The organism is Citrobacter sp. R56 (genome assembly GCF_016811995.1).
GTDB classification, from domain to species: domain Bacteria; phylum Pseudomonadota; class Gammaproteobacteria; order Enterobacterales; family Enterobacteriaceae; genus Citrobacter_D; species Citrobacter_D enshiensis.
On record NZ_CP069159.1, the window covers coordinates 399,249 to 514,591 of the forward strand.

Consider the following 115,343-nt stretch of genomic DNA (forward strand, 5'->3'; position numbering starts at 1 on the left):
TAAGAAGAACCCCGGTCCGCAAGGTCCGGGGTTTTTTGCGTTTATTAGCCTGATAAGCACAGTGGCATAAGGCGAAACAGGTGCACAAATTTAGCCGGATAGTGGCGTAAACGCCTTATCCGGCCTGAGGGTCTTGCCAAGTATTTAATCATGCAAAATTAATGCAGTACCTGCGACAAAAACGCGCGGGTGCGCTCTGATTTTGGTTGAGAGAAAAACTCCTCCGGGGGCGCCTGTTCAACAATTTCACCACGATCCATAAAGATCACCCGGTCAGCTACCGTTCTGGCAAACCCCATTTCATGTGTCACACACAACATCGTCATTCCGGACTGCGCCAGGCCAATCATGGTATCCAGTACCTCTTTCACCATTTCAGGATCCAGAGCCGAGGTGGGTTCGTCAAAAAGCATAATTTTCGGTTTCATGCACAGTGAGCGCGCAATCGCCACGCGTTGTTGTTGGCCACCCGATATTTGTCCTGGGAATTTCTGCGCATGTTCAGCGATCCGTACTCGCTCCAGATAATGCATCGCCAGCGCTTCAGCCTCTTTCTTTGGCATTTTATGAACCCAAATCGGCGCAAGTGTGCAATTTTGCAAAACCGTCAGGTGAGGAAACAAATTGAAGTGCTGGAACACCATCCCAACTTCCTGCCTGACACGCTCGATATTGCGGATGTCGTCATTGAGTTCAATTCCATCGACGATGATACGTCCTTGCTGATGCTCCTCCAGATGGTTAATACAGCGGATGGTGGTTGACTTACCGGAGCCGGATGGTCCGCAAAGGACAATTCGCTCGCCTTGTCTTACGTTCAAATTGATATTTTTCAGGACATGAAATTGCCCGAACCATTTGTTGACGTTTTCCAGCGTAATCATCGCGTCGGCAGGTTGGATTAATAATTGGCTCATAGATTCCTCAGTGCGGTGTACGCCCGGTGTTAAAACGCTTCTCCAGATGCTGGCTATAGCGAGACATGCTGAAACAGAAAACCCAGTAAATGAGGGCAGCAAAAACATACCCTTCGGTCGACATGCCCAGCCAGGCGGGATCGACGGTGGCCTGCTGTACGCTGCTAAACAGATCAAACAGGCCGATGATGATCACCAGGCTGGTATCTTTAAACAGGGCAATGATGGTGTTCACAAGCCCTGGGATCACCATCTTCAACGCTTGCGGAAGAATGACGAGCCCCTGGGTTTTCCAGTAACCCAGTGCCAGAGACTCTGCGGCTTCATACTGGCCTTTTGGTAACGCCTGTAGTCCACCGCGCACCACTTCTGCGACATAGGCGGACTGGAACAGAATTACGCCTACCAGTGCCCGGATAAGTTTGTCGATGCTGGTACCTTCCGCCATGAAGAGCGGTAGCATGACTGAGGACATAAACAGTACGGTAATCAAAGGTACGCCGCGCCAGAATTCAATAAAAATGACGGACAGTACGCGAACGACCGGCATATGAGAACGGCGGCTGAGCGCCAGCAAAATTCCTAATGGGAGTGCCCCCGCGATGCCCACCGAGGCAATAATCAGGGTCAGCGTTAACCCACCCCACTGCCGCGTTTCTACCCGATCGAGCCCCAAAACGCCGCCATACAGGAGCCACCAAACAACGATAGGGTAGATAACTGCCCAAACCGCAATATAGCGCCCGCGATGCGGTATCGACCTCCAGAACATGGGAGCAATGGAGAGCAGGCCTGTGAGTAATGCAATATTGATACGCCAACGCTGTTCGTGTGGATAGAGCCCATACATAAACTGGCCGAAGCGCTCATGGATAAACACCCAACAAGCGCCTGCTTTTGTGCAATCACTCCGGGTGGAACCTACCCAGTTAGCCTGCAAGAATGCCCAATTCAGTAGAGGGGGAATGAGCTCCCACATGAGCCATAGGCAGAAAATCGTCAGCAGACTATTGGACCAACTGGAAAATAAATTCTTACGGGCCCACAACACTACACGGTCTGCGCCGTGACTGGCGGGGCGCGGGGGATGAGACAGCAGAGCTTTTGTCATCATGATTCCTTAGCGCTCGATCAGTGCGATGCGGCGGTTATAAATGTTCATCAGCAGTGAAATAGACAGACTGATAATGAGGTACACAGACATGGTAATGGCGATCGTCTCAATGGCTTGTCCCGTCTGGTTGAGTACCGTCCCGGCAAACAGCGACACCATATCCGGGTAGCCAATGGCGGCGGCAAGCGAAGAGTTTTTGACAATGTTCAGATACTGGCTGGTGAGTGGTGGAATGATTACGCGCAGCGCCTGAGGAATAATGACCTGGCGTAGCGTCACCGTATTTGGCAGACCCAGTGAACGTGCGGCCTCATGTTGACCATAAGGAACCGCCTGAATACCGGCCCGAATGATTTCTGCAATAAATGCGGAGGTATACACAGATAACGCCAGAGTCAGTGCCGCCAGTTCGGGAATGAGAGCCATTCCCCCCCGGAAGTTAAACCCGCGCAATTCCGGTACGTTCCAGTGAAGCGCAGCGCCAAAAATCCAGTGCGCCATCACGGGGAACAGGACTAACAATGCCATTGCCGTCGGCCAGGTTCTGCGTAGCCGACCTGTTTTTATCTGGTGCATTTTGTTGAAGCGAAATAGCCCAACGGACAATGCTGCGGCAAACAGGAACGCAAGGCAAAACGCGAACAGACCTTCTCCAATCAATGGGGCTGGGATATAGAGCCCCCGGTTGCTCAGAAAGACCAGATCCAGTGCGCTGACGGCCTGACGCGGTCCCGGAAGATTGCGCAGTACGGCAAAATACCAAAAGAAGATCTGCAACAGGGGCGGGATATTGCGGAAGGTTTCGATGTAGAGGGTGGAGAGTTTGCGTAATAACCAGTTATCCGACAGGCGAGCAAGTCCCAGAAAGAAACCGAGAAATGACGCGAATACAATGCATAATGCAGAAACTAAGAGCGTATTGAGCAATCCGACGATAAAAACGCGGCCATAGGTATCACCCTGTTCGTAATCGATCAGATGCTGGACGATACCGAATCCGGCACTGCGATCGAGAAAGGCAAACCCTGAGGTAATGCCCCGGTTGCTCAAGTTATTAATGGTGTTATGTATTAAATAGATAGCAACGCTGACAACCACGATGACGGCGAGTATTTGAAATAACCAGGCGCGTACCGCAGGGTTAGAAAAGGATAACGTTCCTTTTACGGGGGAGCGGCGATGGAACATAAGAAAACCTCGGAAACCATGACTCTTGGCTGAGCGCCGCCTGGTCGCGGCGCCCGTTACATCACATCGGATTAGCGTACGGGAGGGGCATACTGAATACCGCCGTTGTTCCAGAGATTATTCTGACCGCGTTTGATCTTCAGTGGGCTTTCCGATCCCACGTTGCGTTCAAAGATCTCCGCATAGTTCCCCACTTGCTTAATGACGTTGTAAGCCCATTTGTTATCGAGCTTAAGATCCTTGCCGTAATCCCCTTCTTTACCCAGCAGATGCGCCATATCAGGTGTCGCCGGGTTAGCGGCTTTTTCATCGACGTTCTTCGAGTTCACGCCCATTTCCTCAGCGTTCAACATGGCAAAGAGCGTCCAGCGGACGACAGAGAACCACTCATCGTCGCCACGGCGCACGACAGGCCCCAGCGGTTCTTTGGAAATGACTTCCGGCAACACTACCCACTCAGCCGGATTGCTGAGTTTGATCCTCAGGGCATACAGTTGAGACTGATCGGAAGCTAATGTATCGCAACGGCCTGATTCCAGCGCTTTGGCTGACTCGTCAGAACGGTCGAAAGTCACCGGTGTGTATTTCATGTTATTGGCCTTGAAGTAATCGGCCACGTTAAGTTCGGTATCGGTTCCCGCCTGGATACAAACGGTGGCTCCGTCCAGCTCTTTGGCGCTCTTCAGGCCAGCTTTATTATGCGTAAGAAAACCGATGCCATCGTAGTAAGTCACACCGGTGAAAGACATGCCCATGCCGGCATCGCGGGAAGAGGTCCAGGTGGTATTGCGGGATAACATATCAACTTCGCCAGACTGTAATGCAGTAAAACGTTCTTTTGCTGTGAGCGGGGTGTATTTTACTTTTGTATCATCGCCAAATACTGCGGCGGCGACACCACGGCAAACATCAACATCAATGCCCGAAAATTTACCGCTCGCGTCAGCGTAAGAAAAACCAGGCAGGCCGTCACTGATACCACATTGTACGAAACCTTTTTTCTTCACTGCATCCAGCGTGGCTCCGGCATGTGCCTGATTTGCAACCGCAAGCAGCACGCCGGCTGCAGCAAAGCTGGCTATCATCATCTTTTTCATAATGCATCCTGTGTGGCGAAATTATTGTTATTGAGAGACGTTCTGGAAACGCCTTTTACCTGTCTGTGGCTCTGGCCATACTCTTTTAAGCAAAGGTGGTGCCAGGTTTTGCGTTCGAATCTCTAACGCAATATGTCTGAGTGTAGACAGGAAAAAATAAATGCAGCGCCCTGAAATGGTGCGAAATTGAAACGTAAGCCACATTTTGGAGCAAAATATTTAAATTTCAGGTGATGTGTTGAATAATGATTTCGGGGGTGAAAATTGACAGGGTAAGGATGTAGAAAAAATGAGGATAGTTGCGAAAAGTTTTGGTTGTTAAATTTATCGCTGCACTCTGTAAGTAAAACGAATAATTAAAAATCAGGGATTAAAACGAGGCCAACATTTTGTCTTATATGAAGATTCTTTCTTTGACGTTAAAAGCGCGGCAATGCCGCGCTTTTAACATTTATTTGGACAGGGCGATGATCCCCATCGTCATGCCGGCTACGGCGGCAGTCCCTACGGCGATAGCCCCTGCAGTTTCCCAGTTATCCTGAGTGGTCCCCTTCATACAGGTATTGGTATGAACCAGACGGCCCTGATCATCATACACGGGTACGCAAGGGGAATCATGTGCACAGCCCGCCAGCAATGCGGTGAGCAATGCAACTGAAATTAATCTTTTCATGGTGTTACCTCAAAAATAAACGTTTCGCGAAATACAGCAAAGACAAATGCCAGGCCATCTGCGAACTCGTGGTTATTTTACCACCACTTAAAAAGCGGCTGGCATGGGGAATAATCTCAATTCGTGTGAATTGTAAAAATAATGGAGAAACAAACCGGTTGGGAGAGCGTTATCGGGATGAAATAGAGAAAAATAAATGACTATCTATTTAATAAATAAGGAGGTGGTTATTTTGTAGAAAGACGCCCGGAGGCGTCTTTATTTTACAAATTAATCGGGATGTCGATTGAAGCGGCGTTTAACCACGACGAAGAACACGGGCACGAAGAAGATAGCCAGCAATGTCGCTGTCAGCATCCCCCCCATCACGCCTGTGCCTACCGCATTTTGTGCACCGCTGCCTGCACCATGGCTGATAACCAGTGGCATAACCCCCAGAATAAAGGCGAGGGATGTCATCAGGATAGGACGCAGACGCATACGCGACGCTTCGAGCGTTGCTTCAATCAATCCGCGTCCCTCTTTTTCCATCAGATCCTTGGCAAACTCGACAATCAAAATGGCGTTTTTGGCTGAAAGCCCGATCGTCGTTAGCAGACCAACCTGGAAGTACACATCATTGTTCATTCCGCGAAGCGATGCCGCCAGAAGCGCGCCGACCACACCGAGTGGGACCACCAACATGACCGAGAATGGAATGGACCAGCTTTCATACAGTGCGGCAAGACAGAGGAAGACCACGATTAACGAGATCGCATACAGTGCGGGTGCCTGGTTGCCAGAGAGACGTTCCTGGAATGACATGCCCGTCCAGTCGTGGCCAATCCCGCCAGGGAGTTTGGCTGCCAGACTTTCCATCAGCACCATAGCCTCGCCCGTACTTCTGCCAGGCGCTGCTTCACCCAGCAGTTCCATTGACGGCATACCATTGTAGCGTTCCAGTCGCGGCGAGCCATACACCCAGTGGGCTGAACTGAAGGTTGAGAACGGCACCATTTCGCCATTTGCGCTGCGCACATAGAAATTATTGATGTCGCTGGGCAGCATGCGAAACGGCGCATCCGCCTGTACGTAGACTTTTTTCACCCGGCCATGATCGATAAAGTCATTCACGTAGGTGCCACCGAGAGCGGTAGAGATCGTCTGGTTGATATCGGACAGACTTACACCCAGCGCTTGCGCTTTTTCCTGATCGATTTCCAGCTTAAATTGTGGGGTATCCTCCAGGCCGTTAGGGCGCACACGTACCAGTAAATCAGGATGTTCTCTCACCATTCCCAACAGCTGATTTCGCGCATTGGTGAGTTCCGTATGGCCGAGGTTAGCCTGGTCGATCAACTCAAAGTCAAAACCCGTTGCCGTACCTAATTCGAGAATGGCCGGGAGGTTAAACGGAAATACAAGCCCGTCTTTGATCTGGCTGAAGGATTGAGTTGCACGCGCCACAATCGCGCCTACGCCATTTTCCTCTCCTGAACGCTCTTCCCAGGGTTTGAGACTGATAAAGACAATACCGGAGTTTTGCCCCTGGCCGCTGAAACTGAACCCATTGACGGTGAAGACGGACTCAACGTTGGCTTTTTCCTCATTCAGATAATAATTCTGAATTTGATCGAGAACTTTTTGTGTTCGATCCTGCGTCGCGCCTGCCGGCAGTTGCACCATCGTCATGAAAACGCCCTGATCTTCCTCCGGGAGGAAGGAGGTTGGCAGCCGAAGGAACAGGATGGCCATCCCACCGACAATAAGGACATACACCAACAGATAACGTCCGGTCTTGCGTAGAATACCGCTCACGCTGCCGCTGTAGTGATCAACGCTCTTATCAAATAGCGCGTTAAACCAGCCGAAGATGCCGCCTTTCTTTTCATGATGTTCGCCAGATGCCGGTTTGAGCAGCGTGGCGCAAAGAGCAGGGGTCAGAATGAGCGCGACAAGCACGGAAAGCGCCATTGCAGACACGATCGTCAACGAGAACTGGCGATAAATTGCGCCTGTCGATCCACCGAAGAAAGCCATCGGGACAAACACCGCAGAGAGCACCATCGCAATGCCGACCAGCGCCCCCTGTATCTGTTCCATGGATTTCTGCGTTGCCTCTTTCGGCGGCAGCTTATCTTCCACCATCACGCGTTCGACGTTTTCTACCACCACGATGGCGTCATCAACCAGCAAGCCGATGGCGAGAACCATCCCGAACATCGTCAGGGTATTGATCGAAAATCCGAAGGCTGCCAGCACGGCGAATGTACCCAACAGAACGACCGGCACAGCGATGGTTGGAATTAACGTGGCGCGCAGGTTTTGTAAAAACAGATACATGACCAGGAAGACAAGGATAATGGCTTCAAACAGTGTCTTCACCACTTCGTGAATCGAGATTTTTACAAAGGGGGTGGTGTCATACGGGTAAACGACCTTTAAACCTTGCGGGAAAAAAGGCTGTAATTCGGCGAGTTTTGATTTGATCGCCGCAGCCGTATTCAGCGCATTGGCGCCGGTTGCCAGCTTAATACCCAGGCCTGTCGCCGCCTGACCATTAATTTTGGTCACCATATTGTAGTTTTCGCCGCCGAGTTCAATACGGGCCACATCTTTGAGGTGGACCATCGAACCATCCTGGTTCACTTTCAGCGTGATGTGACCAAACTCCTCCGGTGTTTTCAGCCGCGTCTGAGCAATGATCGAGGCGTTCAACTGTTGATCCGCAATGGAGGGGGTTCCTCCTAACTGGCCAGCAGCAATCTGGTTATTCTGTGTTTTTAGCTGATTGATGACGTCCAGCGGCGTGAGTTGATACTTATTCAGCGCGTTGCTGTCGAGCCAAATACGCATGGCATACTGCGCACCAAACAGTTGCACGTCGCCCACGCCTGATGTACGGCTGATGGCATCCTTGACGTTAGACGCGACATAGTCGGAAATGTCATCCTGCGTCAGACTCTTGTTGTCGGAAACGAATCCCGCCACAAGAAGAAAGCTGCTGCTGGATTTTTCGACGCTGATGCCCTGCTGTTGTACTTCCTGAGGCAGGAGAGGCATCGCCAATTGCAGTTTATTCTGCACCTGAACTTGCGCAATATCAGGGTCGGTGCCGGACTGGAATGTCAGCGTGATCGTCACGCTTCCGGCAGAGTCGCTGGTGGAAGACATATACATCAGGTTATCGATGCCATTCATATTTTGTTCGATAACCTGAGTCACCGTGTCCTGCACGGTTTGCGCATCCGCGCCTGGGTAAGTTGCGGTAACCGCAACGGCAGGCGGCGCAATAGTGGGGTACTGCGCAACAGGTAGCTGTATTATCGCCAGAGCACCAGCCATCATCAGAATGATGGCCAGAACCCAGGCAAAGATAGGGCGATTAATAAAAAAATTAGCCATGTCCTGTTACCTTATTGCGCCGGATCGGCTGTCGGGGCGTCGGTGGTTGCTTTGACATGGATACCCTGGCGAACTTTCTGTAATCCGCTAACAATGACTTTGTCACCGGGTTGCAAGCCTTCACTGATGAGCCATTTATCGCCAATCGCCTGCGTGGCGATAACCGTGCGGGTTTCTGCCTGACTGTGTTTGTTGACAATCATCACGGTGGCATCGCCGCGAGGTGTGCGAGTGACACCTTGCTGCGGAACGAGGATGGCATTGGGCTGGATCCCTTCATCAATACGCGCGCGAACAAACATGCCGGGAAGCAGGGTGTACTGAGGGTTAGGAAAAACGGCTCTGAGCGTTATTGAGCCAGTGCTTTCGTCAACCGTCACATCAGAGAATTGCAGGGTGCCTTTCAGCGGATATGCCTGGCCATTCTCCATGACAAGCTCAACATCGCTGCGGGTATTGTCCTTGTGCAGGCTTCCTTGTTCGACTGACTGTCTGAGGCGCATAAAGTCGTTGCTGGATTGCGTCACATCCACATAAATAGGATCAAGCTGCTGCACGGTCGCCAGCGCGGTTGACTGACCATTGGTCACCAGAGCGCCTTCGGTTACGTTGGATTTACCAATCCGTCCGCTAATTGGCGATGTCACTTTGGTGTAAGCAAGGTTGATGTGTGCGCTCTCAACAGCTGCTTTTGCCGCAACCACCGCTGCATCGGCCTGACGAGCATCAGCAACGGCCTGATCGTACTCTTGTTGGCTGATGTATTTTGTTCCTACTAACGGAACATAACGTTTCACGGTTAAATGCGCGATAGTGGCCGCAGCTTCACTTTTTGCCAGTTCACCTTTGGCGCTGTTGTAATCGGCCTGATACGTCGCGGGATCGATCTGGTAAAGCGACTGACCAGCTTCAACATCGCTGCCTTCAGTAAAATTCCTTTTGAGAACAATTCCACTTACCTGAGGGCGTACTTCTGCAATTCGAAATGAGGCCGTGCGTCCAGGCAGCTCAGTAGTGATAGCGAGAGGTGCGGATTCGACCACATGAACGGAGACTTGTGGTTCTGCGGGATTCACCTGTGTTTCCCCTTGATCGTTACAACCGGCAAGTAACGCAGCAGAGATGATGATGAATGAGGGCAGGAGTGAAAACCTGGCATATTTCGTCATTACTGTTCCTTAAAAAAACCAAAAGCTCGTTATTTACCGGGTAACGGTAAGGCGTTAACGTGTACAAATAAAATAACAGTTGGCTATCCTACAAATTATTAGCTTGCGATGTAAGCAATACTTATTTCATTGCGATGCCAACGGCACGGAAACACAAAAAAAGATTAACATTTTGCATTCTTTAAATGATTGGGGAGGTAAAGCTTTGATGTTTATTAACACATCTTGAAATTTATATTTATGTTATGAATGTTTAACGTTTTTATATGTTCCTCATTTATTGTTTTTTTTGAATATTTAGTGCTTAATTAAAAGTAAGTGATACATTCCTTCACTATTAAAGATATTATGAGATTGTCTTAATCATCTCTTTATCGCCACTTACTCTGTCCCAGACACGCTGAATCATGGTTAAAAAAACGAAAGCTGATGCCCTCAAGACCCGGCAACACTTGATTGAAACGGCAATAACGCAGTTTGCCTTGCGCGGTGTAGGCAATACCACCTTAAACGATATCGCGGATGCGGCGAACGTCACCCGTGGGGCTATCTATTGGCATTTTGAAAATAAAAATCAGCTTTTTAATGAGTTGTGGTTGCAACAACCCGCACTGCGCGATCTTATTCAGGACAGATTGACATCTTACCCAGGGGATAATCCGTTAAAGAACCTGCGTGAGAAATTAGTTGCTGGTTTACAATATATTGCAGAAAACCCAAGGCAGCAGGCGTTATTGCAAATTTTATATCATAAATGTGAATTCCTTAACGGCATGACATCAGAACAGGAAATTCGAGATAAAATTGGCTTCAGCCATCAGACAATGCGTGAGCTACTTCAACAATGCATGGCGAAAAGTTTGATTTCAATCAGCCTTGATTTAGATGTCATATTAATTATTCTGCACGGCAGTTTTAGCGGAATAGTAAAAAACTGGTTAATGAGTCCGGCAAGTTATGATCTCTACAACCAGGCGCCCGTATTAGTCGATAATGTTCTGAGAATGCTAAGCCCGGAGGGTTGCGTGATGCAATTGATGCAGAGCGACAACCGCGTTGAGGAGGCATAATCGCCTTTTGCTGATGCTCTTCATTGAACATGAGTGAGTCGGATGCCCTGGCCTTACTGGAGGTCGGTACAATTGACCAGTTTGAGGGGGTTGACGGAGTTCATATTACGGCACTTGTCATATTCTGTGGTCATCAGTTCGATCCATTGCATGAGTAGCGCATCAAACAGGAAAACAGAAACAGCAAAAACAACCAGCCACCAATATTTGCGAATCATTGCCAAACTCCGTGTATTCATGCCCAAACGTGCAGGGAATATACAGGAATTTTGATAGTGGAAAAGCAGACTTACAATGCTTTTAATTCGTTGAATCCACACCCGTCGTTTCTGTATTACGGCTCTTTTTTGACAAGTTTTTCGTCTTCCGCTTTTTCACTTTTTCAAGGTCTTTTTCCGAATAATGCGAACTGATACTCAGTCTTCGCAGGCCCATTTTGACGTATTCATTATTGACTTCGATACCGATAAATTTTCGCCCCGCGTCTACCGCGACGGCTCCGGTGGTGAAACTCCCTGCAAACGGATCCAATACGGTATCACCCGGATTTGAGGAGGCCAGCACGATCCGCTTTAACAGTGCCGTGGGTTTTTGCGTTGGATGGTTTTCGTATTCATCCATCAAGAAACGCACCCGTGGGAAGTCCCAGACATTTCCGGGCACCTTTTGCTGATTGTAGGGTTGCGGCGGGTTTTTCCTGTAATCGATCAGCGCTCTTTTGGCGCCGGTTTTGGCTTCAACCAAAATATCTTCCCGATTGAAGGTATAACTTTTGGGGTCTTTGACCATCATCAGGATCGGTTCATACATCGAACCAAAGAAATTTTTAGCCTGCACACCTGAGCTGTCGTATGACCATACGATACGGCTTTTAATATCAAACAGCTTTCTGCATTTAAGATCGATATGCGGCATGTTTTCGGTGCTGTTCATGATATACATCGTGCCCTGTTTCTTCAGTACCCGGTGGCACTCATCGATACATTCGAACAGCCAGGTAAGAAAAACCTCTTCGTTCCATGATTCGACCATGCCATCGAAGTCTTTTCCGATGTTGTAAGGGGGATCGGCAAAGATCAGGTCGACGCTGCCGGAGGGCAGTTTTTTCAGTTCAGTCAGCGCATCACCATGGATTATTTTTTTAGATTCATCGCCATAGTAGTTGGGGGCAAATCCAGCATTCATGGTTAAACTCCTGTGTGATGCGAATAAAAAAGGCGCTTCCCCATGCCGAGTAGCGCCTTTTTAAACAAGCAATTAGCTAATCGAAATTAGTTCATGCCGTACTTTTTCAATTTTTTACGCAGCGTACCACGGTTGATGCCCATCATCAGGGCAGCGCGGGTCTGGTTACCACGGGTGTATTGCATCACCATGTCCAACAGGGGCTGTTCTACTTCAGCCAGTACCAGCTCATAGAGGTCATTCACATCCTGACCATTCAGTTGAGCAAAATAGTTCTTCAGTGCCTGTTTAACCGAGTCACGCAGGGGTTTTTGGGTTACCTGATCCTGAGAGTTAACGGTAGAAACGGTCAGTACGTCAGAATTTACGCGTTGTTCGAACATAGTTCTGTCAGCTCTTTATTTCTGTTTACGCAAAATTTTCGAAGTATGCCTCCAACGCCACCAGCTGTTCGCTGGCATCCTCAATGGCGTTGAATGTGCGCCGAAACTGGTCATTTGGAGCGTGCTCCTGGAGATACCAGGAGACGTGTTTACGTGCAATTCGGTACCCTTTTGCCTGACCATAAAAGTCATGCAGTTCCCGAACGTGCGCGCAAAGTAAGCGCTTAACCTCTGCCAGAGGCAGGGGGGGTAGCAACTCCCCAGTGTCCAGATAATGCTGGATTTCCCGAAAGATCCAGGGTCTTCCCTGAGCTGCACGGCCTATCATAAGGGCGTCCGCCCCCGTATAGTCGAGTACAGCTCTGGCTTTATGCGGGTCAGTTATGTCGCCATTCGCGATAATCGGAATGGAAACTTTCTGCTTAACTGTCCGAATGCTGTCGTACTCAGCATCTCCATTGAACAAACAGGCGCGGGTGCGTCCATGAATGGTCAGAGCCTGAATGCCACAGTCTTCAGCCAGTTGGGCAATCTCTACGCAGTTACGGTGTTCCGGAGCCCAACCGGTGCGAATCTTGAGAGTGACAGGAACGTCCACAGCACTGACGACCTCGTTGAGTATCGACTTCACGAGATCCGGGTACTGTAGTAGGGCTGAACCTGCAAGCTTGCGATTCACTTTTTTAGCCGGACACCCCATATTGATATCAATAATTTGGGCGCCGCTTTCCACGTTAATACGTGCGGCATCAGCCATTTCAACAGGGTCGCTACCGGCAATTTGCACCGTGCGAATTCCTGGCTCATCAACGTGCACCATCCGTAAACGAGATTTGTCGCTTTCCCACACTTGCGGGTTAGAAGACATCATCTCAGATACTGTTAAACCTGCTCCCATCTCATAACACAGCGTCCGAAAAGGTCTGTCAGTAATGCCAGCCATGGGCGCTGCGATCAGGCGATTTCTAAGCTGGTATTGTCCGATGCGCATGAGTTAAGAAATGACCATACTGTGACTGCAAGGCGGCGTATATTACGCATTTTTTGCCCGAGATGAAAGGCCAAACTTTGACCAATCCTCTGAGGTGGATCAAAGAATCGCAGTTAAAGCGGACGGTAATTATTAATAGATTATATAAATCATTGAGTTATAAATTTACGCGGGAAATTTATACGTCTGCAATTTTGCGTAACTTCTCATTTTTTCTTCATTGAGAAGTGCGCAAACAAGATAATCTGCTGAATTAATCAGCAAATTATCGTCTGACTCTGTGATCGCGGCCTCATTACAGGACAATCCCGCCCACCTCTCGGGACAAGAGGCGTGGTCGAATAACCACGCCGAATGTATTACTTTTTACGACCGGTAATACGACACCATTCTTCTTTCTCTACCACGGGGTCGAGGGTAAAGAGATCGGCGTACGCTTCACAAACACTGTCTGCCTGACTGGCGAGGATGCCAGAAAGTCCCAGTAAACCGCCCTCAGTGGGCAGTACGCTGATTAACGGCGCCAGTTCGCGTAAAGGGCCTGCCAGGATGTTTGCCACGACCACATCGGCTTTCATGGCTTCTGGCTGGTCTTTTGGCAAATAGAGTTCCAGGCGCTCGGATACGCCATTACGTTGGGCATTGTCACGGCTGGCCTGAATGGCCTGTGGGTCAATATCCACACCGATCGCTTTTGCTGCGCCCAGTTTCAGGGCCGCAATAGCCAGAATGCCGGAGCCACAGCCAAAGTCGATAACCGTCTTACCGTTCAGATCAAGTCCATCCAGCCATTGCAGGCACAATGAGGTGGTAGGGTGCGTACCGGTACCAAACGCCAGACCCGGGTCCAGCATGACGTTAACGGCGTTTTCATCCGGAACATCGCGCCAGCTTGGGCAAATCCACAGACGTTCACCAAAGCGCATCGGGTGGAAGTTATCCATCCATTCGCGCTCCCAGTCTTTGTCTTCAAGCTGTTCGATTTTATGCACGAAGCCCGCACCCAGCAGAGGATGGTTCTCAAGGATGGCCACCACCTCTTTCATGTCGGTTTCGGCGTCGAAAAGGCCAGTCACATCCGTATCGCCCCAAAGACGGGTTTCGCCCGGCAACGGTTCAAACACCGGCGTATCGTGCGTATCCTGGAAGGTGATAGAAACGGCGCCCGCTTCCATCAGCGCATCGCTTAACTCTTCAGCATTCGCACCGGTGGTATTCAGTTTCAGTTGGATCCAAGGCATAGCAAAACTCTTTATTTATCAGTAATCAATACGGAGGCTTGTGGGGCGGGTGAACCAAAACGGTTCCCGACCAGGAAAGCCAACAAACTTAGCAGCAACGAGGGCACAATAGGGTGGAAGCCCATGTACTGAACATTAAAGGTGGCCAGTACGGCATACAGCACACCACCGACGATCATGGCGCTCAATGCGCCTGCCGCATTCGCTCGTTCCCAATACAGGCCAAGTACCAGAGGCCACAAGAACACCGCTTCCAGCCCGCCGAATGCCAGCAGATTCAGCCAGATGATCATCTCGGGCGGTTTCCACGCGGCAAGGAGCAGCAACGCGCCGAGCAAAAGGGTGATCACCGCCGACATCCGCTTGAGCCGTGTTTCATTGGTCATCTGTTCCGGGCGAATGTTCAGATAGAGATCTTTAATGATCGTAGCGGAACTTTGCAGCAACTGGGCGTTGATCGTCGACATGATCGCCGCCATGGGGGCCGCCAGAAAGATCCCTGCGGCAAAGGGCGGCAACACTTTGACCATCAGCGTCGGGATAACCAGATCGGGCACCGTCAGGTCGGGGATGACCGCACGGCCCAACGCACCGGCCAGGTGCATACCGAACATCAGGATCGCCACCACAATTGTGCCGATAATGATTCCCCGGTGCACTGCTTTACTGTCTTTATAGGAGATGCAGCGCACCGCCGTATGCGGCAGGCCGATAACGCCGAAACAGACCAGCACCCAAAACGAGGTCATAAAGGCTGGCGACAGAATATCGTCCGCACCCTGTGGTGACACCAGCTTCGGATCGATCGTTTGCAAAGTTTCTACGGCGTGGCTTAAACCGCCTGCAGCATGCACCACGCCCACCAGCAGGACGATTGTGCCAATCAGCATCACCATGCCTTGCATGGTGTCGTTGAGCACGCTGGCGCGAAAACCACCAAATGCAGTGTACAGCGCGATACTGATACCAAAAATCAGCAAGCCGGTATCGTAAGGGATCCCCGCCGCTGTCTCCAGCAGACGCGCGCCACCAATAAATTGCACGGTCATTGCGCCCACAAAGGCCACCAGTAAGCTGATACTTGCCAGCCACACCAGAAGACGGCTTTGGTAACGGGCAAACAGCATATCGTTAAGCGTCACGGCGTTGTAACGTCGTGCCAGGATGGCAAATTTTTTACCGAGAATGCCCAGCGAGAGCCAGACTGCAGGTAACTGGATCATCGCCAGCAGCACCCAACCCAGCCCGTATTTATAGGCGGCGCCGGGGCCGCCTATAAATGAACTGGCGCTGATGTAGGTGGCGGTCAGCGTCATCGCCAGGACAATCCCCCCCATCGAGCGACTACCGAGAAAATACTCGTTCAGGAAGCTGCCGGTGGCTCTTTTTCTCATGGCGTAGACCGAGAGGCCAAAGACCACCAGAAGATAAGCAACAAGCGGCAAAATGACTTCAAGCTGCATCGTCATCCTCCAGAGGAATATCGCGATAGATAAATTTCACCATTGCCCAGCAGAGTAAAATAAAGACCAGCGGCGTTAGCAGACAGGCCATTTCAAACCAGTGCGGCAGTCCGGTAATGCCCAGCGCCGAATCAGGTAAGTAAGCAGCCACTAACCAAGCAGCCAGATATAAAAGGGTCAGCCACAGCGCCCAGCGCGCTTCTTTATGGGCCTGAACAAAACGGTTGTCCATTTTTTGTCCCTTGTGGATGAAGAAAGCGGGGATTGTACATGATGGGGCATAACTCCCCCCAGAAATAAAAAAGGCCGGATAATCCGGCCTTTTTCAGTTAGCGCATGCTTACTTGTCTTGCAGACCGAGTTTCTTCTCCAGATAGTGGATGTTGGTTCCACCATTCTGGAAGTGCTCGTCGCTCATGATACGCATCTGCAGTTCAACGTTGGTTTTGATACCGTCGATGATCAGCTCCTGCAGGGCGTTCTTCATGCGGGCAATCGCCACGTCACGGTTTTCGCCGTAGCAGATAAGTTTACCGATCATTGAGTCATAGTACGGCGGTACGGTGTAACCGGCGTAGATATGAGATTCCCAACGTACACCAAAGCCACCCGGCGCGTGGAAACGCGTGATTTTACCCGGGCTTGGCAGGAAGGTGTTCGGGTCTTCGGCGTTGATACGGCATTCTACCGCATGGCCTTTAACCACAACTTCGTCCTGTTTGATTGACAAAGGCTGACCGGCAGCAATACGCAGCTGCTCTTTGATCAGGTCAACACCGGTGATCATTTCGGTAACCGGGTGTTCAACCTGAATACGGGTGTTCATTTCAATGAAGTAGAACTCGCCGTTTTCGAACAGGAACTCGAAAGTACCCGCACCGCGATAGCCGATATCGACACACGCTTTAGAGCAGCGCTCACCGATGTAGCGACGCAGTTCCGGCGTAATGCCCGGTGCTGGAGCCTCTTCGACCACTTTCTGGTGACGACGCTGCATGGAGCAGTCACGTTCTGCCAGATAGATAGCGTTACCTTGACCATCAGCCAGCACCTGAATTTCGATGTGGCGTGGGTTTTCCAGGTATTTTTCCATGTAAACCATGTCGTTGCTGAAAGCGGCTTTCGCTTCAGCTTTGGTCATGGAGATGGACTGCGCCAGTTCAGCATCGCTACGCACAACGCGCATACCGCGACCGCCGCCACCGCCAGACGCCTTGATGATAACCGGGTAGCCAATGCGTTTAGCATGTGCACGGTTAGCATCCATATCGTCAGTCAGAGGGCCGTCAGAGCCTGGTACGGTTGGGACACCGGCTTTTTTCATTGCGGTGATTGCAGACACTTTGTCGCCCATCAGGCGGATAGTGTCGGCTTTCGGGCCGATGAAGATAAAGCCAGAGCGTTCAACCTGCTCAGCAAAGTTGGCGTTCTCAGAGAGGAAGCCGTAACCCGGATGAATTGCCACCGCGCCGGTGATTTCAGCGGCGCTGATGATAGCCGGGATGTTCAGATAGCTTTTTACGGACGGAGCCGGGCCAATACAGACCGTCTCATCCGCCAACAATACGTGTTTTAAATCGCGATCCGCGCTTGAGTGCACAGCGACAGTCTTGATGCCCAGTTCTTTACAGGCACGAAGAATACGCAGTGCGATCTCGCCGCGGTTGGCGATAACAATTTTATCCAGCATGTTCGCCTCGTTATTCGATGACGACCAGCGGCTCGTCAAATTCTACCGGCTGACCACTTTCGACCAGAATCGCTTTCACCACGCCGGATTTATCGGCTTCGATCTGGTTCATCATTTTCATGGCTTCAACGATGCACAGGGTATCGCCCGCGTTAACTTTCTGACCGATTTCGATGAACGCTTTTGCATCCGGGCTCGGCGTGCGGTAGAAGGTACCAACCATCGGGGAACGTACGATGTGACCACTGATTTCCGCTGCGGCAGGCGCTTCCATCGCTGGAGTTGTCGCTGTGGCGACAGCGTTAGACAGAGCTGGCTGCTGCATCATCGGTGCAGCGTAAGCTTGTTGCATCACTGGGAAACTTTGCATTGGCGCTGCACGGCTGATGCGTACAGACTCTTCGCCTTCAGAAATTTCCAGTTCGGAGATGCCTGATTCTTCAACCAGCTCGATCAGTTTTTTAATCTTACGAATATCCATGAGTGGGTTCCGTACTCTTTGTTTAGTGTGATTGTGACAGGCAGTTTTACTGCCGTCTGTAAAGCGTGTGTCCCGACGCTGGCATCAAGTGAATCTCCAGTCAGATCGGGACGCCGGTATATTTGGCCTCACGTTGTGATATGAGACTTGTCGGACATTGTGCTGCGATCTTCTGCAATTCTCCGGCAAAAAACAAAATATACCTTCAATGCGCGAATGTCACCTTTTCAGCGGCTTAAAAACCCTGTCAGGGAAACCAAAGTCGCACATTATAACGATTTCGTAGCAATTGGCAGCTAAATACTGGTCTTATCAGGGAAGATAATCAACCGCTAACCTGTAAACGCCATCAGAGAGTCTGTGTTTTGCAACAAGCCGCACATATCCGGCAACTACCGCCACCACTGGCGGAACTTCTTGTAACGCCATGCCAAAAGCGCGAACGCAAGCAGCGCATAAATGACCGGTTGCGGGGAGATAATTTTTACCGACCACAGGTAATGAATGGGCGCAAGAATCGCCACAAGATAGACGAAGTTGTGCAAAAGTTGCCAGCGTTTACCCAGTTTTCGTTGTGCAGCCTGCGTGGACGTTAATGTGAGGGCCAACAATATAGTCCAACTGATAATCCCCAGCACCAAATAGGGGCGCGTAATCAACTCGCGACCGAACAGCGCAAGATTATTAATACCTAACTCCAGCGTCGCATAGCTGGTCAAATGCAGCGTCGCCCAGGCGAAACACCATAGCCCTAATAAGCGACGGATGCGTATCAATAATGGCTGTTTAGCGTAGCGCGCCAGAGGGGTGACGAGCAAGGTCGCCAGCAGGAATTTCAGTGCAGTCCTACCGGTAAAATGTTGAATATCTTTGACGGGGTCAGCGCTTAATCCCCCGTTGTTCACTGCCCAAACGAGCCACAAAAACGGTAATAAACCGGCGAGATGTAAAAGCACTTTCAGCCAGATTATCTGTTTTACTGACAATCGCACTTAGAAATTCTCCCGCAAATTCAAACCGCGATAGAGAGCGGCAACGTCATCGGCATAACCGTTGAACAGAAGTGTAGGTTGGCGTTGCACATCAAGAATACCGCCTGAACCGATAAAACGTTCTGTCGCTTGCGACCAGCGAGGGTGATCGACCTGTGGATTCACATTCGCATAAAAACCGTACTCGTTAGGGGCGGCCAGATTCCAGGTGGTAGGAGGGCGCTCACGGGTCAACTTGATACTTACAATCGACTTAATCCCTTTAAAACCATACTTCCACGGTACGGTTAAACGGATAGGAGCACCGTTTTGCGGAGGGAGCGCTTTGCCATATACCCCGACGGTGAGCAGCGTGAGCGGGTGCATCGCTTCATCCAGGCGCAGCCCCTCAACGTAGGGATATTTCAGCCCTCCGCCAATAAAACGATCTTTTTGCCCCGGCATTTGGTCGGGCGCGTAGAGGGTTTCGAATGCGACATATTTGGCGTTGCTGGTGGGTTCAACCAGCGCCAGCAATTTATGCAGAGGAAAACCAATCCAGGGGACGACCATGGACCACGCTTCAACGCAACGCATGCGGTAAATGCGCTCTTCAAGCGGAAAACGCGTGGTTAGCGCATCATGATCCAGCGTTAAGGGTTTCGCCACCTCACCGCTGATCTTCAGGATCCAGGGATCGGTTTTCAAACTGCCCGCATTGGCCGCCGGGTCTGCTTTATCCAGGCCAAATTCGTAGAAGTTGTTATAGCCGGAGACTTTATCGGCTGGCGTTAACGGCAGATCGTTTTGCCAGGCCGAAGGCTTACTGAACTTCAGCGGCTTACCGGCGGGTGCTGGCGGGCGATCGTTGCCTTTAAACCAATCCAGGAGATCGGCATGGGCAGTGGCGGGTAGTGACAGGGCCGCAGCGCTGATCCCTAACGCTTTGAGGACCTGGCGGCGTTGCATAAAAAAAGCCGATTCGGCAGTGACATCGGCTTCTGTAAATGGACGTATTTTTTTCATAACAGACCCCGGTATACGCGCCATGGCTCACGGGTGGCGCGTAGTTACTATGGCAGGAAGTCTGTCAATGTGCTGCGAAATTTAGTTAATAAAGTGTAAATTTCTGATGCGTGCGCCCTTATTTTACCTTCACCAGCGTGCGGCCCTGGATCTGGTTATTAATGATAGCATTCGCAAACTTCGGTGCGTCAGCCAGGGTAATTTCCGTTGCTGCCTGTGTATAGAAGGATTCCGGCAGATCGTTGGCCAGACGTTTCCATGCTTGCGCACGGCGAGCTGCGGGGGTCATGACCGAATCCACGCCCTGCAAACGCACATTGCGCAGGATAAACGGCATCACCGTGGTGGGCAGAGTAAACCCTCCCGCCAGTCCGCAGGCGGCGACACAGCCGCCGTAGTTCATTTGCGCCAGCACCTTTGCCAACACCTTGTCGCCGACAGTATCAATTGCGCCAGCCCAGAGCTGTTTCTCTAGCGGGCGAGATTCGGCAAATTCATCGCGGCCGAGAATGCGGTTTGCGCCAAGGCTGCGCAGATAGTCATGGGTACTTTCACGGCCCGACACCGCCGCGACCTGATAACCCAGCTTATGCAGTAGCGCAACGGCGGTACTGCCCACTCCACCGCTGGCGCCAGTGACCACAATCTCACCGTCTTCAGGACGAATGCCCGCATCTTCCAGCGCCATTACGCACAGCATTGCCGTAAATCCGGCGGTGCCGATGACCATCGCTTTACGGCCATCCAGCCCTTGTGGAAGGGCAACCAGCCAGTCGCCTTTCACCCGTGCGCGTTCTGCCAGACCGCCCCAGTGGTTTTCACCGACTCCCCAGCCGGTCAGTAGCACCTCTTGCCCAGCATGGAAACGGGGATCGTCGCTTGCGCAAACCGTACCTGCGAAATCAATTCCAGGAATCATCGGAAAATGACGGATAATTTTACCTGTGCCCGTGATAGCGAGAGCGTCTTTGTAGTTCAGGCTCGACCAGTGTATGTCTACCGTCACATCACCTTCCGGCAGCTGACTTTCCTCGATGGTCTGAACGGAAGCGAGGGTTTTACCGTCCTGCTGTTCTAAGATCAAAGCCTGCATAACCTGTCCTCAATTTGCATGTGCCCGTCGTTTTTCAAGCGGCAACCCGAAATCCAGTGGGCATCGTGGATTGGAAAATTATCTACGAAGACTATACTCGCTAATTAAAACGTGATGTCGATTCAGCGCAATAAATTGCCAGATATACCTGATTTGGTAGTATGCCCGCACACTTTGCGCAACAGAGCGGATTTCGTATTTAGTTTTGCGTTTTCGCGTCGCTTTATCACTCTTATGCAGTTTTATAACTATCGGAGTTAACACAAGGATGCGATTAACGACGAAATTTTCAGCTTTTGTTACGTTGCTCACTGGGCTAACGATCTTCGTGACGCTCATTGGCTGCTCGCTGAGTTTCTACAACGCCATTCAGAACAAGTACGCCAGCCGCGTTCAGGCGGTTGCCACGGCGATCGATACCCGTCTCGTCTCCAGCGATTTCGTCACATTGACGCCCCAGGTTAACGAACTGATGATGTCGGCCGATATTGTACGCGCCGATCTTCTGCAGGGAACCCGGCAGGTTTACAGCTATTCACGTCACAGCAGTTATCGTCCGGCAGGCACCAACAATCTTTATCGCGAGCTGACGGTGCCTTTGATGAAGCAACCAGGAATGTCATTGCATCTGGTGTACCAGGATCCGATGGGCAATTATTTCCATTCGTTGATGACCACCGCACCGCTGACGCTGGCGATTGGATTCATTATTCTGATGCTGTTTCTGGCGGTGCGTTGGCTGCAGCGTCAGCTTTTCGGCCAGGAACTGCTGGAGGTGCGCTCGACGCGCATTTTAAACGGCGAGCGTGGGCCAAACGTGCGTGGTTCAGTGTATGAGTGGCCAGCGCGAACCAGTAGCGCGCTCGACATGCTGCTCTCTGAAATTCAGAATGCCCGCGAACAACGCAGTCGGCTGGACACGCTGATCCGCTCCTACGCAGCGCAGGATATAAAAACAGGGTTGGGCAACCGCCTGTTTTTTGATAACCAACTGGCGACGTTGCTGGAAGACCAGGAGAAGGTTGGCGCGCATGGCGTGGTGATGATGATCCGTCTGCCTGACTTTAATCTTCTGCGCGACAGTGGGGGGCGTAACCTTGCTGAAGAGCAACTGTTCATGCTTATTAATCTGCTCTCGACATTCATCATGCGCTACCCGGGGTCGCTACTGGCGCGCTATCACCGCAGCGACTTCGCCGTTTTATTACCGCACCGCACACTGAAAGAATCTGAAAGCATTGCCGGGCAACTGCTAAAAGCGGTCGATGCGTTGCCGGTGAATAAAATGCTCGATCGGGACGATATGATGCATATCGGTATTTGCGCCTGGCGCAGCGGGCAGTCAACGGAACAAGTGATGGAACATGCTGAAGCCGCCACCCGCAATGCGGTATTGCAGGGAGGGAACAGCTGGGCGGTTTATGACGATTCCCTGCCGGAAAAAGGCCGTGGCAACGTGCGCTGGCGGACACTCATTGAGCAGATGCTGACTCGCGGCGGGCCGCGAATTTATCAAAAACCGGCGGTGACGCGCGAAGGCCGTGTACACCATCGGGAGCTGATGTGCCGCATTTTTGATGGCGAAGAAGAGGTGATTGCCGCGGAATACATGCCGATGGTGCTGCAGTTTGGCTTGTCGGAAGAGTACGACCGCCTACAGATCGGCCGCCTGATCCCATTATTAGGGTACTGGCCGCAAGAATCCCTGGCCATGCAGGTGACCGTGGAGTCGTTAATTCGTCCCCGTTTTCAGCGCTGGTTGCGTGATACCTTGATGCAATGTGAAAAATCGTATCGCAAACGCATAATTATTGAACTTGCAGAGGCTGATGTGTGTCAACACATCAGCCGGTTACAGCCGGTTATTCGTCTGGTGAACGCGCTTGGCGTTAGGGTGGCGGTTACGCAGGCTGGTTTGACGCTGGTAAGCACCAGTTGGATTAAAGAGCTCAATGTCGAATTACTCAAGCTGCATCCCAGCCTGGTAAGAAACATTGAGAAGCGAACAGAGAACCAACTGTTGGTTCAAAGTCTGGTGGAGGCTTGCACGGGCACCCATACGCAGGTTTACGCCACGGGCGTTCGATCGCGTAGCGAGTGGCGCACACTGACCGAGCGCGGAGTGGCGGGTGGACAGGGCGATTTTTTTGCCTCATCACAGCCACTTGACACAAACGTGAAAAAATATTCGCAAAGATACTCGGTTTAACCTGCCGTTTAATTTGTTTTCACGTAGAATAACGCGCGCTGTGCCTCATGGGGGTGTGCTTGTCTGCTCGCCAGATTGTTGCAGCAAATATGCAGGTGAATGACCTTTGACAGGTTGCAAATGCGGGCGAGGATGGCTGCTGATGTACTCAGCCCTGAGGGACTCAGGCAGAGATTTGTAACAAAGGAAACGAACTGCACTAATTTTCACCGTAGCAGATGATTTTTGCGCCTTGTCGCTGCTGCGTGTGGTTGGTAAAGTAAGCGGATTTTGTTTTCCGCCCCAGCTTTCAGGATTATCCCTTAGTATGTTGAAAAAATTTCGTGGCATGTTTTCCAATGACCTGTCCATTGACCTGGGTACCGCGAATACCCTGATTTATGTAAAAGGACAAGGCATCGTATTGAATGAGCCTTCCGTTGTGGCCATTCGTCAGGATCGTGCCGGCTCACCAAAAAGCGTGGCTGCAGTAGGTCATGATGCGAAGCAGATGCTGGGGCGTACGCCGGGCAATATCGCTGCGATTCGCCCAATGAAAGACGGCGTTATCGCTGACTTCTTCGTGACTGAAAAAATGCTCCAGCACTTTATCAAGCAAGTGCACAGCAACAGCTTTATGCGTCCAAGCCCTCGCGTACTGGTGTGTGTTCCGGTTGGCGCGACGCAGGTTGAACGTCGTGCGATTCGTGAATCCGCTCAGGGTGCAGGCGCTCGTGAAGTGTTCCTGATTGAAGAACCGATGGCGGCGGCCATTGGTGCTGGTCTGCCGGTTTCCGAAGCAACCGGTTCTATGGTTGTTGATATCGGTGGCGGTACCACTGAAGTTGCGGTTATCTCCCTGAACGGTGTGGTTTACTCTTCTTCCGTACGTATTGGTGGTGACCGTTTCGACGAAGCGATCATCAACTACGTGCGTCGCAATTACGGCTCTCTGATCGGTGAAGCCACCGCAGAGCGTATTAAACATGAGATCGGCTCTGCCTATCCGGGCGACGAAGTGCGCGAAATCGAAGTTCGCGGTCGTAACCTGGCTGAAGGCGTTCCGCGTGGCTTTACCCTGAACTCAAACGAGATTCTGGAAGCGCTGCAGGAACCGCTGACCGGTATCGTGAGCGCGGTGATGGTTGCACTGGAACAGTGCCCGCCAGAGCTGGCGTCCGATATCTCCGAGCGTGGTATGGTTCTGACCGGCGGTGGCGCATTGCTGCGTAACCTTGACCGTCTGTTAATGGAAGAGACCGGTATCCCAGTCGTTGTTGCTGAAGATCCGCTGACCTGTGTGGCGCGCGGCGGCGGCAAGGCGCTGGAAATGATCGACATGCACGGCGGCGACCTGTTTAGCGAAGAGTAGTCGAGTGCAGGCAGGGCAGTCCGTGGACTGCCCTTCCGCTCTGACACGAGAATACGCATAGCCTATGAAGCCCATTTTTAGCCGTGGTCCGTCGCTACAGATTCGCCTCATTCTGGCGGTGCTGGTTGCGCTCGGCGTGATTATTGCCGACAGCCGCCTGGGTACGTTCAGTCAAATTCGAACGTACATGGATACCGCCGTCAGTCCTTTCTACTTTATTTCAAATGGTCCCCGGGAATTGCTCGACGGCGTGTCGCAAACGCTGGCGTCGCGTGACCAACTCGAACTTGAAAACCGGGCCTTGCGCCAGGAATTGCTGCTGAAAAACAGCGAAATACTGATGCTGGGGCAATATAAACAGGAGAACGCGCGTTTGCGCGAGCTGCTGGGATCGCCGTTGCGTCAGGATGAGCAAAAGATGGTGACTCAGGTCATCTCAACGGTGAACGACCCTTACAGCGATCAGGTGGTGATCGACAAAGGCAGCGTTAACGGCGTTTATGAAGGCCAGCCGGTCATCAGTGACAAGGGCGTGGTCGGTCAGGTTGTTGCAGTTGCAAAACTGACCAGCCGTGTGCTGCTGATTTGCGACGCGACGCACGCGTTGCCGATTCAGGTTCTGCGTAACGATATTCGCGTTATCGCTGCGGGCAATGGTTGCACGGATGATTTGCAGCTTGAGCATTTACCGGCCAATACCGATATTCGCGTTGGTGATGTGCTGGTGACATCCGGTCTGGGCGGTCGGTTCCCGGAAGGGTATCCGGTTGCCGTGGTCTCTTCCGTTAAGCTGGATACTCAGCGTGCTTACACCGTAATTCAGGCCCGTCCGACGGCAGGTTTACAGCGCCTGCGTTACCTGTTGTTGCTGTGGGGCGCTGACCGTAACGGTGCGAACCCGATGACGCCGGAAGAAGTGCACCGTGTAGCAAATGAACGCCTGATGCAGATGATGCCGCAAGTTCTTCCTGCGCCAGACGCGATGGGGCCGCCTGCGCCCGTTCCAGCTCCTGCGACAGGGATAACCCCACCGCCAGCGGATGCGACAACGCCACCGCCCCGCGCGCCGGGAGGGCAATAGTGGCAAGTTATCGTAGCCAGGGACGCTGGGTTATCTGGCTCTCGTTTCTGATCGCACTTTTGCTGCAAGTCATGCCCTGGCCGGACGACATTATCGTCTTCCGGCCAAACTGGGTGCTGCTCATCTTGTTGTACTGGACGCTTGCGCTACCGCACCGCGTAAATGTCGGTACGGGGTTTGTGATGGGTGCCATACTGGATTTGATAAGCGGCTCAACGCTTGGCGTGCGGGCGTTGTCCATGAGCATCATTGCCTATTTGGTCGCACTAAAATTTCAGCTATTCAGAAACCTGGCGCTCTGGCAACAGGCGCTGGTGGTAATGCTACTTTCTCTGGTCGTCGATATTATTGTGTTCTGGTCCGAGTTTTTAGTGATCAACGTCTCTTTCAGACCTGAAGTATTCTGGAGTAGTGTAGTCAATGGTGTGCTCTGGCCATGGTTATTCTTGCTGATGCGTAAAGTGCGTCAGCAGTTCGCGGTGCAATAAAGGTTTTTATGACGTCTCTGTATTTAGCTTCCGGTTCTCCGCGTCGTCAGGAGCTGTTAACACAGCTTGGCGTCTCTTTTGAACGTATCCTTACCGGTGTTGAAGAAAAACGCGGCGAAGGAGAAAGCGCTCAACAGTATGTCTCTCGTCTGGCACGAGAAAAGGCGCAAGCGGGTGTGGCGCAAACGCCGCGTGATTTACCGGTGCTGGGCGCAGATACCATCGTTATCCTGGGTGGTGAAGTGCTGGAAAAACCGCGTGATGCTGCGCACGCGGCGCAGATGTTGCGCAAAATGTCCGGACAAACGCACCAGGTGATGACCGCCGTTGCGCTGGCTGACAGCCAGTACGTGCTGGACTGTCTGGTGGTGACAGAGGTGACTTTCAGAGCACTGACCGACGAGGACATCGCAGGCTATGTCGCCAGCGGTGAACCGATGGATAAAGCAGGTGCATACGGTATTCAGGGGCTGGGTGGCTGTTTTGTCAGGAAGATAAATGGCAGCTATCACGCCGTGGTCGGCTTACCGCTGGTTGAAACGTATGAGTTGCTGAGTAATTTTAACTCACTGCGTGAGAAAAGGGATACACATGACGGCTGAATTGTTGGTAAACGTAACGCCATCGGAAACACGAGTAGCGTACATTGATGGCGGTATTCTTCAGGAAATTCATATTGAACGTGAAGCGCGACGCGGAATCGTAGGCAATATCTACAAAGGTCGTGTGAGTCGTGTACTTCCGGGTATGCAGGCGGCTTTTGTAGATATTGGACTGGATAAAGCCGCATTTCTTCACGCTTCAGACATTATGCCGCACACCGAGTGCGTGGCCGGTGAGGAACAAAAAAACTTCACCGTGCGTGACATCTCTGAGTTAGTGCGTCAGGGACAGGATCTGATGGTGCAGGTGGTGAAAGATCCGCTCGGCACAAAAGGCGCCCGCCTGACCACGGACATTACGCTGCCTTCCCGCTATCTCGTCTTTATGCCTGGCGCATCACACGTTGGTGTTTCTCAACGTATTGAAAGCGAAGCCGAACGTGAACGCCTGAAAAATGTGGTCGCTGATTATTGCGACGAGCAGGGCGGATTTATCATTCGTACGGCGGCGGAAGGGGTATGCGAAGAGGATCTGGCATCAGATGCCGCCTATCTCAAACGCGTCTGGACCAAAGTCATGGAGCGCAAAAAGCGCCCGCAAACCCGCTATCAGATGTATGGCGAACTGGCGCTGGCACAACGTGTTTTACGCGATTTTGCCGACGCGCAACTCGACCGGATCCGCGTGGATTCCCGCCTGACTTACGAGGCGCTGCTGGAGTTCACCGCAGAATATATTCCAGAAATGACCAGTAAGCTGGAGCACTACAGCGGACGTCAGCCCATTTTTGATCTCTTTGATGTCGAAAATGAGATCCAGCGGGCACTGGAGCGTAAAGTTGAGCTGAAATCTGGCGGCTATCTGATTATCGATCAGACTGAAGCCATGACCACTGTTGATATTAATACTGGCGCGTTTGTGGGGCATCGAAACCTCGATGACACCATCTTCAATACCAACATTGAAGCGACCCAGGCCATTGCCCGACAGCTGAGATTGCGCAATCTGGGCGGGATTATCATTATCGATTTTATCGACATGAATAATGAAGATCACCGACGCCGCGTGCTGCATTCACTGGAACAGGCGCTCAGCAAAGATCGCGTGAAGACCAGCATCAACGGCTTTTCGCAGCTGGGGCTGGTGGAGATGACACGCAAGCGTACGCGCGAAAGTGTGGAACATGTGCTATGCAATGAGTGTCCGACTTGCCACGGGCGCGGTACGGTGAAAACGGTCGAAACCGTCTGCTATGAGATCATGCGTGAAATTGTCCGCGTTCATCATGCTTACGACTCAGATCGTTTCCTGGTCTATGCTTCTCCTTCCGTTGCGGAGACGTTGAAAGGCGAGGAGTCGCATGCGTTGGCAGAAGTGGAAATCTTCGTCGGCAAGCAGGTCAAAGTGCAAATTGAACCGCTCTATAACCAGGAGCAGTTTGACGTAGTAATGATGTAAAACGACTGTGCCCGATGGCGCTGCGCTTATCGGGCCTACAAACCAGGCGTAGGCCGGATAAGGCGTTCACGCCGCCATCCGGAGAAGTGGGTTTGTGAGTCATATTTTTAGGTAGACAAGGAGAGACGCGTGAGGCGATTGCCGGGGATTTTATTGCTCACTGGAGCCGCGCTCGTTGTCGTCGCAGCGCTGCTGGTCAGTGGACTGCGCCTTGCGTTACCCCATCTGGACAGCTGGCGACCAACGATTCTTTCCCGGATTGAGTCGGCGACGGGGATCCCTGTCTCTGCCAGCCAACTGAACGCCAGCTGGCAAAATTTCGGCCCCACACTCGAGGCGAAGGATATTCACGCCAGCCTGAAAGATGGCGGTGAACTCTCCGTAAAGCGCGTCACGCTGGCGCTGGATGTCTGGCAAAGTCTGCTGAACATGCGCTGGCAGTTTCGCGACCTGACCTTCTGGCAGTTGAATATCCGCACCAATACGCCGATCCAGCGCAACGAGAGCAGTGACGGGTTTGAAACCAACCGCATTAGCGATCTCTTCCTGCGTCAGTTTGATCACTTCGATCTGCGCGACAGCCAAATCAGTTTTCTTACCCTTTCAGGCCAGCGCGCTGAACTCGCGATCCCGCAACTTACCTGGCTAAACGGCAAAGACAGACACCGCGCTGAAGGGCAGGTTAGCCTCTCCAGCCTCACCGGACAGCATGGCGTAATGCAGGTTCGTATGGATCTGCGAGACGATGAAGGGCTACTGAACAATGGCCGGGTCTGGCTACAGGCTGATGACATCGACGTGAAGCCGTGGCTGGGTAAATGGATGCAGGACAATGTGGCGTTACAGACGGCACGTTTTAGCCTGGAAGGTTGGATGACGCTTAGCAAAGGCGAAGTCTCCGGCGGCGATATCTGGCTTAAACAGGGGGGGGCGAGCTGGAAGGGCGACAATAATGCACACTCCCTTTCCGTCGACAATCTGACCGCGCATATCAGTCGCGCACAACCGGGTTGGCAATTTTATATTCCGAATACCAGCATAACGCTGGATAACAAGCCCTGGCCGCGTGGGGCGCTGACCTTAGCCTGGGTTCCGGAACAGGAAGTGGGCGGGCAGAACAATAAACGTAGTGATGAATTACGTATTCGCGCCAGTAACCTTGAACTGTCCGATATGGACGGATTGCGCCCTGTCGTCACAAAACTCTCCCCTGCGCTGGGTGACATCTGGCAAGCCACACAGCCGAGCGGAAAGATTGACATCCTGGCGCTGGATATTCCCCTGCAGGCGACTGAAAAAACCCGCTTTCAGGCCTCATGGAATGATCTGGCCTGGAAACAATGGAAACTGTTACCCGGTGCGGAGAATTTCTCCGGCACGCTGTCGGGGAGCGTTGAAAATGGTGCGCTGACGGCCTCGATGCAACAGGCCAAAATGCCGTATGAAACCGTCTTCCGCGCGCCATTGGAAATTGAACGCGGCGTAGCGACGTTGAACTGGCTGAAGAACGATAAGGGTTTTCAGTTAGACGGGCGAAATATTGACGTTAAGGCAAAAGCTGTCCATGCGCGCGGCGGTTTCCGTTATCTGCAGCTTGCGGGCGATGAACCCTGGCTAGGCATTCTGGCGGGCATCAGCACGGACGACGGTTCTCAGGCCTGGCGCTACTTCCCGGAAAACCTGATGGGCACCGCGCTGGTCGATTATCTCAGTGGCGCGATTCAGGGGGGCCAGGCGGATAATGCCACGCTGGTCTATGGCGGTAATCCACGTCTGTTCCCGTATAAACATAATGAAGGTCAGTTCCAGGTTCTGGTGCCGCTGCGTAATGCGAAATTTGCGTTTCAGCCGGACTGGCCCGCGCTGACAGATCTCAATATTGAGCTCAACTTCCTGAACGATGGCCTGTGGATGAAGACCGATGGCGTCAATCTGGGCGGCGTCAGGGCCAGCAATTTGACGGCGAATATCCCTGACTACAGCAAAGAAAAACTGCTGATTGATGCGGATATCAAGGGGCCAGGTAAAGCGGTCGGTCCCTATTTCGACGAAACACCACTGAAGGATTCTCTTGGCGCGACGCTGGAACAACTCCAGATTGACGGTGATGTGAATGCTCGCTTACATCTCGACATCCCGCTGGATGGTGAGCAGGTGACGGCGAAGGGCGATGTTTCATTGAACAACAACAGCTTGTTCATTCAACCGCTCGACAGCACGCTGAAAAATCTGACCGGCAAATTTAGTTTTGTGAATGGCAATCTCAAGAGCGAGCCGCTGACGGCGAGCTGGTTTAATCAGCCGCTGAATGTGGATTTCTCTACCAACGAAGGCGCGAAAGCTTATCAGGTCGCGGTCAATCTCAAGGGCAACTGGCAGCCAACCCGCATGGGCGTGCTGCCAGAGCAAGTCAATGGTGCGTTAAACGGCAGCATGGCGTGGAACGGCAAAGTGGGGATCGATCTCCCGTATCACGCAGGTGCGACGTACAACATCGACATGACGGGCGATCTACGAAATGTAAGTAGTCACTTACCCGCGCCGTTAAATAAACAACCCGGTGAACCGTTGCCTGTGAATATTAAAGCAACGGGTAACTTGCAGAGTTTCGACCTGACAGGCAGCGCAGGCAATAAAAACCATTTTAATACCCGCTGGCTGCTGAATCACAAATTGACGCTGGACCGTGCTATCTGGACAACCGATAGCCACACAACGCCGCAATTGCCGGAGAAAGAAGGTGTTGAACTCAACCTGCCGGCCATGGATGGTGCAGAATGGTTAGCGTTGTTCCAGAAAGGTGCGGCAGATAATGTCGGCGCCAATGCAAATTTCCCTCAGCGTATTACGCTGCGTACGCCTTCTCTGTCTCTTGGCGGGCAGCAGTGGAATAACCTGAGTATTGTCTCAGAACCCTCGTCGAATGGCGCTCAGGTTGCTGCACAGGGGCGAGAGATCAACGCCACGCTGGCGATGCGTAATAACGCGCCATGGCTGGCAAATATTAAGTACCTCTATTACAACCCAAATGTAGCGAAGAGTAGCGAAAGCGCGCCATCACCCTCACCGTTCTCGTCGAATGACAGAGTGAGTTTCCGTGGCTGGCCGGACGTACAGCTGCGTTGTGAAGAGTGCTGGATGTGGGGACAAAAATACGGGCGTATCGACGGGGATGTGGGCATCAAAGGCGACACGCTGACGCTGTCTAATGGGTTGCTGGATACCGGTTTTGCCCGACTGACGGTAGACGGCGAGTGGGTAAATGTCCCTGGCCGTGAACGCACATCGTTCAAAGGTAAATTGCGCGGTAACAAGATTGACGCTGCTGTGGGATTCTTTGGTTTCTCAACGCCGATCCGTAATGCGTCGTTTAATGTGGATTACGATCTGCACTGGCGGAACCCGCCGTGGCAGCCTGAAGAATCCTCGCTTAACGGTATTTTAAAAGTGCATCTTGGCAAAGGTGAGATTACGGAGCTGAGCACCGGTCATGCCGGTCAATTACTGCGTTTGCTGAGCTTTGATGCCCTGTTACGTAAGCTGCGTTTTGATTTCAGTGATACCTTTAACGAAGGTTTTTATTTCGATTCCATTCGCAGCACGGCGTGGATTAAAGACGGCGTCCTGAATACAGACGACACGCTGGTGGATGGTCTGGAGGCCGATATCGCCATGAAGGGGTCGGTAAATCTGGTGCGTCGGGAGCTCAATCTGGAGGCGGTTGTGGCGCCGGAGATCTCCGCGACAGTGGGCGTGGCGGCTGCGTTTGCGGTTAACCCGATCGTCGGCGCGGCAGTGTTTGCCGCCAGTAAAGTGCTGGGGCCGTTGTGGAGCAAAGTGTCGATTCTGCGCTACCGCATCACGGGTCCGGTAGACAAACCGCAGATTAACGAAGTCCTGCGCCAGGCGCGTAAAGAAAGCCCGCAATGATTTGACGGGGGCGAGTAATTGCCCCAATCTCAGTAAATAGAACTTCTACCGCAGTAACTAACGAGTAGCAAAACGATGAGTCTGAACCTGGTAAGTGAACAATTGCTAGCAGCGAATGGCCTGAAACATCAGGATCTGTTCGCTATTCTGGGCCAACTGGCCGAACGCCGTCTTGATTACGGCGATCTCTATTTTCAGTCGAGCTATCACGAATCCTGGGTTTTAGAAGACCGCATCATTAAAGATGGTTCTTACAACATCGATCAGGGCGTCGGTGTACGTGCGGTCAGCGGTGAAAAAACCGGATTTGCTTACGCGGATCAGATAAGCCTGCTGGCGCTTGAACAAAGTGCTCACGCGGCGCGTACCATTGTGCGTGACAGTGGCGACGGTAAAGTGAAAACGCTGGGGGCCGTGGAGCATCAGGCGCTGTATACCTCTGCTGATCCGCTGCAAAGCATGAGCCGTGAAGAGAAGCTGGACATTCTGCGCCGCGTGGACAAAGTGGCGCGTGAAGCCGACAAACGTGTGCAGGAAGTGACTGCCAGCCTGACCGGCGTTTATGAGCTTATTCTGGTGGCTGCGACCGACGGTACGCTGGCGGCAGATGTTCGCCCGCTGGTGCGCCTGTCTGTCAGCGTACAGGTTGAAGAGGACGGTAAACGCGAGCGCGGCGCCAGCGGCGGCGGCGGTCGTTTTGGCTATGAGTTTTTCTTAGGCTCGCTGGACGGCGAAGTGCGCGCGGATGCCTGGGCAAAAGAAGCGGTACGTATGGCGCTGGTAAATCTCTCTGCGGTTGCTGCGCCTGCGGGAACGCTGCCGGTGGTATTGGGCGCAGGCTGGCCGGGCGTGTTGCTGCACGAAGCGGTAGGGCACGGACTGGAAGGCGATTTCAACCGTCGTGGTACGTCAGTCTTCAGCGGCCATATGGGTGAGCTGGTGGCTTCTGAACTCTGTACCGTGGTTGACGACGGCACGATGGTTGACCGCCGTGGCTCTGTCGCCATCGATGACGAAGGGACGCCAGGCCAGTACAACGTATTGATCGAAAACGGCATCCTGAAAGGGTACATGCAGGATAAACTGAATGCGCGTTTGATGGGCGTTGCGCCTACAGGGAACGGGCGTCGTGAGTCGTATGCGCACCTGCCGATGCCGCGTATGACCAACACCTACATGTTGCCAGGAAAATCCACGCCGCAGGAAATTATCGAATCGGTTGAATACGGGATCTACGCGCCTAACTTTGGCGGCGGCCAGGTGGATATCACTTCCGGCAAGTTTGTGTTCTCGACCTCAGAAGCCTATCTGATCGAAAACGGAAAAGTGACCAAGCCGGTCAAAGGCGCCACGCTGATTGGCTCAGGTATTGAAGCCATGCAGCAAATTTCGATGGTCGGCAATGACCTGAAACTGGATAACGGCGTTGGCGTCTGCGGTAAGGAAGGACAAAGCCTGCCGGTTGGCGTGGGTCAGCCGACGCTGAAGGTGGATAACCTGACGGTGGGTGGTACTGCCTGATTATCAGAGGCCGGATATACCCGGTCTGTGAATTTGATTCTTGCTCCAGGCCCGATACGCGCAGCGCTATCGGGCCTTATTATTACTTTTTCTTTCCTCTGCCGTACATCCCCTGAAACAGCTTCGCCACGTCGACAAAGTAGTCCGTCAGATAGTTGATAACCACCTGCACTTTTAAGGGCAATTTGTCTTTTTCGGTGTACAACGCGTAGACCGGACGGGGATCCGACTGATAACGGGGCAGTAAGATCTCAAGCTCTCCCCGATTGATCTCGTTGATCACCCACATCAGCGGGACGTAGGCGATCCCGGCACCTACCGTCAGCCAGCGGCTGAGCGTCATAGGATCGTTGGTCACGAATCTTCCCTGAGGGATTAGCCGGGTGGAGATCCCTTCCGGGGCGATCAGCTCAAATTCGTTATCCGGTCGCACGCTGTATTCCAGCCAGGAGTGGTTGCTGAGATCGGCAGGTTTTTCCGGTACGCCAAATTGTGCGAGATAGCTTTTTGCGGCGCAGACCACCATCGGCATGGCTCCCAGACGGCGAGAAAACAGGCTCGAGTCCTGCAACGCACCGACCCGAATCACGACGTCCAGACCGTCGGCAATCAGGTCAGGGGCTGGAATACCTGTCACCAGGTTCACCGTGAGTCCGGGGTATTCCTTCAGCATCCTGGCGGTCAGTCCGGCAAGGACATTTTGCGCCATGGTTGAAGAACAGCCGATGCGCAACGTACCGATAGGAGTATTGTTAAACGCGTAGAGCTGCTCATGTACATCCTGGACTTCATGCAACATTCGGCGGCAGCCCTGGTAGTAAATTTTACCGGCTTCGGTAAGGCCAATGCTGCGAGTACTGCGGTTCAGCAGCTTCACCTGCAGTTCATCTTCCAGTTTTGCCACGGTCTGGCTAATGGAGGAGACGCTCATTTGTAGCTGTCTGGCAGCGGCGGTAAAGGAGCCAAATTCGACCACTTTGGCAAACACCGACATCCGTTTTAATCGTTCCATTATTCACTCTGGCTTAAAAGTGATTTAGATCACATATTATAGATAACAGCATAACAGTTACGCTAATATATTATTATTCAAATAACAGCAGTGTCGCTCTCGCCTGGCTTTCCTTGCCCTTCTCTGCGGTGACATTGGCTAATAACGCTATCGCCTGCACTCTCTCTACAATCAAGGTCAACATGAGTCTGTTTCCCGTTATCGTGGTGTTTGGGCTGTCCTTCCCACCGATATTTTTCGAACTTCTTTTATCACTGGCGATTTTCTGGCTGGTGCGCCGGGTGCTGGTACCGACAGGTATCTATGATTTCGTATGGCATCCGGCTCTGTTTAATACCGCGCTCTATTGCTGCCTTTTTTATCTGATATCGCGCATGTTTGTTTGAGGCTGAAGTGAAAACACTAACAAGAAAAATCTCCCGTACGGCCATTACGCTGGTACTGGTCATCCTGGCATTTATCGCCATTTTTCGTGCCTGGGTCTATTACACCGAGTCGCCGTGGACGCGTGATGCGCGCTTCAGCGCGGATGTGGTGGCCATTGCGCCAGATGTGGCAGGACTTATCACCAATGTTAATGTTCGCGATAACCAACTGGTGAAAAAGGATCAGGTGCTGTTCACCATCGATCAGCCGCGCTATATAAAGGCGCTTGAAGAGGCCGAAGCCGATGTGGCGTATTACCAGGTGTTGTCGCAGGAAAAACGCCAGGAAGCGGGTCGACGTAATCGTCTTGGTGTTCAGGCGATGTCTCGTGAAGAAATCGATCAGGCCAACAACGTTCTGCAAACCGTATTACATCAGCTCGCGAGAGCGCAGGCTACCCGTGACCTGGCAAAATTAGATCTCGAACGGACCGTGATTCGCGCGCCGGCAGACGGTTGGGTAACCAACCTGAACGTCTATACCGGTGAGTTTATTACCCGTGGTTCCACGGCGGTCGCTCTGGTAAAACAGCACTCTTTCTATGTACTGGCGTACATGGAGGAAACCAAGCTGGAGGGTGTTCATCCGGGCTATCGTGCGGAAATTACGCCGCTGGGCAGTAATCGGGTGTTAAAAGGGAGTGTGGATAGCGTGGCGGCGGGGGTCACGAATGCCAGCAGTACCCGCGATGCGAAGGGCATGGCGACGATTGATTCCAACCTCGAATGGGTGCGACTGGCGCAGCGTGTTCCGGTGCGGATCCGTCTTGATGACCAGCAGAACAATCTGTGGCCAGCAGGTACAACGGCGACGGTCGTGATTACCGGTCAGCAGGATCGTGATGAAAGTCAGGACTCCTTCTTTCGCAAATTAGCGCATCGTCTGCGCGAGTTTGGTTAATCATGATGGGGATGTTCACCATCGCCAGCCAACACGTTCGCTTTGCGATAAAGCTGGCGTGCGCGATTGTGCTGGCTCTGTTTGTTGGCTTTCACTTTCAGCTTGAAACGCCGCGCTGGGCGGTACTGACCGCGGCGCTTGTTGCGGCGGGTCCGGCATTTGCTGCCGGAGGCGAACCGTATTCTGGTGCCATCCGCTATCGCGGTATGTTGCGCATCATCGGGACCTTTATTGGTTGTATCGCCGCGCTGGCGATCATCATCACCATGATTCGCGCACCGCTGCTGATGATTCTGGTGTGCTGTATCTGGGCGGGATTTTGCACCTGGATCTCTTCTCTGGTGCGCCTTGAAAACTCCTACGCGTGGGGGCTTTCGGGGTATACCGCACTTATTATCGTCATCACCATTCAAACGGAACCGCTATTGACGCCACAGTTCGCCCTTGAGCGCTGTAGCGAGATTGTGATTGGCATCGTCTGCGCCATCATCGCGGATCTGATTTTCTCTCCACGATCGGTGAAGCAAGAGGTTGATCTTGAACTGGATAACCTGCTCATTGCGCAGTATCAACTGATGCAGCTGTGTATTAAACACGGTGACAGTGAGGAAGTGGACCGGGCCTGGAGCGCACTTGTGCGCCGTACTGCGGCACTGGATGGCATGCGCAGCAATCTGAACATGGAATCCTCGCGCTGGGGGCGTGCTAACCGACGTCTGAAGGCGCTCAATACGCTCTCCCTGACGCTGATTACGCAATCCTGCGAAACCTACATGATTCAAAATACGCGTCCGGAGCTGATCACCGATACGTTTCGTGAGTTGTTTGAAACCCCTGTTGAAACTGCGCAGGATGTTCACCGGCAGCTCAAGCGCATGCGCCGCGTGATCGCCTGGACGGGGGAGCGGGAAACGCCTGTCACCCTGTACACCTGGGCTGGGGCAGCAACGCGGTATCTGTTATTGAAACGCGGCGTGGTGGGTAATACAAAAATCAGTGCGACTGAAGAAGAGATTTTACAGGGTGAGCCCGTGGTGAAGGTGGAGTCTGCCGAGCGTCACCATGCGATGGTCAACTTCTGGCGCACCACCTTGTCATGTGTGCTGGGGACGTTGTTCTGGCTGTGGACGGGATGGACGTCTGGTAGCGGTGCGATGGTGATGATTGCCGTCGTGACCTCACTGGCGATGCGGTTGCCGAATCCGCGAATGGTCGCGATCGACTTTATCTACGGAACGCTGGCAGCGCTGCCGTTGGGGTTACTCTATTTTCTGGTGATTATCCCTAACACCCAACAAAGTATGTTGCTGCTCTGTCTGAGTCTGGCGGTACTGGGATTCTTTCTGGGAATCGAAGTCCAGAAACGCCGCCTGGGTTCGATGGGGGCACTGGCGAGCACCATTAACATCATTGTGCTCGACAACCCCATGACCTTCCATTTTAGTCAGTTTCTGGACAGCGCATTGGGGCAGATTGTCGGCTGTATGCTGGCGTTTATCGTGATCTTACTGGTGCGGGATAACTCCCGTGACAGGACCGGTCGCGTGTTGCTCAATCAGTTTGTTTCGGCGGCTGTCTCAGCCATGACCACCAATGTGGTACGGCGTAAGCAAAACCATCTTCCGGCGCTCTATCAGCAGCTGTTTTTGCTGATGAACAAATTCCCTGGGGATTTGCCCAAATTCCGTCTGGCGCTGACGATGATCATTGCGCATCAACGTCTTCGTGATGCGCCGGTTCCGGTGAATGACGATCTCTCTATTTTCCACCGTCAGCTTCGCCGCACCGCGGATCGCGTGATTTCCGCCAGTAGCGACGACAAGCGTCGGCGATACTTCGGACAACTCCTTGAGGAACTCGACATCTATCAGGAAAAACTGCGCATCTGGGAAGCGCCACCGCAGGTCACGGAACCGGTAAAACGCCTCTCAGGCATGTTGCATAAATATCAGCATGCCCTCACGGATAACTAAACACGGAAAAGCCGACGCCAAAAGCGTCGGTTTTTTTATGGCTATACTTAACCGATGTGCAGGAATCGTCGTGGTAGGTAGTTTGGTGGGTTGCGAAAGCGCTTACCGGAGGTGGTGGCGGGCAATGAATATCTATACCTTTGATTTTGATGAGATAGAAAACCAGAGTGATTTTTACCGTGAGTTTGCGCGGATGTTTGGTATTGCCAGAGAACAGATCAGCGATCTGGATTCTTTGTGGGAGATAGTGATCGGCGAAGTATTGCCGTTGCCGCTGGAAATAGAGTTTGTTCATCTACCTGAAAAGCAGCGCCGACGTTATGGGGCGCTGATTTTGCTGTTCGATGAAGCAGAAGAAGAGCTGGAAGGACAGTTACGTTTTAACGTTCGGCTCTAAGCCGTAGATATAAAAAAGCCCCCGACAGGCGGGGGCAAGTCGTCGGACTAGACGACGAGGGTTTATTTGTAGAGTTCTGCCGTGGCGTGCCACTGTGACCCTTCTTTCAGTTCAATCACGCGATAGCTGCTGGCGCCTGCTTTTTCTGCTTTAGCGGCGAGCTCCTGACGCATATCCATCGGAGAACTACCAATCTGAGAAACAGAGACACTGCCCATGGATTGCAGATTTTGTGCTTCTTGCGCATTGACCTGGTGTACGGCAGCGTTTGCGCCGAAAGAGAGAACTGAAGCCAGGCCGAGTGAAGCGATAAGATATTTAGTGTTCATAGTTTACATTCCTCAATACGGTTAACTCAGCGGTTTGAAGGGCGTTCTTATGCGATATTCCCGCGAGTTATTGTTTGCATTAGCGATGACAGGCGAGCCTTATTTGTACAGTTCAGCAGTGGCGTGCCAGTGGCTACCGCTACGTGCTTCGGTGATCTGATACGCTGAGGCGCCTTGTTGTTCCGCTTTTTTGTTCAGCATTTCATGCATGTCCATCGGTGAAGAGCCGATCGCACTGACGGAAACAGAACCGATAGCTTCGCGGTTTTGCGCCTGCTGGGCATTGATGGAATCTGCGGCAAATGCACCGAATGAGAGAACAGAGAGAATACTTAACGTTGCAACTGTAGTTTTGATTTTCATGATATTTACCTCGTCGAATTCTTTTATTGGGGTCCTTTGTTTCGTGACCCTCATCACAAAATCAAGTATACACTAGTCACGCAATTAATTAATACCCTGCTAATTGTTCAGTGGGTAATTAAGTATTAAAAAATTTAGTTTTTATAATCACATGGAATTAAAAATGCTTCTGATGGCGAGGTTTTCGATTTAAATCTAATAAATTCATAAAGATATAAAATTTAACAAAATGTGCGATATTTGGCTTTATCATTGACCGCGTGAATGTGTTTAAGCGATTAAACGCACTATTCGTTAAATCAAAAGCAGTGGAAATGCGTGCAAAGCGGGGAGAAAGACAGGATTTTCCCCGCCGTGTGTGGCGGCGGGGAGAGGGGGTTACAGCTCTTGTTCGAACAGTTCGAGAATCGCTTCGTACAGATCTTTCACTGAGAAGCCATTAGCTGGGGTTGTGAAAATGGTGTCATCGCCCGCAATTGTCCCGAGGATACCTTCCGCTTTGCCCAGTGAATCCAGCAGGCGTGCGATCAGTTGCGCTGCGCCTGGGCTGGTATGGATCACCACAACGGCATCATTGAAATCGATATCTAATACCAGGTTCTTTAACGGGCTGGATGTCGTGGGGACACCCAACTCTGCCGGGAGGCAGTACACCATCTCCATTTTTGCGTTGCGGGTCCGCACGGCGCCGAACTTTGTCAGCATGCGTGAGACTTTGGACTGGTTGATGTTATCAAAGCCCTGATCCTGCAACGCGAGGACTATTTCACCCTGTGAGCTGAATTTTTCTTCTTTAAGCAGCGCTTTAAACGCCTTTACTAATTCTTCTTGTTTTGCCGAGCTTCGCATAAGTCACCCGTAATATGGCGGTAGAAACAACATTATTGTGCATACAGATGAATTTTTATGCAAACAGTCTGCCTTGTTCGAGGCTGAAATAATGTTATGAAAGAGCGGAATTTTATCAAATTTCGTTATCAAGAAACATGCCTGTGTCACGGCTCGCAAATAAGGTTAAAAGTAAATTAAATGTTATCAAATTGATGTTGTTTTGAGGGGGGAGTAGGGTATATTGTCCGCACTTGTGGAAAAGTTGCTCTACAGCTGCAGTGGCTTTGGATTACGTAAATTAAATGCATAAAAGCCAAATTCGCGTGACTCCGCATTCTTGACACGTGAGTATTGTAATCATTAATTTTGTGAATTAAGGTCGCCGCCGCGGAGCATTAAACACTTAGCTTATCAATATAATAAGGAGTTTAGGATGAAAGTTGCAGTCCTCGGCGCAGCTGGCGGTATCGGTCAGGCGCTAGCATTACTGTTAAAGAATCAACTGCCTTCAGGTTCAGAACTCTCCCTGTACGACATCGCTCCAGTGACTCCAGGTGTGGCCACTGACTTGAGCCATATCCCAACTGCTGTGAAGATCAAAGGTTTCTGTGGCGAAGACGCAACCCCGGCACTGGAAGGTGCGGATGTGGTTCTGATCTCTGCGGGTGTGGCGCGTAAACCGGGTATGGATCGTTCCGACCTGTTTAACGTTAACGCCGGTATCGTGAAAAACCTGGTCCAGCAGATTGCGAAAACCTGTCCGAAAGCGTGCGTGGGTATTATCACCAACCCGGTGAACACCACTGTCGCTATCGCTGCAGAAGTCCTGAAGAAAGCAGGTGTTTACGACAAGAACAAACTGTTTGGCGTGACCACGCTGGACATCATCCGCTCCAACACCTTTGTTGCGGAACTGAAAGGCAAGCTGCCGACTGAAGTTGAAGTTCCGGTGATTGGCGGACACTCTGGTGTGACGATTCTGCCACTGCTGTCGCAAATCCCTGGCGTTAGCTTCACCGAAGAAGAGGCCGCTGCCCTGACCAAACGTATCCAGAACGCGGGTACTGAAGTGGTTGAAGCAAAAGCCGGTGGCGGATCTGCAACCCTGTCTATGGGTCAGGCTGCCGCACGTTTTGGTCTGTCTCTGGTTCGCGCGCTGCAGGGCGAAAAAGGCGTTGTGGAATGTGCTTACGTTGAAGGCGACGGCCAGTATGCGCGTTTCTTCTCACAACCGCTGCTGCTGGGCAAAAATGGTGTGGAAGAGCGTCAGTCTATCGGCAAACTGAGTGCCTTTGAGCAGAATGCGATGGAAGGCATGCTGGATACGCTGAAGAAAGATATCACCCTGGGCGAAGAGTTCGTTAATAAGTAAGCGAACCGCCATCAGTGAAAAAAAACCGGAGCATTGCGACTCCGGTTTTTTTTGTCTCTGGCTTCGGGAAATACTCAGTTGGTTGCCGGATATTCCTGAATGGTAACCTGCAGCGTCAACTGCTTGTCATCCCGCATGACGACCACAGAGATCACCGAGCCTGGGCGAATTTCAGCGACCTGGTCCATCGTTTCCAGCGCGGAAACGGCAGGCTTATTGTTCACCGAAATGATCAAATCATTGACCTGAATGCCAGCCTGAGCCGCCGGGCCATCCGGTGATACCTCATTGACGACGATTCCCTGAATTTGGTCTATCCCACCGCCCTGGGCATGCATTGGCGCGATTTCGCGGCCGCCAATACCGATGTAGCCACGGATCACACGACCATCACGGATAAGTTTATCCATAATTTTGGTCGCCAGCTGGAACGGAATGGCGAAACCAATGCCTTCCGGCGTTTCGCCGTCATTACTTTTATCAAAGGATAAGGTGTTAATGCCCATCAACTCACCCAGCGAGTTGATCAGCGCGCCACCGGAATTACCGTGGTTGATCGAGGCGTCCGTTTGTAGAAAATTCTGGCGCCCGGAAGGGTTCAGACCAATACGACCGGTCGCGCTGATGATCCCCTGGGTGATGGTTTGTCCGAGATTATACGGGTTGCCGATTGCCAGAACGACATCGCCAATATGCGGCGTACGACGCGAGTTTATCGGAATCGTCGGGAGTCCACCGGCGGCATTAATTTTTAACACGGCCAGATCGGTCAGCGTATCGGACCCCACCAGCAGCGCCTCAAACACGCGTCCATCTTGTAGGGCGACGATTATCTGATCGGCGTCGTTAATGACATGCTTGTTGGTGATGATATAACCGCGCTGATCCATGATCACACCGGAGCCCAGCGTGCGGATCTCAAGCTGATTATGCGCCGTACTGTTCATACTGCGGTTATAGACGTTAACGACGGCAGGTGCTGCACGGCGGACCGCCGAGTTGTAACTGACAGGCGTCTCATCGGTGCTGTCGAATTGCGGAGCCGTAAGGGTATTTATTTTGCGCAGCGACGGCATAGCGGCCAACAAAATGGCGCCGACAATTAAACCAATCGCGACTGAACGTAAGAGCTTCACAAACATGATGGAGGCGTCATTAAAAAAGGGAACGTCAGCAGCATACCATGAGTTTACCGGACATCACACGTGAGGCTGATGTCCGGTTCACGACGGACTTAACGTAAGAGCAAATAAATGCTCTCATTACCGCGAACGATTTGCAGGGCAATGATGGACGGTTTCGCCTCCAGCACCTTGCGCATCTCGGCGATAGAGTTCACGCGATCGCGGTTTACACTGACGATGACGTCATCTTTATGTAAACCCGCCTGAGCCGCAGGGCTGCTTTTTTCAACATTATCAATCTTGATGCCTTTGCTGCCGTCCTTCAATTGACCGTCGCTTAACGTAGCACCTTGCAGCGCCGGGGCGATCATCTCAGCACTGGCGGATGATGATGTGTTGGAGTCCAGGGTAACGTCGACTTCCAGTGGTTTACCGTCACGCAACAGACCCAGTTTCACGGTGGTGCCAGGCTCTGTTGTTGCAATACGCGAACGTAACTCTGCAAAACTGTTGAGTGGCTTGCCGTTAAGACTGGTGATGACATCGCCGGACTTCACGCCCGCTTTTGCGGAACCCGAGTTTGGCAGCACTTCACTGACAAATGCGCCGCGCTGTACGTCAAGTTTGAACGCTTTGGCGATATCGGCAGTCATTTCCGTGCCTTTGATACCCAGCAGACCCCGCTTGATTTCACCGAACTGGATCAACTGCTGCGCCAGCGTGCGCGCCATGTTGCTCGGGATAGCAAACCCAATTCCGATACTGCCACCGCCAGGGGCGAGGATGGCGGTGTTAATACCGATCAGCTCGCCGTTCAGGTTGAGCAGGGCTCCACCGGAGTTACCGCGGTTAATGGACGCGTCAGTCTGAATGAAGTTTTCCAGCCCTTCCAGATTCAGCCCGCTACGCCCCAGCGCAGACACTATACCGGACGTCGCCGTTTGCCCCAGCCCAAACGGATTACCTACGGCGACGGCAAAGTCCCCTACGCGTAACTTGTCGGAGTCGGCGATGGCAATTTGCGTCAGATTACTGGCTTTCTGAATTTGCAGCAGAGCAATATCACTTTGATCGTCACTGCCGATCAGCTTGGCGTCGAATTCACGCCCGTCATTTAACTGGATGCTGATCTTCTGCGCCTGACTGATAACGTGATTATTGGTCAGGACATACCCTTTCGCGGCATCAATGATGACCCCAGACCCTAAACCTTCGAAAGGTTGTGACGGTTGGTCAGGTAACTCATCGCCAAAAAATTTTTTGAACTCTTCCGGGACTTTTTGCCCCTGGGCAGCCGTTCCTTCGACTCTGACGCTAACCACGGCAGGCAGTACCTTTTCCAGCATGGGGGCGAGGCTTGGCAGAGCTGCCTGGCCAGGAATTTGTGCTGGTATTGACGCGAGGGCCTGAAACGGCGCTGAGAGCGTTAAACCGATACTTAACGCTAATGCACTCAACAACTGGGTTTGTTTTTTCATGGATCCTGCTCTCGTACCTTGAGTGAAAGGAAAGACGATTCAAAACAGTTTGATGTTATTGAATTTTCGACATGGCAACAATGAGACTGCTGACTAAATAATAGCTGGGACAGGAGAGAAGAGAGGGCGCAATGACTGCGCCCAATAAAATTATTTACGTTGTGTGGTTAACCGCGTTTGGCACCCGCACGTAGCAGGCCGGACGCCCCTTCGGAATAGTCACGTGGCATCTGAACCGGTGCCTGATCGTTACCGGCTTCAGACTCCGCCAGGCGATTACGGAACGGGTTAGTTTCCGCAGTCAGTTCCGGCAGCAGGCTGCTGGAACTTTTTGCCATGTGTTGATACAGCTGGCGATAATCATGCGCCATGGTATCCAGCAGCTCAGCGCTGCGGGCAAAGTGGCTGACCAGCTCTTCACGATACTCTTCCAGCTCAGCTTTGTTCTTTTCCAGTTCGTACTGCAATGCCTGCTGTTGACGTAATTTACGATTACCAAAACGCACGGCTACGGCACCAATAATGATACCGACGACTAACCCAATTAGCGCATATTCCCAGGTCATGAACATCTCCCGTTGTCTTTTGTTTCCGTAGGGTGTTGGCTTTAGGCTCCATGCCTGCGCCTGATTATGCCACTATAACCGCTAATCCCGTAGAAGTGGAATCCCGACTTTATATCGCGTAGTGTAGAACGGCCTTTTTTTCGTCAACCGTGAACGACGGCACATCGATTCTCAAGGAATAACAATAACATCATGCAAAGCTTTTCCCCGACATCGCGTTACCTCCATGCCCTCAACGAGGGAAGCCACCAGCCCGACGACGTACAAAAAGAAGCGGTTAACCGGCTGGAAACCATTTACCAGGAACTAACGAGCAGCGTGTCCCCTGAGCCACAGGCCAGCGGACTGATGGCCCGTTTTGGCAAATTGTTGAGAAAACGTGAGCCAGCAGCACGTTTACCGGTGCGCGGTCTGTATATGTGGGGCGGGGTGGGACGCGGGAAAACCTGGCTGATGGATCTGTTTTATCACAGTCTGCCGGGCGAACGTAAACAGCGACTGCATTTCCACCGTTTTATGCTGCGCGTACATGAAGAACTGACCGCCCTACAGGGGAAAAGCGACCCGCTGGAGATCGTTGCCGACCGTTTTAAAGCAGAGACGGATGTGCTCTGTTTCGATGAGTTTTTTGTTTCGGATATCACCGATGCGATGTTGCTTGGTGGATTAATGAAGGCGCTGTTTGCTCGCGGTATCACGCTGGTGGCGACATCCAACATTCCGCCGGACGACTTATACCGTAACGGTCTGCAACGTGCGCGTTTTCTTCCGGCCATCGACGCGATAAAACAGCACTGCGACATCATGAATGTGGACGCCGGGGTCGATTATCGCCTGCGCACGCTGACTCAGGCGCATTTATGGCTCGCCCCGCTCAACGATGACACGCAACGGCAGATGGATTCGCTCTGGCTGGCGCTTGCGGGGACAAAGCGTCAGCATGCGCCGACGCTGGAAGTTAACCATCGCCCGCTCGCAACGCTGGGAGTCGAAAACCAAACGCTGGCAGTCTCGTTCTCCACGCTGTGCGTGGATGCCCGTAGCCAGCATGACTACATTGCGTTGTCGCGTCTTTTCCATACGGTGTTGTTATTTGATGTTCCCGTGATGACGCCGTTGATGGAGAGTGAAGCGCGTCGCTTTATTGCTCTGGTGGATGAGTTTTATGAGCGCCACGTCAAACTGGTGGTTAGCGCCGCCGTACCTTTATATGAAATCTATCGGGGCGAGCGCCTGAAGTTCGAATTTCAGCGCTGTCTGTCGCGTTTACAGGAGATGCAGAGCGAGGAGTACCTCAAGCGGGAACACCTGGCCGGTTAAACCTGTCGCAAATCACATAAAGGGGTCGACCTTTGACCCCGACTTCTCTATAATCTTGCGACCCCACGTTACAAGAGAGTTTTTTTCCCGAAACTTTCTCTGCGCCGGCATAGGCTATTCGAAGGGGTAGGTTTGCTGGACAATGTCGTGTGAACCTCAACTGACTAAACGTTTGGGTGTTCACCAACGTGTAACTTATTTATTTGGGTAAGCTTTTAATGAAAACTTTTACAGCTAAACCAGAAACCGTAAAACGCGACTGGTATGTTGTTGACGCGACCGGTAAAACTCTGGGCCGTCTGGCTACTGAACTGGCTCGTCGCCTGCGCGGTAAGCACAAAGCGGAATACACTCCGCACGTAGATACCGGTGATTACATCATTGTTCTGAACGCTGACAAAGTTGCTGTAACCGGCAACAAGCGTACTGACAAAGTGTACTATCACCACACTGGCCACATCGGCGGTATCAAACAAGCGACCTTTGAAGAGATGATTGCCCGCCGTCCTGAGCGTGTGATTGAAATCGCGGTTAAAGGCATGCTGCCAAAAGGCCCGCTGGGTCGTGCTATGTACCGTAAACTGAAAGTTTACGCGGGCAACGAGCACAACCATGCGGCACAGCAACCGCAAGTTCTTGACATCTAATCGGGATTATAGGCAATGGCTGAAAATCAATACTACGGCACTGGTCGCCGCAAAAGTTCCGCAGCTCGCGTTTTCATCAAACCGGGCAGTGGTAAAATCGTAATCAACCAACGTTCTCTGGAACAGTACTTCGGTCGTGAAACTGCCCGCATGGTAGTTCGTCAGCCGCTGGAACTGGTCGACATGGTTGAGAAACTGGATCTGTACATCACCGTTAAAGGTGGTGGTATCTCTGGTCAGGCTGGTGCGATCCGTCACGGTATCACCCGCGCTCTGATGGAGTACGACGAGTCCCTGCGTTCTGAACTGCGTAAAGCTGGCTTCGTTACTCGTGACGCTCGTCAGGTTGAACGTAAGAAAGTCGGTCTGCGTAAAGCACGTCGTCGTCCGCAGTTCTCCAAACGTTAATTGGTTTCTGCTTCGGCAGAGCACAGTTGGCGAAAAACCCGCTTCGGCGGGTTTTTTTATCGATATATCGCCGTCAAACGCACCGCTATCCTCCGATTAGCGCCCTCTTTTTCCCCATTTCCAGAATCGACTCACCACAAAGGTCACAAAATCTGGTAAACTATCATCCAATTTTCTGCCCAAATATCGAGGATTGTTCATTTTTTGTTTGATTTTTGAACAGTGAATGACTTTTCCGACGATGGGAAACATAACTTCTGACTGGTCACCTGGTGGCTGGTAGCAGTAAAAATTCTGAATATACCTGGAGGTTTTCATGGCTGTCGCTGCCAACAAACGTTCGGTAATGACGCTGTTTTCTGGTCCTACTGACATCTATAGCCATCAGGTCCGCATTGTGCTGGCTGAGAAAGGTGTTAGTTTCGAGATCGAGCACGTGGAAAAGGACAATCCACCTCAGGATCTGATTGACCTCAACCCGAATCAGAGCGTACCGACACTGGTGGATCGTGAGCTGACCCTATGGGAATCTCGCATCATTATGGAATATCTTGATGAGCGTTTCCCTCATCCACCGCTGATGCCGGTTTACCCGGTTGCTCGCGGTGAAAGCCGCCTGTACATGCACCGTATAGAAAAAGACTGGTATACGCTGATGAACGTCATCGTAAACGGGTCTGCTTCTGAAGCTGACGTTGCACGCAAACAACTGCGTGAAGAGCTGCAGGCGATTGCACCTGTATTTGGTCAGAAACCGTATTTCCTGAGCGATGAATTCAGCCTGGTCGATTGCTACCTGGCGCCGTTGCTGTGGCGTTTGCCGCAGTTGGGCATTGAGTTCAGCGGTGCGGGTGCGAAAGAGCTGAAAGGGTACATGACTCGCGTATTTGAGCGTGACTCTTTCCTGGCGTCGCTGACCGAACCTGAGCGTGAAATGCGCCTCGGCCGGGGTTAATCTGTATGGATTTGTCACAGCTATCCCCACGCCGTCCATACCTGCTGCGTGCATTTTATGAATGGCTGCTGGATAACCAGCTAACGCCGCACCTGGTGGTGGATGTGACGCTTCCTGGCGTGCATGTCCCCATGGAATATGCGCGTGACGGGCAAATAGTCCTGAACATTGCGCCTCGTGCGGTGGGGAACCTGGAGCTGGCGAATGACGAAGTGCGTTTCAATGCGCGCTTTGGCGGCGTACCTCGCCAGGTTTCAGTTCCACTGGCTGCCGTACTGGCGATTTATGCACGTGAGAATGGTGCGGGTACGATGTTCGAACCTGAAGCCGCTTACGATGAAAACGTCACCAGTATCAATGATGATGACGAAACCGCGGGTGTAGAGGGCGAGGCGGTCATGTCTGTTATCGATGGTGATAAGCCGGATCATGATGATGACAACCGTCCCGATGACGATCCGCCGCCACCGCCACGTGGTGGTCGACCGGCGCTCCGCGTCGTAAAATAAATCGTCTATAAAATCAAACAGGCCCCCAGGGGCCTGTTTTGTATTCTACTGTCCGCTAATAAAAAAATATGATAGTGGCAATCATATTCACCACGAATCCTACCGCCATTGGGATCGCCGTACGTTTAACGACCTCAAAGGGAGAGACGCCCGCAATGCCTGACGTCACAACAATGACGGCGGTGATCGGCGAAACCGCGCGAGCCAGCGTTGTCGCAAAATGCATCGGCATGATCATAACGACGGCGGGAATGTGAAGTCCTGCGGCGATATCCGGGATCAGACTCGCAAAAGACATAAATGGCGCGTTGCCGGAACCCATCACAATTGCGCAGGCCGCAATGACGATCGCCATGATGATCATGACGCCAATACCACCCAGACCGGAATGCTCAGCGCCTTTGATTACTGCATCTACGGTACCGATGGTGGTTAAGCCTTTGGCAAAAATTTCACCCGCGACCACCAGCGTGACAACATTCGCAAACTGGGTGCCCATACCATCAAAGAACGCCTGAACGTCGTCCATCGTTTCCCGAAGATTGTGCGTACGAATGAATTCCACAAATATCGTGATGGTCATGCTCATCAGCATTACTACGACCAAATTGAGTTCTGACTGCATATAGCCAGTATGTGCCAGCAAGAGTGAGCCAAGCATCAGGATGAGCGGCATAACGGGTAAAAGCGCGTAATACAGCGGAGGGACATCCTCAAGAGCGCGTTGTTCCACGGGGTGCCCGCTCTCTGTCGTCGCCTTTTGGTCAAATCGGCGTTGAACAAAAAAGTGGGCGATAGCGACAGCAACAATGACGCAGGTAGCCACAGGAAGCTGGTACTGAAAGAAATAGGTCGCGATTTTCATTCCGGCGACCTGTGCTGCGAAAATAGAGTTAGTTTCGAGGATCCCCCACTCAATCGACATTGATGTTGCAATTACCGCCACCGCAGAAAGACGGCTCACTCCCAGGCTGACCAACGTCGGATAGAGCGTGACCATCAATAGCATTCCCAGCCCCGACGCGCTGGTAATGAATTGTGCCATGATCTGTCCGATCACATAGGTTGCGGCGAGAACAATATAGGGTGATTTGATAAGCTTCAGTGGCCGGCTCAGCAGACTCACCATTGCCCGACTGGCTCCCATCCGGTCCATATAACGGGCATATCCCCCCACAGCCATGATGGACAACCCTAACCCGGCGGCCCTGGTTGAGAGCATGCGCAGGATCTCATTATAAATATCAACCAACAGATAACCGCTGCTTTTGGCCGGATCCAGTAGCGATCCCAGACCCAACCAGACGCCACATAGCATCAGGAAGATCCCCGCAGCAGCCAATACTATCTGGGGTTTATAGTTTTTGAGGATCAGATAGCCCATCGTAATTAAAACGATCACAGAAATTATTATGCCGAACATTTTCTCACTCCATGCCAGAAAGAAGATGAATCAGGTGATGATGGTGTGCTGGAGCGGATGTTATATTTTTCTTTACGGTTTTTATGGCATGGATATCTTATTTTTAAATTGAAGATTTAATTATTTTGTTTAAAAACATATTGTTATGATTATTTTTCAAGAGCATATTCTTAAATTTCACTAACTTGGTCAGAGGACTCGTATCGTTAAAAAAGAGAGAATAAATAAAGAGAAAATAGCGCACTGAATAATTCATGTATAATGAGAGAATGCGGGAATCATTTGTTTTCTGAATGAAAAAGTCGGAGCATTTCACCCCGCTTTCGATCCTGTGTTAGGATAACTTTTGTTGTTGTTGGTCATAATTCATCAGACTGGACGCTATGAACGCATTTGATTCGCAAGCAGAAGATTCTCCATCAACCATCGGTAACAGTTTGCGCCGCCGCCCGCTGGCACGTAAAAAACTCTCTGAAATGGTTGAAGAAGAGCTGGAGCAGATGATCCGCCGCCGTGAATTTGGCGAAGGGGAGCCGTTGCCATCCGAGCGCGAACTGATGGCATTCTTTAACGTCGGACGCCCGTCGGTACGTGAAGCGCTGGCCGCGCTCAAGCGCAAAGGTCTGGTACAAATCAACAACGGTGAACGCGCGCGCGTCTCACGCCCCTCAGCGGACACCATCATCAGCGAACTTTCCGGCATGGCGAAAGATTTTCTCTCGCACCCTGGTGGCATCGCGCATTTTGAACAACTGCGCCTTTTCTTTGAATCGAGCCTGGTGCGTTACGCCGCCGAGCACGCCACAGACGAACAGATTGCCATGTTGAGCAAAGCCCTGGAGATCAACAGTCAGTCGCTGGATGACAATAGCCAGTTCATTCGCTCCGATGTCGATTTTCACCGTGTGCTGGCAGAGATCCCGGGCAACCCGATCTTTATGGCAATCCACGTCGCGCTCCTCGACTGGCTGATCGCCGCGCGCCCGAAAGTTGCTGATGAAGCGCTGTATGAACATAACAGCGTGAGTTATCAACAGCATATTGCTATTGTCGATGCGATCCGCGCCCGCGATCCTGACGAAGCAGACCGCGCACTGCAATGCCACCTCAACAGCGTGTCTGCCACCTGGCACGCCTTCGGTAAAGCCAAAAAATCCCGCAAGTAATCCCCGTATTGCGATCGGTTTAGTGAAGTCGATCGCACAATAAGCTTTCTGTATTACGCTGTCGTAAAAGTGTTCTGGTATAACAGGTATAAAGGTACATAGTTAATCAGTTTAAACACCACTACGAGGTATTTATGGCAAGCAATTTACGTGGCGTGATGCCCGCACTCCTGACCCCTTTCGACGCGCAGCAGAAAGTTGATAAGGACAGCCTGCGCCGCCTGGTGCGATTCAACATTGAGCAGGGAATTGATGGGGTGTATGTCGGAGGTTCCACTGGGGAAGCCTTTGTGCAAAGCCTTGCCGAGCGCGAAGAAGTGCTTGAAATCGTGGCCGAAGAGGGCAAAGGCAAAATTACCCTGATTGCTCATGTGGGTTGCGTCAGCACGGCGGAAAGCCAGCAACTGGCAGCAGCGGCCAGCCGTTACGGTTTTGATGCCGTCTCTGCGGTTACGCCGTTCTACTATCCGTTCAGCTTTGAAGAACATTGCGATCACTACCGCGCGATTATCGATTCTGCTGATGGATTGCCGATGGTGGTCTACAACATTCCGGCACTGAGCGGTGTCAAACTGACACTGGATCAAATCAATACGCTGGTCACGCTGCCAGGCGTTGGTGCGCTGAAACAGACCTCGGGCGATCTCTATCAGATGGAGCAGATTCGTCGTGCGCATCCGGATCTGGTGCTCTACAACGGTTACGACGAAATCTTCGCATCCGGTCTGCTGGCGGGCGCGGATGGCGGGATCGGCAGTACCTACAACATTATGGGCTGGCGCTACATGGGGATCGTGCAGGCCCTGAAAGAAGGGAATATCGCTAAAGCACAGCAGTTGCAGCGCGAATGTAACAAGGTGATCGACCTGCTGATCAAAGTGGGCGTGTTCCGTGGCCTGAAAACCGTACTGCACTACATGGACGTTGTTTCTGTACCGCTGTGCCGCAAACCGTTTGCGCCTGTGGATGAAAAATATCTGCCAGAACTGCAAGCATTGGCAAACCAACTGCTGGCGGAAAGGGCGTAACAGCGGATAGCCGGGGGCGCTTTGCCTGCCCGGCCTACATAGAACGAACGTAGGCCGGATAAGGCAATGCCGTTATCCGGCACAACAATGAAAATCGTCGGGAGAGTAAAATGAGTACTAATACCCAGAGCATCCCGTGGTATCGCCATCTCAACCGGGCACAGTGGCGGGCATTTTCCGCCGCCTGGTTAGGGTATGTGCTTGATGGATTTGATTTTGTATTAATTGCGCTTGTATTGACAGATGTACAAAGTGAGTTTGGGTTGACGACGGTTCAGGCGGCAAGTCTGATCTCGGCAGCCTTTATTTCCCGTTGGTTCGGCGGGCTGATGCTTGGCGCCATGGGGGACCGTTATGGTCGCCGTCTGGCAATGGTCAGTAGCATTATCCTTTTTTCCGTCGGTACGCTGGCCTGCGGCTTTGCACCTGGTTACACCACCATGTTTATCGCGCGTCTGGTCATTGGTATGGGCATGGCAGGCGAATATGGTTCAAGCGCAACCTACGTTATTGAAAGCTGGCCTAAGCAGTTGCGTAACAAAGCCAGCGGATTTTTGATCTCCGGCTTCTCTATTGGCGCGGTTATCGCAGCCCAGGTCTACAGTCTGGTGGTACCTATCTGGGGCTGGCGCGTTCTCTTTTTCATTGGCATCGTACCGATCGTCTTTGCGCTCTGGCTACGAAAAAATATTCCGGAAGCGGAAGACTGGAAAGAAAAACACGAAGGGCAAGCGCCAGTACGTACCATGGTCGATATTCTCTACCGGGGTGAGCATCGGGTCATTAATATCCTGATGACCATCGTGGCGGCGACCGCTCTGTGGTTCTGCTTCGCAGGTAATCTGCACAATGCCGCCATTGTGGCGGGATTAGGTCTGCTGTGTGCCGTCATCTTCATCAGCTTTATGGTGCAGAGTAGCGGTAAACGCTGGCCAACCGGCGTCACGCTTATGCTGGTGGTGCTGTTTGCGTTCCTTTACTCCTGGCCTATCCAGGCATTGCTCCCAACCTATCTCAAAACCGAGCTGTCCTATGATCCGCACACGGTAGCGAACATTCTGTTCTTTAGCGGCTTCGGCGCGGCGGTAGGCTGCTGCGTGGGCGGTTTCCTCGGCGACTGGCTGGGCACCCGCAAAGCCTACGTTTGTAGCCTGCTGGCCTCACAGTTGCTCATTATTCCGGTTTTTGCCATTGGCGGTGGAAACGTATGGGTATTGGGTCTGCTGCTGTTCTTCCAGCAGATGTTGGGCCAGGGGATCTCAGGGATCCTGCCGAAATTGATCGGCGGATATTTTGATACCGACCAGCGTGCGGCAGGTCTGGGCTTTACCTATAACGTGGGTGCTCTTGGTGGCGCGCTGGCGCCGATCCTTGGTGCATTGATTGCGCAACGCCTGGATCTGGGTACCGCGCTGGGATCGCTCTCCTTTAGCCTGACGTTTGTGGTGATCCTGCTGATTGGCCTCGATATGCCGACCCGTGTTCAACGCTGGCTGCGTCCAGAAGCGCTACGTACGCATGACGCTATCGACGGCAAACCGTTCAGCGGTGTCGTACCGTTGGGCGGTGACAAAAGCGCCTTAGTCAACACGAAAAATTGATCCGCTTGCCCGGTCGCGTACCGGGCAATCTTTGTAGGGGAAGAAGCATGTTGTTACCTGAACTACAGGGTAAAAGAAGTCCCGCCATCACTCGACCGGGATCCCGGTGTCAGTGGCATCAGGAGGCGCAATGACGACATTGGCGATAGATATCGGTGGCACCAAACTGGCTGCCGCGCTGGTGGGCGACGATCTGCAGATCCGTGAACGCTGCGAACGTCCCACTCCTGCCAGCAAAACACCGGATGCGCTGCGCGAAGCCTTAAAAATGTTGATTGAGCCGCTGCAAAGTCAGGCGAAACGGGTGGCGATTGCCTCGACCGGTATTATTCATCAGGGCGTCTTGCAGTCGATTAATCCGCAAAATCTGGGCGGGCTGATGCACTTCCCGTTGGTGCACACCTTAGAGGAACTGACCGGATTATCGGCGCTGGCGGTGAATGATGCTCAGGCGGCGGCCTGGGCGGAATATCATGCCATTGCGAAAGAGGTCAGCGACATGGTGTTTATCACCGTTTCAACCGGTGTCGGGGGAGGCATCGTCAGCGGCGGTCAATTATTGACCGGAGCGGGAGGACTTGCCGGACATCTGGGGCATACGCTGGCGGATCCGCAGGGGCCGGTGTGTGGCTGCGGACGCGTGGGGTGTGTGGAAGCGATCGCCTCCGGACGCGGCATTGCGGCGGCGGCTCAGGGTGAACTTGCTGGATGTGATGCAAAAACGATTTTTGCCCGGGCGGCTGAAGGGCATGAACAGGCAATACGGTTGGTCCAGCATTCCGCTCAGGTGCTGGCGCGGTTAATTGCCGATGTGAAAGCCACCACCGATTGCCAGCGGGTAGTCATTGGCGGCAGTGTAGGTCTGGCGCCAGAGTATCTGACGCATGTTCGTCACTTTCTGGCGCAGGAGCAGCCGGTGTACCACGTGGCGTTGAGTGCGGCGCATTACCGGCATGACGCCGGGTTATTAGGGGCTACGTTGATAGCTCAGGGAGAAAAATCATGGTAACAGGTGATATTCAATCGCTGGCGTCAGCCGGATTACATCCGGTACTGGAAGAGGCGCTAACGCTGGCGTTAGCGGCCCGACCACAGGAAACAGCGCCAGGGCGTTATGAACTGCGCGGTGACGATATTTTTATGAATGTGATGCAGTTTGCCACACAGCCTCCGCAGGAGAAGAAGGCAGAGCTGCATGAAAAGTACATCGATATTCAACTGCTGTTGGCGGGCGAGGAACGCATTCTGTTCGGCGTCATCGGTTCTGCGCGTCAGTGTGAGGAGATGCACGTTGAGGAGGATTATCAGCTGTGTACTCACATCGACAATGAACAGGCGTTAGTGTTGACGCCGGGCATGTTCGCGGTATTTATGCCGGGAGAACCGCATAAGCCGGGCTGCGTTGTTGATGTTCCAGGGGACATTAAGAAGGTGGTTGTGAAGGTGCGCGCGAGTTTATTCAACGCATAAAAAAGCCGGATGGCGGCTTTCGCCTTATCCGGCCAACAACGTACGCAAAACCGTAGGCCGGATAAGGCGGTTACGCCGCCCTCCGGCACTGAGACTTACACTTCCAGCCAGTTCATGATCCCATCTGCCGCTTTACGGCCTTCGGCAATCGCCGTGACCACCAGATCCGAACCGCGAACGATATCGCCACCGGCGAAGATTTTCGGGTTGCTGGTCTGGAAGGCGTTGTCGCTGCCTTCCGGTGCGATAATCCGCCCCTGAGAATCCAGTTCAACGCTGTGTTGCGCCAGCCATTCCATGCTGTGCGGACGGAAACCAAACGCCATCACCACCGCATCAGCCGGAACAACGTGCTCGGAACCAGCAACGATCTCCGCGCGACGGCGCCCTTTCGCATCCGGGGCCCCCATCTCAGTGCGCGCCATCTTCACGCCGCACACTTTACCGTTCGCGTTTATCTCCACACCCAGCGGCTGCACGTTGAACTGAAACTCGACACCTTCTTCACGCGCGTTTTTCACTTCGCGTCTGGAGCCTGGCATGTTCTCTTCGTCACGACGATAGGCGCAGGTGACGTGTGTCGCGCCCTGACGAATCGAGGTACGAACACAGTCCATCGCAGTATCGCCACCGCCCAGTACCACCACGCGTTTGCCTTCCATGCTGACAAACGGTTCATCCGTAGTTTCGCCAAAGCCCATCATCTGTTTGGTATTGGCGATCAGGAACGGCAGGGCGTCGAACACGCCATCGGCATCTTCGTTTTCCAGACCGCCGCGCATTGACTGATAGGTTCCGACGCCGAGGAAGACGGCATCGTACTCTTTCAGCAGGGCGTCGAGCTGTACGTCACGACCCACTTCAACGTTGAGTTTGAACTCAATGCCCATCCCGGTGAAGATTTCACGGCGGCGGGTCATCACCTCTTTTTCCAGCTTGAAGGCCGGAATACCAAAGGTCAGCAGGCCGCCGATCTCCGGATGCCTGTCAAACACCACCGCCTTCACACCGTTGCGGGTCAGCACATCGGCACAGGCCAGCCCAGCCGGACCCGCGCCGATAATAGCCACGCGCTTGTCGGTCTGGCGAACGCCGGTCATATCCGGACGCCAGCCCATTTCGAAGGCTTTATCATTGATATAGCGTTCGATGTTGCCGATAGTCACCGCGCCAAACTCATCGTTCAGCGTACAGGAACCTTCGCACAGTCGGTCCTGCGGGCAGACGCGACCGCACACTTCCGGCAGGGTATTGGTCTGGTGAGACAACTCTGCCGCTTCAAAGATACGCCCTTCGTTCGCCAGCTTCAGCCAGTTCGGGATGTAGTTATGAACCGGACATTTCCACTCGCAGTACGGGTTGCCGCAGGAGAGACAGCGATCCGCCTGCGCTTTCGCCTGACCTTCGGAAAACGGCTCGTAGATTTCTACAAACTCGATTTTGCGGATCTTCAGCGGTTTTTTCGGCGGATCAACGCGCTGCAGGTCGATAAATTGATATACGTTCTGACTCATCTTAACCCCTTACTGCGCCTGCACACGCAGCTCAGCTGCGCTACGACTACGGTGACCCAACAGTGCTTTCACATCGCTGGACTTCGGTTTAACCAGCGCGAATTTCGCGGAGAAAGCAGGCCAGTTTGCCAGAATCTCTTCACCACGTTGAGAACCAGTATGCTGCACATGCTCGGTGATCAACCCGCGCAGGTGTTCTTCGTGGATAGCCAGCGAGTCTACGCTCAGCACTTCCACCAGTTCCGGGTTCACACGTTTGCGGAAATCGCCGCTCTCGTCCAGCACGTAGGCGAATCCGCCCGTCATGCCGGCACCGAAGTTCACCCCGGTTTTACCGAGAATACACACAATACCGCCGGTCATGTATTCACAGCCATTGTCGCCAATGCCTTCCACGACTGTGATTGCGCCGGAATTACGTACGCCGAAACGTTCACCCGCGCGGCCTGCGGCAAACAAACGTCCCCCGGTAGCGCCATACAGACAGGTGTTGCCGATAATGCTCGCCTCATGGCTGCGGAAGGCCGAACCGACCGGTGGACGCACCGCCAGCAAGCCGCCTGCCATGCCTTTGCCGACATAGTCGTTGGCATCACCGGTCAGGTACAACTCCACGCCGCCTGCGTTCCAGACGCCGAAGCTCTGGCCAGCCGTACCGCTGAAGTGCGCTTTGATGGGGTCCGCCGCCAGTCCCTGATCGCCATGCGTCTGCGCAATATAGCCAGAGAGCGATGCGCCGACGGAACGGTCAGTGTTGCGAATATCAAACCAGAATGTTTTGCTCAGGCACTCGTCGACGAACGGTTTTGCCTGTTGTAACAGCTGTGCGTTCAGCACACCGTTGTCGAACGGAGGGTTGTTTTCGGTGCAGAACACGGCTTTGCCAGGATGCGGCTCGGCCGTCTCCAGCAGGCGAGACAGTTCCAGCTTCTGCTGTTTGGCGGTAAACCCTTCCAGCTCTTTTAGCAGGTCGGTACGGCCAATCAGATCCACCAGACGCGTCACGCCAAGCATCGCCATCAGCTCGCGGGTTTCGCGGGCGATGAATTCAAAGTAGTTGGTCACTTTGAACGGCAGGCCGTGGTAGTGGTTCTTACGCAGTTTTTCGTCCTGGGTTGCCACGCCCGTTGCGCAGTTGTTCAGGTGGCAAATACGCAGGTATTTACACCCCAGCGCCACCATCGGGCCGGTTCCGAAGCCGAAGCTTTCCGCGCCCAGAATTGCCGCTTTGATGATATCAACGCCGGTTTTCAGACCGCCGTCGACCTGCAAACGGATCTTGTGACGCAAACCGTTAGCCACCAGTGCCTGCTGGGTTTCCACCAGGCCCAGTTCCCACGGACAGCCCGCGTATTTCACTGACGAGAGCGGGCTCGCGCCGGTGCCACCGTCGTAACCGGCGATGGTGATCAAATCGGCATAGGCTTTCGCCACGCCGGTGGCGATGGTGCCGACGCCCGGTTCGGAAACCAGCTTCACGGAGATCATCGCTTTCGGGTTGACCTGCTTGAGGTCGAAAATCAGCTGCGCCAAGTCCTCGATTGAGTAGATATCGTGGTGCGGAGGCGGGGAGATCAGCGTCACCCCCGGCACCGAGTAGCGCAGTTTGGCGATGTACGGGGTCACTTTATCCCCCGGCAACTGACCGCCTTCGCCCGGCTTCGCGCCCTGAGCGACTTTAATTTGAATCACATCGGCGTTCACCAGATACGCCGGGGTCACACCGAAACGACCGGAAGCCACCTGCTTGATGCGCGACACTTTGTTGGTGCCGTAGCGCGCCGGATCTTCACCGCCTTCGCCAGAGTTAGAGTTACCGCCGATGCTGTTCATCGCTTCCGCCAGCGCTTCGTGCGCTTCCGGGCTCAGTGCGCCGATTGACATCGCTGCCGTATCGAAGCGTTTGAACAGTTCAGTGGCGGGCTCGACTTCATCAATGCTCACGGCCTTTTCGCCGGGCGTGATTGCCAGCAGATCGCGCAGCGTTGTCGCCGGGCGTTCGTTGACCAGTTTCGCGTACTCCTGATAGTCGCTGTACTCGCCGCTTTGAACAGCCTGTTGCAGGGTGCGCACGACATCCGGGTTATAGGCGTGATATTCGCCGCCGTGAACATATTTCAGCAGGCCGCCCTGACCCAACGGTTTACGCGCCAGCCAGGCATGTTTGGAAAGATTCAGCAGGTCCTGCTGGAAGTCGGTAAAACCTGCGCCACTGATACGGCTGACCACACCCTGGAAGCACAGGCTGACCACATCATCGTGCAGACCGACGGCTTCAAACAGTTTTGAACAGCGGTAAGAGGCGATGGTCGAGATGCCCATTTTGGACATGATCTTGTAAAGACCTTTGTTGATGCCATTACGGTAGTTCAGCATCACGGTACGATAGTCTTTCGCAATCGCGTGGGTGTCGCTCAGACGGCCCAGTGTTTCATACGCGAGGTAGGGATAGATTGCCGTCGCGCCGAAGCCCAATAGCACGGCAAAGTGGTGCGGGTCGCGCGTGCTGGCGGTTTCGACAATGATGTTAGCGTCGCAGCGCAGGTTCTGTGCGACCAGACGCGTCTGCACCGCACCGACCGCCATTGGTGCCGGAACCGGCAAACGGTTTTTGCCGATGTTACGGTCGGAGAGCACCAGCAATACGGTGCCGTTGCGAACCATTTGCTCCGCTTTGTCGCACAGCGCTTTCACCGTCTCTTCGAGTGAGGTTTGCGTCACGTCGAAGGTGATGTCCAGCGTATCCGCGCGATAATGCTCCTCTTTCATGGTGGTGAGCTGTTTGAAATCGGAGTACAGCAAAATCGGCGATTTGAAGCTCAAACGGTGCGCCTGGCCTTCCGCTTCACAAAAGACGTTCATTTCGCGACCGATGCTGGTGGCCAGCGACATCACGTGTGCTTCACGCAGCGGATCGATCGGCGGGTTGGTGACCTGCGCGAACTGCTGGCGGAAGTAGTCGTAAATGATACGTGGCTGGCTGGAGAGCACGGCAAACGGGGTGTCGTCGCCCATTGAACCCACCGCTTCCTGGCCGTTTTCACCCAACACGCGGATCACGGAATCCAGCTCTTCGGCGCTGTAGTTAAACTGTTTCTGGTAGCTGGCGAGGGTGTCGTCATCCAGCTCACGTTGACCCACTTGGTCATCGGCCAGTTCTTCAAACGGCACCAGACGGCGGACGTTTTTCTCCATCCACTCTTTATACGGGTGGCGGCTTTTCAGATCGTCGTCAGTTTCCGCAGAGTGCAGGATGTGCCCGCTGCGGGTATCGATCACCATCAGTTCGCCCGGACCGACGCGGCCTTTCTCGACCACTTCGTCAGGCTGGTAATCCCAGATCCCCACTTCAGAAGCACAGGTGATCAACTTATCTTTGGTGATGACGTAGCGCGCCGGGCGCAGACCGTTACGGTCAAGGTTACAGGCCGCAAAGCGACCATCAGACATTACGATGCCTGCCGGGCCGTCCCACGGCTCCATGTGCATGGAGTTAAAGTCAAAGAAGGCGCGCAGATCCGGATCCATATCCGGGTTGTTCTGCCAGGCTGGCGGTACCAGCAAGCGCATGGCGCGGATGATGTCCATCCCGCCGGCCAGCAACAGCTCCAGCATGTTATCCAGTGAGCTGGAATCGGAGCCGGTTTCGTTGACGAACGGGGCGGCGGACTGCAAATCCGGGATCAGCGGCGTCTGGAATTTATAGGTACGGGCGCGCGCCCACTGGCGGTTGCCGGTGATGGTATTGATCTCACCGTTGTGTGCCAGGTAACGGAACGGCTGCGCCAGCGGCCAGCGTGGCACGGTGTTAGTGGAGAAGCGCTGGTGGAACAGGCAGATAGCTGATTCCAGACGCAGGTCCGCGAGGTCCAGGTAAAAGCGCGGCAGATCCGCCGGCATACACAGACCTTTATAAATGTTCACCAGGTTCGACAGACTGCAAACGTAGAAGTCTTTGTCTTCCTGCAGACGTTTTTCGATACGGCGGCGGGCGATAAACAGGCGGCGTTCCATATCACGTGGACGCCAACCCGCAGGCGCGTTAACGAAAATTTGCTCAATACGTGGCAGAGAGGAGAGGGCGATTTCACCGAGAACGCCTTCATTGGTCGGCACTTCGCGCCAGCCAACGATCGACAGGGTTTCCTGCTGGAGTTCTTCTTCGACAATTCGACGGGATGCGGCCGCCAGCTCAGGATCTTTATTCAGAAAGATCATCCCGACGGCGTAGTTTTTGGCTAAACGCCAGCCGCGCTCTTCGGCAACAATGCGAAAAAAGCGGTCGGGTTTTTGCAGTAACAAACCGCAGCCATCGCCGGTTTTTCCATCCGCGAGAATGGCGCCACGGTGCTGCATTCGGGCCAGCGCGTGTATAGCAGTACGCACTACCTTGTGGCTAGGTTCGCCTTCTATGTGGGCGATCAGGCCGAAACCACAGTTATCCCTCTCAAGAGATTTATCGTACAACATATCAGTGAACCTCCCCAGGCTCTGAGGGACGCCTCTCTGGACCGCTGCGCACGGGCACACCAAGAGCATGGCGACGGGGTTTGCGTGTCATACGCTTACCTCGCATTCGCCCTCTTTCATCCGTTTCGCGTAGGTCAAACAAGTTTGAGGACTTGCTGTCAGAGGGAATCTCAATTACTGCATAAATATGATGAGCACACGACTCATCCAGAAAGCTTCCAGCGGATTTCCAACTTATCGGGAATCCACACACAGGTCAAATGGCAATCTTATTTATGCAAAAATGTGCTATTGGTCGATTAATGTGTTGAGTGCATTGAAAATAATAGACTTTTCACATTGATTTAACGCTCGGTAAACGGAGCGGAGAGTGTGATCTGTCTCACTGTCTGGAAGGGCTGTTGACCCCTATCTCAGCTTGATTAACCGTGAGAGTCAGCATTTTATGCTGGTTTATGGATGGCAGGCGTTTCATGATACTGTTTTTACCCTGAAGCCGTCAGAAGATGAAAAAAAGGGCTGAAGATAAGGAAAAGTAATTAAGACTATTTTGAATGAAATTTCGTTTATTTTGATTGATTATGCAATTGATAAAAGGCCGCCGTGACGATTGATCCAGGTCATCGCCGACAAGGGCTAAAAATGGCAGGCTTTGGCCTCTTTTCAAGGCGCGGTCTATCAGATTATGCAGTTACAGAAATTAGTCAATATGTTTGGTGGGGATCTTTCACGTCGTTATGGGCAAAAGGTTCATAAACTGACGCTGCACGGCGGGTTTAGCTGCCCAAACCGTGATGGCACCATCGGACGTGGCGGATGCACCTTCTGTAATGTCGCCTCTTTTGCCGATGAAGCGCAGCAGCATCACTCCATTGCTGAGCAACTCGCGCACCAGGCGAATCTGGTGAATCGCGCCAAACGTTATCTGGCCTATTTCCAGGCTTATACCAGCACCTTTGCTGAAGTACAGGTGCTGCGCTCGATGTATCAACAGGCGGTAAGTCAGGCCAGCATTGTGGGATTGTGCGTTGGAACGCGCCCGGACTGCGTCCCCGATGCTGTGTTGGATCTGCTGTGCGAATACAAAGACCAGGGCTATGAAGTCTGGCTGGAACTGGGGTTGCAAACCGCGAACGACAAAACACTACACCGCATCAATCGCGGTCATGATTTCGCCTGTTATCAACGCACCACTCAGCTTGCCCGTGAGCGCGGGTTAAAAGTCTGCTCGCACCTGATTGTCGGCCTGCCGGGAGAAGGGCAGAGCGAATGTTTGCAAACGCTGGAGCGTGTCGTGGAAACCGGCGTCGATGGCATTAAGTTGCACCCGCTACATATTGTTAAAGGCAGCATCATGGCGAAGGCGTGGGAAGCAGGGCGCTTAAGCGGTATTGCGCTGGAGGATTACACCGTTACCGCGGGCGAGATGATCCGCCATACACCGCCGGAGGTGATTTTCCACCGCATCTCTGCCAGCGCTCGTCGGCCAACGTTGCTTGCCCCGCTGTGGTGCGAAAACCGCTGGACCGGAATGGTGGAGCTGGATAAGTACCTGAATGAACACGGCGTACAGGGCTCGGCGCTGGGACGTAGCTGGGTGATGCCTGACAATGTGCGTTAAGATGTTGGAGGACGCAGCGCGTATGCGGGTGCGCAGGAAAACACAGACCGAATAAGGCGCTGGTGCCATCCGGCGTAAAAATGGCGCCATTCACGTATTTTTCACACATTCTTCAACGCCTTGCTCAGAATTGAGTATTATTGTGCCAGGTTGTCGTGAAGGAACCCTCTATGAAGCAAATCCGTATGCTGGCGCAGTACTATGTTGACCTGATGATGAAATTGGGTCTGGTGCGCTTTTCGCTGTTGTTAGCGCTGGCTTTGGTCGTGCTGGCTATTGTGGTGCAGATGGCTGTCACCATGGTACTGCATGGTCAGGTTGAAAGTATTGACGTTATCCGCTCGATCTTTTTCGGTCTGCTGATCACCCCCTGGGCAGTCTATTTCCTCTCTGTCGTGGTGGAACAACTGGAAGAGTCCAGGCAGCGTTTGTCGCGTCTGGTGCAAAAGCTGGAAGAGATGCGCGAACGCGATCTCAAGCTCAATGTGCAGTTGAAAGACAATATTTCCCAGCTTAATCAGGAGATTGCTGACCGCGAAAAAGCAGAAGCGGAACGGCACTCGACGTTTGAGCAGCTCAAGGTGGAAATTAAAGAGCGTGAACAGACGCAAATCCAGCTTGAACAGCAATCCTCCTTCTTACGTTCCTTCCTCGACGCTTCGCCGGATCTGGTTTTTTATCGTAATGAAGATAAAGAGTTTTCTGGCTGCAACCGTGCTATGGAACTGCTGACCGGGAAGAGCGAAAAGCAACTGGTCAATTTAAGACCTATCGATGTTTACTCGCCAGAGGCAGCGGAGAAGGTGATTGAAACGGACGAGAAAGTCTTTCGCCACAATGTTTCGCTGACCTATGAGCAATGGCTGGATTATCCCGACGGGCGCAAAGCCTGCTTTGAAATTCGCAAAGTCCCTTATTACGACCGCGTGGGTAAGCGCCACGGTCTTATGGGCTTTGGCCGCGATATTACCGAACGTAAGCGCTATCAGGATGCGCTGGAGCGCGCCAGCCGCGACAAAACGACGTTTATTTCGACCATCAGCCATGAGCTACGCACTCCGCTGAACGGTATTGTCGGCTTAAGCCGCATTCTGCTCGACACTGACCTGACGAGCGAGCAGGAAAAATACCTGAAAACTATCCATGTTTCAGCGGTGACGCTGGGCAATATTTTCAACGATATTATTGATATGGATAAGATGGAGCGGCGTAAGGTTCAACTGGATAACCAGCCGGTCGATTTCACCAGCTTTATGGCGGATCTCGAGAATCTCTCTGGTCTGCAGGCCCAGCAAAAAGGGCTGCGTTTTGTCCTTGAACCGACCTTGCCATTACCGCATAAGGTGATCACTGACGGTACGCGGTTGCGTCAGATCCTGTGGAATCTGATCAGCAATGCGGTGAAGTTCACCCAGCAAGGCCAGGTCACGGTGCGGGCCCGCTTTGATGAAGGGGATATGCTGCACTTTGAAGTCGAAGATTCCGGGATCGGTATCCCGCAGGACGAGCAGGATAAAATCTTCGCCATGTATTATCAGGTGAAAGACAGCCACGGCGGAAAACCGGCGACGGGCACCGGGATTGGCCTTGCTGTATCGCGCCGTCTGGCCAAAAACATGGGCGGTGATATTACAGTTTCCAGCCAGCCGGGCCACGGCTCTGTCTTTACGCTGACCGTGCACGCGCCCGCCGTTGCGGAAGAGGTCGAGGATGCGTTTGAGGAAAACGAATTACCGCTGCCGGCGCTTCATGTACTGCTGGTCGAAGACATTGAACTGAACGTGATTGTCGCGCGCTCGGTGCTGGAAAAGCTGGGTAACAGCGTGGATGTGGCGATGACCGGAAAAGCCGCACTGGAGATGTTTACCCCGGGTGAATACGATTTGGTGCTACTGGATATTCAATTGCCGGACATGACCGGACTGGATATCTCCCGAGAGCTCACCCAGCGCCATGCGCGGGAAGAGCTACCGCCGCTGGTGGCATTGACCGCCAACGTGCTGAAAGACAAAAAAGAGTACCTGGATGCGGGAATGGACGACGTGCTGAGCAAGCCGTTGTCAGTTCCGGCGCTAACGGCCATGATTAAAAAATACTGGGATACCCGTGATAAAGAGGAGAGCACTGTGACACCTGAAGAAAGCAGTAAATCGCAAGCGCTGTTAGATATCCCGATGTTAGAGCAGTACATCGAACTGGTTGGGCCGAAGTTAATTACCGACGGTCTGGCGGTGTTTGAGAAGATGATGCCGGGTTATTTAAGCGTGCTGGAATCCAATTTAACGGCGCGTGACAAAAAAGGTGTTGTTGAAGAAGGCCACAAAATTAAAGGTGCGGCGGGTTCCGTTGGCCTGCGCCATCTGCAACAGCTCGGTCAGCAAATTCAATCACCGGATCTCCCTGCCTGGGAAGATAACGTGGGTGAATGGATTGAAGAGATGAAACAGGAGTGGCAGCACGACGTCGCTGTACTGAAAGCCTGGGTGGCAAACGCTGGAAAAAAATGACCCCGGCTTGACCGGGGTGCGCGAACACTGCGCCAACACCAGGGAAATCGTGGCTGCGCCGTAAGTTATAGTAATGATTTACAAGGGCGCAGCCCTGTTTTTCAGGCCGCACGCAGTTAAGATAGCAACATCTTAAATATTTTGTTACACGAAACAGCGAAATGTGTGAAGCGTAGCATTTTTATTACAATTCTTAATGCGTTTCAGTCAGATGAGAAAAGGACGATGACGATGAAAAAAATTGGTGTAGTGCTCAGTGGCTGTGGTGTCTATGACGGTTCTGAAATTCATGAAGCCGTTTTGACTTTGCTGGCGATAGCCCGTAATGACGCTCAGGCCATCTGTTTTGCACCTGACAGGCAGCAAACGGATGTGATTAATCATCTGACTGGCGAAACGATGGCTGATTCACGCAATGTTCTGATTGAAGCGGCGCGTATTACGCGGGGCGATATTCACCCGCTGGCCCAGGCCGCTGCCAGCGACCTGGATGCGCTGATTGTCCCCGGTGGTTTTGGGGCAGCGAAAAACCTGAGTAATTTCGCCAGTCAGGGCAGTGAATGCCGGGTCGACAGCGATCTGGCGGCGCTGGCGGTGGCGATGCATCAGGCGGGTAAACCACTGGGATTCATGTGCATTGCGCCCGCGATGTTACCGAAAATTTTCGATTTTCCACTGCGCGTGACCATCGGTACCGATATTGATACGGCTGAAGTACTGGAAGATATGGGCGCAGAGCATGTGCCGTGCCCGGTCGACGATATCGTGGTGGATGAAGACAACAAGATTGTCACTACGCCCGCCTATATGCTGGCGCAGGATATTGCTCAGGCGGCACTCGGTATCGAAAAACTGGTGTCGCGCGTACTGGCTTTAACCGAATGAGTAAAGGGCACGGTATACCGCTGGCTATCCTAAAGCGCTTTTTCCTGCGCGCGGTTATCGTGCTGGTGGTTTTTTGGGGCGGCGGGATCGTGCTTTTCAGCGTGGTGCCTGTGCCCTTCTCGGCGGTCATGGTGGAACGGCAAATTGGCGCATGGTTGCAGGGCAACTTTGGCTACGTGGCACATTCCGACTGGGTTAGCATGGAAGAAATTTCTCCGTGGATGGGGCTGGCGGTGATTGCCGCAGAAGATCAGAAGTTCCCCGATCACTGGGGATTTGATATGGCTTCCATTGAGAAAGCGCTGGCGCACAATGAACGCAATGAGAACCGTATTCGTGGTGCTTCTACGTTATCGCAGCAGACCGCAAAAAACCTGTTCTTATGGGATGGCCGCAGTTGGGTGCGTAAAGGTCTGGAAGCCGGTTTAACATTAGGGATGGAAACGGTCTGGAGCAAGAGGCGCATTCTGACGGTTTACCTGAATATCGCGGAGTTTGGGGACGGAATTTTTGGCGTGGAAGCTGCCGCACAGCATTACTTTCACAAACCCGCCAGCCGGTTAACGATGTCGGAGGCGGCGCTTCTGGCCGCGGTGCTACCGAATCCGTTGCGGTTTAAAGCCAGTGCGCCATCAGGGTATGTGCGTAGCCGTCAGGCGTGGATCCTTCGCCAGATGCGCCAGCTAGGCGGAGAGTCATTTATGACCCGCCACCGTCTGCATTAAGCTAATGGCTGAATACGTGAATTGAACTACATACGTGTTTACGGCCCAGAATTTTTGATTAAAGGAATATATCAGAGCAAGTTTGAATTGCAGTTGTAGGGGTAAAGGACGCCCCGGTTATTCTTCTTCTTTTTTCACTCTTCCTGCTTTTTTTTCATAGCGGAAATCCATTTTATCAATCCCATACTTTTTCATCCTCAGATAGAGCTTTTTTCTTGGAATTTGGAAATAGTCGACGACGTCATTGATGCGCCCTTTATAGATATTGAGAGCATCGATAATAATCTGCCGTTCGTAGCTTTCGACGCGCTCATCCAGCGGTGTTGAATTGGCATCCATGACCTGGAGATTGGCGGAATCTTCAAGCATGAGCACTCCGACAGCCGCCAGTTCCGCAGCGTTGACCAACTCAATGATGTTACCCGGCCAGATTCGGGTCATCAGCCGTTTCATGAACGCTTTTCCCAGTAGTGGTGGTTGGCGGTTTAATCGCTTACAGGTAAGTGCCAGGTAATGATTGAATATCGGTTCAATGTCTCCAGGGCGCTGGCTCAGTGGAAGACATTCGATATGGGTGAGGGAAAAAAGATAATAGAGTTCTGCCGTAAGTTTCTGCGCCGCAGCCAATTCAGCTAGCGGCGTCTGGCTGATGACAACGAGGCGAAACGATCTGTCTTGTGGTCTTTCTTGTTGTTGGAGAAGGTAACGCTGATTTTCCAGCGTCAGGTGCTCAATATTTTTAAGCAACAGCGTGCCACCTTCGGCTGCCTTGACCCACTCCTCCAGCAGCTGTGTGCTATTCGCACTCAGCGTCTGGTTGATTAGCGAACTGTCTCTGCGGGAACTGAACTGATGAAGATACTGGGCTGACAGAGTTCTCCCGGTACCCGGCTCACCGTAAAAACAGACAGGGAGTGCTGTTTCCGCCAGTGTTTCTAATCGTTGACGTGTTTGACGTATCCAACTGCTGTCGCCGATTAAGTGCTGATTGAACTGAGATCTGCGCCATTTTTTCTGCTCCATATAGGCATTGCGTTCCTTCAGAGCCTTCTCAATCAGCATCAGGAGCTGTTCCGGATTAACGGGTTTTTGCAAAAAGTCGTAAGCGCCTTTTTTTACTGCTTCAACGGCCATCGGTACATCGCCGTGTCCGGTAATCATCAGAATGGGCAGGCTGGTGTCGATAGTCATCAGCTTTTCCAATAACACCATACCGGAAATGTCTGGCATGCAGACGTCGCAAACCACGATACCTGGCCATTCATTCTGAAGTAGCACTAATGCTTGTGTGGGATCGTTGCAGGTGCAAACTGAATGGCCTTCGCGCTGTAAGAGTTCACTGTAGGCCTGCAGGACGTCACTATCATCATCGATCAGCAGGATAGAAGGGGTATCGTTTGACATACTTAGGGCCTCCCGAAACGTAGAATAACCAGCGCATGGCGGTCCAGTGTTGACGCAATGTCCAACTCTCCCTGGCACTGATGCATAATGGAATGACTGATAGAAAGACCTATCCCCAGACCGACGGGTTTATCGGTGGTAAAGGGCATAAGGAGCCGATCGGCCAGTTGTAGCGGCCATCCCTTTCCGTTATCGGCAACGTAAAGCGTTAGTGTGGAGGCATGAACTTCGTAGTCAATGGTAATGGACGGAGGTTCGTTTTGGCGCGCTTCCAACGCGTTAGTAAATAGGTTGACCAGCACCTGCTGAATCAGGACGTCATCGCCGTAGACCGGAGGGAAGTCGCTTGGTTGGCTAAGGGTTGCCTTCAGCGGGCGATGCTTCAGCGCCAAAAGTTCCCATGATGATTCGATAACCTGTTGTAGATTTATGGCTTCACAGACAAGCTCACTATCACGGCGGCGTGCAAAGTTACGTAGTCGTTTAACGATGTTGTCAATGCGCTCGACCAGTGCCCGCATGGTTTCCACGTAATTTTTCACTGAGGCAACGTCTTGTTGCGCCAGCGCACGATCGGCGCTGAAGAGATACATGGACATCGCGTTCAGCGGTTGATTGATCTCATGCGCGAGCGTTGTCATGGTTTGACCAACTACGGCCAGCTTGGCTGTTTGGATCAATTCGCTTTGTGCAGTACGCAGATGTTTTTCAGTGGCGATCCGTTCGCAGATTTCTAGTTCCAACTGGCGCTGCTGCTGGTTTATTTGCTCAATTGTTTGGCGTAGTAAGTTAGCGATTCTGCCGAGTTCATCAGTGCCGGACACGGTAATATCAGCGTTCAGTTCCCCATTGCTAAGTTTGACGACGGCGTCATTGAGTTGCCTGAATCGGCGGATCATTCTGGGACGAATATAAAAATAGTTTACCAGGATCACGAATAGCAGAGCTGTCACCATTGCAGCAAAGATCAGCAACCCGCTAATTTGCATTATTTTTTCTAATCTCAGGTTGAATGTTTGCAACTGCTGGTGGCTGTTCCCCAACTGCATTTCCAATTGTCCGCGTATTTGCATCAGCACACGCTCTTTTTCTCTGATGGTACTCTCTAGTGTCTGTTGAGCCTGCTGCCTGGTCGCCAAAGTCCCAGGCAGATAGTTTTGCTGTGTGCCAAGTTCCAGCAGCGAATAAACAGTCTGGTGCAGTGTGATCGTACTTGAATAAACGGACAATGCGCGAACGTTTTCATCAACGCTGTGTTTCAAATAGTTGAGGTAGTTTATGTGTTGGTTTAATGATTCATTTTCTGCGTCGTTAGTGTTAGCGATTTCTTTTAGGGTGTCGACGATTTGGGCTTCTATGTGGGAGAGTGTGAAGACCAACTGCAGTTCATCCTGCACGCCATGAAGCGATTTTTGTAGTATTTGGTTTTCGCGGCGATCTTTTTCCCGACTAAGTTGATTGAGCAGGGATGACTGTTGCCAGCTTAAATCTTGGGTTAGCGAGTTCAACTCGGTGTTGAAATCATCATGCAACCAATTGATTCTAGATGAAATGATATCGAGTTTTTCCTTTTCCTGGTTATTGTCATATAACGCTTTATCCAGGTTGTCGAGCAGTTTGCGGCTATTGATGACCTGTTGGCTCAGTGCATTTTGGTGCTGAGGGTCCAGATGTGGGCTTATTGCCTGAATTTTTTGCAGTCGTTGTTCAATCTGCATTCTGACCTGCATGCGGCTGTTGGTGTTGTTAGTCTGTTGTAGTTCATTGAACTCGTTAACGAGTGCCGTCAGGTTCTCTTCAAACAGAAATGATGCCTGAATCCGGGGAAAGTAGTCATCGAGCGCATAGCGTACCTGGGAATTCTGTTCATGCCATGAGTAAAGACTGACTACGCTGACGAACAGCGTCAGGATTGCGCTGAAAGCGAACGCCAGTCGTAAGCTCGTACCAATGGTGAGCAACCGCTTCATTTTAATAACTCAATTTGTGTCATCGCCTGTTGCTGCTGGTGCTGAAAAAATTGTTGCCATGCCATCATCTGCGTTTCTCGAAATCCCGACTTCTGTTCGAATTGCCATAAATAATCCGGATCGGCGGCCTGCTCTGGCGAAACAGGAACTGCGGTCAGCAAACCCCGAATTTCCGGAAGTGGGTGTTTCAGCCTCTTCTCTGCTGCGTACAACGCCTTCCAGGCATCCTGAAGTTGGGTAAGACGGAAGGTGATCGCGTTATCAAACATAAGCTGTATCAGTTTCTGGCGCTGCATGATCAGCGGATAATCAAGAGAGGGTGATGAGAACAGTTGCGACTGTTGTTCTGCCTGCGGGTTATCGGACGGTAATGGGTAAACGGGGTATTTTCCCGAGTCGGAATCGCTGAGAGCCTGTTGCCCTTTTGGACTCAGCAGAAAATTGATAAAACGTCCAGCTTCCTGCGGATGCTTGCTGTCATAGGTTATGGCAGTGAACATAGGGGCTGCGCGAGAGGTCGGAAAATATATGAAGTGTAAAGACGGATTGTTTAGCAACACGTTCGCGTAGTTATCGATCACCGGCCCTACATCTCCAAGCCCGTTGCTTATCTTGTTGGCGACGCCGAAACTGCGCGATGAAATGGTTGCCAGATTGCCACCAATCTTCAACAAGGTATTCCAGCCTTCTCGCCACCCTTGTTGTTGCAACAGATCTTCGATCATCAGGTGCGTGGTATCTGAGCGTGATGGGCTACTCATCAGCAACGTTCCCTGATATCGCGATTGGCTCAGCGCTGCCCAGGTGGTCGGCATTGGTTCGTTTTTTTCTTCCAGGCGATTTACGTTCATTAAAATACCATAACCGGAAATGGCGACGGCGACGGTGGTCGCCCGGATGGATTCCGGCACCAGCTTCCGGCTGGTCTCCATCGTATTGTTAAACGGCTGGAGGTGGTTTTTACTTTGCAATCGCTGCAATAACATAGGGGATGAACTCAACACCAAATCGATATTTTCGCCCAATGGATTTTCAAGCAGGCGCTCAATAGACGAACTGGTACGGTTCAATGTGCGGATTTTGACGGCCTGCGGCTGCTTTTGCCATTGATTGATAATATGTTCCGTCGCTTCCGATGAGAGCGTTGTGGCGATCACCAGTTCGTCTGCGGAGGCGACGCTGGCGTACAAGAAACAACCTAATAGCACTCTTTGTAAAACGTAAATCATTTCGGAGTATAACCCTGATAAGCTTATGATGTTTTTTTGTTTTCTGGCTGCTTTATTATCGGACAACGACTACAGGTAAAATATGTGACTGCTCTCAAAATTATAAAATAATAGATAATGAACTCATTTTTTTGTATTGAACCTTATATTGCACATTATTGATTAAGCTGTTGTGATAATCCAGTATGTAAACGCATTATGGGAAATAATTGGCATATGTGGATTTCTTTTTTGAGTTATTTTTGACTCATTATTGGCATATTGTACTTTGCACCGCCTTTCTTCATTATCAGCATGGCCATTGAACTTGGTTATGGTCGGTTAATGTCAAATGTGAAAATTAATGCTGGCAGTCAGAAAAAATAACTGAGAGTTTCTGAAGTGATTTTTATCGAACGGCATTTTGTATTTTCACATAAAGCAAGTGTTATCTATGTTAACCCTATGAAAATAGGAAGGTGATCTATGCTCTCTTTATTAAAGCCAAAAGTGGCCACGCATAAAGTGCCGGATAACGAAATTAAAAATACCTATAATCGTTATCGTATGCAGGCGCTTTTTAGCGTATTTATCGGCTATCTCTCTTATTATATTGTCAGAAATAACTTCGTACTTTCCACACCCTATCTAAAACAGGAATTGAATCTGTCCGCCACGCAAATCGGCCTGCTTAGTAGTTGTATGCTGATAGCTTATGGTATTAGTAAAGGTATTATGAGTAGTCTGGCGGATAAAGCAAATCCCAAAGTTTATATGGCCGTGGGGTTGGTACTTTGTGCGTTGGTTAACTTAGCGCTCGGTTTCAGTTTTGCCTTCTGGATGTTTGCTGGGTTAGTCATACTGAATGGCTTCTTTCAGGGGATGGGGGTCGGCCCATCGTTTATCACCATCGCTAACTGGTTCCCGCGTAAAGAGCGCGGTATTGTCGGCGCGGTCTGGAATATTTCTCACAACGTCGGTGGTGGTATTGTTGCACCCATTGTCGGTTGTGCTTTCGCGCTGGTAGGGACAGAGCACTGGAAAATCGCTACTTACGTTGTTCCGGCCGTGGTTGCTGTTGTGATGTCGGCAGTTGTATTGATGTCAGGGAAAGGCTCTCCAGTTAGCGAAGGGTTACCACCTTTGAGCACTATTGTTCCGGATGATATCACCGTCAAAGCAAAAGATGATCGCGCACCAGAAGATATGAGTTCATGGCAGATTTTTTGTACTTACGTGCTTAAAAACAAAAATGCCTGGTTTGTTTCCTTTGTTGATGTTTTCGTTTATATGGTTCGTTTCGGTATTATCAGCTGGTTACCGATTTACCTATTAAGCGTTAAGCATTTCACCAAAGCGGAAATGAGTACTGCATTTCTGATTTTTGAATGGGCAGCGATCCCTACTACGCTGTTGGCGGGTTGGTTGAGCGATAAGCTGTTCCGTGGTCGTCGTATGCCGCCAGCTATCATCAGCATGGTTTTAATATTTTTCTGCCTGCTGGGTTACTGGAAGAGTGACTCTTTACTGAGTATTACTATTTTCGCTGCCTGTGTCGGTTGTCTTATTTATGTACCACAGTTCCTGGCATCAGTGCAGACGATGGAGATTGTTCCAGGTTTCGCAGTCGGTTCCGCCGTCGGCTTGCGTGGTTTTATGAGTTATATCCTTGGCGCGTCGTTGGGAACGAGTCTGTTTGGCGTCATGGTTGATCACGTAGGTTGGGATGGGGGTTTTTACCTACTGCTTGTCGGCGTCATATTTTGCATCATTTTTTGCGTTCTAACGCACTTCGGCGCTCTGGAGCTGGAACGTCAGCGGCAGAATGAAGGTGAACGCACTGACCTTAAGGACCTTCAGACCGAGAGAAACTAACTCTTAATGAGGTTTGCTCAATATGTAAACCTCGCTATTTCTTTTATCCTTATTCAAGAGGGAATAATGATGTTGAAGAAGATCGGTCTTTTTTCGTTGGCCCTGCTATCCGCATCTTTCGCATCAGCGGAAGATCATGCGTTGAATGCGACAGAGTTATCACGTTTTCCCATTGAGGTGGCACGTCAGGGCGTTGCAGTCGATGCCAGCTATATTTACGCCATTGATGACAAAACTATTGCTAAGTACCCGAAAAAGGGCAGTAGCAACCCACTTTCTGTATGGCATGGGAAGGAAGGCGATAATATCAAACACTTCAACTCCTGTTACGCACAAGACAACGTTTTATATTGTTCGCACTCCAACTATTCCAGCAGGCCGGTGTTAAGCTCAATGGAAATGTTTAGTACCAACGATATGTCTCACGTTGGCAATCACAGCTTTGGTTTTATGGGATTCAACTACGGTTCAGTAACCTGGGTTTTTCCTTATCGCGGTTACTGGTGGGCCGGATTCGCCAACTATGACGAAAAAGGAACCGAGGCTGGGAAAGATCATAACTATACGGCGCTGGTCAAATTTGATAACGAAGGTCGCGTACTGGAGAGTTGGGCTTTTCCATCGAACGTTTTGGAAAAAATGGCGCCGAAGAGTAGTTCCGGCGGCGGTTGGGGTCCTGACGGCCTGTTATACGTTACGGGTCACGACGCCAAAGAACTCTATGTTTTGCGGCTGCCGGAAACGGGTTCAATACTGGAGTACGTGACTACCATCAACGTGCCATTTGAAGGGCAGGCCTGGGCCTGGGATCGTAGCTCACCAGAGCGGATTATTTATGGCATCACCCGCAACAGCAAAGAAGTGATCGTAAGTAAAATACCCAGTATTCCCGCGGAGTTGCTAAAACCGCAAAAGTTAGTGAAGTCCGTAGACGCAATGAAGTGATGGATTGAGATAGTGCATTGGTTTGCCGATATTATGGCAAACCAATGCCGATAAGGTTAGTCCATAAACCTTCAAGTTCGAACATAGCTTAACCCGCGTTTGGTTGAGTTACGCTTCGCGGGAAGACAGGGCCAGCGTGTTTCTGTCTTTCGACGGCACGTCTTTCTTCAGCGCTACCGCGAGTGCGGGTTGGGCGATAAACCGCTCCCACAATCTTTCCTGTTTACGCTCACAGAACCACTTCGACCAGGTCGCCAGTGGGATAAACGTACTCTCTCCGATATTGTCGCAAATCACCGGGATCACCTCTGATTCGCTGATGCGATGACACAGAATATTCTGCGGCTTCAGGGTCATGGTGACAATACGGTTGTCACGCAAATAGCGTTTGAGTTTTTTCAGGAGTTGACGCAAGACAACGGCGTCTTCTTCATAGCGGCACTGGGCAGCAAACTCCGTCAACGTGACGGATGGTTTGCCGTCAAAGTCGGCGATGACATCGTAGACGTAACCTGTGCCACAATCGGTTTCCACCGTACCGTAATAGCGTGGAATACCGCTCCAGTCTTTCAGGTGGCGTGACAGGTGCGCGTAGTATTTCAGCTCGCGTCGGGTTTCTTTATCGCCGCCATCCCCATTGTGGTAGACGACTTTAATACAACGCTGGGCATCATCCGGATGCGCATAACATTTACGATGTCTTCCGGTGCCCAGTGGGATCTGTTGGGATAAACGTATCATGAGATCTCTGGAAATGTTTGCTGACATAAATCCAGTATGACCTTCCAACTTAAATGAATCCTAAACGATCAGTCTTAAGGTTTTCTTAATATTGTTATAGGGCAAAAAAGAGCACTAAATGTACAAATAATGTCTGAATGTAACAGTAAATAGGGGAGGGCACTACGAAGGAGATGAACATCGCAGGTTTGCCGAAGGGGGCGAACCGTATCCGTGTGTATACAGGCAGTCCAGCCCGGTAAGCTTATACATACCGGGCTGGACGGTGTTTTTCGGGAGATATGACGCTATTGCAGAGGAACGCCTGGTTAGTCTTCGTCGAATCCTGAATTGAACAGCGCGATGACTGCCGCCAGCGCTTCTACTTCCTGGGGACCGGTGGCTTCGATTTCGATCTGGCGTCCTTTCGCTGAGTCCAGCATCAGGAGTGCAATCACACTGTTTGCTTCAGCCTCAGTACCTTCATCGTTGCGTAACAATACTTCAGCTTCAAAACCCTGCATTAATTCAAAGAGTTTCATTGCTGGCCGGGCATGCATACCCAGCTTATTCGTGACTTCAACAGTCTGCTTCACGGTCATGTTTTGCGTTTTTCCAGCGTGCGATGGCGTGACTGCACGTTCTTGCCGCGAGAACGGAAGTAGTCTGCCAGCTGCTCTGCAATATACACCGAACGGTGTTTCCCGCCAGTACAACCAATGGCTACGGTGAGGTAGCTGCGGTTGTTTGTCTCCAGCATCGGTAACCATAGCTCAAGATAGCTGCGAGTCTGATAAATAAAATTGTGTACTTCTGTGTGCCGGTCGAGGAACGCGGCAACCGGTTTATCCAGGCCCGTCATTGGGCGCAGTTTCGGGTCCCAGTGCGGGTTAGGCAGGAAACGTACGTCAAACACATAATCCGCATCAATCGGAATACCGTGCTTGAAGCCGAAAGACTCGAAGACCATCGTCAGTTCGCGCTCACGTTTACCCAGCAGACGAGTTCGTAACATCTCTGCCAGTTCATGCACCGACATTTCGGATGTATCAACGATCAGATCTGCACGGGAACGCAAGGGCTCCAGCAAATCACTCTCTTCATCAATGGCGCTTTCCAGCGACAGATTCTTGCTGGATAGCGGGTGCAGGCGGCGCGTGTCGCTGTAACGGCGAATTAGCGTGTTGCGATCGGCATCGAGAAACAACAACTGAGGGGAGAAGGCATCCGGCAGGTTGTTCATTGCCTGCTCGAAAATCTCCGGTGATTCCGGCATGTTGCGCACATCGATGCTGACGGCCGCAGAAATCTGGCGATCGGCCAGTGTTCGGGCCAGATCGGGCAACAGCACTACGGGAAGGTTATCCACGCAGTAAAAACCCATATCTTCCAGCGCACGCAGGGCGACAGACTTACCTGACCCTGAACGACCGCTGACGATCATCAGTACCATGTACCGTTTCTCCTCACAACGACATAAAGAGATGCCATTGGGTTGTTATGCTTCATCCTGTTCACCTTCGGTGTCAGTGATGATTTTATAGAGTTCTTCGTCACTTTGGGCTGAACGCAGGCGGCGGCAGATGGTTTTATCCGCCAGACGTTTCGCCACCAAAGACAGCGTATGCAAATGCGTTTTGGTTTGGTCGGCGGGAACAAGCAGGGCGAAAAGCAGATCGACAGGCTGATTATCTATGGCGTCGAAAGCAATAGGCGTTTCGAGTTGTACGAACACGCCGACAGCGCGTAACGTATCTTCTTCCAGCTTCCCGTGTGGGATTGCAATGCCATTACCAATCCCTGTACTGCCCATTTTTTCACGCGTCAGAATGGCTTCAAAAACCACCTGAGAGGGTAGGCTTAGCTGTTTTGCCGCCAGTTCGCTGATAATTTCCAGCGCGCGTTTTTTGCTTTGGCAGTGGACACCACTGCGCGTACATTCCTGGTTAAGTACACTGCTCAGTTGTAGAGTCGAATCGTTATTTATCATAATTTCACCTAAGAACCTGCCCCATCCAACTGACGGTTCAGATTCGGAGCGCTAACTGTACAAATGGCCTGTTGTGCTTCACAACAGGCCGTCCTGCACCCGTTAACTGCCCGGACAATTAGTGTTGTTTCAGTTTATCTTTATGTTTCGTTAATTGCCGGGCCAGTTTATCAATCAATCCGTCAATAGCGGCATACATATCCTGACCTTCGGCACTGGCATGAATCTCGCCGCCGTTCACATGTAGTGTCGCATCCGAGGTGTGGGTCACTTTCTCCACTTTCAACACAATGTAGACCTGATTAATCCGGTCAAAATACTGTTCAAGCTTAGCGAACTTGCCTGAAATAAACTCGCGCAAAGCTTCAGTAATTTCGACGTTATTTCCAGTGATGTTGAGCTGCATAGTGTCTTCCTTATCGGTTGGGTCAAACCAGTTGTTTGCGCTGGTTAGACGGCGGAATGGATAAAGACTCTCGGTACTTCGCAACGGTACGGCGCGCCACCATGATACCTTGTTCTGACAGCATAGAGGTTAACTTGCTGTCGCTCAGTGGTTTCGCGGGGTTTTCCGCAGCAATTAACTTCTTCACCAGCGCCCGTATTGCCGTGGACGAGGCTTCGCCGCCGCCTTCGGTATTGACGTGGCTGGAAAAGAAATATTTCAGTTCAAAAATTCCACGCGGGCTGTGCAGATACTTCTGCGTGGTCACACGGGAAATTGTCGACTCATGCATTTCGACGGCCTGGGCGATATCCGCCAGCACCATCGGTTTCATAAACTCTTCGCCCTGCTCAAAAAAGGCTTGTTGCTGCTCAACGATACAGCGGCTGACGCGCAGCAATGTATCGTTACGGCTTTCCAGACTTTTGATCAGCCACTTCGCATCCTGAAGATTGCTACGGATAAACTGGCTGTCAGCATCGTTACGCGCGCCATTGCACATGGCGGCATAGTGCTGATTGATCTGCAAACGCGGAATGCTGTCGCTGTTCAGTTCCACTGTCCAGTGATCGTTATGTTTACGGACCAGCACATCAGGGATCACGTATTCAGGCTCGCCTGTCTGGATCGACTGTCCGGGCCTGGGATCGAGCGACTGAATAAGATTGACCGCTTCTTTGAGCACCTCTTCCTTCAGGCGGGTGACGCGCATCAATGAGCGAAAATCGTGATTGGCCAGCAGATCAAGGTGATCGCTGATGATCAGACGTGCCTCTTGCAGCCAGGGGGTAGCGTTGTCGAATTGCGAAAGTTGGATCAGCAAACAGTCGCGAAGATCTTTTGCCGCCACGCCGACAGGATCAAAACGCTGAATGCGTTTAAGTACCGCTTCGACTTCATCAAGGTCAACCTCTTCGTCACCCATGCTCTCGAGGATCTCATCCAGCGAGACGGTGAGATAGCCGGTTTCGTCTACCGCATCGACGATAGACGTGGCGATTGCCCGGTCGGTGTCCGAGAACGGCGTAAGTTCAACCTGCCACATCAGGTAATCCTGGAGCGACTGGGTGGTTTCACCCTGATAGACCGGCAGCTCATCGTCGATATAGTCGCCACTGGGACCGGACGGCGTTCCTGCGGTGTAGATTTCATCCCAACTGGCATCAAGCGGCAGCTCTTCCGGCATCTCTTTTTGTTCGAGTGCGTCTGCGGTGTCCAGGGTTTCGCTGTCCTGAGTTTCCTGGGTGTCGATTTCTTCGTGAAGATCGGTTTGCTCGAGCAGTGGATTACTTTCCAGCGCTTGCTGAAGTTCTTGCTGAAGTTCCAGCGTGGACAACTGCAACAGGCGGATAGCCTGTTGTAGTTGAGGCGTCATTGCCAGTTGTTGGCTGAGCCTGAGTTGCAAACCTTGCTTCATGTTCAGAGTGATTTTCTCCCGCTATGACGTCGCAATCTTCTACCCTATCAGAGTCTGAAGTCTTCCCCAAGGTATACACGTTTAACGTGATCGTCTTGCAGGATTTCAGTCGGTGTACCGTGCGCGATGAGATGTCCCTGGCTCACGATATATGCGCGCTCGCAGACCGCCAGCGTTTCACGGACGTTATGGTCGGTGATCAATACGCCGAGTCCGCTGTCGCGCAGATGCTCAATGATGCGTTTAATATCGATAACGGAAATGGGGTCAACACCCGCAAAAGGTTCATCCAGCAGGATAAATTTAGGGTTTGCCGCCAGCGCACGGGCGATTTCCACACGACGGCGTTCACCACCGGAGAGCGACTGCCCCAGGTTGTCACGCAGGTGCTCGATGTGAAATTCTTCCATCAGCTCATTGGCTCTGTCTTCGCGCTGTTCGTTCGACAGATCGTCACGGATTTGCAACACCGCCATCAGGTTATCAAATACGCTCAGGCGACGGAAAATGGAGGCTTCCTGCGGCAGATAACCAATACCGCGGCGCGCACGCGCATGCAGCGGCAGCAGGCTGATATCTTCGTCATCAATAATGATGTTGCCTGCATCGCGCGACACGATGCCCACGACCATATAAAAGGTCGTGGTTTTGCCCGCGCCGTTCGGGCCGAGAAGACCCACGATCTCCCCGGAGTTGACGGTCAGACTGACATCTTCCACCACCCGGCGGCCCTTATAGGCCTTTGCAAGATTCTTTGCAGTTAATGTTGCCATAACGAATTAGTTACCCTTCTTCTGTGCCGGGGCCTGGCCTTTGTTTTTGTCTTGCAGTTGCGACGGAACCAGAACTGTGGTCACACGTTTGCCTTTTTCACTAAAGGCCTGCATTTTTTGCTCTTTCACCAGATAGGTGATCTTGTCGCCGGTAATGTTGCTGTCGAGCTGCTCCAGGTAGGCGTTTCCGGTGAGGATGACGAAATCTTTTGCCAGCTCATAATGCATTTTCGAGGCGCGGCCTTTTACCGGCTTACCGTTGTCCTGCATCTGATAGAAGGTGGCAGGGTTGCCGAAGCCATCAATCACCTCTTTGCCATCTTCACCGCCCGGACGGGTAACGACCACTTTATCAGCATTAATTTTGATGGTGCCCTGGGTGACAATGACGTTACCGGTGAAGGTGACGACATTGCCCTGCATGTCCAGGGACTGCTGGTCCGATTCAATATGAATCGGCTGCTCGGTATCGCCCGTGACGGCGAACGCAGGAATGCTGGCGGCCAGAAGTGAGCTGGCAAGCACAAGATTAAGGCTGAGTTTGTTTTTTTGGAATTTCATAGGAGGTTCTAACCTTTTCAATCAGCTCGGCGTTCTTGCTGCGTAAGTTGCCGCGCATTTTCAGTCCGCTGGAGTTAAATGTTGTTCCGTATAACGTCACGAGATCGTCAGAGGTAACATCCTGCGTTACCAGATTGATCTTTGCGTTATCGGTCGTAATTCTGCGTAGTTGAGAGTCAGGCACCAACGCGTTGACTTCAACGTGGCCGTAGAGATACAGCATCCGGTCATCGGTCAATTTGGCTTTGTCGGCCTTAATCGACCAGGTCGGGACTTTATCCTTATCAAAGGTAGTTAACACCGGGCGGGTAAACCACGAAACCGCCTGATCTGAATAGTATTCAACATGTTGAGCAATGAGGCGATAGTTTAGTGCCCCCTCAGGACTGTATACGACGCTATCCGTATGCTCACTTTTATAAGTTGGGTCGCTGTTATTCACGACAACCTGGGGTGCATCGTCTTTATCGGCCAGATTGATACCGATAAGCACCAGAATGGCCAACGACAGCACAATGATAACCCAACGTCTGGTTTTACTCATATCGATTGCCCTTTGGCCTCATCCAGTTTGCCTTGTGCCAATAATAATAAATCGCAAACCTCACGCACGGCGCCGCGACCTCCGTCAATACGCGTCACGTAATCGGCGCGCGGAATCAATAATGGGTGAGCATCCGCCACGGCAACGCTCAGTCCCACTTTTTCCATCACCGGCCAGTCGATCAGATCATCACCGACGTAGGCGACGTTTTCTGGCGCCACGCCCAGTTTATTCAGCAGATCGGCAAACGCGACCAGCTTGTCTGACTGACCCTGATAAAGATGCGTGATCCCAAGTGTGGCACAGCGATCTTCTACAAGTTTAGCTTTTCGTCCGGTAATAATGGCAACCTCAATACCGGAAGTGAGTGCGCAACGAATACCGTAGCCATCACGGACGTTGAAGGCCTTCAGCTCTTCACCGTTATTGCCCATATAAATCAGACCGTCAGACAGTACGCCATCCACATCGAGGATGAGAAGACGGATGTTTTCCGCCCTGGCGATAACCTGAGTGCTGACGGGTCCATAACAGGTCGCAAGCGACGCACCTGCTGTACTCATTTTTATTATCCTTGAGTTTCTACACTACGCCTGCACGCAGGAGATCATGCATATGTAACACACCGAGTAACTGGTCGCCATCGGCAACCAACACCGAGGTAATATGACGGGATTGCATCAAATTCAGAGCATCAACGGCGAGAATACCTGGACGTACGCGAATGCCCCCTGGCGTCATAACATCGGCAATCCCTAACTGGCGAACATCACCGCCCATATCAAAGACGCGACGTAAATCACCATCCGTGAAAATACCGTTAATCTTCATATCGTCATCGCAAATGACGGTCATCCCAAGATTCTTACGCGTGATTTCCAACAGCGCATCACGCAGGCTGGCGTCCTTTTTCACATGCGGGATTTCATCACCCGTATGCATGATATCGTTAACGCGTAGCAAAAGTTTACGTCCAAGTGCCCCGCCCGGATGGGATAACGCGAAGTCTTCTGCGGTGAATCCACGGGCTTTTAATAAGGCGACGGCAAGCGCGTCCCCCATCACCAATGTGGCGGTGGTGCTGCTGGTTGGTGCCAGACCCAGAGGGCAGGCTTCCCGGGGCACTTTAACACACAGATGCACATCTGCGGCACGCGCCATGCTGCTTTCTGGTCGGCTAGTAATACAGATGAGCGGGACATGCAGGCGCTTGAGTACGGGAATCAACGCTGTGATTTCACTCGATTCGCCGGAGTTTGAAATGGCAATAACCACATCCTGCGGCGACACCATGCCGAGATCGCCGTGGGCTGCTTCACCAGGATGAACAAAAAATGACGGCGTACCGGTACTGGCAAATGTAGCCGCCATTTTGCGCCCGATGTGCCCTGATTTCCCCATCCCCATCACGACGACTTTGCCCGAGCACCAGAACATTTTTTCACACGCAAGGGTGAAGTTCTGGTTGATGTACTGGCCTAACTCGGCCAGGCCTTCACGTTCAATTTCCAGGACTTCTTTGCCTGCTAGCTGAAAGTCAAAACCCGGTTGCAACTCTAAGTGAGACATAATCCGTTTCCAGTTACCCAACGAGAAGTGGCGATATCCAGTACAGCATCGCCAGCCATATGATAAAACCGCCAGTCAACAACACGCCCGCGCCGCGACCAATTCGGCGCGAACGATGCCAGCAGAGTAATGCAAAAATAATGCTGACCAGCAGCATGACGCCGTAGTCACGCCCAAAGGCTAAAAGGTTAACGCCACCCGGTGCTATCAGCGCCGGTAACCCCAAAACGATAACGATATTAAAAATATTAGCGCCGATGATGTTGCCGACGGCAATATCGTTTTCCCCTTTACGCACACCCGCGATAGCGGTCGCCAGCTCAGGTAAACTGGTGCCGATGGCCACCACCGTTAACCCGATAGTCAGCTCGCTCATGGCAAAATAATTGGCCAGTACCGTCGCGTTATCAACCACCATACGGGTTGCCATCGGCATGATAATCAGGGCGATGCCGAGCCACAAAAATGCAACGGGCAACCCGCCTTCACGCGGTAGCTCTGCAACCTGTTCGCGGGTAAGGCTGTCATTACCCTGACTGTCGGCCAGACGGGCGATTTTAACAATGAATAGCAGCCATAGCACAGCCAGAAGTAGGAGAAAGATCCCATCACTGCGACTGAGTTGCCCATCGTGCAGGACATAACCTGCCAGAACGCTGACGAATAACATTAATGGCAATTCACGACGCAGAACATCAGAATGCACGGTAAAAGGGTGAAATAACGCGGCCAGGCCTAAGATCAACAGAATATTGGTAATATTTGAACCCATTGCCGTACCGACAGCGAGATCGAGTTGTCCATGCAGCGATGCGGCAACCGACACGATAATTTCCGGTAACGAGGTCCCGATACTGACCACCGTCATCCCGATGACGAGCGGAGGGACACCCAACATTCGACATAGAATGGAAGCAGCAAACACCAGGCGATCGGCACTGTAGACGACCAGAAGTAAACCAATAATTAACAGCGCCGTTGCTAAAAGCATCTAAAGTCCTTTCTTCAGGTATACTCGCCGGTCCACGGGAGAGATTGCCTGGAGGCCGTAACGAATTCTTAATTTTGACTTTATGCGGCTAAAAAGTAAAACAAATGCCAGCTTTAGCTAACCGGGGCGGGTAATATTCTGTAAATATGTTGGGTTCATGGTGAAATTCAACGCCATGATGAGATCAACAAAGTAATACGAAGGATGAATCAATGGGTCAGTCTGTGGCGAATTTAGTCGATATGCGCGACGTCAGCTTTACCCGGGGCGATCGTTGTATTTTCGATAATATTTCCCTGACGGTGCCACGTGGAAAGGTCACAGCGATCATGGGGCCGTCGGGCATCGGTAAAACCACGCTGTTACGCTTGATCGGTGGGCAGATCGCGCCTGACAAAGGAGAGATTCTGTTTGATGGCGAGAATGTTCCCGCCATGTCCCGTTCACGGCTATACACTGTACGTAAGCGTATGAGCATGCTGTTTCAGTCAGGGGCGCTGTTCACTGACATGAATGTGTTTGATAACGTGGCCTATCCGCTGCGTGAGCATACGCATTTACCCGCGGCTTTACTCAAAAGTACCGTCATGATGAAACTTGAGGCCGTTGGGCTACGCGGTGCCGCAAAATTAATGCCTTCTGAACTTTCTGGCGGGATGGCGCGACGGGCGGCGTTAGCGCGTGCTATTGCTCTGGAGCCGGATCTCATCATGTTTGATGAACCGTTCGTTGGTCAGGATCCTATCACCATGGGCGTGCTGGTGAAGCTGATTTCAGAACTGAACAGCTCACTGGGCGTGACCTGCGTAGTGGTCTCTCACGATGTTCCCGAAGTGCTGAGCATTGCGGATCACGCCTTTATCATGGCGGATAAAAAAATTGTGGCTCATGGCAGTGCTCAGGCGCTGCAAGACAACGCAGACCCGCGCGTACGCCAGTTCCTTGACGGTATCGCCGACGGACCCGTTCCGTTCCGCTATCCCGCGGGCGACTATCACACCGATTTACTCGAAACAGGGAGTTAAGCCACTCATGCTGTCAAATGCGCTGGCATCACTCGGACACAGAGGGATCAAAACTCTCAGGACGTTCGGGCGGGCCGGGTTAATGTTATTCAATGCGGTGGTTGGTAAGCCGGAGTTTCGCAAGCATGCGCCGTTACTGATTCGTCAGCTCTATAATGTGGGTGTCTTGTCGATGCTTATCATTATTGTGTCTGGCGTGTTCATTGGCATGGTGCTGGGGCTGCAGGGCTATCTGGTTCTGACGACGTACAGTGCGGAAACCAGTCTCGGTATGCTGGTGGCGCTGTCGTTGCTGCGTGAACTGGGGCCGGTTGTTGCGGCGCTGTTGTTTGCCGGGCGCGCCGGCTCTGCCTTAACCGCAGAGATTGGTCTTATGCGTGCGACCGAGCAGCTTTCCAGTATGGAAATGATGGCGGTCGATCCATTGCGCCGGGTGATTTCCCCGCGCTTCTGGGCTGGCGTTATTTCGTTGCCGTTGCTCACCATTATTTTTGTGGCGGTGGGGATCTGGGGCGGATCGCTGGTTGGCGTAAGCTGGAAAGGTATCGATGCTGGTTTCTTCTGGTCGGCTATGCAAAACGCTGTCGACTGGCGTCTGGACCTTGTGAACTGTTTGATTAAGAGCGTGGTGTTTGCCATTACGGTAACGTGGATTGCACTGTTCAATGGATATGACGCGATCCCGACTTCTGCCGGGATTAGCCGGGCAACGACACGCACCGTTGTGCACGCGTCTCTGGCCGTTCTCGGTCTGGATTTTGTGCTGACCGCACTGATGTTTGGGAATTGAGTTCATGCAAACGAAAAAAAATGAAATTTGGGTGGGGATCTTCTTGTTGGTTGCGCTGCTGGCGGCATTCTTTATCTGCCTGAAAGCGGCGAACGTGACCTCCATGCGTACGGAGCCGACCTACACGGTTTATGCGACTTTCGATAACATTGGCGGACTGAGAGAACGCTCTCCTGTTCGTATTGGCGGCGTGGTTGTGGGACGGGTGTCAGACATCTCGTTAGATCCGAAAACCTATCTGCCACGCGTTACGCTGGATATCGAAGAGCGTTATAACCAAATTCCTGATACCAGTTCCCTGAGCATTCGTACTTCCGGTCTGCTTGGTGAGCAATATCTGGCCCTGAACGTCGGTTTTGACGATCCAGAGTTGGGAACGTCTATGCTCAAGGATGGCAGCACCATTCAGGACACCAAATCGGCAATGGTTCTGGAAGATATGATTGGTCAGTTCCTTTACAACAGCAACAGTAAAGGTGATGAGAATAAGAATTCTGGCGATGCGCCTGGCGCAACGGAAGGCAATAATGATGCTACTGGGCCTGCGGGCGCAACGAAATAATCTCAGGAGAATCGACGTATGTTTAAACGATTAATGATGGTAGCGATGCTGGTGATTGCACCGCTGAGCGCTGCAACGGCGGCCGACCAGACCAACCCGTACAAACAGATGGACGAAGCGGCGCAAAAAACCTTTGACCGTCTTAAAAATGAACAGCACAAAATCCGTGCTAATCCGGATTACCTGCGTGATGTCGTTGATCAGGAACTGCTGCCGTATGTGCAGGTGAAATACGCAGGCGCTCTGGTTCTGGGGCGTTACTACAAAGATGCTACTCCGGCACAACGCGATGCCTATTTCGCCGCTTTTCGTGAATACCTGAAACAGGCTTATGGTCAGGCTTTAGCGATGTACCATGGTCAGACTTACCAGATTGCGCCGGAACAACCGCTGGGCGATGCAACCATCGTACCGATTCGCGTCACCATCAATGATCCGAACGGTCGTCCTCCGGTTCGCCTGGATTTTCAGTGGCGTAAAAACACGCAAACCGGTCACTGGCAGGCCTATGACATGATCGCGGAAGGCGTCAGCATGATCACCACTAAACAGAATGAGTGGAGCGACCTGCTGCGTACCAAAGGCATTGATGGCCTGACCGCACAGTTGAAATCCATTGCTCAACAAAAAATCACACTGGAAGAGAAAAAATAATGACGCAGTCACTCAGCTGGACGCGTGAAGGTGAAAAGCTGGCGTTAGCGGGTGAACTGGATCAGGACGTGCTAAACCCGTTATGGGATGTACGTGTGGAGGTCATGAAAGGTGTCACCTGCATCGATCTGAGCCAGGTTTCCCGGGTAGATTCGGGAGGGCTGGCGTTACTGGTCCATCTCATTAATCAGGCAAAACGGCAGGGTAATACCGTTTCGCTTAGCGGTGTAGACGAAAAAGTTTATACGCTGGCGGAGCTTTACAATTTGCCCAACGACGTGCTGCCACGCTAATTTTTTCAGTACGTTACTATCGAAAGCCCCGATCGTCTTCGCATCGGGGCTTTTTGCTTATTTAAGACAGCGCCACTTTGCTCTAAGATGTTGGGCTGTTTTCACTATTTGACGAATAAAGAGCCCATGGAAAATCATGAAATTCAGAGCGTGCTGATGAACGCACTCTCCCTCCAGGAAGTCCACGTCTCTGGCGATGGCAGTCACTTTCAGGTTATCGCCGTGGGTGAGATGTTTGACGGTATGAGCCGGGTCAAGAAACAGCAATCGGTCTATGGTCCGTTGATGGAATACATTGCGGACAACCGCATCCATGCCGTGTCGATCAAAACGTTTACGCCTGCTGAGTGGGCACGCGATCGCAAACTTAACGGTTTTTGAGCTACGGGTGACTCACCGGTAGCGAGTATGAATTCTTAACAGAGAACAGAATAATGGATAAATTTCGTGTTCAGGGGCCGACCACGCTCCAGGGCGAAGTCACAATTTCAGGCGCTAAAAATGCCGCACTGCCGATCCTCTTCGCCGCATTGCTGGCTGAAGAGCCGGTAGAAATTCAGAACGTCCCTAAACTGAAAGACGTTGATACGTCAATGAAGCTGCTGAGCCAGCTGGGTGCAAAAGTTGAACGCAATGGCTCTGTGCACATTGATGCCAGTGATGTGAACGTTTTCTGCGCCCCTTATGACCTGGTGAAAACCATGCGTGCATCCATCTGGGCGCTTGGCCCGCTGGTGGCGCGTTTTGGTCAGGGCCAGGTTTCTCTGCCGGGTGGTTGCACCATCGGCGCGCGTCCGGTAGATCTGCACATCACGGGTCTGGAGCAACTGGGTGCCACCATCAAGCTGGAAGAAGGGTACGTTAAAGCATCTGTGGAAGGGCGCCTGAAAGGCGCGCATATCGTGATGGACAAAGTCAGCGTTGGTGCGACGGTTACTATCATGTGTGCCGCTACGCTGGCAGAAGGCACCACCATTATCGAAAACGCCGCTCGTGAACCTGAAATTGTCGATACCGCGAACTTCCTGATTGCGATGGGTGCAAAGGTCAGCGGGCATGGCACTGATCGTATCACCATCGAAGGCGTTGAGCGTTTGGGCGGCGGCGTCTACCGCGTTCTGCCTGACCGTATTGAAACCGGTACGTTCCTGGTGGCTGCGGCCATTTCTCGCGGCAAAATCGTCTGCCGTAACGCGCAGCCAGACACGCTGGACGCCGTTCTGGCAAAACTGCGCGATGCTGGCGCGGACATTGAAGTTGGCGCTGACTGGATCAGTCTCGACATGCACGGCAAACGCCCGAAAGCGGTCAATGTGCGTACTGCGCCGCATCCGGCGTTCCCGACCGATATGCAGGCACAGTTCACTCTGCTGAACCTGGTAGCGGAAGGGACTGGATTCATCACCGAAACCGTTTTTGAAAACCGCTTTATGCACGTCCCTGAATTGAGTCGTATGGGCGCGCATGCAGAAATCGAAAGCAACACGGTGATCTGCCATGGCGTTGAAAAACTCTCCGGCGCGCAGGTAATGGCGACGGATCTGCGGGCATCTGCGAGCCTGGTGCTGGCGGGTTGTATTGCGGAAGGCACCACGGTGGTGGATCGCATTTATCACATCGATCGCGGCTATGAGCGCATTGAAGATAAACTGCGTGCGCTGGGTGCGAACATTGAGCGTGTGAAAGGCGAATAATCGTCTTCTGCTTCGGTAATCCCCATTTATTACACAAGATGGGGATTACCGTTTCCCTTCACTCTACGACCTTTTTCTCTCTGCGAGCGCGCATCAGTCGTGTTCTGTCGATAAATTCGTGTGTCTGCGAATCATGATATCGTGATGGCCAAATCACCCAGGGATCCGTTCCTAGTGCTTGTGCAATAATCAATTCACCTTTAGGCCACGGGCGGGTTAAGGCATTCGCTAAGGTAGAAGAACTGAGCCCATTTTTGCGTGATTCCGCAGCCATAGATGTCCCTTTTTTACGTAATCCAGCAATAATATCGGCTGGATGCCAGTCAATGAGTTTGCTCTCCATCAATCCCTCACTCCTTTGGTCAGTCACTTGCGGTTGGAAAAATCAGCAGGTGATCGACACTATACTCCCGGAGAACGAATGTTCTAAAATGTTCATGTAACGGTGGTAAATATTCAGAATATATCAAGGAAAAATGGCGGTTGAATCAAGGGTGGTAGAGGTGTTTTTAGATATTTTATGGAACGTATATGAATCATCCCGTGCATGGCACGGGATGAGAAAAGGGGATTAACGATCGCGTTGCACTGCAATGTGCGCCAGGCCAATTAATGCCTCGCGCCATGGGGTGTCAGGTAGAACCTGAAGGGCTTCGATCGCTTTGTCAGCTTCTTCTTCAGCACGCTGACGTGTCCACTCCAGTGACCCGCAGGCGGTCATTGCTTCCAGAACAGGTTCCAGAAGGTGTCGGCCATTACCTTGTTCAATGGCATTACGGATCATCTGCGCTTGCTCTGGGGTGCCATTACGCATGGCATGCAGCAGAGGTAACGTCGGTTTACCCTCGTTAAGGTCGTCACCCACGTTTTTACCTAACTGCTCGCCATCTGCACTGTAATCCAGTAAATCGTCAATCAACTGGAAAGCGGTGCCGAGATAGCGGCCATAATCCTGCAACCCTTTTTCCTGTTCGTCGCTACAACCCGCCAGGATACCTGAACATTGCGCCGCCGCTTCAAACAGTCGCGCTGTTTTGCTGTAGATGACGCGCATATAGTTTTCTTCGGTGATGTCAGGATCGTTCACGTTCATTAGCTGCAGGACTTCACCTTCTGCAATAACGTTGACGGCTGAAGACATTACCTCCAGTACTTTCAGCGAACCGAGGCTGGTCATCATCTGGAAGGCGCGGGTATAGATAAAGTCACCCACCAATACGCTGGCTGCATTGCCAAAAGCCGCATTCGCCGTTGCCTTCCCACGGCGCATATCTGATTCATCCACAACATCGTCGTGAAGCAGAGTTGCAGTGTGGATAAACTCGATTAAGGCCGCAATCGTGACGTGTTTTTTCTCCTCGTAACCAACGGCGCGCGCAGCGAGTACGGCGATCATCGGGCGGATGCGTTTTCCGCCGCCACTCACGATGTAATACCCTAACTGATTGATCAGTTGGACGTCGGAATTGAGCTGTTCAAGGATTGTCGCATTGACACCCGCCATATCTTGCGCGGTTAACTCATTGATTTTTTCTAAATTCATCGCAAAAGCCGGGCTTATCGCCCCGATTACCTCACAGTGCAACAAGGTAACTTAGGGTTTAGGGTTAGGAATATATGCTGATTGTACTGAAAAAACGCCATAGATAAACGTTACCGTACGTGTTGTGTTTTTTTTCTTCATGTATTGATGCTAGCACTTGTCAAAGGCTCGCGTTTTGCGTAATATTCGCGCCCTATTGTGAATATTTATAGCGCACTCTGAATCATTGAAAGGTGTGCGCGGAAGCGGAGTTTTTTATGTACGCGGTTTTCCAAAGTGGTGGTAAACAACACCGAGTAAGCGAAGGTCAGACCGTTCGCCTGGAAAAGCTGGACATCGCAACTGGCGAATCTATCGAGTTCGCTGAAGTTCTGATGATCGCAAACGGTGAAGAAGTCAAAATCGGCGTTCCTTTCGTTGATGGCGGCGTAATCAAAGCTGAAGTTGTTGCTCATGGTCGTGGCGAGAAAATTAAAATCGTTAAGTTTCGTCGCCGTAAACACTACCGTAAGCAGCAGGGCCATCGTCAGTGGTTCACTGATGTGAAAATCACTGGCATCAGCGCTTAAGTTAAGGGGAGCAGATTAAATGGCACATAAAAAGGCTGGCGGCTCGACTCGTAACGGTCGCGATTCAGAAGCTAAACGTCTGGGCGTAAAACGCTTCGGCGGTGAAACAGTTCTGGCTGGTAGCATCATCGTTCGTCAACGTGGTACTAAATTCCACGCTGGTTCTAACGTTGGTTGCGGCAAAGACCACACTCTGTTTGCCAAAGCAGACGGTAAAGTGAAATTTGAAGTGAAAGGCCCGAAAAACCGTAAATTCATCAGCATCGTTGCTGAATAAGTTTTTCGCGTCCCGGTAACGGATAAAAGCCCCGCAACGTGTTGCGGGGCTTTTTACATTCGACGACCGGTAAATATGCTCGCTGTACCGTTATCTTTCGGAAAGCGAGGTTTTGCAGGGAATACGGTATGAAGCAGCAGGCAGGCATTGGTATTCTTTTGGCGCTGACCACCGCAATATGCTGGGGTGCGTTGCCAATCGCGATGAAGCAAGTGCTGGAGGTGATGGAACCACCTACCGTCGTGTTCTACCGTTTTCTAATGGCAAGTCTCGGTCTTGGGACCATTCTTGCGGTTAGAAGAAAGCTCCCGCCGTTGCGTATTTTTCGTAAACCGCGTTGGCTGGTATTACTGGCCATTGCCACAGGCGGGCTGTTCGGGAATTTCATCCTGTTCAGCTCTTCTCTGCAGTATTTGAGTCCCACGGCCTCGCAGGTTATCGGTCAACTGTCACCGGTTGGCATGATGGTCGCCAGCGTATTTATCCTCAAGGAGAAAATGCGTGGTACGCAGGTTATTGGCGCGATCATGCTTCTGAGCGGGCTGGTGATGTTCTTTAATACCAGTCTGTTCGAGATCTTTACCAAACTGACGGATTACACCTGGGGTGTGATTTTTGGTGTCGGGGCGGCGACAGTCTGGGTGAGCTATGGCGTCGCGCAAAAGGTGTTATTGCGTCGTCTGGCCTCACAGCAGATTCTGTTTTTGCTGTACACTTTGTGTACAATTGCGTTATTGCCTTTGGCGAAGCCAGGGGTGATATCGCAGCTTAGCGACTGGCAGCTCGCGTGTTTAGTTTTCTGCGGGCTGAATACGCTGGTAGGATATGGCGCCCTGGCGGAAGCGATGGCGCGCTGGCAAGCAGCGCAGGTGAGCGCGTTAATCACGCTCACGCCGCTGTTTACGCTGTTATTTTCAGATCTATTATCTATGGCCTGGCCCGATTTCTTCGCCAGACCGATGTTAAACCTTTTAGGTTATCTCGGTGCGTTTGTCGTGGTTGCGGGCGCGATGTATTCCGCCATTGGTCATCGTATTTGGGGCGGATTACGTAAGCATGAAACGGTGGTTTCGCAACCCCGCTCAGGCGAATGATTTACGGAGAGTAAAATGAAGTTTGTTGATGAAGCATCGATTCTGGTCGTTGCAGGTGATGGCGGTAATGGTTGCGTCAGCTTCCGCCGCGAGAAATACATCCCGAAAGGCGGCCCGGATGGCGGTGATGGTGGTGATGGTGGTGACGTCTGGCTGGAAGCCGACGAAAACCTGAATACGCTGATCGATTACCGCTTTGAAAAATCGTTCCGTGCAGAACGTGGCCAGAATGGCGCCAGCCGTGACTGTACCGGTAAACGCGGCAAAGATGTCACCGTTAAAGTGCCTGTGGGTACGCGCGTTATCGATCAGGGTACCGGCGAAACAATGGGCGACATGACCAAACATGGTCAGCGCCTGATGGTTGCTAAAGGTGGCTGGCACGGCCTGGGGAACACCCGTTTCAAATCCTCGGTGAACCGTACTCCACGTCAGAAAACGATGGGTACACCGGGTGATAAACGCGATCTGATGCTGGAGCTGATGCTGCTGGCTGATGTCGGTATGTTGGGGATGCCTAACGCCGGTAAATCGACGTTTATCCGCGCAGTCTCTGCAGCGAAACCCAAAGTAGCAGATTATCCGTTTACCACGCTGGTGCCGAGCCTGGGCGTTGTGCGTATGGACAACGAAAAGAGCTTCGTGGTTGCTGACATTCCAGGTCTGATTGAAGGTGCTGCTGAAGGCGCTGGTCTGGGGATCCGCTTCCTGAAGCACCTGGAGCGCTGCCGCGTACTGCTGCACCTCATTGATATCGATCCGATTGACGGTTCTGATCCGGTTGAGAATGCCCGTATCATTATCGGCGAACTGGAAAAATACAGTCAGGATCTGGCCTCCAAACCGCGCTGGTTAGTGTTCAACAAAATTGATTTGATGGACAAAGCGGAAGCGGAAGAAAAAGCGAAAGCTATCGCCGAAGCGCTGGGTTGGGAAGATAAATACTATCTGATCTCCGCAGCCAGCCAGTTAGGCGTGAAAGATCTCTGCTGGGATGTGATGACCTTCATCATTGAGAATCCGATTGTTCAGGCTGAAGAAGCGAAACAGCCAGAGAAAGTCGAGTTCATGTGGGACGATTATCACCGTCAGCAGCTCGCGGAAGTCGAAGACGAAGCGGAAGATGACTGGGATGAAGATTGGGACGAAGACGACGAAGAAGGCGTCGAGTTCATCTACAAACGCTAATCTCCATAAAACCCCGGCCATGCCGGGGTTTTTTATGCCAGTCTTGTAGGCCGGATAAGCGCTATCCGGCCACACTCATCTAGTTATTCTGATAAATATCTTTATACAAACGGCTTTCAAAACGGACCAGTGGAAGACGGCGGTTGCGTTGGTCTGCCGGCTCTACGGCATACCCGGAAAGATACTGCACAAATGCCATCCTTTGCCCGCTGGCGGTGGTAATAAAGCCCGCCAGGTTATACACCCCCTGCAGTGAACCCGTTTTCGCCGATACCTTGCCATCTACGCCTGCCTGATGAAGTCCTGCACGGTATTGCAGAGAACCATCGTGGCCCGCCAGCGGTAGCATGGAGATAAAGTTCAGTTCATTGTCGTGCTGGGCAATGTATTGCAGCACCTGCATCATGGTGGCAGGGGCGATCAGGTTATGGCGGGATAGGCCGGAACCGTCGGCAATAATGGTGTTGCCAATATTAACCCCTGCCTGTTGACGAAGGATCTGGCGAACTGCATCGGATCCTGCACGCCATGTCCCAGGGACGTTAAAGCGCGCGTGGCCAATCATACGGAACACTGTGTCGGCGATCATGTTGTCGGATTTTTTCAGCATAATCTTAAGCAGATCATGTAAAGGGGCTGACTGTTTGCTGGCAATAATCGTTCCTGGCTCGTTGACCAATGTCTGGCGCAGCAGCGTACCGCTGTACGTGATCCCAGCCTGTTTTAGCTCATCTTTGATTATTGCCCCGGCATAACTGGCGCCATCCTGAATCGCGAAGGCCAGCGGAAGAGGATCGCTACGCTGAGGCAGGCAACCGGTAAGCGTAAAGCGATTTAAATCACCGGGGACGACATCCAGTTCGCAATATTGCGCTTCGGCAGAGCCATGCGGTAGCGTGCGAACCTGGCTGAACATCGTCACCGGGTAATACGATGCCACGCGGATATACGCTAAATCATTCGCTTTTTCTGCGCTGTAAAGCGAAACCGAGAAGCAGTTCCTGTCGACAATGGCTGCAGCGGGTGGCGCGCTAAAACATTGCGTCATGTCGTTCCATGGCCAGCCGGGCGCTTTATCGTGGCTGGCAAAAATGGAGGTGTCGATGAGGACATTACCAGAAATTTGCGTCACGCCAGATTTCTTCAAGGTGGCGACCATATTGCGAATATCCTGACGTTTTAGCGTCGGATCGGCCCCAAATCGTGCAATCAGGTCACCGCTCAATACCCCGTTTTCCACCGAACCTTTTGTCTCCAGCGTGGTGGTAAAACGAAAGTCGGGGCCAAGCTGGATCAATGCCGCCAGCGCGGTGATCACCTTTTGCGTACTGGCGGGAAGCGCCATCTGCTGACTGTGATAATCGATGGCGGGCGCGGGGGCACCGACCTTCTGTACCATTAAGGCAAGATTAGCCCCGTCGGGAAGTTGATTGATGTATTCGTCAACATTCGCGGCCTGGACGCTGAACGCTATACTGGTGGTCAATCCGATGATAAATCTGGAAAATCGCATAATCTCGCGCTAACAACCTGGAAACAAGCTGTCATACTACGGCGCATTGCCCTGAAAAGTAAACGATGACCCATAGGGAACTCCAGGGTAAAATGACTATCAAATAGAGAATTGTAGCTGACCTGGGACCTTGCGCCCCGGGTCGGTATTTTTTTGCTTCTGGTCCTGGTGTGGCGTCATGCCAGGGCGGGCTTAGCAGCCGGGGCAGGGTTTATCGCCCCCCTACAGGAATGTTCAAGAGGTATAACAAATGCAAGCTATTCCGATGACCTTACGTGGTGCTGAAAAACTGCGCGAAGAGCTGGATTTTCTGAAATCTGTGCGCCGTCCTGAAATTATTGCCGCTATCGCCGATGCGCGTGAACACGGCGACCTGAAAGAGAATGCTGAGTATCACGCCGCGCGTGAGCAGCAGGGTTTTTGCGAAGGACGCATTAAAGATATCGAAGCAAAGCTGTCCAATGCGCAGGTCATCGACATCACTAAAATGCCAAACAATGGTCGCGTGATTTTTGGTTCCACCGTCACCGTTCTGAACCTCGATACTGACGAAGAGCAGACTTACCGCATCGTTGGCGATGATGAAGCGGATTTTAAACAGAACCTGATTTCCGTGAACTCACCTATCGCGCGTGGCCTGGTGGGCAAAGAGCAGGATGATGTTGTGGTGATCAAAACGCCAGGCGGCGAAGTGGAATATGAAGTGATTAAGGTAGAATACCTGTAAGAATTACCCAATACTCAGGTTGTTGATGTATTGTAAAGAAAGGAAAAAGGCCGCATAGCGGCCTTTTATCAACGAACAGAGCGTGGCATTTTGCTCTCCTGCTTGCAGAAAACCCCTCGTTTTACACAGAATTCGTGTTCAACTTTAGGATATTCTTAGCGTGGCAGCGAGATTTTACGTTCTTTAGTCGGGCGATACAGTACCAGCGTTTTACCGATGACCTGTACGTTACAGGCGCCGGTTTCGCGTACGATAGCTTCCACGATCAAGGTTTTGGTTTCGCGATCTTCCGAGGCGATTTTCACCTTGATAAGTTCATGGTGCTCTAACGCTTGTTCAATCTCGGCCAGTACCCCTTCGGTCAAACCATTATTGCCAAGCATAACTACAGGCTTGAGCGGATGTGCCAGACCTTTCAGGTGCTGTTTTTGTTTAGTACTCAGATTCATCGTATATTTTTGCTTAGGTTGGGATTGAAAACGGGTCATTCTACCGCCATCTCCCTTATATCACCAAATAGCCGTGTAGAAATTTACACCGTTAGTTACGATGAACTGCCCCGATGGGAAAGTGAAATGACAGGTAAAAAGCGTTCTGCCAGCTCCAGTCGCTGGCTTCAGGAACACTTTAGCGATAAATATGTTCAGCAGGCACAGAAAAAAGGGTTACGTTCTCGTGCCTGGTTTAAACTTGATGAAATACAGCAAAGTGACAAGATTTTTAAACCGGGGATGACGATTGTCGATCTCGGTGCTGCACCCGGTGGTTGGTCTCAATATGCGGTTACGCAGATAGGGAACAGTGGTCGCATTATCGCTTGTGATCTTTTACCGATGGATCCAATCGTTGGTGTAGACTTCCTTCAGGGCGATTTTCGTGATGAATTAGTCCTGAAAGCGTTACTTGAACGTGTCGGTGACAGTAAAGTACAAGTTGTCATGTCTGATATGGCGCCAAATATGTGTGGTACACCGGCGGTCGATATTCCCCGGGCGATGTATCTGGTAGAACTGGCGCTTGGAATGGCTCGTGATGTATTAGCGCCAGGTGGTAGTTTTGTAGTGAAAGTGTTCCAGGGCGAAGGATTCGATGAGTATCTAAGAGAAATTCGCTCCCTGTTTGCGAAGGTGAAAGTTCGTAAGCCGGACTCTTCTCGTGCGCGTTCACGTGAAGTGTACATTGTAGCGACCGGGCGAAAACCATAACCGGTAGATTTCAAACGAAAGTTTGAAAGACACTGGATATAGAGTATCCTGACGCTGTTTTTAACACAGTTGTAATAAGAGGTTAATCCCTTGAGTGACATGGCGAAAAACCTAATACTCTGGCTGGTCATTGCCGTCGTGCTGATGTCAGTATTCCAGAGCTTTGGGCCCAGCGAGTCTAATGGCCGTAAGGTGGATTATTCTACCTTCCTGCAAGAGGTCAACCAGGACCAGGTTCGTGAAGCGCGTATCAACGGACGTGAGATCAACGTTACCAAGAAAGATAGTAACCGTTACACGACTTACATACCGGTTAACGATCCGAAGCTGCTTGATAACCTGCTGACTAAAAACGTTAAAGTTGTTGGCGAACCACCAGAAGAGCCAAGCCTGCTGGCTTCAATCTTCATTTCCTGGTTCCCGATGCTGTTGCTAATCGGCGTCTGGATCTTCTTCATGCGTCAGATGCAGGGCGGCGGTGGCAAAGGCGCCATGTCGTTCGGTAAAAGCAAAGCGCGCATGCTGACAGAAGATCAGATCAAAACCACGTTTGCTGACGTTGCCGGTTGCGACGAAGCGAAAGAAGAAGTGGCTGAGCTGGTTGAATATCTGCGTGAACCGAGCCGTTTCCAGAAGCTGGGCGGTAAAATCCCGAAAGGCGTCCTGATGGTCGGTCCTCCGGGTACCGGTAAAACCCTGTTGGCGAAAGCCATCGCGGGTGAAGCGAAGGTTCCCTTCTTTACGATTTCCGGTTCTGATTTCGTTGAAATGTTCGTGGGTGTCGGTGCATCTCGTGTGCGTGACATGTTCGAACAGGCCAAGAAAGCAGCCCCGTGCATCATCTTTATCGATGAAATCGATGCCGTAGGCCGCCAGCGTGGCGCAGGCCTGGGCGGCGGTCACGATGAACGTGAGCAGACCCTGAACCAGATGCTGGTTGAGATGGACGGCTTCGAAGGTAACGAAGGTATCATCGTTATCGCGGCAACTAACCGTCCGGACGTTCTGGACCCGGCGCTGCTGCGTCCTGGCCGTTTCGACCGTCAGGTTGTGGTTGGCCTGCCAGATGTTCGCGGTCGTGAGCAGATCCTGAAAGTTCACATGCGTCGCGTACCGCTGGCGCCGGATATCGATGCGGCAATCATTGCCCGCGGTACCCCAGGCTTCTCCGGTGCAGACCTGGCGAACCTGGTGAACGAAGCGGCACTGTTCGCTGCTCGTGGCAACAAACGCGTTGTATCAATGGTTGAGTTCGAGAAAGCGAAAGACAAAATCATGATGGGTGCGGAACGTCGCTCCATGGTGATGACGGAAGCGCAGAAAGAGTCTACCGCGTACCACGAAGCAGGCCATGCGATTATCGGTCGCCTGGTGCCGGAACACGATCCGGTACACAAAGTAACGATTATCCCGCGTGGCCGTGCGCTGGGTGTGACCTTCTTCCTGCCTGAGGGCGACGCGATCAGCGCCAGCCGTCTGAAACTGGAAAGCCAGATCTCTACGCTGTACGGCGGTCGTCTGGCGGAAGAGATCATCTACGGCGTAGAACACGTTTCTACCGGTGCGTCGAACGACATTAAAGTCGCGACTAACCTGGCACGCAACATGGTGACGCAGTGGGGCTTCTCTGAAAAACTGGGTCCATTGCTGTACGCGGAAGAAGAAGGCGAAGTGTTCCTGGGACGTTCTGTTGCGAAAGCAAAACATATGTCCGATGAAACCGCGCGCATTATCGATCAGGAAGTTAAATTGCTGATTGAACGTAACTATGACCGCGCGCGTCGTCTTTTGAACGATAACCTGGACATTCTGCACTCGATGAAAGATGCGCTCATGAAATATGAGACCATCGATGCGCCGCAGATTGATGATCTGATGGCTCGTCGCGATGTGCGCCCGCCTGCGGGTTGGGATGAGTCCGGTACTTCTAACAACTCTGGCAACAATGGCACCCCGAGTGCGCCGCGTCCGACTGAAGAGCCGCGTACGCCGAACCCGGGCAACATGTCAGAGCAGTTAGGCGACAAATAAGTTCGCGTTGTTGATGACTGCGTTTTTATCGAAAACCCTGGGGCTTGCTCCGGGGTTTTTCTTATCTGCTTAACCCATTTCATACCAGGGATAACACCATGAAACTCTTTGCCCAGGGGACTTCGCTGGATCTCAGCCATCCTCACGTCATGGGGATTTTGAATGTCACGCCAGACTCTTTCTCAGATGGTGGAACGCACAACACGCTGATTGAGGCGGTGAAACATGCGAATCTGATGATTAATGCCGGAGCAACTATTATTGATATTGGCGGCGAATCAACGCGACCCGGCGCGGCCGATGTCAGTGTGGAAGAGGAGCTGGAACGTGTGATCCCGGTCGTTGAAGCGATTGCTCAACGGTTTGAAGTCTGGATTTCAGTCGATACCTCTAAGCCGGAAGTGATCCGTGAGTCTGCCCGCGTGGGGGCGCACATCATTAACGATATCCGTTCGCTGAGCGAACCTGGCGCGCTGGAAGCTGCGGCAGAAACTGGGCTACCTGTATCGCTGATGCATATGCAGGGCAACCCTAAAACGATGCAGGATGCGCCGAAGTACGATGACGTTTTTGCGGAGGTTAATCGCTACTTTGTCGAGCAGATCGCACGTTGCGAGCAGGCGGGCATCGCAAAAGATAAATTGTTGCTCGACCCGGGGTTCGGTTTCGGTAAAAATCTCTCTCATAATTATGCTTTACTGGCTCGCCTGTCAGAGTTTCATCATTTTGGACTACCGCTGTTTGTGGGGATGTCGCGAAAATCGATGATTGGTCAGCTGCTAAATGTGGGGCCGTCAGAGCGCCTTAGCGGCAGCCTGGCGTGTGCGGTAATTGCAGCCATGCAGGGCGCGCACATAGTTCGCGTCCACGATGTAAAAGAAACTGTTGAAGCGATGCGCGTGGTTGAGGCCACCCTGTCTGCGAAGGGAAATAAACGTTATGAGTAATCGCAAGTATTTTGGTACCGATGGGATCCGTGGTCGCGTAGGCGATGCGCCGATTACCCCTGATTTTGTACTTAAGCTGGGTTGGGCCGCAGGGAAGGTACTGGCGCGCCATGGCTCCCGTAAAATTATTATCGGTAAAGATACGCGTATTTCTGGCTACATGCTGGAGTCTGCGTTAGAGGCGGGCCTTGCGGCGGCAGGTTTATCCGCGTCCTTTACCGGGCCAATGCCTACCCCTGCGGTGGCTTATCTGACGCGCACTTTCCGTGCAGAAGCCGGGATTGTTATTTCTGCTTCACACAACCCATTCTACGACAACGGGATTAAATTCTTCTCCATCGACGGAACCAAGCTGCCAGATGCGGTTGAGGAAGCCATCGAAGCGGAGATGGAAAAAGAGATCACCTGTGTGGACTCTGCAGAGCTGGGAAAAGCCAGCCGTATCGTGGATGCTGCCGGGCGTTACATCGAATTCTGCAAAGGGACCTTCCCGAACGAATTGAGCCTCAATGAGCTCAAAATCGTGGTGGATTGCGCTAATGGCGCGACGTATCACATTGCTCCTAATGTATTACGTGAGCTGGGCGCGAATGTCATTACGATTGGTTGCGAGCCAAATGGCGTCAATATCAACGAAGAAGTGGGTGCCACTGACGTGCGGGCGCTGCAGGCGCGTGTGCTCGCGGAAAAAGCGGATATTGGTATTGCGCTGGATGGCGACGGCGATCGTGTAATCATGGTTGACCACGAAGGTAATAAAGTCGACGGCGATCAAATCATGTATATCATCGCCCGTGAAGGTTTGCGTCAGGGTCAGTTGCGCGGTGGCGCGGTGGGCACGCTGATGAGCAATATGGGTCTGGAGCTGGCGTTAAAACAGCTTGGCATTCCGTTTGCCCGCGCTAAAGTGGGTGACCGCTATGTGCTGGAGAAACTGCAGGAAAAAGGCTGGCGTATCGGCGCGGAAAACTCCGGTCATGTGATCCTGCTGGACAAAACGACCACCGGTGACGGTATTGTGGCTGGTTTGCAGGTTCTTGCCGCAATGGTTCGTAATCATATGAGTCTGCACGATTTGTGTAGCGGTATGAAAATGTTCCCGCAAATTCTGGTGAATGTGCGCTACACCGCAGGTAGTGGCGATCCGCTGGAAAACGAAACGGTTAAGGCGGTTATGGCTGAAGTTGAAACTGCACTGGGCAACCGTGGCCGCGTGCTGCTGCGTAAGTCCGGTACTGAGCCGTTAATTCGGGTCATGGTTGAAGGCGAAGATGAAGCCCAGGTGACCGAATTCGCTCACCGTATCGCTGATGCGGTAAAAGCGGCTTAATGCGGGCATTAAGTGACTAAAAAGGCGGCAGTTGCTGCCCTTTTAGTTGCAGGAAAACGACAGTTTTGCTGTTTTTTTCCGCAGTTGATACAATGCGCTTAAATTGCCCTTGCGAAGGTCATTCGCTTTGGTTAGTATTCACACCCGCTTCAGTGGGAAACAGTAAATGGTCCCGCTTTATTGGTTGAAGCATTGGTACGCGGCAACTCCGCAAGGAACAGGTTGATTATGTACGAAGCTCTTTTAGGTATTTTCCTTGTCGTAGCAATTGTATTGGTTGGTTTGATCATGCTGCAGCAGGGTAAAGGCGCTGATATGGGTGCTTCCTTTGGAGCAGGCGCTTCCGGTACGCTGTTTGGTTCAAGTGGTTCTGGTAACTTCATGACCCGAATGACAGCGCTGTTTGGAACCTTGTTCTTCGTTATCAGTCTGGTGCTGGGTAATATCAACAGCAACAAAACCAATAAAGGAAGTGAGTGGGAAAATCTGAGTGCCCCAGCGAAAACTGAGCAAACTCAGCCAGCTGCTCCGGCTAAGCCGACCAGCGATATCCCGCACTAATAGTAGTATCCGTGCTGAGGTGGTGGAATTGGTAGACACGCTACCTTGAGGTGGTAGTGCCCTAACGGGCTTGTGGGTTCGAGTCCCATCCTCAGTACCAATATTCCGAAAAAAAGACGCTGAAAAGCGTCTTTTTTTTCGCCTGTAGCGTATAGCCACTGGACACCATCTAATGGCTTGTAGGTCGGATAAGGCGCTTGTGCCGCCATCCGACATTGAGCAGAGAGTACAATGCCTGATGGCGCTATGCTTATCAGGCCTACGATTCGCACAATAAAAAAGCCGCTTTCGCGGCTTTTGTCATTTCTGGTGCGCGATTACTTCACTTTATTTTCCAGGTTCTCAACCTGCGGCAGACCCGTCGCAGAAGAGGCGGAAAGTAGGCCGGACTGCGCATACCCGAACAGCTTCTCGCGGGTATCCGTGATATCCAGATTACGCATGGTCAACTGCCCAATACGATCGTCCGGAGAGAACACGGAGTCACCTTTTTCCATTGTCAGACGTTCTGGCTTATAGGTCAGGTTGTCGGAGACGGTGTTCAGGATCGAGTAGTCGTTACCGCGACGCAGTTCCAGAGTCACTTCGCCGGTAATCTGACTTGCCACCCAACGTTGCAGACTGTCACGCAGCATCAGAGCCTGAGAGTCGAACCAGCGACCCTGATACAGCAGACGTCCTAGCTGGCGGCCATGCGCATGATACTGTTCAATGGTGTCTTCGTTGTGAATACCGGTCAGCAGACGCTCGTAAGCGATGTGCAGCAGCGCCATCCCCGGAGCTTCATAGATGCCGCGGCTTTTTGCTTCGATAATACGGTTTTCAATTTGATCGCTCATGCCCAGACCATGACGACCACCGATACGGTTGGCTTCCAGCATCATCTCAACGTCGTCGCTGAAGGTTTTGCCATTCAGGGCAACCGGATGACCCTGCTCAAAACGTACGGTCACTTCTTCCGCCGGGATCTTCACGTTTTCATCCCAGAACTTCACACCCATAATCGGGTTAACGATCTTGACGCTGGAGTTAAGGAATTCCAGGTCTTTCGCTTCGTGAGTTGCGCCCAGCATGTTGGAGTCGGTGGAGTAGGCTTTCTCAACGGACATTTTGTAGTCGAAACCGCAGGCAATCATAAACTCAGACATCTCGTGGCGACCGCCCAGTTCATCAATGAAATCGGTATCCAGCCACGGTTTGTAGATCTGCAGCTCAGCATTGGTCAGCAAACCATAACGATAGAAACGCTCAATGTCGTTGCCTTTATAGGTGCTGCCGTCGCCCCAAATGTTGACGCCATCTTCTTTCATGGCGGCAACCAGCATGGTGCCGGTCACGGCGCGACCTAATGGCGTCGTGTTGAAATAGGTGAGTCCGCCGGTGGTGTTATGGAATGCACCACACTGAATGGCGGCAATCCCTTCCGCAACTAATTGTTTACGGCAATCAACCAGGCGAGCGTTCTCTGCGCCATACTCCATTGCACGGCGAGGAATGGCGTCGTAGTCATCCTCATCCGGTTGACCCAAATTTGCAGTATATGCATATGGGACAGCCCCTTTTTGTCGCATCCACAGCAGCGCAGCACTGGTGTCCAGACCACCGGAAAAAGCGATACCAATACGTTGACCTGCCGGGAGATGCTTGAGAATCGTCGTCATAAAATAAAATCCTGCTTGATTGACTGATGAAGAGATCGGTTTTCTGTTCTCAGTGAATTTTTATGCAAAATAAATGAGTTTTCATTTAATCATCTTTTACGGGTGACAGGAAGAGCTTCGTGATAATTTCGTTAATAAATGCCTCAGATTGTATCTCTGCGTTTATCTGGCTTCGACACTATGGGGAGAACGCGGCTATTCATTAATGTGCATATTATTAACCAGGTTGACATAATGCGCTCTGGATCACTATACTGTGCGCAGATTTTACGTCCCGTCCTCGGTACCAAATCCCAGCAGTATTTGCATTTTTTACCCAAAGCGAGTAAAATTTGCCACGTTTCAGGCGCGGGGTGGAGCAGCCTGGTAGCTCGTCGGGCTCATAACCCGAAGGTCGTCGGTTCAAATCCGGCCCCCGCAACCACTTTCCCTTAGAGTTCTTTTTCAAATATACTGTGAAGACTATGGCCTTCGTAGCTGGATTTGAAAAAAATTCTTTCGGAAGGTTCTCCAGACCGCAGTTGCGGTTATAGGGTTCAGTTATCTAAAGCCCCGATTTATCGGGGTTTTTTGTTATCTGACTACAGAATAACTGGGCTTTAGGCCCTTTTTTTATGTCTTGGGGGTGGGCTTGTCCACATTAGAGCAAAAATTAACAGAGATGATTACAGCGCCAGTTGAAGCCTTAGGTTACGAGCTGGTCGGCATCGAATTTATTCGCGGTCGCACATCCACACTGCGCATCTATATTGATAGTGAAGATGGCATCAATGTTGATGATTGTGCTGATGTGAGCCACCAGGTCAGTGCGGTAATGGACGTTGAAGATCCAATCACCGTTGCTTACAACCTGGAAGTATCCTCACCGGGCCTCGACCGTCCAATGTTCACTGCCGAACACTATGTGCGTTTCCTGGGTGAAGAAGTTGCACTGGTGCTTCGTATGGCGGTACAAAACCGTCGTAAATGGCAGGGCGTTATCAAAGCGGTGGACGGTGAAATGATCACTGTCACAGTCGAAGGTAAAGATGAAGTGTTCGCGCTGAGTAATATCCAGAAGGCGAACCTGGTTCCCCACTTTTAACAGTCTGGATTGAGGTGAAAAGCCCGCGATGAACAAAGAAATTTTGGCCGTTGTTGAAGCCGTCTCCAACGAAAAAGCGCTGCCACGCGAGAAAATTTTTGAAGCGCTGGAAAGTGCGCTGGCTACAGCTACGAAGAAAAAATATGAGCAAGAAATCGACGTTCGCGTAGAGATCGATCGTAAAAGCGGTGATTTCGATACCTTCCGCCGTTGGGTTATTGTGGAAGAAGTTACTCAACCGACGAAAGAAATTACGCTGGAAGCGGCACGTTATGAAGACGAAAGTCTGAACGTGGGCGAATACGTTGAAGATCAAATTGAATCTGTCACTTTTGACCGTATCACTACCCAGACGGCAAAACAGGTTATCGTACAGAAAGTTCGTGAAGCTGAACGTGCGATGGTTGTTGATCAATTCCGTGAACACGAAGGTGAGATCGTCACCGGTGTTGTGAAGAAAGTAAATCGTGACAACATTTCTCTGGATCTGGGCAGCAATGCTGAAGCCGTGATCCAGCGTGAAGACATGCTGCCGCGTGAAAACTTCCGTCCGGGTGACCGTATTCGTGGCGTTTTGTACTCCGTGCGCCCTGAAGCGCGCGGTGCGCAACTGTTTGTGACGCGTTCCAAACCGGAAATGCTGATTGAACTGTTCCGTATTGAAGTGCCAGAAATTGGCGAAGAAGTGATTGAAATTAAAGCGGCTGCTCGCGATCCGGGTTCTCGTGCGAAAATCGCAGTGAAAACCAACGATAAGCGTATCGATCCGGTTGGTGCTTGTGTGGGTATGCGCGGTGCGCGTGTTCAGGCGGTTTCTACCGAACTGGGCGGCGAGCGTATCGATATCGTCCTGTGGGATGATAATCCGGCACAGTTCGTGATCAACGCAATGGCGCCAGCAGACGTCGCTTCTATCGTGGTGGATGAAGATAAACACACGATGGATATCGCGGTTGAAGCCGGTAATCTGGCTCAGGCGATTGGACGTAACGGTCAGAACGTCCGCCTGGCCTCACAACTGAGCGGTTGGGAACTCAACGTGATGACCGTTGATGACCTGCAGGCTAAGCATCAGGCTGAAGCACATGCAGCCATTGATACCTTCACCAAATATCTCGATATCGATGAAGATTTCGCGACTGTTCTGGTGGAAGAAGGTTTTGCTACGCTGGAAGAATTGGCTTATGTGCCAATGAAAGAACTGCTGGCAATTGACGGCCTCGATGAGCAGACCGTTGAAACGCTGCGCGAGCGTGCTAAAAACGCACTGACCACTCTGGCACTGGCCCAGGAAGAAAGCCTCGGTGATAACAAACCGGCTGACGATCTGCTGAATCTGGAAGGATTAGATCGCGAAATGGCATTCAAACTGGCTGCCCGTGGTGTTTGTACGCTGGAAGATCTCGCTGAACAGGGCATTGATGATCTGGCTGATATCGAAGGGTTGACCGACGAAAAAGCCGGTGAGCTGATTATGGCTGCCCGTAATATTTGCTGGTTCGGCGACGAAGCGTAATAAACTGTAGCAGGAAGGAACAGTATGACAGATGTAACCGTAAAAACGCTGGCTGCAGAGATACAGACCTCCGTGGATCGCCTGGTACAGCAATTTGCTGATGCAGGTATCCCGAAGTCTGCTGATGACTCTGTGTCCGCACAAGAGAAACAGACCTTACTGGCGCATCTGAACCGTGAAAACGGCTCTGCCCCAGATAAGTTGACATTGCAGCGCAAAACGCGCAGTACTCTCAATATTCCAGGTACCGGTGGAAAAAGTAAATCGGTACAAATCGAAGTCCGCAAGACACGCACCTTTGTAAAACGCGATCCGCAAGAGGCTGAACGCCTTGCCGCGGAAGAGCAGGCGCAGCGTGAAGCGGAAGAGCAAGCCCGTCGTGAAGCTGAAGAAACAGCCAAACGCGAGGCGCAACAAAAAGCTGAACGTGAGGCCGCAGAACAAGCTAAGCGTGAAGCCGCTGAAAAAGCGAAACGTGAAGCTGCGGAAAAAGACAAAGTGAGCAATCAACAGACCGACGATATGACCAAAACCGCCCAGGCAGAAAAAGCCCGCCGTGAAAATGAAGCCGCTGAACTGAAGCGCAAAGCGGAAGAAGAAGCACGCCGTAAGCTTGAAGAAGAAGCTCGCCGAGTGGCTGAAGAAGCTCGCCGTATGGCTGAAGAAAATGCCGGTGTTTGGGCTGAACAAGAGAAAGTGGAAGAAGATAAGAGTGATTATCACGTCACCACTTCTCAGCACGCACGCCAGGCTGAAGACGAAAACGATCGTGAAGTCGAAGGCGGTCGCGGCCGTACTCGCACCACGAAAGCGGCACGTCCGGCTAAAAAAGGCAACAAACACGCTGAATCGAAAGCTGACCGTGAAGAAGCGCGTGCAGCGGTTCGTGGCGGTAAAGGCGGCAAGCAGCGTAAAGGTTCTTCTCTGCAGCAGGGCTTCCAGAAGCCAGCTCAGGCGGTTAACCGTGACGTTGTGATTGGCGAAACCATCACCGTTGGCGACTTAGCTAACAAGATGGCGGTTAAAGGCTCTCAGGTTATCAAAGCGATGATGAAACTGGGCGCAATGGCCACCATTAACCAGGTCATCGATCAGGAAACCGCACAGCTGGTTGCCGAAGAGATGGGCCACAAAGTTATCCTGCGTCGTGAAAACGAGCTGGAAGAAGCGGTAATGAGCGACCGTGACACTGGCGCTGCGGCTGAACCGCGTGCACCAGTTGTGACCATCATGGGTCACGTTGACCACGGTAAAACCTCTCTGCTGGACTACATTCGTTCAACGAAAGTGGCTTCTGGCGAAGCGGGTGGCATTACCCAGCATATCGGTGCATACCACGTTGAAACCGACAACGGTATGATCACCTTCCTGGATACCCCGGGCCACGCCGCGTTCACCTCTATGCGTGCTCGTGGTGCGCAGGCAACGGATATCGTTGTTCTGGTTGTTGCAGCAGATGACGGCGTGATGCCGCAGACTATCGAAGCTATCCAGCATGCGAAAGCAGCGCAGGTGCCGATGGTTGTTGCAGTGAACAAAATCGATAAGCCAGAAGCCGATATGGATCGCGTTAAGAACGAACTGTCTCAGTACGGTGTTATGCCGGAAGAGTGGGGCGGCGAATCCCAGTTCATCCCAGTTTCTGCAAAAGCGGGTACCGGTATTGATGACCTGCTGAACGCTATCCTGCTGCAGGCTGAAGTTCTGGAGCTGAAAGCGATTCGTAAAGGTATGGCAAGCGGTGCGGTAATTGAATCCTTCCTGGACAAAGGTCGTGGCCCAGTGGCTACCGTCCTGGTGCGTGAAGGTACCCTGAACAAGGGTGATATCGTGCTGTGTGGCTTCGAATATGGCCGTGTTCGTGCAATGCGTAACGAACTGGGTCAGGAAGTGCTGGAAGCGGGTCCGTCTATTCCGGTCGAAATCCTGGGTCTGTCCGGTGTTCCGGCTGCGGGTGACGAAGTTACCGTGGTTCGTGACGAGAAGAAAGCCCGTGAAGTTGCACTGTACCGTCAGGGCAAATTCCGTGAAGTTAAACTGGCTCGTCAGCAGAAATCCAAACTCGAGAACATGTTCGCTAACATGACCGAAGGCGAAGTTCACGAAGTGAACGTCGTTCTGAAAGCTGACGTTCAGGGTTCTGTAGAAGCGATCTCCGACTCCTTGCTGAAACTGTCTACTGACGAAGTTAAAGTGAAGATCATCGGTTCTGGCGTAGGTGGTATCACCGAAACCGACGCAACCCTGGCTGCGGCATCCAACGCGATTCTGGTCGGCTTCAACGTTCGTGCTGATGCCTCTGCGCGTAAAGTGATTGAATCCGAAAGCCTGGATCTGCGCTACTACTCCGTCATCTATAACCTGATCGACGAAGTGAAAGCGGCGATGAGCGGCATGCTGTCTCCGGAACTGAAACAGCAGATCATCGGTCTGGCTGAAGTTCGTGATGTGTTTAAATCACCGAAATTTGGTGCGATCGCGGGCTGTATGGTTACCGAAGGTACGATTAAACGTCACAACCCAATCCGCGTACTGCGTGACAACGTGGTTATCTATGAAGGCGAGCTGGAATCCCTGCGCCGCTTCAAAGATGACGTTAACGAAGTCCGTAACGGCATGGAATGTGGTATCGGTGTTAAGAACTACAACGACGTTCGCGTTGGCGATATGATCGAAGTGTTCGAGATCATCGAGATCCAACGTACGATTGCTTAAGGTTTTCTGGGTTGTAGGCCGGATAGGGCATTTACGCCACATCCGGCAATGTGATGCCTGATGGCGCTACGCTTATCAGGCCTACGGTGAACAGCCCGAACCACCTGGAACTCATTTTAAAAAGGGGCTTTTGGCCCCTTTTTTGTCTTTTTTCTGGAGAATTTGTTATGGCGAAAGAATTTGGTCGCCCACAGCGCGTCGCTCAGGAGATGCAAAAAGAGATTGCTATCATCCTGCAGCGCGAAATTAAAGATCCTCGTCTGGGCATGATGACCACGGTTTCCGGTGTTGAAATGTCGCGTGATCTGGCCTATGCCAAAGTGTTTGTCACCTTCCTGAACGACAAAGATGAAGCCGCAGTAAACGCGGGCATCAAAGCGTTGCAGGAAGCCTCTGGCTTTATCCGCAGCCTGCTGGGGAAAGCGATGCGTTTACGTATCGTTCCGGAACTGACTTTCTTCTACGATAACTCGTTGGTAGAAGGGATGCGTATGTCAAACCTGGTGACTAACGTGGTGAAGCATGACGAAGAACGTCGTGTGAACCCGGACGACAGCAAGGAGGACTAATGAGTCGTCCTCGTCGTCGTGGTCGCGACATTCACGGTGTTCTGTTGCTGGACAAACCGCAGGGCATGTCCAGCAATGACGTGCTGCAAAAAGTAAAACGTCTTTACAACGCCAATCGCGCCGGTCATACCGGAGCATTGGATCCGCTGGCGACGGGTATGCTGCCGATTTGTCTCGGTGAAGCGACCAAGTTTTCCCAGTATCTGCTTGATTCGGATAAGCGTTATCGTGTTATTGCACGGCTGGGACAGCGGACCGACACTTCGGATGCCGACGGCCAAATCGTGCAGGAGCGTCCTGTCGCGTTTACCCCAGAACAACTGGCGGCTGCGCTGGAAACGTTCAGAGGTGATATCGAGCAGATACCGTCGATGTATTCGGCGCTGAAATACCAGGGTAAAAAGCTGTACGAATATGCGCGCCAGGGTATTGAGGTTCCGCGGGAAGCCAGACCGATTACCGTCTATGAACTGCTCTTTATTCGTCACGAAGGTAACGAACTGGAACTGGAAGTTCACTGTTCTAAAGGCACCTATATTCGGACCATTATTGATGATCTGGGTGAGAAGCTGGGATGCGGCGCGCACGTGACTTTCCTGCGCCGTCTGGCTGTCAGTAAATACCCGGTTGATCGGATGGTCACCCTGGAGCATTTACGCGATCTCATCGAGCAGGCCGAGCAGCAGGGGATCCCTGCAGCCCAGTTGCTTGATCCGCTGCTGATGCCCATGGACAGTCCGGCTTCGGACTACCCCATCGTTAATCTTCCTTTAACCTCGTCGGTTTACTTTAAAAATGGTAATCCGGTTCGTACGACAGGCGCGCCGCTGGAAGGGTTGGTTCGCGTGACGGAAGGCGATGACGGTAAGTTTATTGGGATGGGCGAAATGGATGATGAAGGCCGTGTAGCGCCTCGTCGTCTGGTCGTGGAGTATCCGGCGTAACTCTGCTCAGTCTTGCGATAACAGGGCGCTGCGAGTAGAATACTGCCGCTTAACACCGCGTAAATTTTTTAACAGTTCATGCGGTGTTTACCTGGGGTTGCTGAATTAGAGATTGGCACCCTTTCATTTTTTATTATTTTTGGAGTTCATCATGTCTCTAAGCGTTGAAGCTAAAGCTAAAATCGTTTCTGAGTTTGGTCGTGGTACTAACGACAGCGGTTCTACCGAAGTTCAGGTTGCTCTGCTGACTGCACAGATTAACCACCTGCAGGGTCACTTTGCAGAGCACAAAAAAGATCACCACAGCCGTCGTGGTCTGCTGCGTATGGTTTCTCAGCGTCGTAAACTGCTCGACTACCTGAAACGTAAAGATGTTGCACGCTACACCGCGCTGATCGAGCGTCTGGGTCTGCGTCGCTAATTCTTGCGAGTTTCAGAAAGAGGGGGCCTTCATGGCCCCTTTTTTCAAGCTGATGGCAGCAATTCACTGGAAACTAATGTATTGTTGCTAAGTATGATCTTCTGTTGCAGAGGTTCGCGCGGCTAATGAGAGGCTTGACCCGATGGCGGGTTAGGATTGTCATTAGTCGCGAGGATGCGCTGAAGATCGGGTATTAACGATGGCGCCGGTGGTGCTATCAAAAATTAGAGAAAGGATAGAATTTTGCTTAATCCGATCGTTCGTAAATTCCAGTACGGCCAACATACCGTAACGCTGGAAACCGGCATGATGGCGCGTCAGGCAACTGCCGCTGTGATGGTTAGCATGGATGACACTGCGGTATTCGTTACCGTTGTAGGTCAGAAGAAAGCGAAGCCAGGCCAGGACTTTTTCCCGCTGACCGTTAACTATCAGGAGCGTACCTACGCTGCTGGTCGTATCCCGGGCAGCTTCTTCCGTCGTGAAGGCCGTCCAAGCGAAGGCGAAACCCTGATTGCGCGTCTGATTGACCGCCCGGTTCGCCCGCTGTTCCCGGAAGGCTTCGTTAACGAAGTTCAGGTTATCGCGACCGTTGTGTCCGTAAACCCGCAGGTTAACCCGGATATCGTGGCAATGATCGGTGCTTCCGCAGCGCTGTCTCTGTCTGGTATCCCGTTCAACGGCCCAATCGGCTCTGCACGTGTTGGTTACATCAATGACCAGTATGTACTGAACCCGACTCAGGACGAACTGAAAGAAAGCAAGCTGGATCTGGTGGTTGCCGGTACTGAAGCTGCTGTATTGATGGTTGAATCTGAAGCTGAATTGCTGAGCGAAGACGTCATGCTGGGTGCCGTTGTCTTCGGTCACGAGCAGCAGCAGACTGTTATTCAGGCTATCAACGAGCTGGTTAAAGAAGCGGGTAAACCGCGTTGGGACTGGCAGCCGGAAGCGGCAAACGACGCACTGAATGCGCGCGTTGCAGCCCTGGCCGAATCCCGCCTGAGCGATGCTTACCGCATCACTGACAAGCAGGAACGTTATGCTCAGGTTGATGTAATCAAATCTGAAGTGATCGCGACGCTGGTTGCAGAAGACGAAACCCTGGACGCTAACGAACTGGGTGAAATCCTGCACGCAATCGAGAAAAACGTTGTTCGTAGCCGCGTACTGGCAGGCGAACCGCGTATCGACGGTCGTGAAAAAGACATGATCCGTGGCCTGGATGTGCGCACTGGCGTTCTGCCGCGTACCCACGGTTCCGCACTGTTCACCCGTGGTGAAACTCAGGCGCTGGTTACTGCTACGCTGGGTACAACGCGTGATGCTCAGAACCTCGATGAACTGATGGGCGAGCGTACTGACACTTTCCTGTTCCACTACAACTTCCCTCCGTACTGCGTAGGTGAAACGGGTATGGTCGGTTCTCCGAAACGTCGTGAAATCGGTCACGGTCGTCTGGCGAAGCGTGGCGTGTTGGCGGTTATGCCGGATATCGAGAAGTTCCCGTACACCGTTCGCGTAGTATCTGAAATCACTGAATCCAATGGCTCTTCTTCTATGGCCTCCGTGTGTGGTGCTTCTCTGGCGCTGATGGACGCAGGTGTGCCGATCAAAGCGGCTGTTGCGGGTATCGCAATGGGTCTGGTGAAAGAAGGCGATAACTTTGTTGTTCTGTCTGACATTCTGGGTGACGAAGATCACCTGGGCGACATGGACTTCAAAGTAGCGGGTTCCCGCGATGGTATCTCTGCACTGCAGATGGATATCAAAATCGAAGGTATCACCAAAGAAATCATGCAGGTTGCTCTGAACCAGGCTAAAGGTGCGCGTCTGCACATCCTGGGTGTGATGGAACAGGCGATCAACGCGCCGCGCGGCGACATTTCTCAGTTCGCTCCGCGTATCCATACCATTAAGATCAGCCCAGATAAGATCAAAGACGTAATCGGTAAAGGCGGTTCTGTTATCCGTGCCCTGACCGAAGAAACCGGCACCACTATCGAAATCGAAGATGACGGCACTGTTAAGATCGCGGCGACCGACGGTGAGAAAGCAAAATATGCTATCCGTCGCATCGAAGAAATTACGGCAGAAATTGAAGTGGGTCGCATCTACACTGGTAAAGTAACCCGTATCGTTGACTTTGGCGCATTCGTTGCCATCGGTGGCGGTAAAGAAGGTCTGGTTCACATTTCTCAGATCGCTGACAAGCGTGTAGAGAAAGTGACTGATTACCTGCAGATGGGTCAGGAAGTACCGGTGAAAGTTCTGGAAGTTGATCGCCAGGGCCGTGTACGTCTGAGCATTAAAGAAGCAACTGAGCAGTCTCAGCCAGCTGCTGCGCCGGAAGCACCGGCAGCAGAACAGGGCGAGTAAGGTTGCCATTTGCCCTCCGCCATTGCGGAGGGCCTCTGACCCGGCAGGACGCCTTGTTAGCAACCGGGGAACAGGACGTTCATTCAATCGTTGTCTTCGGGAGTGGGAAATGAAGCCTTTTTTGCGCTGGTGTTTCGTTGCGACAGCACTCACGCTGGCAGGATGCAGCAACTCTGCCTGGCGTAAGAGTGAAGTCCTCGCAGTGCCATTGCAACCGACTTTGCAGCAGGAAGTGATTCTGGCACGCATGGAACAAATTCTTGCCAGTCGGGCTTTAACCGATGACGAACGCGCACAGCTTTTATATGAGCGCGGAGTGTTGTATGATAGTCTCGGTCTGAGGGCATTAGCGCGAAATGATTTTTCACAAGCGCTGGCAATCCGACCAGATATGCCTGAAGTATTCAATTACTTAGGCATTTATTTAACGCAGGCAGGCAATTTTGATGCTGCCTATGAAGCGTTTGATTCTGTACTTGAGCTTGATCCAACTTACAACTACGCGCACTTAAATCGTGGTATCGCATTGTATTACGGCGGCCGCGACAAGTTAGCGCAAGATGATCTGCTGGCGTTTTATCAAGACGATCCCAATGATCCTTTCCGCAGTCTGTGGCTTTATCTCGCTGAGCAGAAGCTCGATGAGAAGCAGGCTAAAGAAGCGTTAAAGCAACGTTTCGAGAAATCGGATAAAGAGCAATGGGGATGGAACATTGTCGAGTTCTACCTGGGCAACATTAGCGAAGCAACGTTGATGGAAAGGCTCAAGGCAGACGCAACGGATAACACCTCGCTCGCTGAGCATCTCAGTGAAACCAACTTCTATTTAGGTAAGTACTACCTAAGTCTGGGGGATTTGGACAACGCTACGGCATTGTTCAAACTGGCGGTGGCTAACAACGTTCATAACTTTGTTGAGCACCGATACGCATTGTTGGAATTATCGCTCCTGGGCCAGGACCAAGATGACCTGGCAGAATCGGACCAGCAATAGCTGACGTACACATCAGCCCGTAATCTTTTTTGATTGCCATCACCTTCGCGGGTGAGGGCGTTGTTGTTCGTTAATACACCTACTTTGAGCCGGTTCACACTTTTCAATGAAAATTGCAGATCAATTTCATGATGAGTTATGTAGACTGGCCGCCATTAATTTTGAGGCACACGTACTACATGGCTGAATTCGAAACCACTTTTGCAGATCTGGGCCTGAAGGCTCCTATCCTTGAAGCCCTTACCGATCTGGGTTACGAAAAACCATCTCCAATCCAGGCAGAGTGCATTCCGCATCTGCTGGGCGGCCGCGATGTTCTGGGTATGGCCCAGACGGGTAGCGGCAAAACTGCAGCGTTCTCTTTACCGCTGCTCAACAATCTTGATCCTGAGCTGAAAGCACCTCAAATCCTGGTGCTGGCACCGACCCGCGAACTGGCGGTTCAGGTTGCTGAAGCCATGACGGATTTCTCTAAACACATGCGCGGCGTGAACGTGGTTGCCCTGTACGGCGGCCAGCGTTATGACGTGCAATTACGTGCCCTGCGTCAGGGGCCGCAGATCGTTGTCGGTACGCCGGGTCGTCTGCTGGATCACCTGAAGCGCGGTACGCTGGATCTCTCTAAACTGAGCGGTCTGGTGCTGGACGAAGCCGATGAAATGCTGCGTATGGGCTTCATCGAAGACGTTGAAACCATTATGGCGCAGATCCCGGAAGGTCATCAGACCGCTCTGTTCTCTGCCACCATGCCGGAAGCGATTCGTCGTATTACCCGCCGCTTTATGAAAGAGCCGCAGGAAGTGCGTATCCAGTCCAGCGTTACCACTCGCCCGGACATCAGCCAGAGCTACTGGACTGTCTGGGGGATGCGTAAAAATGAAGCGCTGGTGCGTTTCCTCGAAGCAGAAGATTTTGATGCGGCGATTATCTTCGTTCGTACCAAAAATGCGACCCTGGAAGTGGCTGAAGCGCTGGAGCGTAGCGGTTATAACAGCGCAGCGCTGAACGGCGACATGAACCAGGCGCTGCGTGAGCAGACTCTGGAGCGTCTGAAAGACGGTCGTCTGGATATCCTGATTGCCACTGACGTTGCAGCACGTGGTCTGGACGTTGAGCGTATCAGCCTGGTTGTGAACTACGACATCCCGATGGACTCCGAGTCTTACGTTCACCGTATCGGTCGTACCGGTCGTGCGGGTCGTGCTGGTCGTGCTCTGCTGTTCGTTGAGAACCGTGAGCGTCGTCTGCTGCGTAACATCGAACGCACCATGAAACTGACCATTCCGGAAGTGGAACTGCCTAACGCAGACCTGCTGGGCAAACGCCGTCTGGAGAAATTCGCCGCTAAAGTTCAGCAGCAGCTGGAAAGCAGCGATCTGGATCAATACCGCGCGCTGCTGGCTAAAATCCAGCCGACGGTAGAAGGTGAAGAGCTGGATCTTGAAACCCTGGCTGCGGCACTGCTGAAAATGGCACAGGGCGAACGTACTTTGATCGTTCCGGCAGACGCGCCAATGCGTCCTAAGCGTGAGTTCCGTGACCGTGATGAACGTGCTCCGCGTGGCGATCGTAACGATCGTGGTCCGCGCGGCGACCGTCCAGAACGTGGTGGTGAAGACCGTCCGCGTCGTGAACGTCGTGACGTTGGCGACATGCAACTGTACCGCATTGAAGTAGGCCGTGATGACGGTGTTGAAGTACGTCATATCGTTGGCGCGATCGCTAACGAAGGTGACATCAGCAGCCGTTACATCGGTAACATCAAGCTGTTTGCTTCCCACTCAACCATCGAACTGCCGAAAGGTATGCCGGGCGACGTGCTGCAGCACTTTACCCGTACCCGCATCC

The 115,343-nt window shown here is 52.0% G+C and carries 106 protein-coding genes and 2 tRNA genes (1 of these 108 only partly in view); 59 read left to right on the forward strand and 49 right to left on the reverse strand.

Annotation, left to right across the window (positions count from 1 at the left end; genetic code table 11):
* Positions 1-158: 158 nt before the first annotated feature.
* From JM656_RS01940 to JM656_RS01970, 7 genes are all read right to left on the reverse strand, one after another.
* Complete coding sequence (locus tag JM656_RS01940) at positions 159-917, reverse strand: amino acid ABC transporter ATP-binding protein (protein ID WP_203359785.1); 759 nt, start codon at positions 915-917, stop codon at positions 159-161.
* A 7-nt stretch (positions 918-924) separates the two neighbouring features.
* Positions 925-2,028, reverse strand: a complete 1,104-nt coding sequence (locus JM656_RS01945; RefSeq protein WP_203361195.1) for an amino acid ABC transporter permease — start codon at positions 2,026-2,028, stop codon at positions 925-927.
* A 9-nt stretch (positions 2,029-2,037) separates the two neighbouring features.
* Positions 2,038-3,219 (reverse strand): amino acid ABC transporter permease, encoded by a 1,182-nt coding sequence (locus JM656_RS01950; RefSeq protein ID WP_203359786.1) that lies wholly within the window; start codon positions 3,217-3,219, stop codon positions 2,038-2,040.
* Between the two features lie 71 nt (positions 3,220-3,290).
* Positions 3,291-4,316 (reverse strand): amino acid ABC transporter substrate-binding protein, encoded by a 1,026-nt coding sequence (locus tag JM656_RS01955; protein ID WP_203359787.1) that lies wholly within the window; start codon positions 4,314-4,316, stop codon positions 3,291-3,293.
* A gap of 451 nt (positions 4,317-4,767) precedes the next feature.
* Complete coding sequence (locus tag JM656_RS01960) at positions 4,768-4,989, reverse strand: lipoprotein (protein ID WP_203359788.1); 222 nt, start codon at positions 4,987-4,989, stop codon at positions 4,768-4,770.
* Between the two features lie 270 nt (positions 4,990-5,259).
* Positions 5,260-8,373, reverse strand: a complete 3,114-nt coding sequence (locus JM656_RS01965; RefSeq protein WP_203359789.1) for an efflux RND transporter permease subunit — start codon at positions 8,371-8,373, stop codon at positions 5,260-5,262.
* A gap of 11 nt (positions 8,374-8,384) precedes the next feature.
* Positions 8,385-9,542 (reverse strand): efflux RND transporter periplasmic adaptor subunit, encoded by a 1,158-nt coding sequence (locus JM656_RS01970; protein WP_203359790.1) that lies wholly within the window; start codon positions 9,540-9,542, stop codon positions 8,385-8,387.
* 407 nt (positions 9,543-9,949) lie between these two features.
* Between JM656_RS01970 and envR the strand changes: the two genes are divergently transcribed.
* Complete coding sequence (gene envR, locus JM656_RS01975) at positions 9,950-10,612, forward strand: acrEF/envCD operon transcriptional regulator (protein WP_203359791.1); 663 nt, start codon at positions 9,950-9,952, stop codon at positions 10,610-10,612.
* A gap of 53 nt (positions 10,613-10,665) precedes the next feature.
* On the opposite strand, the gene JM656_RS01980 is transcribed toward envR, so the two are convergent.
* From JM656_RS01980 to JM656_RS02035, 12 genes are all read right to left on the reverse strand, one after another.
* Positions 10,666-10,830, reverse strand: coding sequence for a DUF2556 family protein (locus JM656_RS01980; RefSeq protein WP_203359792.1), 165 nt, complete (start codon positions 10,828-10,830; stop codon positions 10,666-10,668).
* A gap of 82 nt (positions 10,831-10,912) precedes the next feature.
* Positions 10,913-11,797 (reverse strand): adenine-specific DNA-methyltransferase, encoded by an 885-nt coding sequence (gene yhdJ, locus JM656_RS01985; RefSeq protein ID WP_203359793.1) that lies wholly within the window; start codon positions 11,795-11,797, stop codon positions 10,913-10,915.
* Positions 11,798-11,883: 86 nt separating this feature from the next.
* On the reverse strand, positions 11,884-12,180 hold the full coding sequence (gene fis / locus JM656_RS01990) for a DNA-binding transcriptional regulator Fis (RefSeq protein ID WP_000462905.1): 297 nt from the start codon (positions 12,178-12,180) through the stop codon (positions 11,884-11,886).
* A gap of 25 nt (positions 12,181-12,205) precedes the next feature.
* Positions 12,206-13,171, reverse strand: a complete 966-nt coding sequence (gene dusB / locus JM656_RS01995; RefSeq protein ID WP_192613679.1) for a tRNA dihydrouridine synthase DusB — start codon at positions 13,169-13,171, stop codon at positions 12,206-12,208.
* A gap of 359 nt (positions 13,172-13,530) precedes the next feature.
* Positions 13,531-14,412, reverse strand: a complete 882-nt coding sequence (gene prmA, locus JM656_RS02000; RefSeq protein ID WP_203359794.1) for a 50S ribosomal protein L11 methyltransferase — start codon at positions 14,410-14,412, stop codon at positions 13,531-13,533.
* Between the two features lie 11 nt (positions 14,413-14,423).
* Complete coding sequence (panF, locus tag JM656_RS02005) at positions 14,424-15,875, reverse strand: sodium/pantothenate symporter (RefSeq protein WP_203359795.1); 1,452 nt, start codon at positions 15,873-15,875, stop codon at positions 14,424-14,426.
* Complete coding sequence (locus tag JM656_RS02010) at positions 15,865-16,107, reverse strand: YhdT family protein (protein WP_203359796.1); 243 nt, start codon at positions 16,105-16,107, stop codon at positions 15,865-15,867. Before JM656_RS02010 ends, panF begins: the two co-directional genes overlap by 11 nt.
* Positions 16,108-16,215: 108 nt before the next feature.
* Entirely contained in the window at positions 16,216-17,565 is a 1,350-nt protein-coding gene (accC, locus tag JM656_RS02015) for an acetyl-CoA carboxylase biotin carboxylase subunit (RefSeq protein WP_203359797.1), read from the reverse strand.
* 10 nt (positions 17,566-17,575) lie between these two features.
* The gene (gene accB, locus JM656_RS02020) at positions 17,576-18,046 is read right to left on the reverse strand and encodes an acetyl-CoA carboxylase biotin carboxyl carrier protein (RefSeq protein WP_203359798.1); all 471 of its coding nucleotides are present in this window, start codon (positions 18,044-18,046) and stop codon (positions 17,576-17,578) included.
* Positions 18,047-18,438: 392 nt separating this feature from the next.
* Positions 18,439-19,038, reverse strand: a complete 600-nt coding sequence (gene msrQ, locus JM656_RS02025) for a protein-methionine-sulfoxide reductase heme-binding subunit MsrQ (protein ID WP_203359799.1) — start codon at positions 19,036-19,038, stop codon at positions 18,439-18,441.
* Entirely contained in the window at positions 19,039-20,043 is a 1,005-nt protein-coding gene (gene msrP / locus JM656_RS02030) for a protein-methionine-sulfoxide reductase catalytic subunit MsrP (RefSeq protein ID WP_203359800.1), read from the reverse strand.
* A 118-nt stretch (positions 20,044-20,161) separates the two neighbouring features.
* The gene (locus tag JM656_RS02035; RefSeq protein ID WP_203359801.1) at positions 20,162-21,136 is read right to left on the reverse strand and encodes an MDR family oxidoreductase; all 975 of its coding nucleotides are present in this window, start codon (positions 21,134-21,136) and stop codon (positions 20,162-20,164) included.
* A gap of 268 nt (positions 21,137-21,404) precedes the next feature.
* Between JM656_RS02035 and csrD the strand changes: the two genes are divergently transcribed.
* The 8 genes from csrD (at position 21,405) to tldD (ending at position 33,777) form a co-directional block, all read left to right on the forward strand.
* On the forward strand, positions 21,405-23,345 hold the full coding sequence (csrD, locus tag JM656_RS02040) for an RNase E specificity factor CsrD (protein WP_203359802.1): 1,941 nt from the start codon (positions 21,405-21,407) through the stop codon (positions 23,343-23,345).
* Between the two features lie 307 nt (positions 23,346-23,652).
* Complete coding sequence (mreB, locus tag JM656_RS02045) at positions 23,653-24,696, forward strand: rod shape-determining protein MreB (protein WP_000913396.1); 1,044 nt, start codon at positions 23,653-23,655, stop codon at positions 24,694-24,696.
* Positions 24,697-24,760: 64 nt separating this feature from the next.
* On the forward strand, positions 24,761-25,777 hold the full coding sequence (gene mreC / locus JM656_RS02050; RefSeq protein ID WP_192613668.1) for a rod shape-determining protein MreC: 1,017 nt from the start codon (positions 24,761-24,763) through the stop codon (positions 25,775-25,777).
* Positions 25,777-26,265, forward strand: a complete 489-nt coding sequence (mreD, locus tag JM656_RS02055; protein WP_162379308.1) for a rod shape-determining protein MreD — start codon at positions 25,777-25,779, stop codon at positions 26,263-26,265. Before mreC ends, mreD begins: the two co-directional genes overlap by 1 nt.
* Before the next feature lie 8 nt (positions 26,266-26,273).
* A complete protein-coding gene (locus JM656_RS02060) occupies positions 26,274-26,867 on the forward strand; it encodes a nucleoside triphosphate pyrophosphatase (protein WP_203359803.1) in 594 nt (197 codons plus the stop codon).
* On the forward strand, positions 26,857-28,326 hold the full coding sequence (rng, locus tag JM656_RS02065; RefSeq protein ID WP_192613665.1) for a ribonuclease G: 1,470 nt from the start codon (positions 26,857-26,859) through the stop codon (positions 28,324-28,326). Before JM656_RS02060 ends, rng begins: the two co-directional genes overlap by 11 nt.
* 129 nt (positions 28,327-28,455) lie before the next feature.
* Complete coding sequence (yhdP, locus tag JM656_RS02070) at positions 28,456-32,256, forward strand: AsmA2 domain-containing protein YhdP (protein ID WP_203359804.1); 3,801 nt, start codon at positions 28,456-28,458, stop codon at positions 32,254-32,256.
* 75 nt (positions 32,257-32,331) lie between these two features.
* Complete coding sequence (gene tldD / locus JM656_RS02075; RefSeq protein ID WP_203359805.1) at positions 32,332-33,777, forward strand: metalloprotease TldD; 1,446 nt, start codon at positions 32,332-32,334, stop codon at positions 33,775-33,777.
* 82 nt (positions 33,778-33,859) lie between these two features.
* On the opposite strand, the gene aaeR is transcribed toward tldD, so the two are convergent.
* Positions 33,860-34,789: an HTH-type transcriptional activator AaeR gene (aaeR, locus tag JM656_RS02080; protein WP_203359806.1), complete on the reverse strand. Its 930-nt coding sequence runs from the start codon at positions 34,787-34,789 to the stop codon at positions 33,860-33,862.
* A 182-nt stretch (positions 34,790-34,971) separates the two neighbouring features.
* Between aaeR and aaeX the strand changes: the two genes are divergently transcribed.
* The 4 genes from aaeX (at position 34,972) to JM656_RS02100 (ending at position 38,485) form a co-directional block, all read left to right on the forward strand.
* Complete coding sequence (aaeX, locus tag JM656_RS02085) at positions 34,972-35,175, forward strand: p-hydroxybenzoic acid efflux pump operon protein AaeX (RefSeq protein ID WP_162379314.1); 204 nt, start codon at positions 34,972-34,974, stop codon at positions 35,173-35,175.
* Positions 35,176-35,182: 7 nt separating this feature from the next.
* Positions 35,183-36,115, forward strand: a complete 933-nt coding sequence (aaeA, locus tag JM656_RS02090; protein WP_203359807.1) for a p-hydroxybenzoic acid efflux pump subunit AaeA — start codon at positions 35,183-35,185, stop codon at positions 36,113-36,115.
* Positions 36,116-36,120: 5 nt separating this feature from the next.
* On the forward strand, positions 36,121-38,088 hold the full coding sequence (gene aaeB / locus JM656_RS02095) for a p-hydroxybenzoic acid efflux pump subunit AaeB (RefSeq protein ID WP_203361196.1): 1,968 nt from the start codon (positions 36,121-36,123) through the stop codon (positions 38,086-38,088).
* A 124-nt stretch (positions 38,089-38,212) separates the two neighbouring features.
* Complete coding sequence (locus tag JM656_RS02100) at positions 38,213-38,485, forward strand: hypothetical protein (protein WP_203359808.1); 273 nt, start codon at positions 38,213-38,215, stop codon at positions 38,483-38,485.
* A 62-nt stretch (positions 38,486-38,547) separates the two neighbouring features.
* Here JM656_RS02100 and yhcN-B read toward each other — a convergent pair whose 3' ends face one another.
* The 3 genes from yhcN-B to argR form a co-directional block, all read right to left on the reverse strand.
* Positions 38,548-38,814: a DUF1471 family stress response protein YhcN-B gene (gene yhcN-B, locus JM656_RS02105; protein ID WP_192613661.1), complete on the reverse strand. Its 267-nt coding sequence runs from the start codon at positions 38,812-38,814 to the stop codon at positions 38,548-38,550.
* Positions 38,815-38,913: 99 nt separating this feature from the next.
* The gene (gene yhcN / locus JM656_RS02110) at positions 38,914-39,177 is read right to left on the reverse strand and encodes a peroxide/acid stress response protein YhcN (RefSeq protein WP_192613660.1); all 264 of its coding nucleotides are present in this window, start codon (positions 39,175-39,177) and stop codon (positions 38,914-38,916) included.
* 378 nt (positions 39,178-39,555) lie between these two features.
* Entirely contained in the window at positions 39,556-40,026 is a 471-nt protein-coding gene (gene argR, locus JM656_RS02115) for a transcriptional regulator ArgR (protein ID WP_162379319.1), read from the reverse strand.
* Between the two features lie 415 nt (positions 40,027-40,441).
* Between argR and mdh the strand changes: the two genes are divergently transcribed.
* On the forward strand, positions 40,442-41,380 hold the full coding sequence (gene mdh, locus JM656_RS02120; protein ID WP_192613659.1) for a malate dehydrogenase: 939 nt from the start codon (positions 40,442-40,444) through the stop codon (positions 41,378-41,380).
* Between the two features lie 74 nt (positions 41,381-41,454).
* Here mdh and degS read toward each other — a convergent pair whose 3' ends face one another.
* The 3 genes from degS to zapG all read right to left on the reverse strand — a co-directional run bounded on the left by degS (position 41,455) and on the right by zapG (position 44,548).
* Positions 41,455-42,522, reverse strand: coding sequence for an outer membrane-stress sensor serine endopeptidase DegS (gene degS, locus JM656_RS02125; RefSeq protein WP_192613658.1), 1,068 nt, complete (start codon positions 42,520-42,522; stop codon positions 41,455-41,457).
* Between the two features lie 92 nt (positions 42,523-42,614).
* A complete protein-coding gene (gene degQ, locus JM656_RS02130; protein WP_203359809.1) occupies positions 42,615-43,982 on the reverse strand; it encodes a serine endoprotease DegQ in 1,368 nt (455 codons plus the stop codon).
* A gap of 167 nt (positions 43,983-44,149) precedes the next feature.
* Positions 44,150-44,548 carry a Z-ring associated protein ZapG gene (gene zapG, locus JM656_RS02135; protein ID WP_203359810.1) on the reverse strand — a complete coding sequence of 133 codons (399 nt, stop codon included), beginning with the start codon at positions 44,546-44,548 and terminating at the stop codon, positions 44,150-44,152.
* Positions 44,549-44,740: 192 nt separating this feature from the next.
* Between zapG and zapE the strand changes: the two genes are divergently transcribed.
* The 5 genes from zapE (at position 44,741) to sspB (ending at position 48,387) form a co-directional block, all read left to right on the forward strand.
* The gene (gene zapE, locus JM656_RS02140) at positions 44,741-45,868 is read left to right on the forward strand and encodes a cell division protein ZapE (protein ID WP_203359811.1); all 1,128 of its coding nucleotides are present in this window, start codon (positions 44,741-44,743) and stop codon (positions 45,866-45,868) included.
* A 218-nt stretch (positions 45,869-46,086) separates the two neighbouring features.
* Entirely contained in the window at positions 46,087-46,515 is a 429-nt protein-coding gene (gene rplM, locus JM656_RS02145; RefSeq protein ID WP_024551131.1) for a 50S ribosomal protein L13, read from the forward strand.
* Between the two features lie 15 nt (positions 46,516-46,530).
* A complete protein-coding gene (gene rpsI / locus JM656_RS02150; RefSeq protein WP_003860436.1) occupies positions 46,531-46,923 on the forward strand; it encodes a 30S ribosomal protein S9 in 393 nt (130 codons plus the stop codon).
* A gap of 316 nt (positions 46,924-47,239) precedes the next feature.
* A complete protein-coding gene (sspA, locus tag JM656_RS02155; protein WP_203359812.1) occupies positions 47,240-47,878 on the forward strand; it encodes a stringent starvation protein SspA in 639 nt (212 codons plus the stop codon).
* 5 nt (positions 47,879-47,883) lie between these two features.
* Positions 47,884-48,387, forward strand: coding sequence for a ClpXP protease specificity-enhancing factor (gene sspB / locus JM656_RS02160; protein ID WP_203359813.1), 504 nt, complete (start codon positions 47,884-47,886; stop codon positions 48,385-48,387).
* Positions 48,388-48,442: 55 nt separating this feature from the next.
* Here the strand turns inward: sspB and dcuC are convergent, their stop codons facing one another.
* Positions 48,443-49,810, reverse strand: coding sequence for an anaerobic C4-dicarboxylate transporter DcuC (dcuC, locus tag JM656_RS02165; protein ID WP_203359814.1), 1,368 nt, complete (start codon positions 49,808-49,810; stop codon positions 48,443-48,445).
* Between the two features lie 374 nt (positions 49,811-50,184).
* On the opposite strand from dcuC, the gene nanR reads away from it, so the two are divergent.
* From nanR to nanQ, 5 genes are all read left to right on the forward strand, one after another.
* Positions 50,185-50,976: a transcriptional regulator NanR gene (nanR, locus tag JM656_RS02170; protein WP_203361197.1), complete on the forward strand. Its 792-nt coding sequence runs from the start codon at positions 50,185-50,187 to the stop codon at positions 50,974-50,976.
* A gap of 134 nt (positions 50,977-51,110) precedes the next feature.
* A complete protein-coding gene (nanA, locus tag JM656_RS02175; RefSeq protein WP_203359815.1) occupies positions 51,111-52,004 on the forward strand; it encodes an N-acetylneuraminate lyase in 894 nt (297 codons plus the stop codon).
* 110 nt (positions 52,005-52,114) lie between these two features.
* Positions 52,115-53,605, forward strand: coding sequence for an MFS transporter (locus tag JM656_RS02180; protein WP_203359816.1), 1,491 nt, complete (start codon positions 52,115-52,117; stop codon positions 53,603-53,605).
* A gap of 130 nt (positions 53,606-53,735) precedes the next feature.
* Entirely contained in the window at positions 53,736-54,614 is an 879-nt protein-coding gene (locus JM656_RS02185; protein WP_203359817.1) for an N-acetylmannosamine kinase, read from the forward strand.
* Positions 54,608-55,075 carry an N-acetylneuraminate anomerase gene (nanQ, locus tag JM656_RS02190; protein ID WP_203359818.1) on the forward strand — a complete coding sequence of 156 codons (468 nt, stop codon included), beginning with the start codon at positions 54,608-54,610 and terminating at the stop codon, positions 55,073-55,075. Before JM656_RS02185 ends, nanQ begins: the two co-directional genes overlap by 7 nt.
* Before the next feature lie 95 nt (positions 55,076-55,170).
* Here the strand turns inward: nanQ and gltD are convergent, their stop codons facing one another.
* Together gltD and gltB are read right to left on the reverse strand one after the other, a co-directional pair.
* Positions 55,171-56,589 carry a glutamate synthase subunit GltD gene (gltD, locus tag JM656_RS02195; RefSeq protein WP_203359819.1) on the reverse strand — a complete coding sequence of 473 codons (1,419 nt, stop codon included), beginning with the start codon at positions 56,587-56,589 and terminating at the stop codon, positions 55,171-55,173.
* 9 nt (positions 56,590-56,598) lie between these two features.
* On the reverse strand, positions 56,599-61,059 hold the full coding sequence (gltB, locus tag JM656_RS02200; RefSeq protein ID WP_203359820.1) for a glutamate synthase large subunit: 4,461 nt from the start codon (positions 61,057-61,059) through the stop codon (positions 56,599-56,601).
* Positions 61,060-61,744: 685 nt separating this feature from the next.
* Here gltB and JM656_RS02205 point away from each other — a divergent pair.
* The 4 genes from JM656_RS02205 to mtgA all read left to right on the forward strand — a co-directional run bounded on the left by JM656_RS02205 (position 61,745) and on the right by mtgA (position 66,797).
* A complete protein-coding gene (locus tag JM656_RS02205) occupies positions 61,745-62,680 on the forward strand; it encodes a TIGR01212 family radical SAM protein (RefSeq protein WP_203359821.1) in 936 nt (311 codons plus the stop codon).
* A 170-nt stretch (positions 62,681-62,850) separates the two neighbouring features.
* A complete protein-coding gene (gene arcB, locus JM656_RS02210) occupies positions 62,851-65,187 on the forward strand; it encodes an aerobic respiration two-component sensor histidine kinase ArcB (RefSeq protein ID WP_203359822.1) in 2,337 nt (778 codons plus the stop codon).
* Positions 65,188-65,418: 231 nt separating this feature from the next.
* On the forward strand, positions 65,419-66,072 hold the full coding sequence (gene elbB, locus JM656_RS02215) for an isoprenoid biosynthesis glyoxalase ElbB (RefSeq protein ID WP_203359823.1): 654 nt from the start codon (positions 65,419-65,421) through the stop codon (positions 66,070-66,072).
* Positions 66,069-66,797: a monofunctional biosynthetic peptidoglycan transglycosylase gene (gene mtgA, locus JM656_RS02220; protein WP_203359824.1), complete on the forward strand. Its 729-nt coding sequence runs from the start codon at positions 66,069-66,071 to the stop codon at positions 66,795-66,797. Before elbB ends, mtgA begins: the two co-directional genes overlap by 4 nt.
* A gap of 117 nt (positions 66,798-66,914) precedes the next feature.
* Here mtgA and JM656_RS02225 read toward each other — a convergent pair whose 3' ends face one another.
* From JM656_RS02225 to JM656_RS02235, 3 genes are read right to left on the reverse strand one after another with little or no spacing between them, the layout of a single operon-like run.
* The gene (locus JM656_RS02225; RefSeq protein ID WP_203359825.1) at positions 66,915-68,201 is read right to left on the reverse strand and encodes a sigma-54 dependent transcriptional regulator; all 1,287 of its coding nucleotides are present in this window, start codon (positions 68,199-68,201) and stop codon (positions 66,915-66,917) included.
* 2 nt (positions 68,202-68,203) lie between these two features.
* Positions 68,204-70,171 (reverse strand): ATP-binding protein, encoded by a 1,968-nt coding sequence (locus JM656_RS02230; protein ID WP_203359826.1) that lies wholly within the window; start codon positions 70,169-70,171, stop codon positions 68,204-68,206.
* Positions 70,168-71,400, reverse strand: coding sequence for an ABC transporter substrate-binding protein (locus JM656_RS02235; protein ID WP_304521081.1), 1,233 nt, complete (start codon positions 71,398-71,400; stop codon positions 70,168-70,170). Before JM656_RS02235 ends, JM656_RS02230 begins: the two co-directional genes overlap by 4 nt.
* 465 nt (positions 71,401-71,865) lie before the next feature.
* On the opposite strand from JM656_RS02235, the gene JM656_RS02240 reads away from it, so the two are divergent.
* Both JM656_RS02240 and JM656_RS02245 read left to right on the forward strand, forming a co-directional pair.
* Positions 71,866-73,254 carry an MFS transporter gene (locus tag JM656_RS02240; protein ID WP_203359827.1) on the forward strand — a complete coding sequence of 463 codons (1,389 nt, stop codon included), beginning with the start codon at positions 71,866-71,868 and terminating at the stop codon, positions 73,252-73,254.
* 66 nt (positions 73,255-73,320) lie between these two features.
* Positions 73,321-74,199, forward strand: a complete 879-nt coding sequence (locus JM656_RS02245) for a hypothetical protein (RefSeq protein WP_203359828.1) — start codon at positions 73,321-73,323, stop codon at positions 74,197-74,199.
* Between the two features lie 108 nt (positions 74,200-74,307).
* On the opposite strand, the gene yrbL is transcribed toward JM656_RS02245, so the two are convergent.
* The 12 genes from yrbL to JM656_RS02305 all read right to left on the reverse strand — a co-directional run bounded on the left by yrbL (position 74,308) and on the right by JM656_RS02305 (position 83,209).
* On the reverse strand, positions 74,308-74,940 hold the full coding sequence (gene yrbL / locus JM656_RS02250) for a PhoP regulatory network protein YrbL (protein ID WP_203359829.1): 633 nt from the start codon (positions 74,938-74,940) through the stop codon (positions 74,308-74,310).
* A gap of 308 nt (positions 74,941-75,248) precedes the next feature.
* Positions 75,249-75,521 (reverse strand): PTS phosphocarrier protein NPr, encoded by a 273-nt coding sequence (gene npr, locus JM656_RS02255; RefSeq protein ID WP_012135339.1) that lies wholly within the window; start codon positions 75,519-75,521, stop codon positions 75,249-75,251.
* On the reverse strand, positions 75,518-76,372 hold the full coding sequence (rapZ, locus tag JM656_RS02260) for an RNase adapter RapZ (protein ID WP_162379338.1): 855 nt from the start codon (positions 76,370-76,372) through the stop codon (positions 75,518-75,520). Before rapZ ends, npr begins: the two co-directional genes overlap by 4 nt.
* A gap of 45 nt (positions 76,373-76,417) precedes the next feature.
* Positions 76,418-76,909 (reverse strand): PTS IIA-like nitrogen regulatory protein PtsN, encoded by a 492-nt coding sequence (gene ptsN, locus JM656_RS02265; protein WP_162379339.1) that lies wholly within the window; start codon positions 76,907-76,909, stop codon positions 76,418-76,420.
* A gap of 118 nt (positions 76,910-77,027) precedes the next feature.
* Complete coding sequence (gene hpf, locus JM656_RS02270) at positions 77,028-77,315, reverse strand: ribosome hibernation promoting factor (protein WP_192613636.1); 288 nt, start codon at positions 77,313-77,315, stop codon at positions 77,028-77,030.
* A 22-nt stretch (positions 77,316-77,337) separates the two neighbouring features.
* On the reverse strand, positions 77,338-78,771 hold the full coding sequence (gene rpoN / locus JM656_RS02275; protein WP_203359830.1) for an RNA polymerase factor sigma-54: 1,434 nt from the start codon (positions 78,769-78,771) through the stop codon (positions 77,338-77,340).
* Positions 78,772-78,818: 47 nt separating this feature from the next.
* Positions 78,819-79,544 (reverse strand): LPS export ABC transporter ATP-binding protein, encoded by a 726-nt coding sequence (gene lptB / locus JM656_RS02280; RefSeq protein WP_203359831.1) that lies wholly within the window; start codon positions 79,542-79,544, stop codon positions 78,819-78,821.
* Between the two features lie 6 nt (positions 79,545-79,550).
* Positions 79,551-80,105 carry a lipopolysaccharide ABC transporter substrate-binding protein LptA gene (lptA, locus tag JM656_RS02285; RefSeq protein WP_203359832.1) on the reverse strand — a complete coding sequence of 185 codons (555 nt, stop codon included), beginning with the start codon at positions 80,103-80,105 and terminating at the stop codon, positions 79,551-79,553.
* Positions 80,074-80,649 (reverse strand): LPS export ABC transporter periplasmic protein LptC, encoded by a 576-nt coding sequence (gene lptC, locus JM656_RS02290; protein WP_203359833.1) that lies wholly within the window; start codon positions 80,647-80,649, stop codon positions 80,074-80,076. Before lptC ends, lptA begins: the two co-directional genes overlap by 32 nt.
* A complete protein-coding gene (gene kdsC, locus JM656_RS02295) occupies positions 80,646-81,212 on the reverse strand; it encodes a 3-deoxy-manno-octulosonate-8-phosphatase KdsC (protein WP_192613631.1) in 567 nt (188 codons plus the stop codon). Before kdsC ends, lptC begins: the two co-directional genes overlap by 4 nt.
* 19 nt (positions 81,213-81,231) lie before the next feature.
* Complete coding sequence (gene kdsD, locus JM656_RS02300) at positions 81,232-82,218, reverse strand: arabinose-5-phosphate isomerase KdsD (protein ID WP_203359834.1); 987 nt, start codon at positions 82,216-82,218, stop codon at positions 81,232-81,234.
* A gap of 13 nt (positions 82,219-82,231) precedes the next feature.
* Entirely contained in the window at positions 82,232-83,209 is a 978-nt protein-coding gene (locus JM656_RS02305) for a calcium/sodium antiporter (protein WP_203359835.1), read from the reverse strand.
* A gap of 212 nt (positions 83,210-83,421) precedes the next feature.
* Between JM656_RS02305 and mlaF the strand changes: the two genes are divergently transcribed.
* The 7 genes from mlaF to murA all read left to right on the forward strand — a co-directional run bounded on the left by mlaF (position 83,422) and on the right by murA (position 88,227).
* On the forward strand, positions 83,422-84,234 hold the full coding sequence (mlaF, locus tag JM656_RS02310; RefSeq protein ID WP_192613628.1) for a phospholipid ABC transporter ATP-binding protein MlaF: 813 nt from the start codon (positions 83,422-83,424) through the stop codon (positions 84,232-84,234).
* A gap of 7 nt (positions 84,235-84,241) precedes the next feature.
* On the forward strand, positions 84,242-85,024 hold the full coding sequence (gene mlaE, locus JM656_RS02315; protein WP_203359836.1) for a lipid asymmetry maintenance ABC transporter permease subunit MlaE: 783 nt from the start codon (positions 84,242-84,244) through the stop codon (positions 85,022-85,024).
* 4 nt (positions 85,025-85,028) lie between these two features.
* On the forward strand, positions 85,029-85,586 hold the full coding sequence (mlaD, locus tag JM656_RS02320) for an outer membrane lipid asymmetry maintenance protein MlaD (protein ID WP_203359837.1): 558 nt from the start codon (positions 85,029-85,031) through the stop codon (positions 85,584-85,586).
* 18 nt (positions 85,587-85,604) lie between these two features.
* Positions 85,605-86,240, forward strand: a complete 636-nt coding sequence (gene mlaC, locus JM656_RS02325; protein WP_203359838.1) for a phospholipid-binding protein MlaC — start codon at positions 85,605-85,607, stop codon at positions 86,238-86,240.
* Entirely contained in the window at positions 86,240-86,533 is a 294-nt protein-coding gene (gene mlaB, locus JM656_RS02330) for a lipid asymmetry maintenance protein MlaB (RefSeq protein ID WP_203359839.1), read from the forward strand. The genes mlaC and mlaB overlap by 1 nt, the downstream gene beginning before the upstream one ends.
* A 126-nt stretch (positions 86,534-86,659) precedes the next feature.
* Entirely contained in the window at positions 86,660-86,914 is a 255-nt protein-coding gene (gene ibaG / locus JM656_RS02335; protein ID WP_192613625.1) for a BolA family iron metabolism protein IbaG, read from the forward strand.
* Positions 86,915-86,967: 53 nt separating this feature from the next.
* The gene (murA, locus tag JM656_RS02340; protein WP_203359840.1) at positions 86,968-88,227 is read left to right on the forward strand and encodes a UDP-N-acetylglucosamine 1-carboxyvinyltransferase; all 1,260 of its coding nucleotides are present in this window, start codon (positions 86,968-86,970) and stop codon (positions 88,225-88,227) included.
* Positions 88,228-88,285: 58 nt separating this feature from the next.
* On the opposite strand, the gene sfsB is transcribed toward murA, so the two are convergent.
* Together sfsB and ispB are read right to left on the reverse strand one after the other, a co-directional pair.
* Positions 88,286-88,570: a DNA-binding transcriptional regulator SfsB gene (sfsB, locus tag JM656_RS02345; protein WP_203359841.1), complete on the reverse strand. Its 285-nt coding sequence runs from the start codon at positions 88,568-88,570 to the stop codon at positions 88,286-88,288.
* 228 nt (positions 88,571-88,798) lie between these two features.
* Complete coding sequence (gene ispB / locus JM656_RS02350; protein WP_192613622.1) at positions 88,799-89,770, reverse strand: octaprenyl diphosphate synthase; 972 nt, start codon at positions 89,768-89,770, stop codon at positions 88,799-88,801.
* 257 nt (positions 89,771-90,027) lie between these two features.
* On the opposite strand from ispB, the gene rplU reads away from it, so the two are divergent.
* The 4 genes from rplU to cgtA all read left to right on the forward strand — a co-directional run bounded on the left by rplU (position 90,028) and on the right by cgtA (position 92,898).
* Positions 90,028-90,339 carry a 50S ribosomal protein L21 gene (gene rplU, locus JM656_RS02355; RefSeq protein WP_203359842.1) on the forward strand — a complete coding sequence of 104 codons (312 nt, stop codon included), beginning with the start codon at positions 90,028-90,030 and terminating at the stop codon, positions 90,337-90,339.
* A 19-nt stretch (positions 90,340-90,358) separates the two neighbouring features.
* Positions 90,359-90,616, forward strand: a complete 258-nt coding sequence (gene rpmA / locus JM656_RS02360; protein WP_003025030.1) for a 50S ribosomal protein L27 — start codon at positions 90,359-90,361, stop codon at positions 90,614-90,616.
* Between the two features lie 128 nt (positions 90,617-90,744).
* A complete protein-coding gene (locus tag JM656_RS02365) occupies positions 90,745-91,710 on the forward strand; it encodes a DMT family transporter (protein ID WP_203359843.1) in 966 nt (321 codons plus the stop codon).
* A 15-nt stretch (positions 91,711-91,725) separates the two neighbouring features.
* On the forward strand, positions 91,726-92,898 hold the full coding sequence (gene cgtA, locus JM656_RS02370) for an Obg family GTPase CgtA (protein WP_203359844.1): 1,173 nt from the start codon (positions 91,726-91,728) through the stop codon (positions 92,896-92,898).
* A 79-nt stretch (positions 92,899-92,977) separates the two neighbouring features.
* Here cgtA and dacB read toward each other — a convergent pair whose 3' ends face one another.
* Positions 92,978-94,411, reverse strand: coding sequence for a serine-type D-Ala-D-Ala carboxypeptidase (dacB, locus tag JM656_RS02375; RefSeq protein WP_203359845.1), 1,434 nt, complete (start codon positions 94,409-94,411; stop codon positions 92,978-92,980).
* Positions 94,412-94,661: 250 nt separating this feature from the next.
* Here dacB and greA point away from each other — a divergent pair, with 250 nt between their 5' ends.
* The gene (gene greA, locus JM656_RS02380) at positions 94,662-95,138 is read left to right on the forward strand and encodes a transcription elongation factor GreA (RefSeq protein ID WP_192613618.1); all 477 of its coding nucleotides are present in this window, start codon (positions 94,662-94,664) and stop codon (positions 95,136-95,138) included.
* 155 nt (positions 95,139-95,293) lie between these two features.
* On the opposite strand, the gene yhbY is transcribed toward greA, so the two are convergent.
* A complete protein-coding gene (yhbY, locus tag JM656_RS02385) occupies positions 95,294-95,587 on the reverse strand; it encodes a ribosome assembly RNA-binding protein YhbY (RefSeq protein ID WP_004139797.1) in 294 nt (97 codons plus the stop codon).
* Between the two features lie 126 nt (positions 95,588-95,713).
* Here yhbY and rlmE point away from each other — a divergent pair, with 126 nt between their 5' ends.
* From rlmE to JM656_RS02415, 6 genes are all read left to right on the forward strand, one after another.
* Positions 95,714-96,343 carry a 23S rRNA (uridine(2552)-2'-O)-methyltransferase RlmE gene (rlmE, locus tag JM656_RS02390; protein WP_192613617.1) on the forward strand — a complete coding sequence of 210 codons (630 nt, stop codon included), beginning with the start codon at positions 95,714-95,716 and terminating at the stop codon, positions 96,341-96,343.
* A gap of 99 nt (positions 96,344-96,442) precedes the next feature.
* Entirely contained in the window at positions 96,443-98,374 is a 1,932-nt protein-coding gene (ftsH, locus tag JM656_RS02395; protein WP_203359846.1) for an ATP-dependent zinc metalloprotease FtsH, read from the forward strand.
* Between the two features lie 98 nt (positions 98,375-98,472).
* Entirely contained in the window at positions 98,473-99,321 is an 849-nt protein-coding gene (gene folP / locus JM656_RS02400) for a dihydropteroate synthase (protein WP_203359847.1), read from the forward strand.
* On the forward strand, positions 99,314-100,651 hold the full coding sequence (gene glmM, locus JM656_RS02405) for a phosphoglucosamine mutase (RefSeq protein WP_203359848.1): 1,338 nt from the start codon (positions 99,314-99,316) through the stop codon (positions 100,649-100,651). Before folP ends, glmM begins: the two co-directional genes overlap by 8 nt.
* A gap of 228 nt (positions 100,652-100,879) precedes the next feature.
* Positions 100,880-101,212 (forward strand): preprotein translocase subunit SecG, encoded by a 333-nt coding sequence (gene secG / locus JM656_RS02410; protein WP_162379368.1) that lies wholly within the window; start codon positions 100,880-100,882, stop codon positions 101,210-101,212.
* A 13-nt stretch (positions 101,213-101,225) separates the two neighbouring features.
* Positions 101,226-101,312: transfer RNA gene (locus tag JM656_RS02415), tRNA-Leu, on the forward strand.
* A gap of 217 nt (positions 101,313-101,529) precedes the next feature.
* Here the strand turns inward: JM656_RS02415 and argG are convergent.
* Positions 101,530-102,873 (reverse strand): argininosuccinate synthase, encoded by a 1,344-nt coding sequence (gene argG / locus JM656_RS02420; protein WP_203359849.1) that lies wholly within the window; start codon positions 102,871-102,873, stop codon positions 101,530-101,532.
* Between the two features lie 347 nt (positions 102,874-103,220).
* Here argG and JM656_RS02425 point away from each other — a divergent pair.
* The 11 genes from JM656_RS02425 to deaD form a co-directional block, all read left to right on the forward strand.
* Positions 103,221-103,297, forward strand: a tRNA-Met gene (locus tag JM656_RS02425).
* Between the two features lie 207 nt (positions 103,298-103,504).
* Positions 103,505-103,957 carry a ribosome maturation factor RimP gene (gene rimP, locus JM656_RS02430; RefSeq protein WP_203359850.1) on the forward strand — a complete coding sequence of 151 codons (453 nt, stop codon included), beginning with the start codon at positions 103,505-103,507 and terminating at the stop codon, positions 103,955-103,957.
* A gap of 28 nt (positions 103,958-103,985) precedes the next feature.
* Complete coding sequence (gene nusA / locus JM656_RS02435) at positions 103,986-105,473, forward strand: transcription termination factor NusA (protein ID WP_192613612.1); 1,488 nt, start codon at positions 103,986-103,988, stop codon at positions 105,471-105,473.
* Positions 105,474-105,497: 24 nt separating this feature from the next.
* Complete coding sequence (gene infB / locus JM656_RS02440) at positions 105,498-108,188, forward strand: translation initiation factor IF-2 (RefSeq protein ID WP_203359851.1); 2,691 nt, start codon at positions 105,498-105,500, stop codon at positions 108,186-108,188.
* A gap of 167 nt (positions 108,189-108,355) precedes the next feature.
* The gene (gene rbfA / locus JM656_RS02445) at positions 108,356-108,757 is read left to right on the forward strand and encodes a 30S ribosome-binding factor RbfA (RefSeq protein WP_203359852.1); all 402 of its coding nucleotides are present in this window, start codon (positions 108,356-108,358) and stop codon (positions 108,755-108,757) included.
* Positions 108,757-109,701: a tRNA pseudouridine(55) synthase TruB gene (truB, locus tag JM656_RS02450; protein ID WP_203359853.1), complete on the forward strand. Its 945-nt coding sequence runs from the start codon at positions 108,757-108,759 to the stop codon at positions 109,699-109,701. Before rbfA ends, truB begins: the two co-directional genes overlap by 1 nt.
* Positions 109,702-109,852: 151 nt before the next feature.
* Positions 109,853-110,122, forward strand: a complete 270-nt coding sequence (gene rpsO, locus JM656_RS02455; protein ID WP_003861789.1) for a 30S ribosomal protein S15 — start codon at positions 109,853-109,855, stop codon at positions 110,120-110,122.
* A 243-nt stretch (positions 110,123-110,365) separates the two neighbouring features.
* Positions 110,366-112,501 carry a polyribonucleotide nucleotidyltransferase gene (gene pnp, locus JM656_RS02460; protein WP_203359854.1) on the forward strand — a complete coding sequence of 712 codons (2,136 nt, stop codon included), beginning with the start codon at positions 110,366-110,368 and terminating at the stop codon, positions 112,499-112,501.
* A 109-nt stretch (positions 112,502-112,610) separates the two neighbouring features.
* Entirely contained in the window at positions 112,611-113,495 is an 885-nt protein-coding gene (nlpI, locus tag JM656_RS02465; RefSeq protein ID WP_003024982.1) for a lipoprotein NlpI, read from the forward strand.
* Between the two features lie 106 nt (positions 113,496-113,601).
* Positions 113,602-113,682 (forward strand): protein YrbN, encoded by an 81-nt coding sequence (gene yrbN / locus JM656_RS02470; protein WP_010723222.1) that lies wholly within the window; start codon positions 113,602-113,604, stop codon positions 113,680-113,682.
* On the forward strand, positions 113,675-115,343 hold the 5' portion of the coding sequence (gene deaD / locus JM656_RS02475) for an ATP-dependent RNA helicase DeaD (protein ID WP_203359855.1). The gene runs 257 nt beyond the window's last position; 1,669 of the gene's 1,926 nt are visible here — the first part of the coding sequence; its start codon is at positions 113,675-113,677; its stop codon lies off the right edge, out of view. Before yrbN ends, deaD begins: the two co-directional genes overlap by 8 nt.

Excerpts from the sequence above, each read along its gene's own strand:
- JM656_RS02225 (WP_203359825.1), bottom strand. The coding sequence starts at position 68,201 with ATGTCAAACGATACCCCTTCTATCCTGCTGATCGATGATGATAGTGAC.
- murA (WP_203359840.1), top strand. The coding sequence starts at position 86,968 with ATGGATAAATTTCGTGTTCAGGGGCCGACCACGCTCCAGGGCGAAGTC.
- prmA (WP_203359794.1), bottom strand. The coding sequence starts at position 14,412 with ATGCCTTGGATCCAACTGAAACTGAATACCACCGGTGCGAATGCTGAA.
- nusA (WP_192613612.1), top strand. The coding sequence starts at position 103,986 with ATGAACAAAGAAATTTTGGCCGTTGTTGAAGCCGTCTCCAACGAAAAA.
- gltD (WP_203359819.1), bottom strand. The coding sequence starts at position 56,589 with ATGAGTCAGAACGTATATCAATTTATCGACCTGCAGCGCGTTGATCCG.
- JM656_RS01970 (WP_203359790.1), bottom strand. The coding sequence starts at position 9,542 with ATGACGAAATATGCCAGGTTTTCACTCCTGCCCTCATTCATCATCATC.
- rpmA (WP_003025030.1), top strand. The coding sequence starts at position 90,359 with ATGGCACATAAAAAGGCTGGCGGCTCGACTCGTAACGGTCGCGATTCA.
- mreC (WP_192613668.1), top strand. The coding sequence starts at position 24,761 with ATGAAGCCCATTTTTAGCCGTGGTCCGTCGCTACAGATTCGCCTCATT.
- JM656_RS02060 (WP_203359803.1), top strand. The coding sequence starts at position 26,274 with ATGACGTCTCTGTATTTAGCTTCCGGTTCTCCGCGTCGTCAGGAGCTG.
- JM656_RS02240 (WP_203359827.1), top strand. The coding sequence starts at position 71,866 with ATGCTCTCTTTATTAAAGCCAAAAGTGGCCACGCATAAAGTGCCGGAT.
- sfsB (WP_203359841.1), bottom strand. The coding sequence starts at position 88,570 with ATGGAGAGCAAACTCATTGACTGGCATCCAGCCGATATTATTGCTGGA.
- hpf (WP_192613636.1), bottom strand. The coding sequence starts at position 77,315 with ATGCAGCTCAACATCACTGGAAATAACGTCGAAATTACTGAAGCTTTG.
- yrbL (WP_203359829.1), bottom strand. The coding sequence starts at position 74,940 with ATGATACGTTTATCCCAACAGATCCCACTGGGCACCGGAAGACATCGT.
- mdh (WP_192613659.1), top strand. The coding sequence starts at position 40,442 with ATGAAAGTTGCAGTCCTCGGCGCAGCTGGCGGTATCGGTCAGGCGCTA.
- zapG (WP_203359810.1), bottom strand. The coding sequence starts at position 44,548 with ATGACCTGGGAATATGCGCTAATTGGGTTAGTCGTCGGTATCATTATT.
- mlaB (WP_203359839.1), top strand. The coding sequence starts at position 86,240 with ATGACGCAGTCACTCAGCTGGACGCGTGAAGGTGAAAAGCTGGCGTTA.
- ptsN (WP_162379339.1), bottom strand. The coding sequence starts at position 76,909 with ATGATAAATAACGATTCGACTCTACAACTGAGCAGTGTACTTAACCAG.
- elbB (WP_203359823.1), top strand. The coding sequence starts at position 65,419 with ATGAAAAAAATTGGTGTAGTGCTCAGTGGCTGTGGTGTCTATGACGGT.
- JM656_RS02035 (WP_203359801.1), bottom strand. The coding sequence starts at position 21,136 with ATGCAGGCTTTGATCTTAGAACAGCAGGACGGTAAAACCCTCGCTTCC.
- JM656_RS01945 (WP_203361195.1), bottom strand. The coding sequence starts at position 2,028 with ATGACAAAAGCTCTGCTGTCTCATCCCCCGCGCCCCGCCAGTCACGGC.
- sspB (WP_203359813.1), top strand. The coding sequence starts at position 47,884 with ATGGATTTGTCACAGCTATCCCCACGCCGTCCATACCTGCTGCGTGCA.
- accC (WP_203359797.1), bottom strand. The coding sequence starts at position 17,565 with ATGCTGGATAAAATTGTTATCGCCAACCGCGGCGAGATCGCACTGCGT.
- envR (WP_203359791.1), top strand. The coding sequence starts at position 9,950 with ATGGTTAAAAAAACGAAAGCTGATGCCCTCAAGACCCGGCAACACTTG.
- JM656_RS01940 (WP_203359785.1), bottom strand. The coding sequence starts at position 917 with ATGAGCCAATTATTAATCCAACCTGCCGACGCGATGATTACGCTGGAA.
- folP (WP_203359847.1), top strand. The coding sequence starts at position 98,473 with ATGAAACTCTTTGCCCAGGGGACTTCGCTGGATCTCAGCCATCCTCAC.
- dcuC (WP_203359814.1), bottom strand. The coding sequence starts at position 49,810 with ATGTTCGGCATAATAATTTCTGTGATCGTTTTAATTACGATGGGCTAT.
- npr (WP_012135339.1), bottom strand. The coding sequence starts at position 75,521 with ATGACCGTGAAGCAGACTGTTGAAGTCACGAATAAGCTGGGTATGCAT.
- nlpI (WP_003024982.1), top strand. The coding sequence starts at position 112,611 with ATGAAGCCTTTTTTGCGCTGGTGTTTCGTTGCGACAGCACTCACGCTG.
- rpoN (WP_203359830.1), bottom strand. The coding sequence starts at position 78,771 with ATGAAGCAAGGTTTGCAACTCAGGCTCAGCCAACAACTGGCAATGACG.
- nanA (WP_203359815.1), top strand. The coding sequence starts at position 51,111 with ATGGCAAGCAATTTACGTGGCGTGATGCCCGCACTCCTGACCCCTTTC.
- truB (WP_203359853.1), top strand. The coding sequence starts at position 108,757 with ATGAGTCGTCCTCGTCGTCGTGGTCGCGACATTCACGGTGTTCTGTTG.
- JM656_RS02205 (WP_203359821.1), top strand. The coding sequence starts at position 61,745 with ATGCAGTTACAGAAATTAGTCAATATGTTTGGTGGGGATCTTTCACGT.
- ibaG (WP_192613625.1), top strand. The coding sequence starts at position 86,660 with ATGGAAAATCATGAAATTCAGAGCGTGCTGATGAACGCACTCTCCCTC.
- JM656_RS01950 (WP_203359786.1), bottom strand. The coding sequence starts at position 3,219 with ATGTTCCATCGCCGCTCCCCCGTAAAAGGAACGTTATCCTTTTCTAAC.
- JM656_RS02245 (WP_203359828.1), top strand. The coding sequence starts at position 73,321 with ATGATGTTGAAGAAGATCGGTCTTTTTTCGTTGGCCCTGCTATCCGCA.
- kdsD (WP_203359834.1), bottom strand. The coding sequence starts at position 82,218 with ATGTCTCACTTAGAGTTGCAACCGGGTTTTGACTTTCAGCTAGCAGGC.
- rlmE (WP_192613617.1), top strand. The coding sequence starts at position 95,714 with ATGACAGGTAAAAAGCGTTCTGCCAGCTCCAGTCGCTGGCTTCAGGAA.
- rbfA (WP_203359852.1), top strand. The coding sequence starts at position 108,356 with ATGGCGAAAGAATTTGGTCGCCCACAGCGCGTCGCTCAGGAGATGCAA.
- secG (WP_162379368.1), top strand. The coding sequence starts at position 100,880 with ATGTACGAAGCTCTTTTAGGTATTTTCCTTGTCGTAGCAATTGTATTG.
- argG (WP_203359849.1), bottom strand. The coding sequence starts at position 102,873 with ATGACGACGATTCTCAAGCATCTCCCGGCAGGTCAACGTATTGGTATC.
- yhbY (WP_004139797.1), bottom strand. The coding sequence starts at position 95,587 with ATGAATCTGAGTACTAAACAAAAACAGCACCTGAAAGGTCTGGCACAT.
- sspA (WP_203359812.1), top strand. The coding sequence starts at position 47,240 with ATGGCTGTCGCTGCCAACAAACGTTCGGTAATGACGCTGTTTTCTGGT.
- lptA (WP_203359832.1), bottom strand. The coding sequence starts at position 80,105 with ATGAAATTCCAAAAAAACAAACTCAGCCTTAATCTTGTGCTTGCCAGC.
- rplM (WP_024551131.1), top strand. The coding sequence starts at position 46,087 with ATGAAAACTTTTACAGCTAAACCAGAAACCGTAAAACGCGACTGGTAT.
- argR (WP_162379319.1), bottom strand. The coding sequence starts at position 40,026 with ATGCGAAGCTCGGCAAAACAAGAAGAATTAGTAAAGGCGTTTAAAGCG.
- JM656_RS01980 (WP_203359792.1), bottom strand. The coding sequence starts at position 10,830 with ATGATTCGCAAATATTGGTGGCTGGTTGTTTTTGCTGTTTCTGTTTTC.
- degQ (WP_203359809.1), bottom strand. The coding sequence starts at position 43,982 with ATGAAAAAACAAACCCAGTTGTTGAGTGCATTAGCGTTAAGTATCGGT.
- infB (WP_203359851.1), top strand. The coding sequence starts at position 105,498 with ATGACAGATGTAACCGTAAAAACGCTGGCTGCAGAGATACAGACCTCC.
- nanQ (WP_203359818.1), top strand. The coding sequence starts at position 54,608 with ATGGTAACAGGTGATATTCAATCGCTGGCGTCAGCCGGATTACATCCG.
- accB (WP_203359798.1), bottom strand. The coding sequence starts at position 18,046 with ATGGATATTCGTAAGATTAAAAAACTGATCGAGCTGGTTGAAGAATCA.
- JM656_RS02230 (WP_203359826.1), bottom strand. The coding sequence starts at position 70,171 with ATGAAGCGGTTGCTCACCATTGGTACGAGCTTACGACTGGCGTTCGCT.
- JM656_RS02100 (WP_203359808.1), top strand. The coding sequence starts at position 38,213 with ATGAATATCTATACCTTTGATTTTGATGAGATAGAAAACCAGAGTGAT.
- greA (WP_192613618.1), top strand. The coding sequence starts at position 94,662 with ATGCAAGCTATTCCGATGACCTTACGTGGTGCTGAAAAACTGCGCGAA.
- rpsI (WP_003860436.1), top strand. The coding sequence starts at position 46,531 with ATGGCTGAAAATCAATACTACGGCACTGGTCGCCGCAAAAGTTCCGCA.
- yhcN-B (WP_192613661.1), bottom strand. The coding sequence starts at position 38,814 with ATGAACACTAAATATCTTATCGCTTCACTCGGCCTGGCTTCAGTTCTC.
- fis (WP_000462905.1), bottom strand. The coding sequence starts at position 12,180 with ATGTTCGAACAACGCGTAAATTCTGACGTACTGACCGTTTCTACCGTT.
- dacB (WP_203359845.1), bottom strand. The coding sequence starts at position 94,411 with ATGCGATTTTCCAGATTTATCATCGGATTGACCACCAGTATAGCGTTC.
- aaeB (WP_203361196.1), top strand. The coding sequence starts at position 36,121 with ATGGGGATGTTCACCATCGCCAGCCAACACGTTCGCTTTGCGATAAAG.
- panF (WP_203359795.1), bottom strand. The coding sequence starts at position 15,875 with ATGCAGCTTGAAGTCATTTTGCCGCTTGTTGCTTATCTTCTGGTGGTC.
- JM656_RS01955 (WP_203359787.1), bottom strand. The coding sequence starts at position 4,316 with ATGAAAAAGATGATGATAGCCAGCTTTGCTGCAGCCGGCGTGCTGCTT.
- glmM (WP_203359848.1), top strand. The coding sequence starts at position 99,314 with ATGAGTAATCGCAAGTATTTTGGTACCGATGGGATCCGTGGTCGCGTA.
- lptB (WP_203359831.1), bottom strand. The coding sequence starts at position 79,544 with ATGGCAACATTAACTGCAAAGAATCTTGCAAAGGCCTATAAGGGCCGC.
- yhdJ (WP_203359793.1), bottom strand. The coding sequence starts at position 11,797 with ATGAATGCTGGATTTGCCCCCAACTACTATGGCGATGAATCTAAAAAA.
- JM656_RS01965 (WP_203359789.1), bottom strand. The coding sequence starts at position 8,373 with ATGGCTAATTTTTTTATTAATCGCCCTATCTTTGCCTGGGTTCTGGCC.
- ispB (WP_192613622.1), bottom strand. The coding sequence starts at position 89,770 with ATGAATTTAGAAAAAATCAATGAGTTAACCGCGCAAGATATGGCGGGT.
- mreB (WP_000913396.1), top strand. The coding sequence starts at position 23,653 with ATGTTGAAAAAATTTCGTGGCATGTTTTCCAATGACCTGTCCATTGAC.
- JM656_RS02235 (WP_304521081.1), bottom strand. The coding sequence starts at position 71,400 with ATGATTTACGTTTTACAAAGAGTGCTATTAGGTTGTTTCTTGTACGCC.
- ftsH (WP_203359846.1), top strand. The coding sequence starts at position 96,443 with ATGGCGAAAAACCTAATACTCTGGCTGGTCATTGCCGTCGTGCTGATG.
- mtgA (WP_203359824.1), top strand. The coding sequence starts at position 66,069 with ATGAGTAAAGGGCACGGTATACCGCTGGCTATCCTAAAGCGCTTTTTC.
- rpsO (WP_003861789.1), top strand. The coding sequence starts at position 109,853 with ATGTCTCTAAGCGTTGAAGCTAAAGCTAAAATCGTTTCTGAGTTTGGT.
- degS (WP_192613658.1), bottom strand. The coding sequence starts at position 42,522 with ATGTTTGTGAAGCTCTTACGTTCAGTCGCGATTGGTTTAATTGTCGGC.
- aaeR (WP_203359806.1), bottom strand. The coding sequence starts at position 34,789 with ATGGAACGATTAAAACGGATGTCGGTGTTTGCCAAAGTGGTCGAATTT.
- tldD (WP_203359805.1), top strand. The coding sequence starts at position 32,332 with ATGAGTCTGAACCTGGTAAGTGAACAATTGCTAGCAGCGAATGGCCTG.
- dusB (WP_192613679.1), bottom strand. The coding sequence starts at position 13,171 with ATGCGCATCGGACAATACCAGCTTAGAAATCGCCTGATCGCAGCGCCC.
- yhcN (WP_192613660.1), bottom strand. The coding sequence starts at position 39,177 with ATGAAAATCAAAACTACAGTTGCAACGTTAAGTATTCTCTCTGTTCTC.
- mlaE (WP_203359836.1), top strand. The coding sequence starts at position 84,242 with ATGCTGTCAAATGCGCTGGCATCACTCGGACACAGAGGGATCAAAACT.
- mlaD (WP_203359837.1), top strand. The coding sequence starts at position 85,029 with ATGCAAACGAAAAAAAATGAAATTTGGGTGGGGATCTTCTTGTTGGTT.
- rng (WP_192613665.1), top strand. The coding sequence starts at position 26,857 with ATGACGGCTGAATTGTTGGTAAACGTAACGCCATCGGAAACACGAGTA.
- mlaC (WP_203359838.1), top strand. The coding sequence starts at position 85,605 with ATGTTTAAACGATTAATGATGGTAGCGATGCTGGTGATTGCACCGCTG.
- JM656_RS01960 (WP_203359788.1), bottom strand. The coding sequence starts at position 4,989 with ATGAAAAGATTAATTTCAGTTGCATTGCTCACCGCATTGCTGGCGGGC.
- arcB (WP_203359822.1), top strand. The coding sequence starts at position 62,851 with ATGAAGCAAATCCGTATGCTGGCGCAGTACTATGTTGACCTGATGATG.
- aaeX (WP_162379314.1), top strand. The coding sequence starts at position 34,972 with ATGAGTCTGTTTCCCGTTATCGTGGTGTTTGGGCTGTCCTTCCCACCG.
- JM656_RS02180 (WP_203359816.1), top strand. The coding sequence starts at position 52,115 with ATGAGTACTAATACCCAGAGCATCCCGTGGTATCGCCATCTCAACCGG.
- JM656_RS02185 (WP_203359817.1), top strand. The coding sequence starts at position 53,736 with ATGACGACATTGGCGATAGATATCGGTGGCACCAAACTGGCTGCCGCG.
- kdsC (WP_192613631.1), bottom strand. The coding sequence starts at position 81,212 with ATGAGTACAGCAGGTGCGTCGCTTGCGACCTGTTATGGACCCGTCAGC.
- yrbN (WP_010723222.1), top strand. The coding sequence starts at position 113,602 with ATGAAAATTGCAGATCAATTTCATGATGAGTTATGTAGACTGGCCGCC.
- lptC (WP_203359833.1), bottom strand. The coding sequence starts at position 80,649 with ATGAGTAAAACCAGACGTTGGGTTATCATTGTGCTGTCGTTGGCCATT.
- csrD (WP_203359802.1), top strand. The coding sequence starts at position 21,405 with ATGCGATTAACGACGAAATTTTCAGCTTTTGTTACGTTGCTCACTGGG.
- JM656_RS02010 (WP_203359796.1), bottom strand. The coding sequence starts at position 16,107 with ATGGACAACCGTTTTGTTCAGGCCCATAAAGAAGCGCGCTGGGCGCTG.
- JM656_RS02305 (WP_203359835.1), bottom strand. The coding sequence starts at position 83,209 with ATGCTTTTAGCAACGGCGCTGTTAATTATTGGTTTACTTCTGGTCGTC.
- zapE (WP_203359811.1), top strand. The coding sequence starts at position 44,741 with ATGCAAAGCTTTTCCCCGACATCGCGTTACCTCCATGCCCTCAACGAG.
- rplU (WP_203359842.1), top strand. The coding sequence starts at position 90,028 with ATGTACGCGGTTTTCCAAAGTGGTGGTAAACAACACCGAGTAAGCGAA.
- rapZ (WP_162379338.1), bottom strand. The coding sequence starts at position 76,372 with ATGGTACTGATGATCGTCAGCGGTCGTTCAGGGTCAGGTAAGTCTGTC.
- JM656_RS02365 (WP_203359843.1), top strand. The coding sequence starts at position 90,745 with ATGAAGCAGCAGGCAGGCATTGGTATTCTTTTGGCGCTGACCACCGCA.
- gltB (WP_203359820.1), bottom strand. The coding sequence starts at position 61,059 with ATGTTGTACGATAAATCTCTTGAGAGGGATAACTGTGGTTTCGGCCTG.
- cgtA (WP_203359844.1), top strand. The coding sequence starts at position 91,726 with ATGAAGTTTGTTGATGAAGCATCGATTCTGGTCGTTGCAGGTGATGGC.
- msrP (WP_203359800.1), bottom strand. The coding sequence starts at position 20,043 with ATGAAAAAAATACGTCCATTTACAGAAGCCGATGTCACTGCCGAATCG.
- mlaF (WP_192613628.1), top strand. The coding sequence starts at position 83,422 with ATGGGTCAGTCTGTGGCGAATTTAGTCGATATGCGCGACGTCAGCTTT.